The 103,988-nt window shown below is 57.4% G+C and carries 93 protein-coding genes, 1 rRNA gene and 3 pseudogenes; 46 read left to right on the forward strand and 51 right to left on the reverse strand.

The features are described 5' to 3' along the window. From phnD to phnP, 13 genes and pseudogenes are all read left to right on the forward strand, one after another. Window positions 1–723 (forward strand): phosphate/phosphite/phosphonate ABC transporter substrate-binding protein (phnD, locus tag WFM46_RS00995; protein ID WP_336996911.1); only part of this gene is annotated, 723 nt, incomplete at its 5' end. A 50-nt stretch (window positions 724–773) separates the two neighbouring features. Further along, window positions 774–1,553: a phosphonate ABC transporter, permease protein PhnE gene (phnE, locus tag WFM46_RS01000; RefSeq protein ID WP_159340249.1), complete on the forward strand. Its 780-nt coding sequence runs from the start codon at window positions 774–776 to the stop codon at window positions 1,551–1,553. A 20-nt stretch (window positions 1,554–1,573) separates the two neighbouring features. After that, on the forward strand, window positions 1,574–2,299 hold the full coding sequence (gene phnF, locus WFM46_RS01005; RefSeq protein ID WP_336996912.1) for a phosphonate metabolism transcriptional regulator PhnF: 726 nt from the start codon (window positions 1,574–1,576) through the stop codon (window positions 2,297–2,299). Then, the gene (gene phnG / locus WFM46_RS01010; protein ID WP_103177906.1) at window positions 2,300–2,752 is read left to right on the forward strand and encodes a phosphonate C-P lyase system protein PhnG; all 453 of its coding nucleotides are present in this window, start codon (window positions 2,300–2,302) and stop codon (window positions 2,750–2,752) included. It begins immediately after the preceding gene. After that, complete coding sequence (gene phnH / locus WFM46_RS01015; protein ID WP_103177905.1) at window positions 2,749–3,333, forward strand: phosphonate C-P lyase system protein PhnH; 585 nt, start codon at window positions 2,749–2,751, stop codon at window positions 3,331–3,333. The genes phnG and phnH overlap by 4 nt, the downstream gene beginning before the upstream one ends. Continuing rightward, a complete protein-coding gene (locus WFM46_RS01020) occupies window positions 3,333–4,397 on the forward strand; it encodes a carbon-phosphorus lyase complex subunit PhnI (protein ID WP_336996913.1) in 1,065 nt (354 codons plus the stop codon). The genes phnH and WFM46_RS01020 overlap by 1 nt, the downstream gene beginning before the upstream one ends. Then, window positions 4,390–5,235, forward strand: a complete 846-nt coding sequence (gene phnJ, locus WFM46_RS01025; protein WP_103177903.1) for an alpha-D-ribose 1-methylphosphonate 5-phosphate C-P-lyase PhnJ — start codon at window positions 4,390–4,392, stop codon at window positions 5,233–5,235. The genes WFM46_RS01020 and phnJ overlap by 8 nt, the downstream gene beginning before the upstream one ends. Continuing rightward, window positions 5,232–5,987: a phosphonate C-P lyase system protein PhnK gene (phnK, locus tag WFM46_RS01030; RefSeq protein WP_156653748.1), complete on the forward strand. Its 756-nt coding sequence runs from the start codon at window positions 5,232–5,234 to the stop codon at window positions 5,985–5,987. Before phnJ ends, phnK begins: the two co-directional genes overlap by 4 nt. A 155-nt stretch (window positions 5,988–6,142) precedes the next feature. Next, window positions 6,143–6,823, forward strand: coding sequence for a phosphonate C-P lyase system protein PhnL (gene phnL, locus WFM46_RS01035; RefSeq protein ID WP_159340251.1), 681 nt, complete (start codon window positions 6,143–6,145; stop codon window positions 6,821–6,823). Next, window positions 6,820–7,956, forward strand: coding sequence for an alpha-D-ribose 1-methylphosphonate 5-triphosphate diphosphatase (gene phnM / locus WFM46_RS01040; protein WP_336996914.1), 1,137 nt, complete (start codon window positions 6,820–6,822; stop codon window positions 7,954–7,956). The genes phnL and phnM overlap by 4 nt, the downstream gene beginning before the upstream one ends. Next, on the forward strand, window positions 7,953–8,510 hold the full coding sequence (phnN, locus tag WFM46_RS01045) for a ribose 1,5-bisphosphokinase (protein WP_103177899.1): 558 nt from the start codon (window positions 7,953–7,955) through the stop codon (window positions 8,508–8,510). The genes phnM and phnN overlap by 4 nt, the downstream gene beginning before the upstream one ends. Continuing rightward, a pseudogene (gene phnO / locus WFM46_RS01050) lies at window positions 8,497–8,931 on the forward strand (aminoalkylphosphonate N-acetyltransferase). Before phnN ends, phnO begins: the two are co-directional and overlap by 14 nt. Before the next feature lie 9 nt (window positions 8,932–8,940). After that, a complete protein-coding gene (phnP, locus tag WFM46_RS01055) occupies window positions 8,941–9,699 on the forward strand; it encodes a phosphonate metabolism protein PhnP (protein ID WP_336996915.1) in 759 nt (252 codons plus the stop codon). 87 nt (window positions 9,700–9,786) lie between these two features. On the opposite strand, the gene yjdP is transcribed toward phnP, so the two are convergent. Both yjdP and WFM46_RS01065 read right to left on the reverse strand, forming a co-directional pair. Then, on the reverse strand, window positions 9,787–10,110 hold the full coding sequence (gene yjdP / locus WFM46_RS01060) for a DDRRRQL repeat protein YjdP (protein ID WP_103177896.1): 324 nt from the start codon (window positions 10,108–10,110) through the stop codon (window positions 9,787–9,789). A 69-nt stretch (window positions 10,111–10,179) separates the two neighbouring features. Further along, the gene (locus tag WFM46_RS01065; RefSeq protein WP_336996916.1) at window positions 10,180–12,462 is read right to left on the reverse strand and encodes an ATP-binding protein; all 2,283 of its coding nucleotides are present in this window, start codon (window positions 12,460–12,462) and stop codon (window positions 10,180–10,182) included. A gap of 130 nt (window positions 12,463–12,592) precedes the next feature. On the opposite strand from WFM46_RS01065, the gene WFM46_RS01070 reads away from it, so the two are divergent. Genes WFM46_RS01070 through WFM46_RS01095 form a run of 6 tightly spaced genes read left to right on the forward strand, consistent with a single transcriptional unit; the run spans window position 12,593 to window position 18,700 of the window. Next, on the forward strand, window positions 12,593–14,113 hold the full coding sequence (locus WFM46_RS01070) for a sugar ABC transporter ATP-binding protein (RefSeq protein WP_156653742.1): 1,521 nt from the start codon (window positions 12,593–12,595) through the stop codon (window positions 14,111–14,113). Further along, entirely contained in the window at window positions 14,110–15,105 is a 996-nt protein-coding gene (locus WFM46_RS01075) for an ABC transporter permease subunit (protein ID WP_336996917.1), read from the forward strand. Before WFM46_RS01070 ends, WFM46_RS01075 begins: the two co-directional genes overlap by 4 nt. 32 nt (window positions 15,106–15,137) lie before the next feature. Then, window positions 15,138–16,079: an ABC transporter substrate-binding protein gene (locus tag WFM46_RS01080; protein WP_103177891.1), complete on the forward strand. Its 942-nt coding sequence runs from the start codon at window positions 15,138–15,140 to the stop codon at window positions 16,077–16,079. Window positions 16,080–16,133: 54 nt separating this feature from the next. Beyond that, a complete protein-coding gene (locus tag WFM46_RS01085; RefSeq protein ID WP_103825422.1) occupies window positions 16,134–16,820 on the forward strand; it encodes a D-lyxose/D-mannose isomerase in 687 nt (228 codons plus the stop codon). Between the two features lie 9 nt (window positions 16,821–16,829). Further along, window positions 16,830–17,690: a ketose 1,6-bisphosphate aldolase gene (locus tag WFM46_RS01090; protein ID WP_336996918.1), complete on the forward strand. Its 861-nt coding sequence runs from the start codon at window positions 16,830–16,832 to the stop codon at window positions 17,688–17,690. Beyond that, window positions 17,687–18,700: a carbohydrate kinase family protein gene (locus tag WFM46_RS01095; protein ID WP_336996939.1), complete on the forward strand. Its 1,014-nt coding sequence runs from the start codon at window positions 17,687–17,689 to the stop codon at window positions 18,698–18,700. Before WFM46_RS01090 ends, WFM46_RS01095 begins: the two co-directional genes overlap by 4 nt. Here the strand turns inward: WFM46_RS01095 and WFM46_RS01100 are convergent. Further along, window positions 18,697–19,431, reverse strand: coding sequence for a response regulator (locus WFM46_RS01100; RefSeq protein WP_103177887.1), 735 nt, complete (start codon window positions 19,429–19,431; stop codon window positions 18,697–18,699). The two genes, WFM46_RS01095 and WFM46_RS01100, sit on opposite strands and share 4 nt — an antisense overlap. Window positions 19,432–19,697: 266 nt before the next feature. Between WFM46_RS01100 and fdhF the strand changes: the two genes are divergently transcribed. The 3 genes from fdhF to WFM46_RS01115 all read left to right on the forward strand — a co-directional run bounded on the left by fdhF (window position 19,698) and on the right by WFM46_RS01115 (window position 23,112). After that, a complete protein-coding gene (gene fdhF, locus WFM46_RS01105; RefSeq protein ID WP_336996919.1) occupies window positions 19,698–21,845 on the forward strand; it encodes a formate dehydrogenase subunit alpha in 2,148 nt (715 codons plus the stop codon). A gap of 323 nt (window positions 21,846–22,168) precedes the next feature. Beyond that, on the forward strand, window positions 22,169–22,321 hold the full coding sequence (locus tag WFM46_RS01110; protein ID WP_103177885.1) for a Hok/Gef family protein: 153 nt from the start codon (window positions 22,169–22,171) through the stop codon (window positions 22,319–22,321). 131 nt (window positions 22,322–22,452) lie between these two features. After that, window positions 22,453–23,112, forward strand: a complete 660-nt coding sequence (locus WFM46_RS01115; protein WP_336996940.1) for a tetratricopeptide repeat protein — start codon at window positions 22,453–22,455, stop codon at window positions 23,110–23,112. 76 nt (window positions 23,113–23,188) lie between these two features. On the opposite strand, the gene gltP is transcribed toward WFM46_RS01115, so the two are convergent. Further along, window positions 23,189–24,502 carry a glutamate/aspartate:proton symporter GltP gene (gene gltP, locus WFM46_RS01120; RefSeq protein ID WP_103177883.1) on the reverse strand — a complete coding sequence of 438 codons (1,314 nt, stop codon included), beginning with the start codon at window positions 24,500–24,502 and terminating at the stop codon, window positions 23,189–23,191. A 420-nt stretch (window positions 24,503–24,922) separates the two neighbouring features. On the opposite strand from gltP, the gene acs reads away from it, so the two are divergent. The 3 genes from acs (at window position 24,923) to actP (ending at window position 28,974) form a co-directional block, all read left to right on the forward strand. Beyond that, entirely contained in the window at window positions 24,923–26,881 is a 1,959-nt protein-coding gene (gene acs, locus WFM46_RS01125) for an acetate--CoA ligase (RefSeq protein WP_103177882.1), read from the forward strand. A gap of 132 nt (window positions 26,882–27,013) precedes the next feature. Next, window positions 27,014–27,328, forward strand: coding sequence for a DUF485 domain-containing protein (locus WFM46_RS01130; protein WP_103177881.1), 315 nt, complete (start codon window positions 27,014–27,016; stop codon window positions 27,326–27,328). Further along, on the forward strand, window positions 27,325–28,974 hold the full coding sequence (gene actP, locus WFM46_RS01135; protein WP_336996920.1) for a cation/acetate symporter ActP: 1,650 nt from the start codon (window positions 27,325–27,327) through the stop codon (window positions 28,972–28,974). Before WFM46_RS01130 ends, actP begins: the two co-directional genes overlap by 4 nt. 210 nt (window positions 28,975–29,184) lie before the next feature. Here actP and WFM46_RS01140 read toward each other — a convergent pair whose 3' ends face one another. Beyond that, window positions 29,185–30,762, reverse strand: a complete 1,578-nt coding sequence (locus WFM46_RS01140; protein WP_156653736.1) for a hypothetical protein — start codon at window positions 30,760–30,762, stop codon at window positions 29,185–29,187. A gap of 45 nt (window positions 30,763–30,807) precedes the next feature. On the opposite strand from WFM46_RS01140, the gene WFM46_RS01145 reads away from it, so the two are divergent. Then, window positions 30,808–32,103 carry a Gfo/Idh/MocA family protein gene (locus tag WFM46_RS01145; protein ID WP_103177878.1) on the forward strand — a complete coding sequence of 432 codons (1,296 nt, stop codon included), beginning with the start codon at window positions 30,808–30,810 and terminating at the stop codon, window positions 32,101–32,103. Between the two features lie 107 nt (window positions 32,104–32,210). Beyond that, window positions 32,211–33,488 (forward strand): ABC transporter substrate-binding protein, encoded by a 1,278-nt coding sequence (locus WFM46_RS01150; protein ID WP_336996921.1) that lies wholly within the window; start codon window positions 32,211–32,213, stop codon window positions 33,486–33,488. An 84-nt stretch (window positions 33,489–33,572) separates the two neighbouring features. On the opposite strand, the gene WFM46_RS01155 is transcribed toward WFM46_RS01150, so the two are convergent. Together WFM46_RS01155 and WFM46_RS01160 are read right to left on the reverse strand one after the other, a co-directional pair. Further along, window positions 33,573–34,262, reverse strand: coding sequence for an LrgB family protein (locus tag WFM46_RS01155; RefSeq protein ID WP_114316142.1), 690 nt, complete (start codon window positions 34,260–34,262; stop codon window positions 33,573–33,575). Next, window positions 34,255–34,665, reverse strand: a complete 411-nt coding sequence (locus tag WFM46_RS01160; RefSeq protein WP_336996922.1) for a CidA/LrgA family protein — start codon at window positions 34,663–34,665, stop codon at window positions 34,255–34,257. The genes WFM46_RS01155 and WFM46_RS01160 overlap by 8 nt, the downstream gene beginning before the upstream one ends. Before the next feature lie 101 nt (window positions 34,666–34,766). On the opposite strand from WFM46_RS01160, the gene WFM46_RS01165 reads away from it, so the two are divergent. After that, window positions 34,767–35,651, forward strand: coding sequence for a LysR family transcriptional regulator (locus tag WFM46_RS01165; protein ID WP_103177874.1), 885 nt, complete (start codon window positions 34,767–34,769; stop codon window positions 35,649–35,651). Window positions 35,652–35,729: 78 nt separating this feature from the next. Here WFM46_RS01165 and WFM46_RS01170 read toward each other — a convergent pair whose 3' ends face one another. The 4 genes from WFM46_RS01170 to soxR form a co-directional block, all read right to left on the reverse strand. Further along, the gene (locus WFM46_RS01170) at window positions 35,730–37,376 is read right to left on the reverse strand and encodes a Na+/H+ antiporter (RefSeq protein ID WP_336996923.1); all 1,647 of its coding nucleotides are present in this window, start codon (window positions 37,374–37,376) and stop codon (window positions 35,730–35,732) included. A gap of 151 nt (window positions 37,377–37,527) precedes the next feature. Beyond that, window positions 37,528–38,877 carry a guanine/hypoxanthine transporter GhxP gene (gene ghxP / locus WFM46_RS01175; RefSeq protein WP_103177872.1) on the reverse strand — a complete coding sequence of 450 codons (1,350 nt, stop codon included), beginning with the start codon at window positions 38,875–38,877 and terminating at the stop codon, window positions 37,528–37,530. A 296-nt stretch (window positions 38,878–39,173) separates the two neighbouring features. Continuing rightward, on the reverse strand, window positions 39,174–39,845 hold the full coding sequence (locus WFM46_RS01180) for a glutathione S-transferase family protein (RefSeq protein ID WP_159340260.1): 672 nt from the start codon (window positions 39,843–39,845) through the stop codon (window positions 39,174–39,176). A 274-nt stretch (window positions 39,846–40,119) separates the two neighbouring features. Then, window positions 40,120–40,578, reverse strand: coding sequence for a redox-sensitive transcriptional activator SoxR (soxR, locus tag WFM46_RS01185; RefSeq protein ID WP_103177870.1), 459 nt, complete (start codon window positions 40,576–40,578; stop codon window positions 40,120–40,122). Window positions 40,579–40,676: 98 nt separating this feature from the next. On the opposite strand from soxR, the gene soxS reads away from it, so the two are divergent. Then, window positions 40,677–41,003: a superoxide response transcriptional regulator SoxS gene (gene soxS, locus WFM46_RS01190; RefSeq protein ID WP_103177869.1), complete on the forward strand. Its 327-nt coding sequence runs from the start codon at window positions 40,677–40,679 to the stop codon at window positions 41,001–41,003. On the opposite strand, the gene WFM46_RS01195 is transcribed toward soxS, so the two are convergent. After that, window positions 41,000–42,586, reverse strand: a complete 1,587-nt coding sequence (locus WFM46_RS01195) for an EAL domain-containing protein (protein WP_325941192.1) — start codon at window positions 42,584–42,586, stop codon at window positions 41,000–41,002. The two genes, soxS and WFM46_RS01195, sit on opposite strands and share 4 nt — an antisense overlap. Window positions 42,587–42,925: 339 nt before the next feature. Then, window positions 42,926–44,329: a sensor domain-containing diguanylate cyclase gene (locus tag WFM46_RS01200; protein ID WP_103177867.1), complete on the reverse strand. Its 1,404-nt coding sequence runs from the start codon at window positions 44,327–44,329 to the stop codon at window positions 42,926–42,928. Window positions 44,330–44,878: 549 nt separating this feature from the next. Here WFM46_RS01200 and WFM46_RS01205 point away from each other — a divergent pair. Beyond that, the gene (locus WFM46_RS01205) at window positions 44,879–45,160 is read left to right on the forward strand and encodes a YjcB family protein (RefSeq protein ID WP_103177866.1); all 282 of its coding nucleotides are present in this window, start codon (window positions 44,879–44,881) and stop codon (window positions 45,158–45,160) included. Window positions 45,161–45,238: 78 nt separating this feature from the next. Here the strand turns inward: WFM46_RS01205 and WFM46_RS01210 are convergent, their stop codons facing one another. Beyond that, window positions 45,239–46,138 (reverse strand): LysR family transcriptional regulator, encoded by a 900-nt coding sequence (locus WFM46_RS01210; RefSeq protein WP_336996924.1) that lies wholly within the window; start codon window positions 46,136–46,138, stop codon window positions 45,239–45,241. Between the two features lie 69 nt (window positions 46,139–46,207). Here WFM46_RS01210 and WFM46_RS01215 point away from each other — a divergent pair, with 69 nt between their 5' ends. From WFM46_RS01215 to WFM46_RS01225, 3 genes are all read left to right on the forward strand, one after another. Beyond that, window positions 46,208–46,852: an NADPH-dependent F420 reductase gene (locus WFM46_RS01215; protein WP_255410823.1), complete on the forward strand. Its 645-nt coding sequence runs from the start codon at window positions 46,208–46,210 to the stop codon at window positions 46,850–46,852. Between the two features lie 9 nt (window positions 46,853–46,861). Next, entirely contained in the window at window positions 46,862–47,743 is an 882-nt protein-coding gene (locus WFM46_RS01220) for a helix-turn-helix domain-containing protein (RefSeq protein ID WP_103177863.1), read from the forward strand. A gap of 101 nt (window positions 47,744–47,844) precedes the next feature. Then, complete coding sequence (locus WFM46_RS01225) at window positions 47,845–48,591, forward strand: SDR family oxidoreductase (protein ID WP_336996925.1); 747 nt, start codon at window positions 47,845–47,847, stop codon at window positions 48,589–48,591. A 55-nt stretch (window positions 48,592–48,646) separates the two neighbouring features. Here the strand turns inward: WFM46_RS01225 and WFM46_RS01230 are convergent, their stop codons facing one another. Both WFM46_RS01230 and WFM46_RS01235 read right to left on the reverse strand, forming a co-directional pair. Further along, the gene (locus WFM46_RS01230; RefSeq protein WP_336996926.1) at window positions 48,647–48,856 is read right to left on the reverse strand and encodes a YdgH/BhsA/McbA-like domain containing protein; all 210 of its coding nucleotides are present in this window, start codon (window positions 48,854–48,856) and stop codon (window positions 48,647–48,649) included. Window positions 48,857–48,981: 125 nt separating this feature from the next. Beyond that, complete coding sequence (locus WFM46_RS01235) at window positions 48,982–49,704, reverse strand: SDR family oxidoreductase (RefSeq protein ID WP_336996927.1); 723 nt, start codon at window positions 49,702–49,704, stop codon at window positions 48,982–48,984. Between the two features lie 98 nt (window positions 49,705–49,802). Between WFM46_RS01235 and WFM46_RS01240 the strand changes: the two genes are divergently transcribed. Beyond that, window positions 49,803–50,696 (forward strand): LysR family transcriptional regulator, encoded by an 894-nt coding sequence (locus tag WFM46_RS01240; protein ID WP_336996928.1) that lies wholly within the window; start codon window positions 49,803–49,805, stop codon window positions 50,694–50,696. A gap of 71 nt (window positions 50,697–50,767) precedes the next feature. Here WFM46_RS01240 and ssb1 read toward each other — a convergent pair whose 3' ends face one another. Then, on the reverse strand, window positions 50,768–51,295 hold the full coding sequence (gene ssb1 / locus WFM46_RS01245) for a single-stranded DNA-binding protein SSB1 (RefSeq protein ID WP_039031947.1): 528 nt from the start codon (window positions 51,293–51,295) through the stop codon (window positions 50,768–50,770). Between the two features lie 251 nt (window positions 51,296–51,546). Between ssb1 and uvrA the strand changes: the two genes are divergently transcribed. Next, on the forward strand, window positions 51,547–54,372 hold the full coding sequence (gene uvrA / locus WFM46_RS01250; protein WP_159340265.1) for an excinuclease ABC subunit UvrA: 2,826 nt from the start codon (window positions 51,547–51,549) through the stop codon (window positions 54,370–54,372). Here the strand turns inward: uvrA and WFM46_RS01255 are convergent, their stop codons facing one another. The 6 genes from WFM46_RS01255 to dnaB all read right to left on the reverse strand — a co-directional run bounded on the left by WFM46_RS01255 (window position 54,373) and on the right by dnaB (window position 60,210). Beyond that, window positions 54,373–54,726, reverse strand: coding sequence for an MmcQ/YjbR family DNA-binding protein (locus WFM46_RS01255; RefSeq protein ID WP_103177856.1), 354 nt, complete (start codon window positions 54,724–54,726; stop codon window positions 54,373–54,375). Window positions 54,727–54,728: 2 nt separating this feature from the next. Beyond that, a complete protein-coding gene (locus tag WFM46_RS01260) occupies window positions 54,729–55,145 on the reverse strand; it encodes a secondary thiamine-phosphate synthase enzyme YjbQ (protein WP_103177855.1) in 417 nt (138 codons plus the stop codon). Window positions 55,146–55,259: 114 nt separating this feature from the next. Then, a complete protein-coding gene (gene aphA, locus WFM46_RS01265; RefSeq protein WP_336996941.1) occupies window positions 55,260–55,970 on the reverse strand; it encodes an acid phosphatase AphA in 711 nt (236 codons plus the stop codon). Window positions 55,971–56,164: 194 nt separating this feature from the next. Further along, window positions 56,165–57,358, reverse strand: coding sequence for an aromatic amino acid transaminase (gene tyrB / locus WFM46_RS01270; RefSeq protein WP_103177853.1), 1,194 nt, complete (start codon window positions 57,356–57,358; stop codon window positions 56,165–56,167). Window positions 57,359–57,686: 328 nt separating this feature from the next. Next, window positions 57,687–58,766: an alanine racemase gene (gene alr / locus WFM46_RS01275; protein ID WP_180209703.1), complete on the reverse strand. Its 1,080-nt coding sequence runs from the start codon at window positions 58,764–58,766 to the stop codon at window positions 57,687–57,689. A gap of 31 nt (window positions 58,767–58,797) precedes the next feature. Next, complete coding sequence (gene dnaB, locus WFM46_RS01280) at window positions 58,798–60,210, reverse strand: replicative DNA helicase (RefSeq protein ID WP_103177851.1); 1,413 nt, start codon at window positions 60,208–60,210, stop codon at window positions 58,798–58,800. 71 nt (window positions 60,211–60,281) lie between these two features. Between dnaB and WFM46_RS01285 the strand changes: the two genes are divergently transcribed. Further along, window positions 60,282–61,265 carry a quinone oxidoreductase gene (locus WFM46_RS01285; RefSeq protein ID WP_103177850.1) on the forward strand — a complete coding sequence of 328 codons (984 nt, stop codon included), beginning with the start codon at window positions 60,282–60,284 and terminating at the stop codon, window positions 61,263–61,265. A 187-nt stretch (window positions 61,266–61,452) separates the two neighbouring features. On the opposite strand, the gene pspG is transcribed toward WFM46_RS01285, so the two are convergent. The 4 genes from pspG to WFM46_RS01305 all read right to left on the reverse strand — a co-directional run bounded on the left by pspG (window position 61,453) and on the right by WFM46_RS01305 (window position 64,876). Continuing rightward, the gene (gene pspG / locus WFM46_RS01290) at window positions 61,453–61,695 is read right to left on the reverse strand and encodes an envelope stress response protein PspG (RefSeq protein ID WP_039031939.1); all 243 of its coding nucleotides are present in this window, start codon (window positions 61,693–61,695) and stop codon (window positions 61,453–61,455) included. Between the two features lie 141 nt (window positions 61,696–61,836). After that, window positions 61,837–62,832: a tRNA dihydrouridine(20/20a) synthase DusA gene (dusA, locus tag WFM46_RS01295; RefSeq protein WP_103177849.1), complete on the reverse strand. Its 996-nt coding sequence runs from the start codon at window positions 62,830–62,832 to the stop codon at window positions 61,837–61,839. Between the two features lie 80 nt (window positions 62,833–62,912). Further along, window positions 62,913–64,223 (reverse strand): conjugal transfer protein TraF, encoded by a 1,311-nt coding sequence (locus WFM46_RS01300; protein WP_159340269.1) that lies wholly within the window; start codon window positions 64,221–64,223, stop codon window positions 62,913–62,915. Between the two features lie 164 nt (window positions 64,224–64,387). After that, a complete protein-coding gene (locus WFM46_RS01305) occupies window positions 64,388–64,876 on the reverse strand; it encodes a cupin domain-containing protein (protein WP_180209705.1) in 489 nt (162 codons plus the stop codon). Window positions 64,877–64,988: 112 nt separating this feature from the next. Between WFM46_RS01305 and zur the strand changes: the two genes are divergently transcribed. Next, window positions 64,989–65,504, forward strand: coding sequence for a zinc uptake transcriptional repressor Zur (zur, locus tag WFM46_RS01310; protein WP_039031935.1), 516 nt, complete (start codon window positions 64,989–64,991; stop codon window positions 65,502–65,504). A 68-nt stretch (window positions 65,505–65,572) separates the two neighbouring features. Here zur and WFM46_RS01315 read toward each other — a convergent pair whose 3' ends face one another. From WFM46_RS01315 to WFM46_RS01330, 4 genes are all read right to left on the reverse strand, one after another. Next, window positions 65,573–65,782, reverse strand: coding sequence for a CsbD family protein (locus WFM46_RS01315; protein WP_103177846.1), 210 nt, complete (start codon window positions 65,780–65,782; stop codon window positions 65,573–65,575). A gap of 141 nt (window positions 65,783–65,923) precedes the next feature. Next, window positions 65,924–67,243, reverse strand: coding sequence for an MATE family efflux transporter DinF (gene dinF, locus WFM46_RS01320; RefSeq protein WP_336996929.1), 1,320 nt, complete (start codon window positions 67,241–67,243; stop codon window positions 65,924–65,926). 63 nt (window positions 67,244–67,306) lie between these two features. After that, window positions 67,307–67,915 carry a transcriptional repressor LexA gene (gene lexA / locus WFM46_RS01325; protein WP_103825393.1) on the reverse strand — a complete coding sequence of 203 codons (609 nt, stop codon included), beginning with the start codon at window positions 67,913–67,915 and terminating at the stop codon, window positions 67,307–67,309. Window positions 67,916–68,024: 109 nt separating this feature from the next. Next, entirely contained in the window at window positions 68,025–68,393 is a 369-nt protein-coding gene (locus WFM46_RS01330; RefSeq protein ID WP_103177843.1) for a diacylglycerol kinase, read from the reverse strand. Window positions 68,394–68,548: 155 nt separating this feature from the next. Between WFM46_RS01330 and plsB the strand changes: the two genes are divergently transcribed. Further along, a complete protein-coding gene (gene plsB / locus WFM46_RS01335) occupies window positions 68,549–70,969 on the forward strand; it encodes a glycerol-3-phosphate 1-O-acyltransferase PlsB (RefSeq protein ID WP_103177842.1) in 2,421 nt (806 codons plus the stop codon). Between the two features lie 95 nt (window positions 70,970–71,064). Here the strand turns inward: plsB and ubiA are convergent, their stop codons facing one another. The 5 genes from ubiA to malK all read right to left on the reverse strand — a co-directional run bounded on the left by ubiA (window position 71,065) and on the right by malK (window position 76,190). After that, window positions 71,065–71,934, reverse strand: coding sequence for a 4-hydroxybenzoate octaprenyltransferase (gene ubiA / locus WFM46_RS01340; protein WP_336996930.1), 870 nt, complete (start codon window positions 71,932–71,934; stop codon window positions 71,065–71,067). A 12-nt stretch (window positions 71,935–71,946) separates the two neighbouring features. Then, entirely contained in the window at window positions 71,947–72,444 is a 498-nt protein-coding gene (ubiC, locus tag WFM46_RS01345) for a chorismate lyase (protein WP_336996931.1), read from the reverse strand. 181 nt (window positions 72,445–72,625) lie between these two features. Continuing rightward, window positions 72,626–73,588, reverse strand: a complete 963-nt coding sequence (gene malM / locus WFM46_RS01350; protein WP_336996932.1) for a maltose operon protein MalM — start codon at window positions 73,586–73,588, stop codon at window positions 72,626–72,628. A 113-nt stretch (window positions 73,589–73,701) separates the two neighbouring features. Beyond that, complete coding sequence (locus WFM46_RS01355) at window positions 73,702–75,009, reverse strand: maltoporin (protein ID WP_336996942.1); 1,308 nt, start codon at window positions 75,007–75,009, stop codon at window positions 73,702–73,704. Between the two features lie 71 nt (window positions 75,010–75,080). Next, window positions 75,081–76,190 (reverse strand): maltose/maltodextrin ABC transporter ATP-binding protein MalK, encoded by a 1,110-nt coding sequence (gene malK / locus WFM46_RS01360; protein WP_103177838.1) that lies wholly within the window; start codon window positions 76,188–76,190, stop codon window positions 75,081–75,083. 370 nt (window positions 76,191–76,560) lie between these two features. Here malK and malE point away from each other — a divergent pair, with 370 nt between their 5' ends. The 3 genes from malE (at window position 76,561) to malG (ending at window position 80,318) form a co-directional block, all read left to right on the forward strand. Beyond that, entirely contained in the window at window positions 76,561–77,751 is a 1,191-nt protein-coding gene (gene malE / locus WFM46_RS01365) for a maltose/maltodextrin ABC transporter substrate-binding protein MalE (protein ID WP_139156313.1), read from the forward strand. 117 nt (window positions 77,752–77,868) lie between these two features. Further along, complete coding sequence (gene malF, locus WFM46_RS01370) at window positions 77,869–79,413, forward strand: maltose ABC transporter permease MalF (RefSeq protein ID WP_103177836.1); 1,545 nt, start codon at window positions 77,869–77,871, stop codon at window positions 79,411–79,413. A gap of 14 nt (window positions 79,414–79,427) precedes the next feature. Continuing rightward, the gene (gene malG, locus WFM46_RS01375; RefSeq protein WP_032615951.1) at window positions 79,428–80,318 is read left to right on the forward strand and encodes a maltose ABC transporter permease MalG; all 891 of its coding nucleotides are present in this window, start codon (window positions 79,428–79,430) and stop codon (window positions 80,316–80,318) included. A gap of 94 nt (window positions 80,319–80,412) precedes the next feature. Here the strand turns inward: malG and psiE are convergent, their stop codons facing one another. After that, window positions 80,413–80,823, reverse strand: a complete 411-nt coding sequence (gene psiE, locus WFM46_RS01380) for a phosphate-starvation-inducible protein PsiE (RefSeq protein ID WP_103825384.1) — start codon at window positions 80,821–80,823, stop codon at window positions 80,413–80,415. A gap of 176 nt (window positions 80,824–80,999) precedes the next feature. Further along, window positions 81,000–82,649 carry a glucose-6-phosphate isomerase gene (gene pgi / locus WFM46_RS01385; RefSeq protein ID WP_103177834.1) on the reverse strand — a complete coding sequence of 550 codons (1,650 nt, stop codon included), beginning with the start codon at window positions 82,647–82,649 and terminating at the stop codon, window positions 81,000–81,002. Window positions 82,650–82,953: 304 nt separating this feature from the next. Here pgi and lysC point away from each other — a divergent pair, with 304 nt between their 5' ends. Beyond that, entirely contained in the window at window positions 82,954–84,303 is a 1,350-nt protein-coding gene (gene lysC, locus WFM46_RS01390) for a lysine-sensitive aspartokinase 3 (RefSeq protein WP_325941170.1), read from the forward strand. A gap of 32 nt (window positions 84,304–84,335) precedes the next feature. On the opposite strand, the gene WFM46_RS01395 is transcribed toward lysC, so the two are convergent. Both WFM46_RS01395 and WFM46_RS01400 read right to left on the reverse strand, forming a co-directional pair. Beyond that, complete coding sequence (locus tag WFM46_RS01395; RefSeq protein WP_156653717.1) at window positions 84,336–85,124, reverse strand: nucleotidyltransferase domain-containing protein; 789 nt, start codon at window positions 85,122–85,124, stop codon at window positions 84,336–84,338. Between the two features lie 5 nt (window positions 85,125–85,129). Beyond that, entirely contained in the window at window positions 85,130–86,356 is a 1,227-nt protein-coding gene (locus WFM46_RS01400; RefSeq protein ID WP_336996933.1) for an RtcB family protein, read from the reverse strand. Between the two features lie 261 nt (window positions 86,357–86,617). Between WFM46_RS01400 and WFM46_RS01405 the strand changes: the two are divergent. Continuing rightward, a pseudogene (locus WFM46_RS01405) lies at window positions 86,618–86,799 on the forward strand (ACT domain-containing protein); the annotation flags it as partial. A gap of 276 nt (window positions 86,800–87,075) precedes the next feature. Here the strand turns inward: WFM46_RS01405 and WFM46_RS01410 are convergent. Then, window positions 87,076–87,441 (reverse strand): hypothetical protein, encoded by a 366-nt coding sequence (locus WFM46_RS01410; RefSeq protein ID WP_336996934.1) that lies wholly within the window; start codon window positions 87,439–87,441, stop codon window positions 87,076–87,078. 641 nt (window positions 87,442–88,082) lie between these two features. Between WFM46_RS01410 and panS the strand changes: the two genes are divergently transcribed. Further along, window positions 88,083–89,027: a ketopantoate/pantoate/pantothenate transporter PanS gene (gene panS / locus WFM46_RS01415; protein ID WP_159340276.1), complete on the forward strand. Its 945-nt coding sequence runs from the start codon at window positions 88,083–88,085 to the stop codon at window positions 89,025–89,027. A gap of 62 nt (window positions 89,028–89,089) precedes the next feature. Next, window positions 89,090–89,362 (forward strand): DUF3811 domain-containing protein, encoded by a 273-nt coding sequence (locus WFM46_RS01420; protein ID WP_103177828.1) that lies wholly within the window; start codon window positions 89,090–89,092, stop codon window positions 89,360–89,362. Here WFM46_RS01420 and rluF read toward each other — a convergent pair whose 3' ends face one another. The 5 genes and pseudogenes from rluF to metH form a co-directional block, all read right to left on the reverse strand. After that, window positions 89,363–90,238, reverse strand: coding sequence for a 23S rRNA pseudouridine(2604) synthase RluF (gene rluF, locus WFM46_RS01425; protein ID WP_103177827.1), 876 nt, complete (start codon window positions 90,236–90,238; stop codon window positions 89,363–89,365). Between the two features lie 51 nt (window positions 90,239–90,289). Then, window positions 90,290–90,628 (reverse strand): helix-turn-helix domain-containing protein, encoded by a 339-nt coding sequence (locus tag WFM46_RS01430; protein ID WP_336996935.1) that lies wholly within the window; start codon window positions 90,626–90,628, stop codon window positions 90,290–90,292. Continuing rightward, window positions 90,625–90,970 (reverse strand): annotated as a pseudogene (locus WFM46_RS01435) (type II toxin-antitoxin system RelE/ParE family toxin). The gene WFM46_RS01430 and the pseudogene WFM46_RS01435 overlap by 4 nt, the downstream one beginning before the upstream one ends. A 108-nt stretch (window positions 90,971–91,078) precedes the next feature. Beyond that, complete coding sequence (locus WFM46_RS01440) at window positions 91,079–92,710, reverse strand: Na/Pi cotransporter family protein (RefSeq protein ID WP_103177824.1); 1,632 nt, start codon at window positions 92,708–92,710, stop codon at window positions 91,079–91,081. A 228-nt stretch (window positions 92,711–92,938) separates the two neighbouring features. Next, window positions 92,939–96,622: a methionine synthase gene (gene metH, locus WFM46_RS01445; protein ID WP_336996936.1), complete on the reverse strand. Its 3,684-nt coding sequence runs from the start codon at window positions 96,620–96,622 to the stop codon at window positions 92,939–92,941. 195 nt (window positions 96,623–96,817) lie between these two features. On the opposite strand from metH, the gene iclR reads away from it, so the two are divergent. Further along, window positions 96,818–97,642, forward strand: a complete 825-nt coding sequence (gene iclR, locus WFM46_RS01450; protein WP_103177822.1) for a glyoxylate bypass operon transcriptional repressor IclR — start codon at window positions 96,818–96,820, stop codon at window positions 97,640–97,642. 81 nt (window positions 97,643–97,723) lie between these two features. Here the strand turns inward: iclR and aceK are convergent, their stop codons facing one another. The 5 genes from aceK to rrf form a co-directional block, all read right to left on the reverse strand. Further along, window positions 97,724–99,451 carry a bifunctional isocitrate dehydrogenase kinase/phosphatase gene (gene aceK / locus WFM46_RS01455; RefSeq protein ID WP_336996937.1) on the reverse strand — a complete coding sequence of 576 codons (1,728 nt, stop codon included), beginning with the start codon at window positions 99,449–99,451 and terminating at the stop codon, window positions 97,724–97,726. A gap of 69 nt (window positions 99,452–99,520) precedes the next feature. Next, window positions 99,521–100,825 (reverse strand): isocitrate lyase, encoded by a 1,305-nt coding sequence (gene aceA, locus WFM46_RS01460; protein WP_103177820.1) that lies wholly within the window; start codon window positions 100,823–100,825, stop codon window positions 99,521–99,523. Between the two features lie 32 nt (window positions 100,826–100,857). Next, complete coding sequence (gene aceB, locus WFM46_RS01465; RefSeq protein ID WP_336996938.1) at window positions 100,858–102,459, reverse strand: malate synthase A; 1,602 nt, start codon at window positions 102,457–102,459, stop codon at window positions 100,858–100,860. A 270-nt stretch (window positions 102,460–102,729) separates the two neighbouring features. Further along, complete coding sequence (gene metA, locus WFM46_RS01470) at window positions 102,730–103,659, reverse strand: homoserine O-acetyltransferase MetA (protein ID WP_103177818.1); 930 nt, start codon at window positions 103,657–103,659, stop codon at window positions 102,730–102,732. A gap of 216 nt (window positions 103,660–103,875) precedes the next feature. Then, a 5S ribosomal RNA gene (gene rrf, locus WFM46_RS01475) occupies window positions 103,876–103,988 on the reverse strand; the annotation flags it as partial.

A 103,988-nucleotide genomic window follows, 5' to 3' on the forward strand; every position in this document is an offset into this window, starting at 1 on the left:
GTGGATCGTGCCAATGGTCAGGTCTTTGCGCAAACCGTGGCCGCCGACGGCTCCCCGGGTTACTGGAGCGTGCTGATCGTCAACAAAGAGAGCCCGATCAACAACCTCAACGACATGCTCTCCCGGCGTAAAGAGCTCACCTTTGGCAACGGCGATCCCAACTCCACATCAGGCTTCCTGGTGCCGGGCTATTACGTCTTTGCCAAAAACAATGTCTCCACCAGCGAATTCAAACGCACGGTCAACGCCGGGCATGAAACCAACGCCCTGGCCGTCGCCAACAAACAGGTGGATGTTGCCACCAACAACACCGAAAACCTCGACAAGCTGAAGACCTCCGCGCCAGACAAGCTGAAACAACTGAAGGTGATCTGGAAATCCCCGCTGATCCCGGGCGACCCGATTGTGTGGCGTAAGAACCTCTCCGAAAGCACCAAGGAGAAGGTGTACGACTTCTTTATGAACTACGGCAAAACCGCGGAAGAGAAAACCGTGCTGGAACGCCTGGGCTGGGCGCCGTTCCGCGCCTCCAGCGACCTGCAGCTGGTGCCGATTCGCCAGCTGGCGCTGTTCAAACAGATCCAGGGCGTGAAGGACAACAAGACGCTGAAAGAGGAAGAGAAGAACAGCAAGCTGTCTGAAATTCAGGCGCAGCTGGACGATCTCGACCGCCTGACCGCCGCGCTGGGCGCGATGACCAGCGTGACCAAAGCGGTGCAGTGATTAAGTCCCCTCTCCCTTAAGGGAGAGGGAGAACAGATTAAGGAGCACACATGCAAACCATCACCCTCCCACCGCCAAAACGCAGCTGGTTCTCGCTAATAAGCTGGGCCATCCTGCTGGCGGTGCTGGTTATCTCCTGGAAGGGCGCGGAAATGGCCCCGCTGACGCTGATCCAGGACTCGGGCAACATGGCGACCTTCGCCGCCGACTTCTTCCCGCCGGACTTCAGCCAGTGGCAGGACTACCTCAGCGAAATGGCCGTCACGCTGCAAATTGCCGTCTGGGGCACCGCCCTGGCCGTGGTGCTCTCCATTCCCTTCGGCCTGATGAGTGCCGACAACATTGTGCCGTGGTGGGTTTACCAGCCGGTGCGCCGCCTGATGGACGCCTGCCGCGCCATCAACGAAATGGTCTTTGCGATGTTGTTCGTGGTCGCCGTCGGTCTCGGTCCCTTCGCCGGGGTGCTGGCGCTTTTTATTCACACCACCGGCGTACTCTCCAAGCTGCTTTCGGAAGCGGTAGAAGCCATTGAGCCCGGCCCGGTCGAAGGCATTCGCGCCACCGGTGCCAACAAAATTGAAGAGATCCTTTACGGCGTGCTGCCCCAGGTGATGCCGCTGCTCATCTCCTACTCCCTCTACCGCTTTGAGTCCAACGTCCGCTCCGCCACCGTTGTTGGCATGGTGGGCGCAGGCGGAATTGGCGTCACCCTGTGGGAAGCGATCCGCGGTTTCCAGTTCCAGCAAACCTGCGCCCTGATGGTGCTCATCATCATCACCGTCAGCCTGCTGGACTTCCTCTCTCAACGTTTGCGTAAGCACTTCATCTGAGAAGCGAGGCTTTGATTTGTATGCACTTATCCAGACATCCGACCAGTTACCCCACCCGCTGGCAAGAGATTGCGGCGAAGCTCGAAGTAGAGCTGCGCACGCACTACCGCTGCGGGGACTATCTACCTGCGGAACAGCAGCTTGCCGATCGCTATGAAGTCAACCGTCACACCCTGCGCCGGGCCATTGACCAGCTGGTGGAGCGTGGCTGGGTGCAGCGCCGCCAGGGCGTCGGTGTGCTGGTGCTGATGCGCCCGTTCGACTACCCGCTCAACGCCCAGGCGCGCTTCAGCCAGAACCTGCTGGATCAGGGCAGCCACCCCACCAGCGAAAAGCTGCTCTCGGTGCTGCGTCCGGCCTCCAGCCACGTGGCGGATGCGCTGGGGATCCAGGAGGGGGACAACGTCATCCACCTGCGTACCCTGCGCCGGGTCAATGGCGTGGCGGTGTGCCAGATCGATCACTACTTCGCGGACCTGGCCCTCTGGCCGGTGCTGCGACATTTCACCAGCGGCTCGCTGCATGACTTTCTGCAGGATGCTACGGGGGTTGCGCTCAAACGCACCCAGACGCGCATCAGCGCCCGCCGCGCCCAGGCCAAAGAGAGCAAGGTGCTGGAGATCCCCAACATGGCGCCCCTGCTCTGCGTGCGCACCCTTAACCACCGTGACGGCGAGGTGAACGCGACGGAGTACTCCGTCAGCCTGACCCGCGCCGACATGATTGAATTCACCATGGAGCACTGAATGCATTTCGATACCTCCACCCGTCAGCACTGGATGGCGGTGCTCGCCCACAGCCAGCCTGCGGCGCTTGCCGCGCGGATGTCGGCGCTGAGCCTGTCGCCCGCTTATGAACTGATCCGCGCGCCTGAAACCGGACTGGTGCAGATCCAGGCGCGGATGGGCGGTACCGGGGCCCGCTACTTCGCTGGCGATGCCACCCTGACCCGCGCCGTGGTGCGGCTTGCCAGCGGCACCCTCGGCTACAGCTACCTGCTCGGGCGTAACAAACCCCACGCCGAGCAGTGCGCCGTTGTGGACGCCCTGCTGCAGGAAGCGCCCCATTTTCAGGCCCTGATGGAAACCGTTATTGCCCCGCTGGAAGCCGACCGCGCCGCACGCCTTGCCGCCCGTCAGGCCGAAGTGAACACCAGCCGGGTCGACTTCTTTACGCTCGTTCGCGGAGACAACGCATGACACTTCACCCCGCTTTTACCCTTGCCGTGCAGGATGCCCAGCACAGTTTTCGTCGTCTGCTGAAAGCGATGAGCGAGCCGGGCGTCATCGTCTCGCTGCATCAGCTTAAGCATGGCTGGCAGCCGCTGAACCTCGCCACCACCAGCGTGCTGCTGACCCTGGCCGATAACGACACCCCGGTCTGGCTGTCGGGCTCCGTCAGCAACGATATCGTCAGCAGCAACCTGCGTTTTCATACCAGCGCCCCGCTGGTGGAGCAGCCGCAGCAGGCGGTGTTCGCCGTCGCCGACGAGCAGATCGGCCACGAGCAGCTCAACGCCCTGAGCGAGGGCACCGCCGTGGCACCGGAGACCAGCGCCACCCTGATTTTGCAGGTTTCCAGCCTGAGTGGCGGACGCATGCTGCGCCTGACCGGGGCCGGCATCGCCGAGGAGCGGATGGTCGCCCCGCAGCTGCCGGAATGCATCATTCACGAGCTGACCGAGCGCCCGCACCCGTTCCCGCTGGGGATCGACCTGCTGCTGACCTGCGGCGAGCGCCTGCTGGCGATCCCGCGAACCACCCACGTGGAGGTATGCTGATGTACGTTGCCGTCAAAGGGGGCGAGAAGGCGATCGCCGCCGCCCACGCGTTGCAGGAGCACAGACGCCGGGGCGATGAGCAGATCCCCGAGCTGAGCGTCGCCCAGATTGAACAGCAGTTGAACCTGGCCGTTGACCGGGTGATGACCGAAGGCGGCATCGCCGATCGCGAGCTGGCGGCCCTGGCGCTGAAACAGGCCAGCGGTGATAACGTCGAGGCCATCTTCCTGCTGCGCGCCTACCGCACTACGCTGGCGAAGCTGGCGGTGAGCGAGCCCATCAACACCGCAGAGATGCGCCTGGAGCGCCGTATTTCGGCGGTCTATAAAGACATTCCCGGCGGCCAGCTGCTTGGCCCGACCTACGATTACACCCATCGCCTGCTCGATTTTACCCTGCTGGCAAACGGCGAAGCCCCTCGCCTGACTCCCTCACACACCGAGCAGGACGCCGCGCCGCACGTCTTTAGCCTGCTGGCCAATCAGGGGCTGGCGAAAGCGGAAGAAGATTATGGCGATGAGCCGGACGACATCACCCGCACGCCGCCGGTTTACCCCTGTTCACGCTCATCGCGCCTGCAGCAGCTGATGCGCGGCGACGAGGGCTATCTGCTGGCGCTGGCCTACTCCACCCAGCGTGGCTACGGTCGTAACCACCCCTTCGCGGGGGAGATCCGCAGCGGCTATATCGACATCAATATTGTGCCGGAAGAGCTGGGATTTGCGGTGAACGTCGGTGAATTGCTGATGACCGAATGCGAAATGGTGAACGGCTTCGTCACCCCGGATAACGACGCGCCGCACTTCACCCGCGGCTACGGCCTGGTGTTCGGCATGGGCGAGCGCAAGGCGATGGCGATGGCGCTGGTTGACCGCGCCCTTCAGGCTCCCGACTACGACGAGAACATTACAGGCCCGGCGCAGGACGAGGAGTTTGTGCTGGCCCACGCGGATAACGTCGAGGCCGCAGGCTTTGTCTCGCACCTCAAGCTGCCGCACTACGTCGATTTCCAGGCTGAACTGGAGCTGCTTAAACGTCTGCAACAGGAGCGCGACAATGGCTAACCTCAGCGGCTACAACTTTGCTTATCTGGATGAGCAAACCAAACGCATGATCCGCCGCGCCATTTTAAAAGCGGTCGCCATCCCCGGCTATCAGGTGCCGTTCGGTGGCCGTGAAATGCCCATGCCCTACGGCTGGGGCACCGGCGGGATTCAGATCACCGCCAGCGTGATTGGCGAAGCGGACGTGCTGAAGGTGATTGACCAGGGGGCGGACGACACCACCAACGCCGTCTCGATCCGCCAGTTCTTTACGCGCGTGACGGGGGTGAACACCACCGAGCGCACCGAAGACGCCACGCTGATCCAGACCCGCCACCGCATCCCGGAGACCCCGCTCGTTGAAGATCAGATTTTGATTTTCCAGGTGCCGATCCCCGAACCGCTGCGCTTTATCGAGCCGCGCGAAACCGAAACCCGCACCATGCACGCCCTGGAAGAGTACGGCGTAATGCAGGTGAAGCTGTACGAGGATATCGCCCGCTTCGGCCACATCGCCACCACCTACGCCTACCCGGTGAAGGTGAACGGGCGCTACGTGATGGACCCGTCGCCGATCCCGAAGTTCGATAACCCGAAGATGGACATGATGCCCGCCCTGCAACTCTTTGGTGCCGGGCGCGAAAAACGCATCTACGCCGTGCCGCCCTACACGCGGGTTGAGAGCCTCGACTTCGACGATCACCCGTTTACGGTGCAGGAGTGGGATGAGCCGTGCGCCATCTGCGGGTCGAAGCACAGCTATCTCGACGAAGTGGTGCTGGATGACACCGGCAAACGGATGTTTGTCTGCTCCGATACCGATTTTTGCCGCCAACAGAGCGAGGCCAACAGCCAATGAAACCGCTGCTTTCGGTCACTAACCTGACCCACCTTTATGCGCCGGGCAAAGGCTTCAGCGACGTGTCGTTTGACCTGTGGCCGGGGGAAGTGCTGGGGATTGTCGGCGAGTCCGGCTCCGGCAAAACCACCCTGCTGAAATCCCTCTCGGCGCGCCTGACACCGCAGAACGGCGACATTCTCTATGACGGCCACTCGCTGTATGGCATGAGCGAGGCCGAGCGACGTCGCCTGCTGCGCACCGAGTGGGGCGTGGTGCATCAGCATCCGATGGATGGCCTGCGCCGCCAGGTCTCGGCGGGGGGCAACATCGGCGAACGGCTGATGGCCACCGGCGCGCGCCACTACGGCGACATCCGCGCGACGGCGAAACAGTGGCTGGAGGAGGTGGAGATCCCGGCGTCGCGCATCGACGACCTGCCCACCACCTTCTCCGGCGGGATGCAGCAGCGCCTGCAGATCGCCCGCAACCTGGTTACCCATCCGAAACTGGTCTTTATGGATGAACCTACCGGTGGGCTGGACGTGTCGGTGCAGGCCCGCCTGCTGGATCTGCTCCGCGGTCTGGTGGTGGAGCTGAACCTGGCGGTGGTGATTGTCACCCACGACCTGGGCGTTGCCCGCCTGCTGGCGGACCGTCTGCTGGTGATGAAGAGCGGCGAAGTGGTGGAAAGTGGGCTGACCGACCGGGTACTCGACGATCCCCACCATCCCTACACCCAGTTGCTGGTGTCATCGGTATTGCAGAATTGAGGTTGCTGTTGCCGGGTGGCGGCTTCGCCTGACCCGGCCTACGGACCGCGCTCTTTGTAGGCCGGGTAAGCGAAGCGCCACCCGGCAATGAATCCAGCACCTTGTAGGCCGGGTAAGCGAAGCGCCACCCGGCAAGAAAATGCCACGAGGCCAAAATGATCCACGTACAAAACGTAAGTAAGACCTTTGTACTCCACCAGCAAAACGGCGTGCGCCTGCCGGTGCTGCAAAACGCCTCCCTTGAGGTAAAAAATGGCGAATGCGTGGTGCTGCACGGCCACTCCGGCAGCGGCAAATCGACCCTGCTGCGCTCGCTGTATGCCAACTACCTGCCGGACGAAGGCCATATCCATGTGCGCCACGGCGACGAATGGGTCGATCTGGTGCAGGCCCCGGCGCGTAAGGTGCGGGACGTCAGGCGCACCACCATTGGCTGGGTCAGCCAGTTTTTACGGGTGATCCCGCGCGTTCCGGCGCTGGAGGTGGTGATGCAGCCGCTGCTGGATCTGGGCGTACCGCGCGACATCTGCGCCGCCAAAGCCGCCAGCCTGCTGACGCGCCTTAACGTGCCGGAGCGCCTGTGGCATCTCGCCCCCTCCACCTTCTCCGGCGGCGAGCAGCAGCGGGTGAATATAGCCCGCGGCTTTATCGTCGATTACCCGATTTTACTGCTCGATGAACCGACCGCCTCGCTGGATGCCAAAAACAGCGCGGCGGTTATTGAACTGATCGAAGAGGCCAAAGCGCGCGGCGCAGCGATCGTCGGGATCTTCCACGACGACGCGGTGCGGGATCGCGTGGCGGATCGTCTGCACCCGATGGGGATCACCGCATGATCGTCAATAACGTAAAACTGGTGCTGGAAAACGAGGTCGTTGACGGCTCCATCGACATTCAGGACGGCATCATTCGCGCCTTTGCCGAAACCCAAAGCCGCCTGCCGGAAGCGATGGACGGTGAAGGCGGCTGGCTGCTGCCAGGGCTGATTGAGCTGCACACCGACAACATGGATAAGTTCTTCACCCCGCGGCCCAAAGTGGACTGGCCCGCCCATTCGGCAATGAGCAGCCACGACGGGATGATGGTCGCCAGCGGCATCACCACGGTGCTGGATGCGGTGGCGATTGGCGACGTGCGCGACGGCGGCGATCGTCTGGAGAATCTGGAGAAGATGATCAACGCCGTGGAAGAGACGCAGAAGCGCGGCCTCAACCGCGCCGAGCACCGCCTGCACCTGCGCTGCGAGCTACCCCATCACACCACCCTGCCGCTGTTCGAGAAGCTGGTGGACCGTGAGCCGGTCACTCTGGTGTCGCTGATGGATCACTCTCCGGGCCAGCGCCAGTTCGCTAATATCGAAAAGTATCGTGAATATTATCAGGGTAAATATGCCCTCAACGACGCGCAGATGGCGCGCTACGAAGAGGAGCAGCTGGCGCTTGCCGCCCGCTGGTCGCAGCCCAACCGCCAGGCCATCGCTGCGCTGTGCCGGGCGCGCAATATCGCCCTCGCCAGCCATGACGACGCAACCGCGGATCATGTGCTTGAATCCCGGCAGCTTGGCAGCGTGATCGCCGAATTTCCTACCACGTTCGAAGCCGCAGAGGCCTCCCGCCAGCACGGAATGAACGTGCTGATGGGCGCCCCGAATATCGTGCGCGGCGGCTCGCACTCAGGCAACGTAGCGGCAAGCCAGCTCGCTTCCCTCGGCCTGCTAGATATCCTCTCCTCCGATTACTACCCCGCCAGCCTGCTGGATGCGGCGTTCCGGGTGGCGGACGACGAGGAGAATCGTTTTACCCTGCCGCAGGCGATCCGCCTAATGACCCGCAACCCGGCGCAGGCGCTCAACCTGCACGATCGCGGGGTGATTGGCGAAGGCAAGCGGGCGGATCTGGTGCTGGCGCACCGCAAAGGCGAGCACATTCATATCGACCACGTCTGGCGTCAGGGAAAACGGGTGTTCTGATGGGAAGACTAATCTGGTTAATGGGGCCTTCCGGCTCCGGAAAAGATAGCCTGCTGGCGGCGTTGCGCGAGCAGCCTCATCCACAACTGCTGGTGGCGCACCGCTATATCACGCGCGCCGCTACTGCCGGGAGCGAAAACCACATCGCCCTCAGCGAGCCGGAGTTTTTTACCCGCGCTGGGCAGCATCTGTTTGCCCTGAGCTGGCACGCTAATGGCTATTATTATGGGGTGGGTCTGGAGATCGATCTCTGGCTGCACGCCGGGTTCGACGTGGTGGTAAACGGCTCGCGCGCCCATCTGCCCCAGGCGCAGGCGCGTTACGCCGGGGCATTGCTGCCGATCTGCCTGCAGGTGTCGCCGGAGATCCTGCGTAGCCGACTGCAGGCGCGTGGGCGGGAGAGCGCTAAAGAGATCGACCAGCGGCTGGCGCGCGCCGCCCGTTATACGCCGTCCGACTGCCCGATCCTTAACAATGACGGCAGTTTGCATCAGTCTGTCGACAACTTCCTTTCACTCATTAGCCAGAAGGAGAAAAACCATGCCCGAGTGTGAGTTGCGCCCCGCCACCGCGGAGGACGTTGACGCGGTCTATGGCCTGATCTGTGAGTTAAAACAGGCGGAGCTTGACCGTTCGGCGTTCCATGCGGGGTTCGCGGCCAATCTGCAGGATCACAATATGCGTTACCAGCTGGCGGAACAGGATGGACATATCATCGGGATGATCGGCCTGCACATGCAGTTTCACCTGCATCACACCAACTGGATCGGCGAGATCCAGGAGCTGGTGGTGATGCCGCAGGCGCGCGGTCTGAAGGTCGGCAGCCGGCTGCTGGCCTGGGCGGAAGAATAGGCCCGCCACGCCGGGGCGGAGATGACCGAGCTCTCCACCAGCGTAAAGCGTCTCGATGCGCACCGCTTTTATCTTCGTGAAGGGTATACCCAGAGCCACTTCCGCTTCACTAAACCTCTGTAAGGAGGCGCCATGAGTCTGACCATTACGTTAACGGGAACCGGTGGCGCCCAGCTGGTGCCCGCTTTTGGCTGCGACTGTCCGGCCTGCCGCCGGGCGCGTTTGCAGGAAGATTATCGCCGTCGCCCCTGTAGCGCGGTGGTCAAATTCAATGATGCGGTGACGCTGCTGGATGCCGGGATCCCGCACCTGATGGACGACTGGCCTGCGGGCAGTTTTCAGCAGATTTTACTCACCCATTACCATATGGATCATGTCCAGGGGCTGTTTCCGCTGCGCTGGGGCGTGGGGGCGACCATTCCGGTCTACGGCCCGCCAGATGAAGCCGGGTGCGACGATCTCTTTAAACATCCCGGCCTTCTCGACTTTAGCCATACTCTCGAGCCGTTTGTGGTCTTTGAACTCCAGGGCTTGCGGGTGACGCCGCTGCCGCTCAACCATTCAAAGCTGACTTTTGGCTATCTGCTGGAGAGCGCCCACAGCCGCGTGGCCTGGCTCTCCGATACCGCCGGACTGCCGGAGAAAACGGTGAAGTTTCTGCTCAACAACCAGCCGCAGGCGATCGTGATTGACTGTAGCCATGCGCCGCAGGACGAGCCCCCGCGCAACCACTGCGATTTAAATACGGTTATTGCGCTCAATCAGGTAATTGGCTGCCCGCAGGTGATCCTGACCCATATCAGCCATGAGTTTGACGTGTGGATGATGGACAACCCGCTCCCTGTGGGGTTTGAGGCGGGGTATGACGGGATGGTACTGGCGCTGGACTGAGGTATCGCAATGCCGGGTGGCGGCTTCGCCTTACCCGGCCTACAAAACCGTAGGCCCGTGCAAGCGACACGCCGCCGGGCATTGGCATTACCGCCGGTCGTAATCCTCTTCCAGCCTGCGCTCGTCATCTTCTAAACGACGCCGGTCTTCATCCAGCTGGCGCTGACGTTCATCCAGGCGACGACGGCGATCGTCCAGCTGGCGCTGGCGCTCTTCATACTGTCGGTTATCGCTGCTACGACGCCGATCGTAACGGTCATCGTCATCGTTACTGCGGTCACTGTTGGGGTTGTAGGCGTCGTTAATCGCCTGCTGAATATTGCCGATGGTGTCGTCAACAATATCAGCGTGAGCCAGATGGCTGGTTAAAGAGAGCAGACCCAATAACAGGGCGGTAGAGTAGTGTTTCATAAAGCCAGTCTCGCAGGTGAGCTGGCTTTACGGTAATAAACAGCGGGTGGAGCGAGTAGCGGAGGAATCTCAAATTCGGGCCACTTTTCCCAGCGCCTGCGCCAGCTGCGCACGGGTAAAAGGCTTGCGCAGCAGCTCCACGTCCGGCAGCTGTGGGTTATGTGCCGGGCGCAGATCCTGGCCGCTCATCAATAGCACGGGGAGATGCGGGAACTGCTGGCGAACCTGCTGGATCACCTCCGCGCCGCTCAGGGTACCGGGAAGCATTAAGTCGCTGATAAACATCTCGATATCCGACGATGCGTTCAGCATCTGCAGCGCCTGCTCGCCGGTTTCCGCCTCCAGCGTCAGGTAGCCCAGCTGGTGCAGCTGTTCGCACAGGGTCTGGCGAACATCGCTCTGGTCGTCCAGCACCAGTACCAGCCGGTCGCTTTGTACCGCTGCGGCGGCCGCCAGCGTCTCTGGCTGGGGAAGTGCTGGCTGGGTGGCGCGGGGCAGATGCAGCCGCACGGTGGTGCCTTGCCCGGGCGCGCTTTCGATCTCCACCCGCCCGCCGGACTGGCGCACAAAGCCATACACCATCGACAGCCCCAGCCCGCTGCCGCTGCCGGTCTGCTTGGTGGTAAAGAAGGGTTCGAAGACCCGGGATTTAATGGCCTGCGACATCCCGCAGCCGTGGTCGATCACCTCCAGCGCCACCATATCCTGCCTGCGTCCGTCGCTGCGGGTGACGCGCTGGTTCCAGGTGCGGATTTTTATCACTCCACTTTGCCCTTCCATCGCATCCCGGGCGTTCATCACCAGGTTAATAATGGCGTTTTCCAGCTGGCTGATGTCAATCCACGCCGGCCAGGCCGGGGTCTGCGCTTCGATCTCCAGTGAAAGGGTGGCGGGCAGGGAGTGGCGCATCAGCTCGGCCAGGTTTTCCAGCAGGGGTTTCATCTCCACCGCGTGCGGGTTCAGGGACTGTTTGCGGGAGAAGGCCAGCAGGCGCTGGGTCAACAGCGCCCCGCGCTCGGCGGCCTTCAGCGCGCGGCTGATGCGCGGCGCATCCGGTGAATGGGGGTCGGCCAGCTCCAGGCTGCCGATGATCACCGCCAGCAGGTTATTGAAATCATGCGCCAGCCCGCCCGTCAGCTGACCCACCGCCTTCATCTTCTGGCTGTGGAGCAGCGCCTCCTCCAGCCCCTGACGTTCAATGCGATCCACCTCCATCTGGGAGGTTTTCTCTTTCAGCAGCCGGGTGGTGTGCTCCAGCGAGGCAGTATTGCGGGCAAAGACGTTGAATGCCCGCGCCAGCTCGCCCAGCTCATCCCGCCGTTGCAGCGCAGGCACCGAGACATCCTGTTCCCCGTGGGCCAGCCGCGACATCGCCCGGGAGATGGCGGTCAGGTTGGTGCCCAGGTTGCGGTAGATGTACCAGCAGGCAAAGGCGGTAATGATCAGCGCCAGCACGGCGGAAAGGGTAATAAAGACGCTGATGGAGCGCAGCTCCTGATGGCTCTGGGCGGTACGCAGCTGGGATGCCTGCGCCACCTGCTCCACATACTGATTGATATCGCTGTTGAGGATCGCCACCAGCGCTTTGATATGAAACATATACCAGCTGATCGACAGATCGCTCTCTTCCAGCTGCCGGGAGAGCGGGCCGAGCTTGTTCAGCTCGGCGTTAAAATCGGGCAGCACAAAGCCCACCACCGGCTGAGTGGCCCCAGGGGGCAGCATCGCCGTCACCGTATCAAGCTGCTGGATGGTCGCCCGCGGCGAAGGGGTTTCGATGGCGGCGACGATCAGCCGGTCCATCTCGCTGAGGAGGCGGGCATCGGGCACGTTACTGGCGAAGCGGCGGTTGATCTCCTGGAGATGGCGGAGATAGCTCTGGCTCTGGTAGAGCGCGCTGAGCAGGGCATTACGCTCCAGGTGGCGTCGCTGTCCGCGTTCCAGCATCCCGGTCACGCTTTGTTGCAGCTCGTTGCTGCGCCGGATGATCCGCGCCACCAGCGCCGGCTCCTGCTGCGCCAGGGGCGCATCGGCAAGCTGCGCCAGTGAATGGCCCAGCGCCGTCTGGGTCTGTTTCAGCCGGTTGGCTTCGTCTTTATATTCCAGCGCCCCCACCACCTGCGACAAACGTACCGCCGCCGTCGCCACGTTGGCGGTTTCCCGCGACAAATTCATGCTGCCGGTCATGTCGTCCAGCGTCTGGCGCTGCACCTGCTCCTGGATATGGCTGGCGTGGCGAAAGCCCAGCACCGCCACGCCGCTGACCATTAACGTCACCGCCACCACCAGCAGATTGAAGATCAGCAGGCGGCCACGGGCGCTGGCGAAAAAGGGAGGACGGCGTGAAGGCATGTTGGCTCCGTGGCGTAACTGTGATCCACATTAACTATTCATAACTATGACAAATATGAACGACTTCTGACATTTTGCATTTACCGGGCTGTGATGAAGTGCGGATATCGAACGTCACAGGAGATCCGCCATGAGCAGGACCCCGGTTTTAGAGATGCGCAGCATTGCCAAAACCTTTGGCAGCTTTCACGCGCTGAAGGGTGTGGATCTGACGGTCTTCCCCGGTGAGATCCACGCGCTAATGGGTGAAAACGGCGCCGGAAAAAGTACGCTGATGAAAATTCTCGCCGGGGCTTATATCGCCACCAGCGGCGAGATCCTGATCGACGGCAAGCCGTTTCACATCAAAGGCCCAAAAGATGCCCTGGCGGCAGGCATCACCCTGATTTATCAGGAGATGCAGCTGGCACCAAACCTTACCGTGGCCGAAAACATCTTCCTCGGCAGCGAGCTGTCGCGCGGCGGGCTGGTGCAGCGTAAAGAGATGGCGGCCCAGGCCCAGGCGGTAATTGACCGGCTTGGCGCCCAGTTTAAGGCCACCGATCTGGTGATGAAGCTGACCATCGCCGAGCAGCAGCAGGTGGAGATTGCCCGCGCGCTGCACCGCAACAGCCGCATTCTGGTGATGGATGAACCCACCGCCGCCCTCTCCTCTCGCGAGACCCATCGTCTGTTTGAACTGATTTTGCGCCTGCGCGATGAAGGGATGGCGATCATCTACATCAGCCACCGCATGGCGGAGGTATATGAGCTGTCGGATCGCGTCAGCGTACTGCGTGACGGCCAGTACGTCGGCAGCCTGACCCGCGACAAGCTCAACGCCGCTGAACTGGTGCGGATGATGGTCGGGCGTCCGTTGAGCGATCTGTTCAATAAAGAGCGCGATATCCCTCTCGGCAGCCCGCGCCTGAATGTCCACCATCTGACCGACGGTGGCAAAGTGCAGCCCTGTAGCCTGCTGGTGCGCTCCGGCGAAATCGTCGGGCTCGCCGGGCTGGTGGGGGCCGGACGCTCGGAGCTGGCCCAGCTGATTTTTGGCGTGCGCAAGGCCACCGGCGGCATGATTGAGGTGGATGGCGAGCCGGTGGTGATCCACTCCCCGCGTGCCGCCATTGAGCACGGCATCGGTTTTTTAACCGAGAACCGCAAGGAGCAGGGGCTGTTCCTTGAGCTGGCGGCGCAGGAGAACATCACCATGGCGACGCTGGAGCGCGACGCCACCTTCGGCATGCTTAACCGCAAAAAAGCGCAGTCGATCTCCGATGATGCCATCGCCCTGCTTAACATTCGCGTGCCGCATTCCCAGGTGCGGGCGGGCGGTCTCTCCGGCGGCAATCAGCAGAAGCTGCTCATCTCCCGCTGGGTGGCGATTGGCCCACGCATTCTGATCCTCGACGAGCCGACCCGCGGCGTGGATGTCGGGGCCAAAAGCGAGATCTACCGGATCATGAACCAGATGGCGCGCAAAGGGGTGGCGATCCTGATGATCTCCAGCGAACTGCCGGAAGTGGTGGGCATGAGCGATCGCGTCTATGTGATGCGCGAAGGGAGCATCGCCGGCGAGCTGCATCGGGCCGATATCACACAAGAAAACATTATGACGCTGGCAACCGGCGTTAACGACTCTCATCACCAGGCGGTAAAATCATGAGCCAACAAAATAGTCCGCAACAGGTGGCCAAAGCGGCCTCCGCCAAAAAAATGCTGATGGGCGATCTAATGCAAACCATCGGGATCCTGCCGATATTGATCCTGATTGTCGCCGTCTTTGGCTTTATCGCCCCGAACTTCTTTACCGAAAGCAACCTGCTGAACATCACCCGTCAGGCCTCCATCAATATCGTGCTGGCGGCGGGGATGACCTTCATCATTCTGACCGGCGGCATCGACCTCTCGGTAGGCTCGATTCTGGGCACCACCGCGGTAGCGGCGATGGTGGTGTCGCTGATGCCGGAGCTCTCCATGCTCTCGGTCCCGGCGGCCCTGATGCTCGGGCTGGTGCTGGGCACCATCAACGGGGCGCTGGTGGCCTTTGCCGGATTGCCCCCCTTTATCGTCACGCTCGGCACCTACACGGCGCTGCGCGGGGCGGCCTATCTGCTGGCGGACGGCACCACGGTGATTAACTCCAGCATCAGCTTTGAGTGGATCGGCAATAACTACCTCGGGCCGGTGCCATGGCTGGTGGTGATCGCCCTCGCGGTCATCGCCATCTGCTGGTTCATCCTGCGCCGCACCACCCTCGGGGTACACATTTATGCGGTGGGCGGCAACATGCAGGCGGCGCGCTTAACGGGCATCAAGGTCTGGATGGTACTGCTGTTTGTCTACGGCATGAGCGGCCTGCTCTCGGGTCTGGGCGGGGTGATGAGCGCCTCGCGACTCTACAGCGCCAACGGCAACCTCGGCACCGGCTATGAGCTGGACGCCATCGCCGCGGTGATCCTCGGCGGCACCAGCTTTGTCGGCGGCATCGGCACCATCACCGGCACGCTGGTGGGGGCGCTGATTATCGCCACCCTTAACAACGGCATGACGCTGATGGGCGTCTCCTACTTCTGGCAACTGGTGATCAAAGGGGCGGTGATCATCATTGCGGTACTGATCGACAAATACCGTACCCGACACCATCAAAGTGCATAACAACAATACCCTACATAACGAGGACGAAAAATATGCGTTTAAAACCTCTTGTTACCGCGCTCTGTGCTGGCGCACTGCTTGCAGCAACCCCGTTTGTCCAGGCCAAAGAGCTGAAGTCCATCGGCGTGACGGTGGGTGACCTGGCCAACCCGTTCTTTGTGCAGATCACCAAAGGGGCGGAGCTGGAAGCACGCAAACTGGCGGGAGATAACGTGAAAGTGACGCTGGTCTCCAGCGGTTACGATCTCGGCCAGCAGGTGTCGCAGATTGATAACTTCATCGCCGCTAAGGTCGATATGATCATTCTTAACGCCGCAGACTCGAAGGGGATCGGCCCGGCGGTGAAGCGCGCGAAAGATGCCGGTATCGTGGTGGTGGCGGTTGACGTGGCGGCAGAAGGCGCCGATGCGACCATCACCTCCAACAACACCCAGGCGGGCGAGATGGCCTGTAAGTTGATTACCGACCGTCTGAAAGGCAAAGGCAACGTGGTCATCATCAACGGACCGCCGGTCTCTGCGGTACAGAACCGCGTGGAAGGGTGCCAGACCGAATTTAAAAAACATCCGGATATCAAGGTGCTCTCGGATAACCAGAACGCCAAGGGCAGCCGTGAAGGCGGGCTGGAGGTGATGACCTCGCTGCTGGCCGCCAATCCGAAGATCGACGGCGTGTTCGCCATCAACGATCCGACGGCGATCGGGGCCGATCTGGCGGCGAAACAGGCGCAACGTAACGAGTTCTTTATCGTTGGCGTAGATGGTTCCCCGGATGCGGAAGAGGCGCTGAAGCGCGAAAACTCCCTCTTTATCGCCACCCCGGCGCAGGACCCGCAGGTGATGGCGGCGAAAGCGGTGGAGATTGGCTATGGCATTCTGCAGGGTAAACCGGCGCCGAAAGAGCCGGTGCTGATCCCGGTGACGATGATCGATAAGAACAACGTCGGCACCTATAAGGGCTGGACGGTTAAGTGAGATCGGTGCAGAGCCTCTTTATCAGGGGCTCTGCATATCACGTAAGGAGTTACCATGAAACGCTCCGAAATTAACGAAATCCTCGGCCACACGCGGCAGTTTTTCTCCATGCACGATGTGCATTTGCCCCCCTTTGCCAGCTTTCCCCCTGCCCGCTGGCAGCAGCTCGACGCACAGGCCTGGCGCGAGGTGTTCGATCTTCGCCTCGGCTGGGACGTGACCGCCTTCGGCGGCGATAACTTCGCCGCCCAGGGGCTGACCCTTTTTACCCTGCGCAACGGCTCGCCCGGCGGCAAGCCGTGGGCCAGATGCTATGCGGAAAAGATCATGCACGTGCGCGACGGGCAGGTCACGCCGCTGCATTTCCACTGGCGCAAACGCGAGGACATCATTAACCGCGGCGGCGGCAATCTGATTCTGGAGCTGTGGAACGCCGATGAAAATGAGCAGAAAGAGGATGGCGATATTACGGTCTCCATCGACGGGTGCCAGCAGACCCACGCGGCAGGCAGCCATATCCGTCTCGCGCCGGGAGAGAGCATCTGTCTGCCGCCCGGTTTGTACCACAGCTTCTGGGGTGAGGCGGGTTTTGGGGATGTGCTGGTGGGCGAGGTCTCCTCGGTGAATGATGACGACACCGACAACCACTTCCTGCACCCCACCGCCCGCTATAACAACATTGATGAAGACGAACCGGCCGTGCTGGTGCTGTGTAACGAGTACAGCCTGTTTCGTCTGTAAGGAGTGAACATGCCGCTTATCTCTCTCGCCGACGGGCTGGCGCACGCCCGGGAACAGCGTTACGCGCTGGGGGCGTTTAATGTCCTCGACTCTCACTTCCTGCGGGCGCTCTTTGCCGCGGCCCGCCAGGAGAGCTCGCCCTTTATCATCAACATTGCCGAAGTGCACTTTAAGTACGTGTCGCTCGATTCCCTGGTGGAGGCGGTGAAGTTCGAAGCCGCCCGGCATGACATCCCGGTGGTGCTGAACCTCGATCACGGTCTGCATTTCGAGGCGGTGGTGCGGGCGCTGCGTCTGGGGTTCAGCTCGGTGATGTTCGATGGTTCCACGCTGAGCTACGAGGAGAACATCCGCCAGACGCGGGAAGTGGTGAAGATGTGCCACGCGGTGGGCGTGTCGGTGGAGGCGGAGCTGGGCGCGGTGGGGGGCGATGAGGGCGGCGCCCTGTACGGTCACGCCGACGAAGCCTTTTTCACCGATCCGGCCCTGGCGCGGGAATTTGTCGACCAGACCGGCATTGATGCCCTGGCGGTAGCCATCGGCAATGCCCACGGCAAGTACAAGGGGGAGCCGAAGCTCGATTTTACGCGCCTTGACGCTATCCGCCAGCAAACCGGCCTGCCGCTGGTGCTGCACGGCGGCTCCGGGATCGGGGACGCCGATTTTCGCCGCGCCATTGAGCTTGGGATCCACAAAATTAACTTCTATACCGGCATGTCCCAGGCGGCGCTGGGGACCGTGGAGCAGCGCATGGCCAACCGGCAGCCGCTGTATGACGAGTTTGCTGAGCTGCTGCTGGGCATCGAAGAGGCGATTACCGACACCGTCGCCGCGCAGATGCGCATCTTCGGCAGCGCGGGGCAAGCATAATGGAACGCCGGGGCATTATCGCGGCGGGTAATATGCTGGTGGACCATGTCCACCAGATTGTGCAGTGGCCGGAGCGCGGCTGGCTGGCGGAGATCACCCATAGCGAGCGCGCCACCGGCGGCGCACCGCTCAACGTGCTGTTAACCGTGGCAAAAATGCATACCGGGATCCCGCTACAGGCGGTCGGGCTGGTAGGGGAGGATAACGACGGGGATTACATTCTCGCCATGCTCGACCAGTATCACGTCAACCGCCAGCGGGTACAGCGCACCACCTTTGCCCCCACCTCCATGTCGCAGGTAATGACCGACCCCAGCGGCCAGCGGACCTTTTTCCACTCACCGGGGGCGAACCGCCTGCTGGATCTGCCCGCCTTTGACCGGCTCGATTACAGCATGAAGATCTTCCATCTGGGTTACCTCCTGCTGCTCGACAGCCTGGATATGCCGGACGAAGAATATGGCACCCGCAGCGCGCGGCTGCTGGCGCAGATGCGCGATCTGGGGTTTAAAACGTCCCTCGATCTGGTGTCGCGTAAGGGCGATCCGCGCTATCAGCCGCTGGTGCTCCCTGCCCTGCGCCATCTCGACTATCTGGTGATCAACGAGCTGGAGGCGGGCGAGTTCAGCGGCCTGCCGATGCGCGATGACCAGGACGCGCCGGTGATCGCTAATATTGCCGCGGCGGCGGCAGATCTGCTGGCGGCGGGGGTGACGTCACGGGTAGTGATCCACTGCCCGGAGGGGGCGTGGGGTCAGGAGCCGGGCCAGGCGGGAAGCTGGCTCCCCTCGTGGCGGCTTACGCAGGAGGAGATTGTCGGCAGCGTCGGGGCTGGCGATGCCTTCTGCGCCGGATTTTTGTATGGCTGCCACGAATCGCTGTCGCTGACGGAGAGTATTCAGATGGCGCACGCCTGCGCCCGGGCCAGCCTGCTGGCCGCCAACGCCATCGACGGGGCAAAAACGTTGCAGGAGCTACAGCTGTTTATTGAGGAGAACCCCCTGGTCTAGGCCGCCCTGTCGCCATGCTGCACGTCGGCGGCAAAGACGTAGCCCAGCCCGCGGATGGTTTTAATCAGCAGTGGCTGATGGGGATTGATTTCGATTTTCCGTCGCAGGCGCATGATTAGCACGTCGATGGTGCGGTCAAACACCTCCGCGCTTTCGCTGTGGGTCAGCTCCAGCAGCTGTTCCCGGCTCAACACCCGCCGGGCATTCTGGGTAAGCGCCAGCAGCAGACCGTATTCGCCCTGGGTCAGGGAGACCACGTTGCGCGCGGCGTCAATCAGCTCACAGCGGGCGGTATCCAGCGTCCAGCCGTTAAAGCCGATCCCGCCCGCCCGCGGGACCGCCGCAGGCTCTGCCGCCAGCGCGCCAGTGCGGCGGAGCACAGCTTTAACGCGCGCCACCACCACCCGGGGGTTAAAGGGTTTGCCGATATAATCGTCCGCCCCCATCTCCAGCCCCACCACCACATCCGACTCGCTGCCAAGACCCGTGAGCATAATGACCGGCAGCTCAGGACGCTGTTTTTGCAGCTGCTGTAACACCTGCAGGCCGTTGATATCCGGCAGCATCATATCGAGCAAAACCAGCGCAATATCCGGCATCTGGCTGGCCAGACGCAGCGCATCCTGCCCGTTGTGGCAGACATGGACGGTAAAGACGTGCTCGTTGAGAACGTCCTGCAACAGTTCGCAGACCGCGGTGTCGTCATCGACCACCAGAATTGCTGGTTTCATTACGGGACCCCATAGAGAAGATAAAGATCAGTCTGGCCCATTCTGTGCAAGGCTCCAGCCCAAACGCCTTTTCCATCACGAATCTTCAACCGCCGTCACATCCCCCGTCACTTCCGCCGCCGCAATTTTTGCCGCAGGCCTGTTTTTCGTCAGGGTATTGCCCAAGATTCACCCGTAAAGTCAGGGGAAAACCACAACAAGAATGCGGCTTAGAGGCGGCATACTCAACCGACATATCAGCATCATATGAAACTGGAGCGAGATCGATGAAAAACGTCATCACGGTTTGCCCCTATTGCGCATCAGGTTGCAAGATCAACCTGGTGGTCGATAACGGCACAATCGTCCGGGCGGAGGCGGCCAACGGCAAAACCAACCAGGGCACGCTGTGCCTGAAGGGCTACTTCGGCTGGGATTTTATTAACGATACCCAAATCCTCACCCCGCGGCTGAAAAGCCCGATGATCCGCAGAACGCGCGGCGACAAGCTGACGCCCGTTTCGTGGGAAGAGGCGCTGGATTATGTCGCCAGTCGCCTCACCGCCATCAAGGAAAAGCACGGCCCGGACGCGATCCAGACCACCGGCTCGTCACGCGGCACCGGGAATGAAACCAACTATCTGATGCAGAAGTTTGCGCGCGCCGTTATCGGCACCAATAACGTCGACTGCTGCGCCCGCGTCTGACACGGCCCCTCGGTTGCAGGTCTGCACCAGTCGGTCGGCAATGGCGCCATGAGCAATGCCATCAACGAGATTGATAACACTGCGTTAGTCTTTATTTTTGGCTATAACCCGGCGGATTCGCACCCGATTGTCGCCAACCATATTCTGCGCGCGAAACAGAACGGGGCAAAAATCATCGTCTGCGATCCGCGGCGCATCGAAACCGCCCGCATTGCCGATATGCATATCGCATTGCGAAACGGCTCGAACATCGCCCTGCTCAACGCCATCGGACAGGTAATTATTGCCGAGCAGCTCTACGATCGGGCCTTCGTCGCCCGCCGCACGGAGGGCTTTGATGAGTATCGTAAAATTGTTGAACGCTATACGCCCGAGTCGGTGGAGAGCATTACCGGCGTAAGTGCGGGAGAGATCCGTCAGGCGGCACGTCTGTATGCCAGGGCCAACACCGCTACCCTGCTGTGGGGCATGGGGGTGACCCAGTTCTGGCAGGGGGTGGAAACCGTGCGCGCGCTCACCAGCCTTGCCATGCTGACCGGCAATCTCGGCAAAGCCCATGCGGGGGTCAACCCGGTGCGTGGCCAGAATAACGTGCAGGGGGCCTGCGACATGGGGGCACTGCCGGATACCTATCCGGGCTACCAGTACGTTAAGTTTCCGGAAAACCGCGAGAAATTTGCCAAAGCCTGGGGCGTGGAGAGCCTGCCGGCGAACCCCGGCTACCGTATCAGCGAGCTGCCGCACCGCGCGGCCCACGGCGAGATGCGGGCGGCGTACATCATGGGCGAAGACCCGCTGCAAACCGATGCTGAGCTCTCGGCGGTGCGCAAAGCTTTTGACGATCTGGAGCTGGTGATTGTCCAGGATATCTTTATGACCAAAACCGCGGCGGCGGCGGACGTGATCCTGCCCTCCACCTCCTGGGGCGAGCATGAAGGGGTCTACACCGCAGCCGATCGCGGCTTCCAGCGCTTCTTCAAAGCCGTGGAGCCAAAGTGGGAGCTGAAAACCGACTGGCAGATTATCAGCGAGATTGCCACCCGGATGGGTTATCCGATGCACTACGACAACACCCAGCAAATCTGGGACGAGCTGCGCCAGCTCTGCCCGGCCTTTAAGGGGGCAACCTACGAGAAGATGGGCGAGCTGGGCTATATCCAGTGGCCCTGCCGGGACGAGTCGCCGGAAGATCGGGGCACCTCGTACCTGTTCGCCGAGAAATTCGATACCCCGAACGGGCTGGCGCAGTTCTTCACCTGCGACTGGATGGCGCCGATGGATACGCTGTCGCCAGAGTATCCGATGGTGCTCTCCACCGTGCGCGAAGTGGGTCACTACTCCTGCCGCTCCATGACCGGCAACTGTGCGGCGCTGTCGGCGCTGGCGGATGAGCCCGGCTATGTACAAATCAACACCGGGGATGCCAAACAGCTGGGCATTGAGGATGACGCCCTGGTGTGGATCACCTCACGTAAAGGCCGGGTCATCACCCGGGCCCAGGTGAGCGATCGGCCAAACAAAGGTGCGGTATACATGACCTACCAGTGGTGGATTGGTGCCTGCAACGAGCTGGTAACGGAAAACCTGAGCCCGATAACCAAAACGCCGGAATATAAATATTGTGCCGTGCGCCTCGAACCGATAGCGGATCAGGCTGCCGCCGAGCGCTATGTTATCGATGAATATAATGCGTTGAAAAAGCGTTTACGGGAAACCGCGATGGGATAACCTGTAATTAACGGAACAGCGAATAAAGAGGGATGAATTATTCACCCCTCTTTTATTTATGAAATATAAATTTAAAAACCGAATATTATTTTGCGAGCAGTATTCCAGAGAAATGTAATTTCGCACAAAGAAAATTACATCTTTTCTTTTTACTTCAGAGGGATAAGATTATCGGCGGGTGCTTAAGGCTTTCTGTCTTAAGCCGTATTGAGGGACAGAAAGTGAAAAACCCCGGAAATGTTTCCATTAACCGGGGCTATCCCTCAACTACCCAACAAGTTGAGGATAGCCCCTTCTTCTTTTGTTAGCAAGGAGTAAAGGGCATGACGCCATTAAAATATGTCGCAGGCATAATAGTTATTATTTGTCTGACTATCGTGATATTCGCCTTTATTAATCGCGGTAAGTTATGCGAACTCACAATAAAGAGTGAACAACACGAAGTGGCGGCTAAATTAGCCTGCGCAGCAGGCTAACTTCAGCGGGCGGGGAGACCCGCCCGGCTTGTGGGAGGTTGAGGTCTTAATGCACCCATTTTTTTCTTCACATCACGCGCTTATACTGCCCGGTATCTACTCCTACGAAAATAACGCATGAAACTCTTTATCTGTTGTTGATCCTTTTTACTTCTCTGGCGAGCGCCGAGGAGATTGGCGGCCAGTACCTGAAGCAGGCTGAGGCGGGCGACAGCCGGGCCCAGTATTACCTTGCCGAAACATATTACAGCTCGGGTGATGATAAGCAGGCCGAAACCTGGGCCGAAAAAGCGGCCAAAAACGGCGACATCGATGCCATGGCGCTGCTGTCGCAAATCAAGTTTAAGCACGGCGATTTAGCTCAGGCCAAAGGGCTGGCGCAGCAGGCCACGGTAGCGGGCAGCACGCCGGGCGCGGTGATGCTGGCGCGTTTGCTGGTCAATACCCGGGCCGGGCAAACCGACTATCCGCAGGCGCTGAGCTTACTGCATAAAGTCGCAGAGAATACCGAGGATGACGCCGCCGTTGATGCCCAGCAGTTGCTGGGGCTGATCTACGCCAACGGCGTGGAAGTGGCGCAGGATGATGTGCAGGCCGCGCGGTGGTTTAAGCAAAGCTCCACGCTGTCACGCACAGGCTATGCGGAGTACTGGGCGGGCCAGATCTTTAAGCAGGGCGAGGAGGGATTTATCACCCCCAATAAACAGAAGGCGCTCTACTGGTTGAATCTGAGCTGTAGCGAAGGGTTTGATACCGGATGTGAGGAGTTTGATGCGTTAAGCGGGGAGTAAATGCCCGGCGGCACTATGTTTGCCGGGCCTACGGTGATGTAGGCCGGGTAAGCGAAGCGTCACCCGGCTTTTCACTTTACTGGTCAGCCGTCTTATCAAACCGCCCCAGCACCTCGCGCTCATAGGCCAGCGCTTTTTTACGGTCGAACTTATGTTCCCACTTGGCAATCACCAGCACCGCCAGCGCGTTACCCACCACGTTCAGCGCGGTACGCGCCATGTCGAGGATACGGTCAACACCGGCGATAAACGCCAGTCCTTCCAGCGGAATACCCACACTGCCCAGGGTCGCCAGCAGCACCACAAACGACACGCCCGGCACACCGGCAATGCCTTTCGAGGTCACCATCAGCGTCAGCACCAGAACGATCTCCTGCCACAGGGAGAGGTCAATGCCGTACAGCTGGGCAATAAAGATCGCGGCGATACTCTGGTACAGCGTGGAGCCATCAAGGTTAAAGGAGTAGCCGGTCGGCACCACGAAGCTGGTGATCGACGCCGGCGCGCCGTAAGCCTCCATCTTCTGGATGATGCGCGGCAGCACGCTTTCAGAGCTGGCGGTGGAGTACGCCAGAATCAGCTCGTCCTTCAGGATGCGGATCAGGATCCAGATGCTCAGCCCGCACATGCGCGCCACTAAGCCCAGCACCACCAGCGCGAAGAAGATGATGGCGAAATGCACCAGCAGCACCAGCTTCGCCAGCGGCCACAGGGAGGCAAAACCGAAGTTCGCCACCGTCACCGAGATCAGCGCAAACACCCCTACCGGCGCATAGCGCATCACCATGTGGGTCACTTTAAACATGGTTTCAGAGATGGAGCGGAACACGGTCACCAGCGGCTCGCGGTGGGCGGAGGGCAGCGACGCCAGCCCCAGACCAAACAGCACCGAGAAGAAGATAATCGGCAGCATTTCGCCCTTCGCCATCGACGCCACGATATTGGTCGGCACCAGCGACAGGATCGTCCCCATCAGGCCATGAGAGTGGCTCTGCACATCAGCGGTTGTGCTCTGGTATTTCGAAATATCCACCGTCGCCAGCTGCGACATATCAATGCCCGCCCCCGGCTGGAACAGATTCGCCAGCGTGATGCCGAGAACAATGGCCACCGTAGTGATCACTTCGAAATAAAGGATAGTTTTCGCGCCGATGCGGCCCAGTTGCTTCGCGTCACCCACCCCGGCAATCCCCACCACCAGCGTCGAGATGACAATCGGCACCACAATCATCTTGATCAGATGAATAAAGATATCGCCGGCCGGTGACAGTAAGTTGGCGATCAGCCATTCGCGGCTGTCACTGTGATAATGCAGATAACTACCCAGCAAGATACCCAGCACAAGGGCCAGCAAAATTTGCCAGGCCAGGCTGACTTTCAAATTTTTCATAACAAGAGACTTCCTCAACGAAGTGTTCGTACTCGTAAAACGAAGGGGACGACACATACTGAAAGGGTATGAATTGTGTTGCGTTCATTTATGGGGTTTTTTAACGCGCGGTATCAGTACCATTTGCACGGCATGCTGCGCAAGCCTTTAAGAACGAGGCATTTGACTGACAAAAAAGGTCATTACGCTAATTTATATTGGTGATGATAAATAACCTTTTGTAATGAAAACGCTTTTTTATCCATATAAGCAAATAATCTTCAAGAGCAATTATTTTCCTTCAAAGTGTCATTTGCGCGTTTTTTGTTCTCTTTAACATTTGCGTGATCTGTCGCCCAAATAGTAAACAAAGCTGCCAAAGCCCCTACAATTAACGTTTTTGCGACATATTATTAACATCCTACAAGGAGAACAAAAACCATGAGCCAAGTCCATAAACACGACATTCCCGCAAATATTGCGGACCGCTGCCTGATTAACCCTGAGCAGTACCAGGAGAAGTATCAACACTCCATCACCAACCCTGACGCCTTCTGGGGCGAGCAGGGTAAAATCCTTGACTGGATCACGCCCTATCAGACGGTCAAGAACACCTCTTTTGCCCCAGGTAACGTCTCTATTAAATGGTATGAAGACGGTACGCTGAACCTGGCCGCCAACTGTCTGGATCGCCACCTCGCCGAGCGCGGTGACCAGACGGCGATCATCTGGGAGGGCGACGACGCCACCCAGAGCAAAAATATCACCTACCGTGAACTGCACCGCGATGTCTGCCGCTTTGCTAACGTGCTGCTGGCGCAGGGCATCAAGAAAGGCGACGTGGTTGCCATCTATATGCCGATGGTGCCGGAAGCGGCCGTGGCGATGCTGGCCTGCGCCCGCATCGGCGCCGTGCACTCCGTGATCTTTGGCGGCTTCTCGCCGGAAGCGGTGGCCGGGCGCATTATCGACTCCAGCTCCAAACTGGTGATCACCGCCGACGAAGGCGTGCGTGCTGGCCGTGCCGTTCCGCTGAAAAAGAACGTCGATGACGCGCTGAAAAACCCCAATGTAAACAGCGTCAACAGTGTGATTGTGCTCAAGCGCACCGGCAACGCCATTGAATGGCATGAGGGGCGCGACCTCTGGTGGAGCGACCTGATTGAACAGGCCAGCGACCAGCACCAGCCGGAAGCGATGAATGCGGAAGATCCGCTGTTTATCCTTTATACCTCCGGCTCCACCGGCAAGCCGAAGGGCGTCCTGCACACCACCGGCGGCTATCTGGTCTATGCGGCCACCACCTTTAAGTATGTCTTTGATTATCATCAGGGTGATATCTACTGGTGCACCGCCGATGTGGGCTGGGTCACCGGCCACAGCTACCTGCTGTACGGCCCGCTGGCCTGCGGCGCCACCACCCTGATGTTTGAAGGGGTGCCAAACTGGCCGACGCCGGCGCGCATGAGCCAGGTGGTGGACAAACACCAGGTCAATATTCTCTACACCGCCCCGACCGCGATCCGCGCCCTGATGGCGGAAGGCGATAAGGCGATTGAAGGCACCGACCGCTCCTCCCTGCGTATCCTCGGTTCCGTGGGTGAGCCGATCAACCCGGAAGCCTGGGAGTGGTACTGGAAGAAGATCGGCAACGAGAAATGTCCGGTGGTCGATACCTGGTGGCAGACCGAAACCGGCGGGTTCATGATCACCCCGCTGCCGGGCGCCACTCAGCTGAAAGCCGGTTCCGCGACCCGTCCGTTCTTTGGCGTTCAGCCTGCGCTGGTGGATAACGAAGGCACGCCGCTGGAAGGGGCCACCGAAGGCAACCTGGTCATCACCGACTCCTGGCCGGGTCAGGCGCGCACCCTGTTTGGCGATCACGATCGCTTTGAGCAGACCTACTTCTCCACCTTCAAAAATATGTACTTCAGCGGCGACGGCGCGCGTCGTGATGAAGATGGCTACTACTGGATCACCGGCCGCGTGGACGACGTGCTGAACGTCTCCGGCCACCGTCTGGGGACCGCCGAGATCGAATCAGCCCTCGTGTCGCATCCGAAAATCGCCGAAGCGGCGGTGGTCGGTATTCCACACAACATCAAAGGCCAGGCGATCTATGCCTACGTCACCTTAAACCATGGCGAAGAGCCGTCACCCGAGCTCTATACCGAAGTGCGTAACTGGGTGCGGAAAGAGATTGGCCCGCTTGCCACCCCGGACGTGCTGCACTGGACCGACTCGCTGCCGAAAACCCGCTCCGGCAAAATCATGCGCCGTATTCTGCGCAAGATTGCGGCGGGGGATACCAGCAATTTAGGCGACACCTCTACGCTCGCCGATCCTGGCGTGGTGGACAAACTGCTCGAAGAGAAGCAGGCCATCGCAATGCCATCGTAACACCCTCACCTTAGCCCTCTCCCTTCAAGGGAGAGGGGAATATAAAAACCACCCCATAGGATTTCGCGTTGCAGGCACGTGACTGCTCAGGCTGCGTGAAAACCGAAGGGGGATACCTCTGGAGATTCTGTGATGAATGACAATATTTGTCAGCAGATAGAGAACAGTGCGCACTACAGGGAGCTGGTGGATAAACGGCAACGGTTTGCCTTCATTCTCTCTATTATCATGCTGATCATCTACGTGGGCTTTATCCTGCTGATCGCTTTTGCGCCGCACTGGCTGGGCACGCCGCTGCATGCGGGCACCAACGTCACGCGCGGCATCCCTATCGGCATCGGTGTGATCGTCGTTTCGTTTGTGCTGACCGGCGTCTACGTCTGGCGCGCTAACGGTGAGTTCGACCGTCTGAACAAAGCGGTACTGCGCGAGGTAAAAGCATCATGAAGAGAGTCCTGACGGCGCTTGCCGCCGCCCTCCCCCTCGCGGCAAATGCCGCCGATGCCATTGGCGGCGCGGTTGAACGCCAGCCGACCAACTGGCAGGCGATTGTGATGTTCCTGATCTTCGTGGTGCTGACGCTGTACATCACCTACTGGGCGTCGAAACGCGTGCGTTCCCGTAACGATTACTACACCGCGGGCGGCAACATTACCGGTTTCCAGAACGGGCTGGCCATCGCCGGTGACTTTATGTCGGCGGCCTCTTTCCTGGGGATCTCTGCGCTGGTCTATACCTCCGGCTACGACGGGCTGATCTACTCTCTGGGCTTCCTCGTCGGCTGGCCGATCATCCTGTTCCTGATCGCCGAACGCCTGCGCAACCTGGGGCGTTATACCTTTGCCGACGTGGCCTCCTATCGCCTGAAGCAGGGGCCGATTCGTACCCTTTCCGCCTGCGGCTCGCTGGTGGTAGTAGCCCTCTACCTGATTGCCCAGATGGTGGGGGCCGGCAAGCTGATCCAGCTGCTGTTCGGCCTGAACTACCATGTCGCGGTGGTGCTGGTGGGGGTGCTGATGGTGATGTATGTCCTGTTTGGCGGCATGCTCGCCACCACCTGGGTGCAGATCATCAAAGCGGTACTGCTGCTGTTCGGCGCCAGCTTTATGGCCTTTATGGTCATGAAGCATGTCGGCTTCAGCTTTAATAACCTCTTTACCGAAGCGATGGCGGTACACCCGAAAGGGGAAGCGATCATGAGCCCCGGCGGGCTGGTGAAAGATCCGATCTCGGCGCTGTCATTAGGGCTGGGCCTGATGTTTGGTACCGCGGGCCTGCCGCACATTCTGATGCGTTTCTTCACGGTGTCAGATGCGCGCGAAGCGCGTAAAAGCGTCTTCTACGCCACCGGCTTTATGGGTTACTTCTACATCCTGACCTTTATCATCGGCTTCGGCGCCATCATGCTGGTGGGTGCAAACCCGGCCTTCAAGGATGCGGCGGGCGCGCTGATTGGCGGCAACAACATGGCGGCAGTCCATCTGGCTGACGCGGTGGGCGGCAACCTGTTCCTCGGCTTTATCTCCGCCGTGGCCTTCGCCACGATTCTGGCGGTGGTGGCTGGCCTGACCCTGGCGGGTGCTTCTGCGGTCTCCCACGACCTCTATGCCAACGTCTGGCGTAAAGGCGCCTCTGAACGCGACGAACTGAAGGTCTCCAAAATCACCGTTCTGGTCCTGGGGGTCGTCGCCATTCTGTTGGGGATCCTGTTTGAGAATCAGAACATCGCCTTTATGGTGGGGCTGGTCTTCTCCATTGCGGCAAGCTGCAACTTCCCGATCATTCTGCTCTCTATGTACTGGTCGAAGCTGACCACCCGCGGAGCGATGATTGGCGGCTGGCTCGGCCTGCTGACGGCGGTGATCCTGATGATCCTCGGCCCGACCATCTGGGTGCAGATCCTCGGCCACGAAAGCGCCATCTTCCCGTATGAGTACCCGGCGCTCTTCTCCATCGCCGTGGCCTTTATCGGCATCTGGGTCTTCTCGGCAACCGATAACTCGCCGGAAGGCAACCTGGAGCGCGAGAAGTTCCGCGCCCAGTTTATCCGCTCCCAAACCGGCCTGGGTGTCGAACAGGGCCGCGCGCACTAAAACCCCCTCCCCGGCCACTGGTCGGGGAACACATTTTTTTCCCCTTCTGGTGACGTTTATCACGTCGCCAGAACAGAAAAAGCCGATGCGGATCACAGGCTTTATCTGCAATCCGCAACGTCCATCACACTTTTCCCGATTCCACGCCGATCCCCCGCTTTCCCTACCCGCTGTATACAGACAACCCCGACCGCAGTTTTTATTCTTTAGTTACAGCGACTCGCCGAGGCTTCTGGCAAAGCGCTCCAGCCGCGCCGGGCTCAGCAACAGCGGCAGGAAGAGCGGGCTGCTGGCGGGCGGATCTGTCAGCCAGCGATCCAGGGTGTCGCTGAAGTGCAGCAGCCGCTGCTGATGCTGCTTCAGGATGTCGGCAGGCAGACTTTGCGGACCGTAGTGATCCAGCCACACGACGTCGGTCACGGCGGCGGCGACGTGAGAGAACATCTGGCTGTAAATCTCCGCGCTGCGCCAGGCGGCCAGCAGGATCGCCAGGGTGTCGTCCGGGCAGGTCATACGTGGCATCAGCTCACGCAGGTTGTGCAGCGTACGTGACGCCAGGAAGCAGGCGGCCTCTTTTTCCAGCGCTACCCGCTCACGCTGCTCTTTGCCAAGGGCGGGATCGTCGGCGGGCATCAGCGGCTGCCAGGCGTGCAGCCAGTTAGCGCTGCGGGTGTCCGTATGGAGCAATTGCTGCGCCTGGGCAATGCTCTCCGGGATCTGGCTCTGGTAGTGCAACCGCCGTCCGAGGAAGTTTGGCGTTTTGCACAGCCAGTCGTAGCTGGCGTGGAGGATGGCCGAAAGCTGATGTTTGTCCGCCAAAGCGCGAAAGCCGAACTGGTGGTGTTCCGCCCAGCGCTCGAAGGTAGCGGGCAGCGCGGCATCGGCGGCATGGTTGGCGGCAGAGAGGCCAAACAGGTTGATGGCGTTGACGGAGTCCATCACCCGGCTGTCGGGCAACCACTGCCAGCTCACGCGGGAGGTAATCGCTTCGATTTCGTTTTCTGTGGCGCTGAGCGCCCAGCTTAAGCGGCCACCAATCTCATCGGCCAGATAGCACGGCAGTGCGCTCCAGCCGTAGCCGATACCGAAGAGATCGTACTCGATCCACTTTTTATGCCCCGGCAGGGTGGCGATGTTGGGATGGTTGGCAAAACCGGGGTGGTAATCCAGCTCGGTGGCTTTTACCGAGGCGCGCACGTCGTCCGGGAGCGTCGCCAGAATGCCGGAGAGCTGCTGTCGCGGCCAGCTGTTGTCAATGAAGTCGCGCAGGATGAGCTTTTTTCCCTGGGCGCGCAGCAGGCTCCAGACATCATGCAGGCTTTGCTGCCAGCGGCTGGTCTGAAAGTCTGGCGTCGTCAGGCTGAGAATAAGCCCGCCGAGATGGGGCAGCGCCTGTAAAAGCGGATGCAGTATCGCGGCATAAAAAGGGTGCCAGAAATCGGGCGCGTGCTTTTCGTCGAACGTCAGTTCCGGAAATTTACGCTTAATAATGTCGTCATTGGGCGCGGCCTCACCCTGAAGCCAGAACGATAAATTATTTTCCGCCAGGTAACGGTCGACGCGTTTTAAATAGTGCAGGGCGTAATTTTGCTGATGAATAAGGTTCTCGACGTTGAGTTTCTGGCTTAACGGCGAGGGCGTCGCAAGTATTGAAAGCAGTTCCTGTTGGTGCAGGATGATGCCAGTGAAACCGTGCTGTTTCGCGCTTTTCACCCCCTGAATAAACCAGGGCCAGTGCCAGATAAACGTGCTGTTCAGCTCCATCAGTTGATGGGGAATACGTTTCATTGCGTCACCTGCTGATATTAATTCTGTTATTTAATCGAGGATGCCATGAAAAAATATGCTCTGGTCGGGACCGGCGGTCGCGCGGGTTTATATATTTCCGCCATCGGTGGCGCCTGGCGGGAAAATGCCAGACTGGTCGCGTTCTGTGATACTAACAAGACGCGTATGCAGTACGCCAATCAGTTATTAAAAAACGAAGGGGCGGATCCGGTTTCCACCTGGCAGGCGGCGCAGTTTGAAGAGATGATCCGCGAGACGCAGCCCGATGTCGTCATTGTCACCACCATGGACCGCACCCATGACGACTACATCGTTCGCGCCCTGCACGCCGGCTGCGATGTGATCACCGAAAAGCCGATGACCATCGACGAACAGCGCGCCCTGCGCATACTCGATGCCATTGAAGAGACGGGCCGCAGCGTGCGCGTGGCCTTCAACTACCGCTACGCGCCGCACCACAGTAAAGTGCGCGAACTGCTGATGCAGGGGACGATCGGCAAGGTCACCTCGGTCCATTTCGAGTGGCTGCTTAACACCGAACACGGCGCGGACTACTTCCGCCGCTGGCATCGGGAAAAGCGCAATAGCGGCGGCCTGCTGGTGCATAAATCCACCCACCACTTCGATCTGATGAATTTCTGGCTGGGCAGCTACCCGGAACGGGTTTACGCCGAAGGCAGCCTGCAGTTCTACGGCAGGGAGAATGCGGAGAAACGCGGCGTGACCCGGTTCTACCCGCGCGCCCACGGCTTTGCCGACGCGAAAGACGACCCGTTTGCGCTGCATATGGAAGAGAATGCGCAACTTAAGGCGCTCTATCTGGACGCCGAACACGAAGATCGCTACTTCCGCGACCAGAGCGTCTTCAGCGACGGGATCACCATCGAAGATACGATGTCGGTGCTGGTGAAATACCAGAACCAGGTTCAGCTCACCTACTCCCTCAATGCCTACCTGCCGTGGGAAGGGCTGAACGTGGTCTTTAACGGCACCGAAGGGCGTCTGGAGATGAAGATCGTCGAGAAGTCGTACGTCAATGCCGGGGGAGAGCGGGAAAATGAGGGCAGCCTGGAGCAGTGCGACCTCACCGTCTTCCCGATGTTTGCCGAACCCTGGAAAGCGGAATTCAGCCTCGGTGAAGGGGGGCACGGCGGCGGCGACAACGCGATGCTGGCCGACCTGTTCGGCGCGCCACGCCACGATCCGCTGCAGCGCGCAGCCGACCACCGTGCCGGGGCCATGTCTATCCTCACCGGCATTGCGGGCAATATCTCCATGCAGCAGCAGCGTCCGGTCAACTTTAAGGAGTTTGAGCTGGTATCCCGTCTGACGAAACGCTAAGCGTCTCACGCCGGCGCGGCCCGCTGCCGCGCCGGAACCGCCGGTAGTATTGTGCAGTTACTCACCTGTTTAATAACAATATTTATGCCTCTGTTCCGGAGACAATAATGAAAAAACTCGTTTCAGGTGTTATCGCATCGCTGTTATTTTCCTGTACCTCTGTCTGGGCACAATCGCCCGTTGAACTACGCATGTCGTGGTGGGGTGGCAACAGCCGCCACCAGGCGACACTGAAAGCGCTGGAAGCCTTCGAAAAAGCGCATCCGGAGATTAAGGTGAAGCCCGAATATACCGGCTGGGACGGGCATCTTTCGCGCCTGACCACCCAGATGGCGAGCGGCACCGAGCCGGACGTAATGCAGACCAACTGGCCCTGGCTGATCCTCTTTTCCAAAAATGGTGAAGGGTATTACGACCTGAATAAGCTGAAAGCGGAGCTCGATTTAAGCCAGTACCAGGCGCAGGATCTGCAATCGACCACGGTGAAAGGCAAGCTCAATGGCCTGCCGATTTCGGTCAACGCCCCGGTCTTTTACTACAACGACGTCACCTGGCAGAAAGCCGGGCTGGCGTATCCGAAAACCTGGGACGACTTTTTTGCCGCCGGGAAAGCGTTCCAGCAAACGCTGGGCAACAACTACTACCCCTACGCCATGGTCGATCAGGATGTCATTTTGCTGCTCAATGCGTACATGATGCAGACCCACCAGAAGTCGATGTTCAACAGTGATGGCACCTTCGCCTGGAACGACGCGCAGTGGGTCGAGGCCTTCGATTTTGTGAAACGTCTGAGCGAGGACCACGTTCTGCCGTCGCCCAAAACCCTCTCTTCCTACGGCAAGGGCAACCTCTATGAGATGAAGCCGTGGATTAACGGTGAGTGGGGCGGGCTCTTCACCTGGAACATCACCATTCGCATGTTTGCCAACAACATGACGCCACCGGCGAAACTGGTGCTGGGCGATTACGTGATGCAGCCCGGCACAGAGGAGTCCGGGGTCTACTTCAAAACGGCACAGATGCTGTCGGTGGCAAAATCCACTAAACATCCGAAAGAGGCGGCAATCCTGGTGAATTACCTGCTTAACGATCCGCAGTCGGTGGAGGCCCTTGGGCTGGAGCGCGGCATTCCGCTCAACAAGGCGGCGGAGGCGCAGCTGACGGAGAAAGGGGTGATTGACCCGCAGGATCCGGTGATTGCCGGGCTACGCCAGGCGCAATCGCTGCATACCACGGTCGTCGCCACGCCCTATATCGAGGATTTACAGGTGATCGACCAGTTCACCTCGGCGCGGGAAAAACTGGAGCAGGGCCAGGCACCCGCTCAGGTCGCGGCGGATTTCCGCCAGAAGGTGGAGCGGATTGTGCGCAGACTTAACCGTTAGAGTATTGCCCGGCGGCGCTGCGCTTGCACGGGCCTACGGTCTTTGTAGGCCGGGTAAGCGCAGCGCCACCCGGCAGAAAACGGCTCAGAACATCAGCCAGCCCACCAGCGGGGCCACCAGCACCATCAACACGCCGGAGAGCATCATCACCAGGCTTGCCACCACGCCCTCCTGCTGGCCCAGCTCGTAGGAGCGCGCGGTGCCCGCCCCGTGGGAGGCCGCGCCAAACCCGGCCCCTTTCGCCATCCCTTCGCGAATGGAGAGGCGCAGAAAAAGCATGTCCCCTACCGCCATACCAAACACCCCGGTGACCACCACGAACAGCGCCACCAGATCCGGCTGTCCGCCGAGCGGTTTTGCCGCCGCCAGGGCAAAGGGCGTGGTGACGGAGCGTACCGCCAGGCTGCGCTGGATCTCGTCCGACAGGGTAAACAACCGCGCCAGCCAGACCGAGCTGGTGACGGCCACCACCGTGGCGGTGATCACCCCGGCGGAGAGCGACATCCAGTGGCGTTTTATCACCGCGAGGTTGTCGTAGACCGGCACCGCAAAGGCGATGGTCGCCGGACCCAGCAGCCACAGCAGCCAGTGCGCTTCGCCAATATAGTTCTGCCACGAGATATGCCCCCACACCAGCATCATCACCAGCAGGATCGGGGTGAAAACCAGCGGCATCAGGGGCAGTTTACGAAAGCGGCGGTAGAGGCGCTTGTTGGCAAAATAGATAATCAGCGTCACCACCAGGCAGAGGACGCTGACCTGAAAGTTAGTCATGTTTCTGCCTGCTGATTTCAAAGCGGTAGACTTTATCCACCACCCACGCGGTCGCGCCCAGCACCATCAGGGTGCTCAGGGCGATCACCGCAAAGATACGCCAGCCGTCCACCATCAGCAGTTGGACGTAATTGACCACCGCCACCACTGCCGGAACGAAAAAGAGCAGCATCTCCGCCAGCAGCCAGCGCGACCCCGCCCGCACCCAGCTGAGAGGAATAACGCGACAGAGGATCAGGCTGAACATCAGCACCATGCCGACCAGATTGGCCGGCAGCGGCAGATGGAGCCAGCGAACAAGGTATTCAGCGAAGACAAAAATAGCGGCATAGAGCAGGACCTGAACCGGTACCTGGAGTCGTTGCACGACGGCAGGCGTAACGCGACCTAACGCCACGGTCATGGGGGATTTCCTCAAAATGAGACGGAGCGCCAGTATAGTCAGCGCCCGTAATTGACTGAAATGAATTAAAATCATCAAAGGTATAGTTTCGAGGAATAGTCATGGACATACGCACGCTGCGTTACTTTGTCGAAGTGGTCCGCCAGCAGAGTTTTACCCGCGCCGCGGAGAAGCTCTTTGTTACCCAGCCCACCATCAGCAAAATGCTGAAAAACCTCGAAGATGAACTCAACTGTACCCTACTGATCCGCGACGGGCGCAAGCTGCTGCTGACCGACACAGGCCGCGTGGTGTTTGAGCGCGGGCTGGCGATCCTGGCGGAGTTTCGCCAGCTGGAGGCCGAGCTTGGCGACATCAACCACCTGAACAAGGGCATACTGCGCCTCGGCATCCCGCCAATGGTGGGAATGATGATGGCGGGACCCATCGGCCTGTTTCGCCAGCGTTATCCCGGCGTGGAGCTAAAAATTTCTGAATTTGGCGGCTTAACCGTCCAGCAGGCGGTGATCAACGGCGAGCTGGATCTGGCCATGACCGCCCTGCCGGTGGAAGAGGATAGCGGTCTGACGGCGCTGCCGCTGTTCAGCCATCCGCTCTGTGTGCTGGTGCCGCGCTCCGGCAGCTGGCTGTCGCTCGACGCCATCAACCCTGAACTCCTCGCCGAGCATCCGCTGCTGATCTACAACGAAGATTTTGCCCTCAGCCGCCAGCTGATGCAGCTGTTCAACCAGCACGGCGTTAAGCCGCGTATCGCGGTGCGCAGCGGGCAGTGGGACTTTCTGGCCGCCATGGTGCAGGCGGGGGTGGGAATTGCCATCCTGCCGCAGCCCATCTGCGAACGGCTGGATAAAAAGACCCTGCGCTGGATCCCGCTCCAGAGCGATCTGCACTGGCAGCTGGGGATGATCTGGCGGGAAGGGGTCTATCTGTCGCACAGCGCTCAGGCGTGGTTGAAATGTTGTGAAGGGTTTTGGGTGGGAGAATAGCGCCGGGTGGCGGCGTCGCCTTACCCGGCCTACGGTTTACCAGGCCCGGTAAGCGCAGCGCCACCGGGCAATCAACCACTACGGCTTCTCAACCAACAGCGCTTCCATCAGATCGAGATCGTGCAGCAGTTTTTGCAGCGTCTCGTTGCTGATCTCCCGGGTGGCGCGCAGATGATACAGCTCCGCACGTTCGGCGCGCAGCGCGGCCAGGCGGAAGCGACGCTCCAGGTTCTCTTCCTGCAGCGAGCTCTCTACGTCATTTCGGCCATCCGCGCGGCGGCGCAGGTTACCAATGACCCGCGAGCTCACCTCTTTCAGCAGCTGGGTATCGAGGTTCTCTTCGGTATCGGCCGCCAGGCGCTCTTCCATCTTCTGGATGGTGACAATCGCCACTTCCGCGGTGGCCGCCCGGGCGATACGCGCCTCTTTATGCTGCTGGACGTGATCGCCCACCTCCATGTGTTGCAGCAGGATGGGCAGCATCACCACGCCGACAAACAGCGAGAACAAGATCACCCCGGCGGCCAGGAACACCAGCTCGTAGCGGGCCGGGAAGACATCGCCGGTCGGCAACAGCAGCGGAATGGAGAGCACACCGGCCAGGGTGATCGCCCCGCGCACGCCCGCAAAGGTGGAAATCAGCAGTTCACGGGTCGTCCAGGAGCCAAACTCCATCGGTTTATTTTTCAGGAAGCGGACGCTGAATTTTTTCATCGTCCACAGCCAGCCGAAACGCACCAGCATCAGCGCGGCATAAATCAGCACGATATCGGTAAAGAGCATCCAGGTGTCGACGTTCGGGTCGGCCTCTGCCGCCACCAGCGAAGACTCAAGAATGCCCGGCAGCTGCAGGCCCAACAGCAGGAAGACCATGCCGTTAAAGACAAACTCCAGCATCGACCAGGTGCTGTTGGCACGCAGGCGCATCGCCAGCGGCGCGGTACGCATCACGCCGGAACGGGTGATGGTCATCCCCGCGGCCACCGCCGCCAGAATGCCCGACACGCCAATGTGCTCGGCAATCAGATAAGAGGCGAATGGCAGCAGGAACAGCAGTACGATCTGCGTGGCGGGTTCATCACCGCCCCAGCGGCTGAGGAAGCGCAGCGAACGGCCATACAGCCAGCTCACCACAAACCCGGCGAGGATACCGCCAATCGCCACTTTCAAGAACTCTACGGTGGCGCCGCCGACGGTAAAAATCATGGTACCCATCGCCACGGCAACGGCAAACTTCAGGGCCACCAGGCCGGAGGCGTCGTTCATTAGCGCCTCACCCTGCAGGATGCCCATGATTTTTTTCGGCATGCGCCCTTCACCGACGATGCCGGAGAGCGCCACGGCATCCGTTGGCGACAGCACCGCCGCCAGTGCAAAGGCTGGTATCAGCGGGATCCCCGGCACCACCCAGTAGATGAGAAAGCCAATCCCCACCACGGTGACCACCACCAGCGCCAGCGCCAGACCCAGGATCTCGCGCCCGTGCTCAAGAAACTCGCGCGTGGGCGTTTTCCAGCCGTCGGCAAAAAGCAAAGGAGGAATAAACAGCACCAGAAACAGTTCCGGATCAAACTCGACATGCAATCCGAACGTCGGCCAGGCCAGCAGAGCACCGATGGCAATCTGCATGAGCGGCAGCGGTAGCTGAAAGGGCAGTACGCGGGTAACTACCCCGGAAAGTGAGACCACAAGGGTCATGATGAGTATTGTGAAGAAAATTTCCATGCGTTCCCTGTTTGCGATAATTCTGTTCGTTTAGGCCACTGGCATCGTGCCTTAATGTACCTTTCCCAGAGTAACGCATAAGACAACGAGATGTGTCCTGAAAATAAAGACGGGCGGCCTGAGCCACCCGTCTTTTTACGCCGCATATGGCTTAGATAGCCCAGCCGCCCGCGTAGAAGACCACCAGCGCGACGGCAATCACCACCGTACCGATGTTCAGTTTACGCCATTCGCCTGAGACGATACGGCCAATCACCAGCGAGGCAAAACCAATCATGATGCCGGTAACAATGTTACAGGTCAGCACGATAAATACCGCGGTGATAAGGCCGGACATTGCGTCGACGAAATCGGCAAAATCAATCTTCGCCACGTTGCTCAGCATCAGCAGACCCACATACATCAGCGCAGGGGCGGTGGCGTAAGCCGGCACCAGATACGAGAGCGGCGCGAGGAACAGGATCAGCAGGAACAGCACGCCGATGGTAATCGCCGTCAGACCGGTTTTACCGCCTGCCGCCGTACCCGCCGCCGATTCGATATACACCGCAGCAGGTGCCGCCCCGACCAGACCCGAGAAGACGCTGCTCAGGGAGTCGGTGGTCAGCGCTTTGCCGCCGTCGATAATCTGGCCATCTTTATCCAGCAGGTTAGCCTGACCGGCTACCGCGCGGATGGTACCGGTGGCATCGAAGACCGCGGTCATCACCAGCGCCAGCACGCTTGGCAGCACGACCGGGTTGAGCGCCCCTACGATATCCAGGCTGCCAATCAACGAGTTGCCGTTTTCGTCACTCAGGGATGGCATGGCGAATACGCCGGAGAAGTGTACGGCAGGATCGAAAATCAGGCCGACAATGGAGACGCCGATGATGGTCAGCAGGATGCCGCCCGGCACTTTCAGTTTTTCCAGACCAATGATCACCGCCAGGCCAATCAGCGACATGATCACCGGGAAGCTGGCGAAATTACCCAGCGCAACCGGCAGACCGTCCAGCGGGTTTTTGATAACCAGACCCACGCCGTTGGCGGCAATCAGCAGCAGGAACAGACCGATACCAATCCCCGTCCCGTGGGCGATGCCCTGCGGCAGGTTGCGCAGGATCCAGCTACGGATACCGGTGGCAGAGATAATGGTAAACAGCACACCCATCAGGAACACGGCGCCCAGCGCAACCGGCACGCTGATCTGCTGACCCAGCACCAGGCTGAACGCGGTAAAAGCGGTCAGCGAGATGGCACAGCCGATCGCCAGCGGCAGGTTAGCCCACAGGCCCATCACGATGGAGCCGACACCGGCAACCAGACAGGTGGCGACAAAGACCGCCGCCGGTGGGAAACCAGCTTTACCCAGCATGCCCGGCACCACGATCACCGAGTAGACCATCGCCAGGAACGTCGTCAGACCGGCAACGATCTCCTGACGCGCGGTGCTGCCGCGGGCAGAAATTTTAAAAAAGGCGTCGAGTGAACCGCCGGTACGCGCAGATGGCGTAGACATAGAAAACATCCCCTGAAAATTATAATTGTCGTCTGTCAGCGTGACGGACACTCCACGACCCGCTAAACGTCATATCCTTGTGCTGCGTTTATGACAAAAAGGGGAGTCATAAAAAAGCAAACGTTTAGCTTTGCGCTGACAAAACGGGTGTCGAAATGAAGGCAAACGATTATCCGTCCTCAATGCGGGCATTTTCAACTTAACTTTGACGTTTTTCGCTAAAATGCGTGCGAGGCGGTGAAGAAGTGAACAGAGTATGCGCAAACGTTATCGTGAATGGCAATTTGATAACAATTTCAGGACCCGCCGGGGATCTCGAACGGCCCGCCCTGCTGGATCGCCCGCTGCCAGGCCGGACGCATTTCGACATTTTTCTTCCAGTTTTGCAGGCGGGGAAGATTATCTATGCCGCCGCGTTCCAGCAGGGCGAAGACCGGAAAGCTCATCTGCACGTCCGCCATGCTGAGATGATCCCCGGCGAACCAGCGATGCTTCTCCAGCGAGGACTCCAGAAAGCGGGCATGCGTTTCCAGCTGGCGGTTAAGATAAGCCTTCTCTACCCCCTGCCCCAGCACCTTGCCGAGCGTTCGCAGGCCAAACGGGACGGGCGGTTTACCGAGGCTGGCGAAGACCAGCTTCATCAGCAGCAGCGGCATTAACGAGCCTTCTGCGTAATGGAGCCAGAAACGGTATTGCAGTTTTAGCTCACGCTCCTGCGGCTTCATCTGCCCCCCGGGATCGTAAGTTTCCTGCAAATATTCGAGGATAGCGCCCGATTCCGCCAGGATCAGGCCGTTATCCTCCAGCACCGGGGATTTTCCCAGCGGGTGGATTTTACGCAGCGTGGCGGGGGCCATCATGGTCTTATCCCGCTGATAACGAACGATCTGGTAAGGCAGAGAGAGCTCTTCCAGCGCCCAGAGCACGCGCTGCGATCGGGACTGATTGAGGTGGTGGACCGTTATCATTGTTATCTCCAGTCAGGCGTATCCACTAACTATAGAAAATTGCACAACCTGGCGAAAAAATTTTGCCGAGTTTTTGCGCGATGAGGCTGGCAAAGCTAAGGCTGCGGCCTAGACTTAAAGTGTCAGCACAAGCCGGAACCTCCACCAGATGCTCGACTGAGGGGTGTTGATGTCGGGGGAAACCCTCCTGTGAACCAGCGGGATAGAGAGAAAGACAAAGACCGGGAATAACTAAAGCGCCCTGTTGTGGCGCTTTAGTTTTTTATATGTCCGGCTAATCCTCTTCCAGCAGCCGCGCGCCGGTACCCTGTTCGCCCAGCTTATCGCCAGGGTTACGCAGCGGGCAGTCGCTGCGCGACAGGCATCCGCAACCAATACATCCATCCAGCTCATCGCGCAGCGCCACCAGAGTGTGAATGCGCCGGTCCAGCTCATCGCGCCACTGGGAAGAGAGGGCCTTCCACTCCTTTGCGCTCAGGGTATGCCCTTCCGGCAGGATGCCAAACGCCTCGCCAATGGTGGCCAGCGGGATGCCAATACGCTGGGCAATCTTAATGATCGCCACATAGCGCAGCACGTCACGGGTATAGCGGCGCTGGTTGCCGGCGTTGCGGATGCTTTTAATTAACCCTTTGCTTTCATAGAAGTGCAGCGCAGAGACCGCCACACCGCTACGCCTTGCCACCTCGCCCGGCGACAGCAGCGGTTTAATCCGCGGTAATTTCTTTTCCATAAAACCTCTTTACCTCAAGTTAACTTGAGGAATTATACTCGCCCGCAGACAAAACGACGAATCAACCGATACAGGTGTATCCAGAGAGAGGCTGCTCTATGTCACATCAACAAATTATTCAGACACTTATTGAATGGATGGATGACCATATCGATCAACCTTTGAGTATTGATGTGGTGGCGAAGAAGTCGGGTTACTCGAAGTGGTACTTACAGAGAATGTTCCGCGCCGTCACGCACCAGACGCTGGGCGAATACATTCGTCAACGCAGATTATTGCTGGCTGCCCAGGCGTTACGCACCACCCAGCGGCCCATTTTTGATATCGCCATGGATCTGGGATATGTCTCCCAGCAGACGTTCTCCCGCGTCTTCCGCCGCGAATTTGATCGCACCCCCAGCGACTATCGCCATCAGCTTAACTAGTGGCTATGAGCAAGGGCTGCCGCGACGGGCTGATGTTGCCAGGTCATGAAATCCTGCGGTGACATCGCCTTGGCAAAGTGCCAGCCCTGGCAATACTGAACGCCGCGCTTGTTCAACCACATCACCTGCTCCACGGTTTCTACCCCTTCCGCAATGGTTTTCAGGCGCAGGCTTTGGGCCATTTCGATAATGTGCTCGACGATAAGATGGCTGGTGCTGTTGGTGGTCAACGTATCGATGAAGGTCTTGTCGATTTTCAGGATATCCACGTTCAGCGAGTAGAGGTTGTGCAGGTTGGAATAGCCGGTACCAAAATCGTCAATCGCCACTTCATATCCCGCCTGGCGGAATGCCTGGATCACCGGCGTGGTCCTGGGAACATCAATGAAACCGCGCTCCGTCACTTCAATTTTGATCTGCTGGGCCCGCACATTATAGTGCCGGGCTTTATCGGTGATCATCGCAATCAGGCGTGAAGAGTGGAAGTCCGTTGCCGAGAGGTTAATGGAGATATAGAGATGCGGGTTACAGGCCAGGAAATGGCCCAGATCGCTGAAGACTTCTTCTACCACATAATCGGTGATGCGTTCGCTCATCCCCTCTTTTTCTGCCAGCGGGATAAACTCTACCGGGCTCATTACCGGACCGTTAAAACCAGGCCAACGCAACAGCGCTTCTGCGCCGACACACGCATTTGTTTTTATGTCGATAATCGGCTGGTAATGCAGGCATAGTTGTCTTTTATTTAATGCCCGGTGCAATAAGCGGCCTGGTGAATTAAATTCGCGTCGCGTCCGCGACCACATCAGTAAAATGATAATACTGCTGATCATGCCCAGCGGCAGGGTTAACGTTGCCTGATAATAGAGAACTTCATAGAAACGCTGATTAGTGGTCGAAACAATCGCGGCAATCGGGCGTTTCTCGGAGCGAACAATAGTGTAAAAACGACCTTCTTTCTGGAATATAGCTTCGTTATCGCCAATCAGCTTTTTTAAGGCATTTTCTTTTGCCTGTTCGCTAATGGAGAAAAAGTCGTTGTTCACCGTATCAAATACCCCCCACGCCAGGGAGCGGTCGGATGACATGACTTCACTATAGGTCAGAGGATTAACCACCACCACATAATTACCGACCTGCATATAGGTCATTTTATATCCCGCATAAAATGGCGTATCGCGGTAATAATAGATAGAGACGTCAGGCGCGCGTTGGTAATTGGCAGCAGAAATTAAATAGGGGTTTTCAGGCGTGCTGGTTGTTGAGCAGAGAAACTCTTTACCTTCGGCGTACAGCAGGTCGGCAATGTAGAGTCGGCCCCGGACAATATTTAACATATATTGTCGGTGTTCCGGTGTACAAATATTACCCGAGTATTTTTCAGCCGCCTGACGTGCCAGCTCAACCTGCTGAATAACCAGTTCGGTTTTGTCTAAAGCGAGTGCGGCAAATGAGCGAAGTTGACTGCTTGTTTCGTTGACCGCGCGTTGCTGAGCAAACCATAGCGCAAGCATCACAGGTAGCAAAACTACCATGATAACCCCGACTATCCTCAGCACCTTGTCCCGTGCGTTACGATTCATTTCCGCCCTATTATCCCTGCTTTTTATGTGCCTGTAGTCATGAAGGCCGGATGCTTTGCTAAACAGGTGATTACGTTGCATGAATCATGCGAAGTTAGCAACTGACTTTTAACGACAATAACCTAATATTGAGTTATGCCGATAATATTTGTCCGTAAGCCAAACTGAAAGTATTCGTTTCGTGTTTATTAAGTTAAATAATTACCGATCCAGGAAGCCAGGCTCCCGGATAACTCAACAGAAAATCGTCGATTAAGCCAAACTACCTACAGAATGAAAAAAGCGCAACTTCATCATGAAATTTTGTGCTATTTAACCCGTCAGGATGATTGAAGTGATTTATAAATAATCAACCGCGACGATTGTTTTACCTCTTCCGCCGCGCTTGGCATCGTAAAGTGCCTTATCTGCGCTAATGAGTAGTGATGAGGTATCGCGTGGTTTTCCATTCACCTCCACCACGCCCGCACTGAAAGAGAGTGTTAAGGTGCGGCTGCCGACCTTGAGCGGCGTGAGAGAGAGCGCCTGACGGAGCACCATGGAGAGCTGCACCGCCGCGTCACTGCGGGTCTTTGGCAGCAGCAGTAAAAACTCCTCTCCCCCTACCCGGCCCAGCGCTGCCCCCGAGGGGATCACCCTCCGCAGGCAGTCGCAAAAATGCATCAGCGCAGCATCACCCACCAGATGCCCCCACTTATCATTAATCTGTTTAAAGAAATCCAGGTCGAGCATCATGACAGAGAAGTGGCTATCCGCCTCTTCGCGCTGGCAGGCCTCCAGGGCAGCGCCAATCTGCTGCAGGATGGCAGAGCGATTCAGACAGCGTGTCAGATCGTCGGTGGTCGCCTTCATCTCCAGCTGCTGCTCCGCTTTTTTACGCGCGGTAATATCGAGCCCGATATTGAGGATTGAGCCGTCCGGCAGAGAGATATTCGACCACAGGATCGTCAGCTGAACCCCGTCCCGACGTAGCGGATGCCATTCGTACATATCGTTCAGCGGGGTGGTATTCACCGACTCGTGCACCCGGCGGCGCTCCTCCGGGTCTGGATAAAAGAGCGCCAGCGGATCGGCATGGGCGTTGATCTCCACCATCGTCCAGCCAAACACCTTTTCGCACTCGGCATTCCACAATACGCAGCGGCTATGGCGGTCAAAGGAGTTCATCAGTACCGGCGCCCGCTCAAACAGGGTTTTATACTGGGTGATCACCCGCTGCATCTCTTTTGCCGTGCGCTCACGGGCAACGAGGCCGGTCAAATAGTCCTTCAGTTTTTCGACCAGGATCACCACCACCTGTTTCAGCACGGTGATGCTGCTTTGCGGTTGCGCAAAGCCGAGGAAGAAGTAGCCGTTGCAGCGATCCTGTTGCAGCGACAATTTATACAGCACGCCACACTGTAGTTGCCTGTGTCCCGGATGCATGGCAGGAAATAAAAGCGTACCGGTCTTCTCTTTCCAACAGATGACCCGCCATGCGCGGTGGTGACGCTGCAATAACGTGCTGGAAAGAAAGGCTTTAATTTCTGAGGAATGGCAGGTTAATTCACCGACGCTGACCACCTGCTGCTGACCCGCATCGTCCTCCACCATTACCCAGCTGGTCTGGGCGCCAAAGGTATGATTAATCGTCTGCAGAAGATCCGTTAAGGTTTGCTGCGACGATAATTTTGGCATTAATTTAGCTAATGCGTGCAGAGCCCGCGTACTGTCATTTATATTCTCTCGATTTGCTTGCTTCATCGTTTTATTCGTCGCTCATTTAACGAGATAAAAAATGTCGCAACGAATAAATCAGGAGTGAAAGGATACGCAGCCAGCATCTATTATTACGGCTGTCTGATCCTGTCGAAAAAAGATGTGTGTGTAAAATTAAAAGTACAGCAAATAATAACCAGTAAAAGCCTGATTTATTTATTACGGGCTAATTACGTAACCGGATGAAGCATAATCCATAGGCCTGAGGCTGTAAATATTGTACAACCACAGGTTACCTGTACACGTTTTCTTATCTCAATGAATTATCGATAAAGTTACCGCAACCCGAGCAATTAGCTGATTAAAGATATATTCCTGCGGCCCTATAACCGTATTAAATAAAGGGTTAAAAAAGGCCATTTTCATGCATTTGCCCACTGGCGAATAAAAGAACAAATGTGATATAGTTCACACATCTGATGTAACGCAAAACATCGTTTCATTTTGTCAGTCTGAGCTTGCCGATAGCCAGTTTGCCACGTCCGGGCAACGTCGCGCTATACCCGGCGGCGGATATCTTTGAGGATCGGTCTTATGGCAGCTATTACCACCGGTGTTGTCTTTGCACGCTGGGAATTGTTGAGCGCGGTGCTGATGTTTCTGGCCAGCACCCTGAACGTTCAGTTTAAAAAGTCGGATTACGCAGTACTGGCGGTGATCAGCACCTGTCTGGGTCTGGCGGCGGCATGCTGGTTTGCCACCGGCCTGCTGGGCATCACCCTGCTGGATATGGCCGCGGTCTGGAATAACGTTAAAACGATCATGGTTGAGGCAATGAGCCATACGCCACCGGACTGGCCAATGATGTACACCTAGTTCCAGCGATAAAAACCAGACCAGGGTCTGGTTTTTTTATGACCATCGCCGGCCTGGTTGTCAGATCGCTAATTCACCTTATTCATTTGCCTGCGCTTTGAGCTTATTGATAAACCAGCGTCCGGCCGGGCCTGGAGGGTATTCCCTCAAATGTACGGCGTACATTGAAAATCCCGCGCCAACGTCAGGCTGCATCTGTAAATTCAAAGCGACCAGCCGACCGCTGGCAAGATCTTCCTCAACCATTGGCAAAGGCATATAGCCCCAACCCAGCCCCGCGCGTAAGAATGCATGCTTCGCTCCCATGTCCCCTATACGCCATGTCTTGCCCGACATAACGCCGAAGTTGCGCCCCGCAGTGAGCGTGGAACGATCGGCCAACACCAGTTGCACCTGCTCCTGCACAACCGAACGAAGGAGAGGGCTGGCTATTCTAGCCAGCGGATGATCTGGCGATACCACGGCTACGGCGCCTACGCTGAGAAGATACTCAGCTGCACAACCCGCAGGTAAATCGGGTAGCGAGCCGATTACCGCCACCCGGCAGCTACCGGCCAGTAAAGGCTGAAGTACCCCACCCAACGCCTCCACGTACAGACGCAAGGGCGTAGCAGGAAAGGCCTGCTGAAAGGCTTGCACCGCGGCAGTCAATTTTTCAACAGGAAACATCACATCCACGGATACCACAAGTTCAGGCTCCAGCCCTTCAGCCAGGGTGCGTGCCTTAGCCTTGAACGCGTCCATTCCCGCCGTTGCAATACGCGCTGACTCCAGCAGGGCAAGCCCCGCCTCCGTCAGTCTGGGATAGCGCCCCGTTCGCTCAAACAACGGAAAGCCAACCTGAGACTCAAGGTTCGCCAGCGTCGCGCTGACGACCGACTGCGCCCGCCGTAATTTGCGCCCAGCGGCCGAGAAACTGCCCTCATCAACTGCGGCAATAAACGTACGCAGTTGATCAATAGACATACCGTCAAGCATGTATCGCTCCGTTAGATGGGATCCATCTAATTATATAGGCTACACAGATGGAATGGCGATGATTACTATTTGGTCAGCTTCTCAACCATACATTTAAGGAAACAAGCGATGAAAACAGAAACCGTGGGTATTATTGGCGCTGGCGCCATCGGGCAGGCTTTTGCCAGACAGCTTGTCAATGCCGGGCTGAACGTTATTCTGAGCAATAGCCGTGGCCCCGACAGCCTGGCGGAAGTGGTGAACGCGTTAGGCGACAGGGCTCGCGCGGGTACCGTGCAGCAAGCGGCTGAAGCCGGGATAGTTTTTGTAAGCACCAACTGGAGCAGCACCGAAGCCGCGCTAAGCGGTCTAAACTGGAGTGGACGTATCCTGATTGATGCCACCAATCCGGTGATTTTACCCGGCTTTACCCTGGCCGAACTGGGTGGAAAAAATTCCAGCCAGGTGATGACGCAGTGGGCACCCGGCGCCCGCGTCGTCAAAGCCTTCAACACGCTTCTGGCCAGCGTGCTGGCGCAGGATCCGGCCCAGGCGGGCGGACGCCGCGTCGTGTTTATCTCTGGAGACGATGCCGGGGCGAAATCCGAAGTGGAAGCATTGGCCGCGCGAATGGGCTTCGCCACTATAGATTTAGGCAGCCTTGAAACGGGTGGTCATCTGCAACAGTTCCCTGGCGGTCCTCTGCCAGCCCTGAACCTGGTAAAACTGGCATAGTCGATTAACATGACCCAGCGTACTTCCGCAGAGACATTCGAAGAATACATTCCCGGGGAGTTGCAGAAGGAACACCGGGCGCTCTCCTCCCGGGATGTATTTGTCCAAATCCTGACGCGTCGCCAGGTCCAGGAAAAGATTATTATTCCCGCCGTGCCGGAGCCCTTCATTGTGTGGATACTTTCAGGCTGTGCCCTGGTTGAAGAACGCTCCCCGGGAGAAGGATGGATAGCAAACCCCGTTGTCGCAGGGGATTTTTTTCTCACTACGGCAGATTCGCCCACCGAAATGAGATGGCGAGCCGAGCCGGGCGCGCCGTTCATCGTAATGCACGTCTATATTGGCGTAGCCATGATGCAGGGCGTTGAATTGCGCGAAGTCTCCGGAGAGCGGGACGAAACGCTGTCCGCTTTGCTGGAACATATACGCGCGGAGCTTTACCAGCAAAATCAGCCCAGCGGCCCGTTTATTCAGGGTATCGCCCAGGCGCTGGCGGTCCATCTGGCACGTACTTACCGGACCGATGCGAAGCGGCATCGCGGCGGCCTGCAGGCGTTTAAATTACACCGGGTCTTTAAGGCGATGCGTGACGATCTGGCTCAGCCCTTTGACCTGGCGCGGTTGGCCTGTCTGACCGGACTGAGCGAATTCCACTTCAGCCGCGTCTTTAAGCAGTCTACCGGGCTTTCGCCTTCCCACTATTTTATCCGGCTGCGGATGGAAGAGGCCCGTCGCCTGCTTTCCGAAACAGATGATTCCATTATCAGTATCTCCCTGACCGTGGGTTACAACAGCCCCAGCCATTTTGCCTCAGCATTTCGCCGGGTAACCGGCATATCGCCTTCAAAATATCGTAGCGATTATCGTCGTAGCAAAATCACGACAGTTTGAGCAATCCGCCGCGCGAAGAGACCGGGTGAAAGAGACATGATTGTTCCGTACTTCAGAGGTTCTTTCTGAAGCGCTGAAATCCATTCACAAGAGGATCAATTATGGAACTCAACGGTAAAACCGCCATCGTGACCGGGGCATCAAGCGGCATCGGTGCTGCTACCGCCAAAAAATTAGCCGCACATGGCGTTAAAGTTGGCCTCGCCGCGCGCCGCCTGGATCGCCTGCAGGCTCTGGTCAGCGAAATTGAGGCCGCTGGCGGTAAAGCCATCGCGCTGGAAATGGATGTGACAAACCAGGCCTCCGTATCTGCAGGCGTGGCGACGTTGCACAAAACCTATGGCCGCATTGATATCGCCTTTAACAATGCCGGGCTGATGCCCATTTCGGACATCGCCAGCCTTAAACTTGAAGAATGGCATCGTATGGTAGGCGTCAACATTAAGGGCCTGTTTAATACCGTCGCAGCGGTACTCCCTGTTATGCAGGCCCAGAAATCAGGACATATTATCAATACCTCCTCGATCGCCGGGCGTAAAACTTTTCCGGGACTGGGTGTCTACTGTGCGACCAAACACGCGGTAGCGGCCTTCAGCGATATTTTGCGCATGGAGATATCGCCTGAATTCAATATCCGTGTTACCTCGCTACAGCCTGGCGCGGTTGAAAGCGAGTTATTTGAGCATATCAGTGACGAGAATTACCGCGCCCGGATGGAGCAGTTAAAAGAGCAGATGACATTTCTGAAGTCTGCCGATATCGCTGACGCTATTCTCTACGCCTTACAGGCGCCGGACCATGTGGACGTGGCTGAGCTATTTATTATGCCTACCGAACAACCGTGGTAAAACGAAAAAAGCTGCCCGCCGGGCAGCTTTTTTTGCAGTAACCATGTGCACTTATTTATTTGGTCAATTCAGCCGTTACGTAAGCCTTATTATTAAAGCGCGCACTGGTGATTTTATATGACGCACCGGCCTTTTGCGCCTGGGCGGCGATTTTTGCTTCCGCGCCATCAAGAGTGGAGTCAACTGCGCTTACTGTCTGTGCCACGCTACAGAATGACATCACAGATAAAGCAATACCTGCCATTAAGCCAGTCATATTTTTCATGTCTGATCTCCTTTAATCGGATCGGTATACGGCGGGATATATTACCGGCGGAACGGAAATAATATCCTCACCTGATTTCAGCGAGTATTTTCTGACAGAATAAATCTGCCGACAAAAATTGAGTTTTAATTTGCTGACGCAGTAGGTCTGATGGTTATTTCGGTTGTATCCACATTTTCGGGTGCCTCAATAACCTGCCGCACAGCGCGGGCAATATCAGCAGGTTTAAGCGAAATGGCGCGATAAGCATCCATCACCGCCATGGTTTCCGTGTGGGTAATGGTCGAGGCAAGGTCGCTTTCCACCACGCCTGGATTGACGCAGGTGACGCGGATATTCGAACTTTCCTGGCGTAAACCATCCGAAATAGCCCGTACTGCAAATTTTGTTGCGCAATAGACGGCGGCCGTTGGCACAACGGAAAGGGCACCAATAGAGCCAATGTTGATAATCTGACCGCTGCCCTGTGCCTCCATAACGGGAAGTACAGCCCCAATTCCCCAGAGAACGCCTTTGATATTAACGTCAACCATGCGTTCCCATTCATCCTGTTTCCCTGCCGCAAGCGGAGAAAGCGGCATAATCCCTGCGTTATTGATTAAGACGTCGACGCGCCCCCACTTTTCGACTGCCGCCTGGACGAAGCCAGCCATCGACTGACGGCTGGTAACATCCAGCTCATGGGCTTCAGCCTGGCCGCCCGTATTGCGGATCTCTGCCGCAATGGCTTCAATACGATCCAGCCTGCGTGCCCCCAGCAATACCTTCGCGCCAGCATACCCAAGCTCTCTGGCAATACCTTCACCAATACCGCTGGATGCGCCCGTAATTAAGATAACTTTATTCATGTTGTGCTCCTTCAGTTGAGTTCAGGAAGATAATAGAACCCTTGGATTGTTTCTTGTATACTGCTATCACTTGACTCACTGGTTAGCAGATCTAAACAATGAAGGTCGATCTTAATCTCCTGCCTCTTTTTCTCGCGGTCGCCGAGGAACACAGCTTCAGCGCGGCCGCCGCACGCCTTGGCGTCACCCGGTCGGCAGTCAGCCAGGGTATAAGGCGTCTTGAGGACACTTTCGAAACCCTGCTTGTCATGCGCACAACGCGTTCGGTAAACCTGACCGAAGCAGGCGAGCGGCTGCGTAACGCCTTATCTTTACCTTTAGCAAATATCGAAGCGGCCTTTGAAGAGATCGCCCCGGACAGCGCGCCGCGCGGGCTTCTGCGGATTGCGGTAACATCAATAGCCGAAGAGTTTCTTTCTGGCCCCTTGCTCGCCTCCTTTGCGGCAGCGAATCCGGGTGTGACTATTGATATTCTGGTGTCGGATGAGGAGTTCGATATCGTGGCGGCGGGCTATGATGCCGGCGTGAGGCTGGGAGAGGTTATCGAAAAAGATATGATCGCCGTGCCTCTGACGGGGCCGCAGCGGGAAATGGTGGTTGCATCGCCCTCCTGGCTGGCGGCCAACAGCGCCCCCCGACATCCCCGTGAGCTGGTTCGCCATCGCTGTATCGGCTGGCGCCCTTCCCCGGATGTAGCACCCTATCGCTGGGAATTTGAGGAGGCAGGCGTCCCTTTCGATGTGGCCATCGATCCGCAGATCACCACTAACGATCTGCGTCTGATGCTGAGGCTCGCCCTTGCCGGCGGCGGCATCACCTTTGCCCCTCAGGAGACCTTCCGGCCCTATATTGAAAGTGGGCAGCTTGTATCCATACTGGATGAATATCTCCCTCATTTTCCGGGTTTTTATCTTTATTTCCCGCAACGCCGCAACATGGCGCCAAAATTGCGTGCCTTGATCGAGCATATAAGGCAATGGCGACAGCCGTAACTCACCCTTTCCTGACCTACAGGTATAAAAAAACCCTGCCAGGCAGGGTTTTTATTTCGTTCTGCAAGAGATCAGAACGGGATGTCGTCGTCGAAGTCCATTGGCGGTTCGTTGGACTGCGCTGGCGCAGATGGCTGCTGCGGACGGGACTGTGCGCCGCCGCTGAACTGGTTGCCGCCCTGCGGCTGCTGAGGCTGACCCCAACCGCCCTGCTGCTGCTGGCCGCCGCCTGCTGGCGCGCCACCGCCCTGACGGCCACCCAGCATCTGCATGGTACCGCCAACGTTCACCACCACTTCAGTGGTGTATTTTTCTGCGCCGGACTGATCGGTCCATTTGCGGGTACGCAGCTGGCCTTCGATATAGACCTGAGAACCTTTACGCAGATACTCACCGGCCACCTCGGCCAGTTTGCCAAACAGCACGACGCGGTGCCATTCGGTCTGCTCTTTCATCTCACCGGTCGCTTTATCACGCCAGGATTCGGAGGTAGCCAGCGTAATGTTGGCCACTGCACCACCACTCGGCATATAGCGTACTTCCGGGTCCTGGCCCAGATTACCGACGAGAATCACCTTGTTTACGCCTCTGCTGGCCATGATCGTGTCTCCTGAAAACAATTTCTAAATAGTGTAAACGCGCGAGTGTACCATTTCCATGCCGCATGTTCATAGCTGCGAGGCGGATTCCACCCAACTCTTTTCGTGGTCTATTTTTGCACAACGAATCTGAATTTGCATCTCAATACTGTATATCCAGCCAGGTCAATTTGTGTCATAATTAATCGTTTATGCCGGTTGTCCTTCAAACAAACCAGGCATTCCGTGTATCTACCTACCGGGAAAGGTGAATGGATAAGATCGAAGTTCGGGGCGCCCGCACCCACAATCTCAAGAATATCAACCTCGTCATCCCTCGCGACAAGCTGATTGTCGTCACCGGGCTTTCAGGCTCAGGCAAATCCTCTCTGGCTTTCGACACCCTGTATGCCGAAGGTCAGCGTCGTTACGTTGAGTCGCTCTCTGCCTATGCGCGTCAGTTCCTGTCGCTGATGGAAAAACCGGACGTCGACCATATTGAAGGGTTGTCGCCTGCCATCTCCATTGAGCAGAAGTCGACCTCCCACAACCCGCGTTCCACCGTCGGGACCATCACCGAAATCCATGACTACCTGCGTCTGCTCTATGCCCGCGTAGGCGAGCCGCGCTGTCCGGATCACGATGTGCCGCTGGCGGCGCAGACCGTTAGCCAGATGGTGGACAACGTGCTGGCGCAGCCGGAAGGCAGACGCCTGATGCTGCTTGCGCCAATCATTAAAGAGCGTAAGGGCGAACACACCAAAACGCTGGAAAACCTGGCAAGCCAGGGCTATATCCGCGCCCGTATCGACGGGGAAGTGTGCGATCTCTCCGATCCACCGAAGCTGGAACTGCAAAAGAAACACACTATAGAGGTGGTGATCGACCGCTTTAAGGTGCGTGACGATATGACCCAGCGCCTGGCGGAGTCGTTCGAGACCGCGCTGGATCTCTCCGGCGGTACGGCGGTAGTTGCCGATATGGACGACCCGAAAGCGGAGGAGCTGCTCTTCTCCGCCAATTTCGCCTGCCCGGTGTGCGGCTACAGCATGCGCGAGCTGGAACCGCGTCTGTTCTCGTTCAACAACCCGGCGGGCGCCTGCCCGACCTGTGATGGCCTGGGCGTACAGCAGTACTTCGATCCCGATCGGGTGATCCAGAATCCCGAACTGTCGCTGGCTGGCGGCGCCATCCGCGGCTGGGATAAGCGTAACTTCTACTATTTCCAGATGCTGAAGTCGCTGGCAGAGCACTATAAATTTGACGTTGAAGCGCCGTGGGGCAGCCTGAGCCCGAACGTGCACAAAGTGATCCTGTTCGGTTCCGGCAAAGAGAACATCGAGTTCAAATATATGAACGATCGCGGCGATACCTCGGTGCGTCGCCATCCGTTTGAAGGCGTGCTGCACAATATGGAGCGCCGCTACAAAGAGACCGAATCCAGCGCCGTGCGTGAAGAGCTGGCGAAGTTCATCAGCAACCGCTCCTGCGCCACCTGTGACGGCACCCGTCTGCGTCGTGAAGCGCGCCATGTGTATGTGGAAAACACGCCGCTGCCGGCCATCTCAGACATGAGCATCGGTCATGCGATGGACTTCTTCACCAACCTGAAGCTCTCCGGCCAGCGGGCGAAAATCGCCGAGAAAGTGCTGAAAGAGATTGGTGATCGTCTGAAATTCCTGGTGAACGTTGGCCTCAACTACCTGACGCTTTCCCGCTCCGCAGAGACGCTCTCCGGCGGCGAGGCCCAGCGTATCCGTCTGGCGAGCCAGATTGGTGCGGGCTTAGTGGGCGTCATGTACGTGCTGGATGAGCCCTCTATCGGCCTGCATCAGCGTGACAACGAACGTCTGCTTGGCACCCTGATCCACCTGCGTAACCTCGGCAACACGGTGATTGTGGTCGAGCATGATGAAGATGCCATCCGCGCCGCCGACCACGTGATCGACATCGGGCCGGGTGCGGGTGTCCACGGCGGCCAGGTGGTGGCGGAAGGGCCGCTGGACGCCATCATGGCGGTGCCAGAGTCCCTGACCGGCCAGTACATGAGCGGTCAACGCAAGATTGAGGTGCCAAAACAGCGCGTGCCTGCCAACCCGGAAAAAGTACTGAAACTCACCGGCGCCCGCGGCAACAACCTGAAAGATGTGACGCTCACCCTGCCGGTCGGCCTGTTCACCTGCATTACCGGGGTGTCGGGTTCCGGTAAATCGACGCTGATTAACGACACCCTGTTCCCGATTGCGCAAACTCAGCTGAACGGTGCAACGCTGGCAGAGCCTGCGCCGTACCGTGACATCACCGGGCTTGAGCACTTCGACAAGGTGATCGATATCGACCAGAGCCCGATTGGTCGTACCCCGCGCTCTAACCCGGCGACCTATACCGGTGTCTTCACGCCGGTACGTGAACTCTTTGCCGGCGTGCCGGAATCGCGCTCACGCGGCTACACGCCGGGCCGCTTCAGCTTTAACGTGCGCGGCGGGCGCTGCGAAGCCTGTCAGGGGGATGGGGTGATCAAAGTTGAGATGCACTTCCTGCCGGATATCTACGTGCCGTGCGATCAGTGCAAAGGCAAGCGCTATAACCGCGAAACGCTGGAGATCAAATATAAAGGCAAGACCATCCACGAAGTGCTGGATATGACCATCGAAGAGGCGCGCGAGTTCTTTGATGCCGTTCCGGCGCTGGCGCGTAAGCTCCAGACCCTGATGGATGTTGGTCTGACCTACATTCGTCTGGGCCAGTCAGCAACTACCCTCTCGGGCGGGGAGGCGCAGCGCGTGAAGCTGGCGCGTGAGCTCTCCAAACGCGGCACCGGACAGACGCTGTACATTCTGGATGAGCCGACCACCGGTCTGCACTTTGCCGATATCCAGCAGCTTCTCGACGTGCTGCACCAGCTTCGCGATCAAGGCAACACCATCGTGGTGATTGAGCACAACCTGGACGTGATTAAAACCGCGGACTGGATTGTCGATCTCGGTCCGGAAGGCGGCAGCGGCGGCGGTGAAATTTTGGTTTCCGGCACCCCGGAAACCGTCGCGGAGTGCGAAGCCTCGCACACCGCCCGCTTCCTTAAACCGCTTCTGAAGTAGTTACACTGACAGCTGCTGCCGGGTCATCTCCGGCAGCAGTTCCACCGCCTGCGTGTAAGAGGCATCCACCAGGTAATAAATCTGCGAATCGGGAATCGACCCGTCCAGATAGACCGTGCTCCAGTGCGCTTTATTCAGGTGCTTGCTGGGACGCACGTCGCTGTGCTGCTGGCGCAACAGTTCTGCCAGTTCAGGGCTGGTTTTTAACGAGGCCGCCGGACGCCCCTCCACATCTTTCACCATCGCAAACAGCACGTCGGCGACTTTGATCTGGGTTGCCTTCCAGTCGCTGTGCACGCTTTGCTCCGCACCCGGCTTATTCATGCAGTACTGAAGTATCTCCGAAATTGTCATCTTTATTCCCCTTGTAGCGTGGCGATGATTTTGCGCGAACCGCCGTGGATACGATGTTCTCCCAGCCAGATCCCCTGCCAGGTGCCCAGCTGCAGACGGCCATGATTGACCGGCAGCAGTAAAGAGACGCCTAGCGTGGAGGATTTAATATGGGAAGGCATGTCGTCTGGCCCCTCGTCATCATGTTCCCAGCGGGCATTATCGGGAATGGATTTGAGAAAGTGCTGCTCCATATCGGAACGGACGGTGGGATCGCAGTTCTCATTAAGAGTGAGAGAGGCTGACGTGTGTTGCAGCAACAGATGAAGTAAACCCACGTTGATGCGGGGAAGATCGCGAATCTGACCGATGACCTCATCCGTCACCAGGTGAAAACCGCGAGACCTGGCGCGCAGGGTCAGGGTTTGCTGATACCACATGTGCTGCTCCGTTTTACAGATTGATCCTTCTAAGTGTGCAGCAATACGACGAAAGGTAAAACCCGCAGCAGGTAAATCTGCTTAAAAAGTGTTCTTGCCGGCGCCAAAAGAGACTCAATATTCTGAGTTAACGATCACTTCTTCCCCAAAGTCTCCCGCCTGAGGCAGCGGTTTTTGGGTGGAGTTCGACGCCCGCAAAACCCGAATCCCCCTGGCACCCGCTTCACGCGCTGCGTTGATGTCGCTATCCGCGTCGCCGTAGTAAATCTTAATCTGCTTCTGGACAATCCACGGCGTTTTGGTCCTCTTCCCCTTTCCGCCAATAAAAATCACCGGATTCATAGATACGGCGGGTATCAGAAAGGCGTCCTGCAAGGTTTTCGTGACCGTTTCGGTTTTAGTGAAATGACGCCCGGTAATAAACCAGATGTTGTCGCCGCGCTTCAGGTGCATGGCGATCAGCGCCCGCGCCACCTCTTTGGGAATGCTGAACGCATCCCAGCCGTTATTCATCTGCTCCCAGAATGCCGGATTTTTCAGGTACTCATCGCTCTCCGGAGACCAGGTTTTTTTACCCCGCCAGAAGCCAGGGCTGGAAAACAGGACGGTGTCATCGATATCAAACCCCACCGACATGGGTGGACGCCCGAGCAGACTTTTTTCAATTTGCGCGACGGAAACCCAGTGGACGGGCGCCTGCTCAGCCAATCTGGCGGCGGTTGTGCCCGGATATAACGGTGGAGGTGAAGAGGGGCGAGCTACGGCTGGGTTGCTGAGCGAGAGCAATAAGCAGGCAGCGCTGAGCGCCAGTATGATCTTGCGCATTTTTTCCCCAGAATATTCAGATTGTTGTTTTATTTTTGAGCGGATGGTCAAAAGCCCCATCGAAAATAACCGCAGCGGGAGGGGAAGGAAAGGAGAATTTCTCTCTCCGTCGCAATAGAAAGAGGGGTATCACAAAGCGCGGCTGTACTTCTTAACGACCCCCTTCGCCAAAGAAGGAGGTCGTGAGTAAGTGCTTACATTACAGCGGCAAAGGCCTTCGCCACACGCTGAACGTTGCCGCTATTCAGGCCTGCAACGCACATGCGTCCACTGGCAATCAGATAGACGCCGAACTCGTCGCGCAGGCGGTCTACCTGCTGTGCGCTGAAGCCGGTATAGCTGAACATGCCGCGCTGCTGTAGCAGGTAGTCGAAGTTGTGCCCCGGAACGGCATCCTTCAGCACATCCACCAGCGTCTGACGCATGGCGAGAATGCGGGTACGCATCGCTTCCACCTCTGCCAGCCACTCGGCTTTGAGTTCGTCATCGCCGAGCACGGTCGCCACCACCTGCGCCCCGAAGTTTGGTGGGCTGGAGTAGATACGACGCACGGTCGCCTTCAGCTGGCCCAGCACGCGCCCGGCGGCGTCCTGATCTTCGCAGACCACAGACAGACCGCCGACACGTTCACCATACAGCGAGAAGATTTTGGAGAAGGAGTTGCTGACCAGCGCCGGCAGACCTGCGCTGGCAATGGCGCGGATGGCGTAAGCATCCTCTTCCATCCCGGCGCCAAAGCCCTGGTAGGCGATGTCGAGGAACGGGATCAGGTTGCGGGCTTTCAGCACCTCGATAACCGCATCCCACTGCGCATTCGTCAGATCGGCACCGGTCGGGTTATGGCAGCACGGATGCAGCAGCACGATGCTGCGTTCCGGCAGTGTGCTCAGTTTTTCCAGCAAGGCGCCAACGCGTACGCCGTTAGTCTGGTCGTCGAACCACGGATAGGTATTCACCGTGAAGCCCGCGCCTTCAAAGATGGCGACATGGTTTTCCCAGGTCGGATCGCTCACCCATACACCCGACTCCGGAAAATATTTGTGCAGGAAGTCGGCGCCGACCTTCAGCGCGCCTGACCCACCCAGCGTCTGGATGGTTGCAACACGCTTCTGTGCCAGCACCGGATGGTCTGCGCCAAACAGCAGTGGGGCGATGGTGTGACGGTAACTGTTGAGTCCTTCCATCGGCAGATAGAGCGACGCACCGTGTGGCGTGGCGTTCAGACGCGCTTCGGCTTTGGCAACGGCTTGCAGCTGCGGGATGATGCCCGCTTCGTTGTAGTAAAGACCGATACTGAGGTTAACTTTATCGCCACGCGGATCGTCTTTGAAACGCTCCATTAAGGAGAGGATAGGGTCGCCAGCATAGGCGTCGACTTTCTGGAACACGCGATGGTTCTCCGGATAATAATGAGGCAGGGAATTCAACAATAAACCGGAAGTGGAAGAAGATCGAGAGGATGTTAATGAAGATGGGGTATGGTCGACACGTTGCGTGGCACTTCATAAAAAACGGGCACAGTCGGCTTCTTCAACCTGAGGATGAGGGGGAACCTGCGACTCAGGTGGTGGTTCCGTTCACCTTACGTTCCTTGCTTCTCTGATACATCTGAACCGGTGAACGTGCCAGGGTGGCTTAATCGCCACCACCCTGGCGACCCGGGCTACCGGCAAGAAAATTACTGGCGCTCTCTCATCCCTACAAGCAAAGTCACGCTCAATCCAGGTACCGCATCGCCAGGCGCGACGTCAGTCGCGTGATAAGTTCGTAAGCACTTACTTTCGTGATTTCCGCGATCCGTTCCACGGGCAAACCTTCACCCCACAGCGTCACCGGATCGCCCGCTTTCTCCAGGGCCTCTGGCCCGAGGTCGACGCAGATCATATCCATCGCCACACGGCCAACGATGGTCACTTCCCGGCCATTCACCAGCACTGGCGTCCCGGATGGCGCCGCGCGCGGATAGCCGTCGCCGTAGCCCATCGCCACCACGCCTAAACGGGTGTCGCGCTCGCTGATCCAGGTCCCGCCGTAGCCCACCGGCTCCCCGGCTTTGTGCTCGCGCACCGCAATCAGGCTGGAGGTGAGCGACATTACCGGCTGAAAACCGAGGTCCGGCCCCCAGGGCTTACCCTCCAGCGGCGAGACGCCGTACAGGATTATGCCTGGACGTGCCCAGTCGAAATGAGACTGCGGCCAGAGCAAAATACCGCCGGATGCCGCAATCGAGCGCATGCCCGGCTTGCCTTCGCAGAAGGTGTTGAAGATATCGAGCTGCTGCTCGGTGGCACCACAGTCAGGCTCATCGGCGCGGGCAAAATGGCTGACGATATTGACCGGCTGACGTACATTCCTGCACTGGCTTAAGCGCTGGTAAAACGCCTCCGCCTGCTCCGGGCGCACGCCCAGACGGTGCATGCCAGTGTCGAGCTTCATCCAAACGGTGACGGGCTCGCTGAGCACCGTGTTTTCCAGCGCTTCGAGCTGCTCAAGATTGTGTACGGCGGTATGCAGCCGTTGCGTGGCAATAGTCGGGAGATCGGCGGCGTTAAAGAAGCCTTCAAGCAGTAGAATCGGCTGGGTGATCCCCCCTTCGCGCAGACGCAGGGCTTCTTCGAGACGGGCGACGCCAAAGGCGTCGGCATCAGGGAGCGTTCGCGCGGTCTCAATAAGACCGTGTCCGTAAGCGTTCGCTTTCACGACTGCAACGAGCTTGCTGGCGGGCGCCAGTTCACGCAGGCGTTGCAGGTTGTGTCGCAGAGCGCGGCGGTTAATGACAACTGTTGCCGCTTGCATTGCAAATCCTTGTTAAAAGAAGGTCGGAGAGTTATTCGTCATCGTATTGCGGGCCAGCATAGTTGTCGAAACGCGACCACTGGCCGTTAAAGGTAAGCCGCACCGTACCGATGGGGCCGTTACGCTGCTTACCGATAATAATTTCCGCGATCCCTTTCAGGTCGCTGTTCTCGTGATAAACCTCGTCACGATAGATGAACATGATTAAGTCGGCATCCTGCTCGATAGAGCCGGATTCACGCAGGTCGGAGTTAACCGGACGTTTGTCGGCACGCTGTTCCAGGGAGCGGTTAAGCTGCGACAGCGCAACCACTGGCACCTGCAACTCTTTCGCCAGCGCTTTCAGCGAGCGGGAGATTTCGGCGATTTCCAGAGTACGGTTGTCCGACAGGGACGGAACGCGCATCAGCTGGAGGTAGTCGATCATGATCAGGCCAATGCCGCCGTGCTCGCGGGCGATACGGCGCGCACGGGAGCGCACTTCCGTTGGCGTCAGGCCGGAGGAGTCATCAATATAGATATTACGTTTTTCCAGCAGAATACCCATGGTGCCGGAGATCCGCGCCCAGTCCTCATCGTCCAGCTGTCCGGTACGAATACGGGTCTGGTCCACGCGGGACAGCGAGGCCAGAGAACGCATCATGATCTGCTCGGAGGGCATCTCCAGACTGAAGATTAACACCGGTTTATCCTGCAACATCGCCGCGTTTTCGACGAGGTTCATCGCAAAGGTCGTCTTACCCATCGACGGACGGGCGGCGACGATAATCAGATCCGACGGCTGCAAACCGGCCGTCTTTTTATTCAGATCGTCATAGCCCGTGTTAACGCCCGTCACCCCGTCGTGCGGCTGCTGGAACAGCTGCTCAATACGCGACACGGTGGCATCAAGCACGTCGGCGATGTTCTTCGGCCCTTCGTCTTTATTGGCCCGGCTTTCGGCAATTTTAAAGACCCGGGATTCGGCCAGGTCGAGCAGTTCATCACTGTTACGCCCCTGCGGATCGAAGCCAGCTTCGGCGATTTCGTTGGCAACGGAAATCATGTCGCGTACGACCGCACGTTCACGCACGATGTCCGCATAGGCGCTGATGTTCGCCGCGCTTGGGGTGTTTTTTGATAGTTCAGCCAGATAAGCGAAGCCGCCTACTGACTCCAGCTGCCCCTGACGCTCCAGCGATTCCGCGAGCGTGATCAGGTCGATAGGGCTGCCTGACTCCTGCAAACGCGCCATTTCGGTAAAGATATGGCGGTGCGGGCGGGTGTAGAAATCGTCAGTGACCACGCGCTCGGCGACGTCGTCCCAGCGTTCGTTATCCAGCATTAAACCGCCCAACACCGACTGTTCCGCTTCGATCGAGTGAGGCGGAACCTTTAATCCGGCTAACTGGGGATCGCGTTCCCGGGGTTCAGTCTGTTTGTTGAAGGGTTTGTTTCCTGCCATAGTGAATGGAGTTACCGAGATAGAGAGTGGGTCGAAAGATTACCATATTTTCTAATTCTAATGGAGGGAGCATGGCAACGCGTATTGAATTTCATAAACACGGCGGCCCGGACGTTCTCAGGGCGGTAGAGTTCACTCCCACCGCGCCTGGGGAGAACGAAGTCCAGGTCGAAAACAAAGCCATTGGTATTAACTACATCGATACCTACATCCGCAGCGGGCTCTATCCGCCCCCTGCTCTGCCGAGCGGTCTGGGTACCGAGGCGGCGGGCGTGGTGGTGAAAGTCGGTAGTGCGGTAAAACATATTAAAGAGGGCGATCGCGTGGTGTATGCGCAATCGGCTCTCGGCGCCTACAGCTCGGTCCATAACGTCCCGGCAGATAAAGCAGCGATTCTGCCCGGCGCCATCTCCTATGAGCAGGCAGCCGCCTCCTTCCTGAAGGGGCTAACGGTCTTCTACCTGTTGCGTAAAACCTACGAAATCAAACCTGACGAACAGTTTCTGTTCCACGCTGCCGCCGGCGGTGTGGGCCTGATCGCCTGCCAGTGGGCGAAAGCGCTGGGGGCTAAACTTATCGGCACGGTCGGCAATGCGCAAAAGGCGCAGCGCGCGCTCCAGGCGGGTGCCTGGCAGGTGATTAACTACCGTGAAGAGAGCATTGTTGAGCGGGTGAAAGAGATCACCGGCGGCAAGAAGGTGCGTGTGGTGTATGACTCGGTGGGGAAAGACACCTGGGAAGCCTCGCTGGACTGCCTGCAACGTCGCGGCTTGATGGTCAGCTTCGGCAATGCTTCCGGCCCTGTGACCGGCGTTAATCTCGGCATTCTTAACCAGAAGGGGTCGCTGTTTGCCACCCGTCCTTCGCTGCAGGGCTATATCACCAACCATGACGAACTGGTCGAGGCCAGCAACGAGCTGTTCTCGTTGATTGCCAGCGGGGTCATTAAGGTGGATGTGGCCGAGGCGCAGAAGTATCCGCTGAGTGATGCGCAACGCGCGCATGAAGCGCTGGAGAGCCGGGCGACGCAGGGATCGAGTTTGCTTATCCCTTGATAAAAAATTGGGCTTCCCTTGGGAAGCCCTTTTCTTGCTTTGCTTTTTTTAGTTCGGCTGTATGTAGGGTACAGCACGATGAATTCTTTAACGGCGGTCATAGTGACAGATTCGATAACTAAATCCTATTCTGTTCTAAGTGATGATGCCGTAAAAGTTGCAAGGATGTGACGAACCGCTCAATACCTTAGTAACGAAAACGGTTATTGCGCTGATAGCGTGGAAGTTTTGGCGATTTAATCGCCCGTATTGCCCACACCACCGCCACGGCTAACAACAACCACGGCAACAGTTTCAACATCAGGGCAAACAGTCCCCCGATAAACATCACCACTGTCGCAACCACCAGTGCGGCGATGATCCCCAGCAACGAGACGCCGGTTGCCAGCAGCATGACAAAAAATCCAATCACAAAAAGTAGTTCCAGCATGGCTCTCTCCCAAATGCATCACAACGATACGCTGATGTGATAGTTACAAGATCCGTGCCAAAAATAACCTCTTGATATTGAAATAAAACGCCCGGCAATGCGGTGCCGGGCGTGGTGAATTTGACGAAGTTTTGGTGAAAATTATCGTTTGTCTGCCACCAGACGCAGCGCCTGCTCCAGCACCTCGATATCGGCACCCGCTTTATGGGCGTTTTCACTCAGGTAACGGCGCCACTGGCGCGCCCCCGGAATACCCTGGAACAGCCCCAGCATATGACGGGTGATGTGGCCCAGATAGGTGCCGTTGCTCAGCTCGCGCTCAATGTAAGGGTACATCGCCCGCACCACCGCCACCGGGTCACGATCGGCAACGTCCACACCAAAGATTTCGCGATCTACCGCCGCCAGCACGCCCGGGTTCTGGTACGCCTCACGGCCCACCATAACGCCGTCCATATGCTGCAGATGCCCTTTCGCCTCTTCAAGGGACTTTATGCCGCCGTTAATGGACATGGTCAGCTGCGGGAAATCGCGCTTCAGCTGATACACGCGCGGGTAATCCAGCGGCGGGATCTCACGGTTCTCTTTCGGGCTCAGGCCAGAGAGCCAGGCTTTGCGGGCATGGATGATAAACATCTCGCACTCGCCCTTGCCAGCCACCGTACCGATAAAATCACAGAGAAATTCGTAGCTGTCCTGATCGTCGATGCCGATGCGGGTTTTTACCGTCACCGGAATGGAGACCACGTCACGCATCGCTTTCACGCAGTCGGCCACCAGCTGCGCATTACCCATCAGGCAGGCGCCAAACATGCCGTTCTGCACACGATCGGAAGGGCAGCCGACGTTGAGGTTAATCTCGTCGTAGCCACGCGCCTCAGCCAGCTTCGCGCAGTGCGCCAGCGCCGCCGGATCGCTGCCGCCCAGCTGCAACGCCACCGGATGCTCCTCTTCGCTGTAGGCGAGATAGTCACCCTTGCCGTGAATGATCGCCCCGGTGGTCACCATCTCGGTATAGAGCAGGGTGTGGCGCGACAGCAGACGCAGGAAGTAGCGGCAATGTCTGTCTGTCCAGTCGAGCATCGGCGCGATGGAAAAACGGTGGGCAGGATAGCGGGACGAGTTTTCTGACGACATGGCGAAGTTTTAAGCATCTGGTGAAAATGGGGCGCTACTATAGCACATATTCGCCGGAGGCCGAGCGCCTCCGGATGCCTTCAGAAGGTCAGGCTCAACTGGGCCCCGGCCCCCCAGGTTTCATCTTCCCCGTAAATACCGGTCAAATCGATATGCACGGTATTAAACGGCGCAAAGCCTAACCCGCCCGTGAAGACGTTGCTGTCGGTGCCCCTCACGTCACCGCGAAAGCCTGCGCGTACCGCCAGCCAGCTCAGCGGGGTCACTTCTGCCCCCACGCCGACATACTGCGCGTTTTCTTCACTCTTAAAGCCGCGGGTTTCGGTCAGATCGCCATCGGCGCTGAGGGTAAGCAGGCCGGTATGCCAGGCGACACCCGCCGTGACCAGCGGGCGGATCTGGTATGTGTCCTGATAGCTCACCACCTGCCCGGTACGCCCGTTGAGAATGCGGATGTCGTTGGTATCAATATCACGTGATAAGAGGTTCTGCCCGCTCAGGCCCACCGTCCAGTTCTCACCAAAGTCCACCGCAACGCCGACATCGACGTTAAAACTGGTATCGTCGTTACGGTAGCGGCTGCTGTTAAAGTCGCCGCTGTCGTAGGTATAAATGGAGGTGGTGTAGTTATAGAGCCAGGTTTGCTGCAGTTTCGGCGTGACGCCCACCGAAACCGGCAGGTCGCTTACCGTAAACTGACGGGCAATCGCCACGCCATAGTCGGAGACGATGGCCCCTCTGCCCATGGCAACAGAGTTAAGATTGCGGGTAATCACGTCGCTGCCGTTGCGCGCCGCGCTCAGCGCCATCTGGTTGGTCATTCCCGGGCTACCCTGCAATCGGCGTAAAAAATCGATGTCCTGAGGATCGATTTCTGAGCTGACGCGGGCATGGGCATTAGCTTTGGCGACAAACGCCAGCGACAGGCCGGAACCCGGGATGCTCACGGCTATCCCGCCGCCGGCGTTGGCATGCGCCGTTTTGCCATCAAGAAATTCCAGCTGATCGGCAAGGCTGCCGGCGGCTCTCTGCAGCTCACTAAGCGTGCCTTGCGGATCGGCGGCGATCTGCGCCACGGTCAGATCGTCGATCATCTGCCGATCGTCGGTGATCTCATCGCTGATTTCATCGATCTTATCCTGCAAATTGTCTTTATCGCTAATTTGCGCTCCCACGGAGGGGAAAATGATGGCGACGTCATCCTCTTCTTTTGATTTTGCCAACAGCGCCGGGTTAATTAACACCCCGCTGCCATAATGGGCCGATGCAACGCCTGTTCCGCCCATTGCATCGCCGCGTGCTTCCGTCCAGGTATTTGCGGCTCCAGCCTGATGAGACAAAAGAATACCGGTGGCAATTCCCGCCACAGAAAGTTTGAGTTTTATTTTCACAGGACACCTGACTTATTTTGGGTAAATTAACCCCGGCGGCTATACGCCGCGCAGGGAAATACGTCCTCTGTGAAAAAAGTATTAGAAGCTAAATATGCCTTAAACTTTAGTATTAGATAAGCTCTTGATTTCCTTATGGCTTTAAATAGGTATAGAACAAGAATTTATTTTCGCCCGGGTTTTCCATCATGCGGACCAAAAAATTGTGGCGGGTGATCGATCCAGCGATCTTCACGGGTGGCGGCATATACTGCATTTAGCGGATAATAAATTCGGTTATATTTTTTATTGGCTTCGCCCACCACTAATAACCGCACTTCTTCAGTGGTGTTATTAATAAAGGTGTGGCAAACCCCCGTCCCGGCCGGAAATCCTACGCTGTCCCCCGGCTCCAGCTTCCATAAATACCCGTTGATCCAGGCTTCGGGATAACCCTCCAGCACAAAGATAAACTCCTCTTCATCGCTTTCGGCATGTGGATAGGAGGTACGACGCCCAGGCGGCAGGCGTTCATGGTGAATACCGAGGCGGCCTAAGCCAAGCGCTCGAGCCAAGGGCGCGCCAATGGAGAAACGCTCTGTGCTATCGGGATAGGTTGAATTGTCGGCCCCTTCTACCTCACGCCAGTGTCGAATACAGTCCGGTCTTTTCATCTTTTGATCCCCCGTGGTTTTTCGTCAGGGTAGCACACCTGCTGGATCTCGGCGTTTAGGCCAGAACATGGTAAACTGGCGGTTTGTTATTCCACGTTATTCGAGGTGCAAAATGGAAACGACCACAATGCAGGCACTGTTAGCGCAAGCCGAAAAGCTCTGTGCGCAACGCAATGTGCGCCTGACTCCGCAGCGCCTTGAAGTGTTGCGCCTGCTGAGCCTGCAAAACGGGGCCATCAGCGCTTACGACCTGCTCGATCTGCTGCGCGAAAGCGAGCCGCAGGCGAAGCCCCCTACCGTATACCGGGCGCTCGATTTTCTGCTTGAGCAGGGTTTTGTGCATAAAGTGGAATCGACCAACAGCTATGTGCTGTGCCACCTGTTCGATCAGCCTACCCACACCTCAGCGATGTTTATTTGCGATCGCTGCGGCAGCGTGAAGGAAGAAGGCGCGGAAGGGGTGGAAGACATCATGCATACTCTGGCGGCGAAGATGGGATTTGCCCTGCGTCACAACGTGATTGAAGCGCACGGTCTGTGCCGCAACTGCGTAGAAGTCGAGGCCTGCCGCCATCAGGAAAATTGCCAGCATGACCACTCTATCCAGCTGAAAAAGAAGCCGCGTTGAGCACAAAAAAAGGGGCGACCTGAGGGTCGCCCTGGGCGTACATCCGTGTACCTGCGGCTAGCGCTGAATTACCAGCGATAGTTGTTACGGGTTTCCCAGTCACCAACTTCTTTCTCCGCCTGGTCTTTCTCATAACCATAGCGTTCCTGAATTTTCCCCACCAGCTGGTCACGTTTACCTTCGATAACGGTCATGTCATCGTCAGTCAGGTCGCCCCACTGTTCTTTTACTTTACCTTTGATCTGCTTCCAGTTACCGCCGACTTGGTCTTTATTCATCATCGATTCCTCTTCGCTCGGTCGTTAAGGATAAGTTCGTCCTGAAATAGATTTCGTGCTGGACGTGATAATAATTATAGATAAGCGTGCGGCGTTGGGTTTGTTATTCGGAATCTTTTACCATTCAGTAAGGTGAAGCCGTTATTGAAACCAGGTGCCGTTGCGCCAGTGCCGGCGCCAGATCCAGCCCAGAGAGAGCCCCCGCAGCGCCAGGAAAACGCTCAGGGCCAGCCACAGGCCGTGATTACCCAGCCAGGGCAAGGTGAACAGCGTCAGACCAAACCCGGCGGCCGCGACGGCCATACTGTTGCGCATCTCTGCGCCACGGGTTGCGCCGATAAACATGCCGTCGAGCAAATAGCACCAGACCCCCACCACCGGCAAAATCACCTGCCAGACAAGATAATGGCTCGCCAGCGCGCGCAGCTCTGGCAGCGAAGTCAGCAGCGCCACGATCGGGTTACCCGCCAGGGCATAGACAAACGCGAAGGCCAGCGCCACCATGCCAGACTGACGGCAGGCTGCCCGCCATACTTCGCGCAGCTGGCCGCTTTCCCGGGCGCCATAGGCCTGCCCGGAGTGCGCTTCAACCGCATAGGCAAAACCATCCAGCGCGTAGGCGGTAAAGGTGAGTAGCGTCATCAGCACGGCGTTAACGGCGATAATCTCCGGCCCCAAACGCGCGCCCAGCACCGTCAGCGCGCCGAAACAGAGTTGCAGCAGCAGCGAGCGCAGCATAATGTCCCGGTTCAGGGCCAGCAGCTTGCGGATATTGCCGCGCCAGCTCGCTTTCAGCAGCGCCAGGGAAATGCCGCGCAGAGCCAGCACCCGCCAGACCATCCACAAGCCAAGCAACAGGGTGGCGTATTCGGCGGCAGCGGTCGCCAGGGCGGCCCCCTGCACGTTCATTTTCAGCCCGATCACCAGCCATAGATCCAGCACGATATTGAGCAGATTACCCACCACCAGCAGGATCACCGGTGCCCGGGCATACTGCACCCCCAGCAGCCAGCCGAGCAGCACCAGATTAGCCAGCGATGCCGGGGCGCTGAGCCAGCGGATCTCAAGGAAGCGCCGCGCCTGATGCAGGACATCCTCGCTGCCACCCACGATATGTAGCGCCAGATCGATAAGCGGTGTGCGCAGCAGCACAATCAGCAGACCGGCGCCGAGCGCGAGGATCAGCGGCTGCACCAGCGCCCGGGCCAGACGCAGCGGATCTTTCGCGCCATAGGCCTGAGCGGTGAGACCGGTGGTGCTCATACGCAAAAAGAGCAGCAGCATAAACAGGAAACTGGTTGCCGTGGCGCCGATGGCGACACCGCCCAGATAGACCGGAGAGTCAAGATGGCCGATAACGGCGGTATCCACCAGCCCCAGCAGCGGGACGCTGATATTGGAGACGATCATCGGGAGGGCAAGACGCCACAACGCCTTGTCTGAAGCAGTCAGCAGAGACATGTGTATGACCGGGAGAAAAAAGAAAAGCAGACTGCGGCGTTGCCGCAGTCTGTCAGAAAGAGGTTATAACCATTCACCGTTGCGGATGACGCCTACCGCCAGCCCTTCGATGGAAAAGTTATGTTCACGCAGATCGACAACAATCGGGGAAAACTCGCTGTTTTCCGGAAGCAGCTGTACCGTGTTGCCCTGTTTTTTCAGACGCTTAACGGTCACTTCATCATCTATGCGCGCCACAACGACCTGGCCGTTGCGCACATCCTGCGTTTTATGTACCGCCAGCAGATCGCCGTCGAGAATGCCGATATCCTTCATGGACATCCCGCTGACGCGCAGCAAGAAGTCCGCGCTCGGTTTGAACATGCCCGGATCGACCTGATAGTGGCCTTCAATATGCTGTTGCGCCAGCAGCGGTTCCCCGGCGGCGACACGACCGACAAGCGGAAGGCCCTCTTCTGCTTCAACGAGCAGACGAATACCACGAGACGCGCCGGAGACAATCTCAAGCACACCCTTACGCGCCAGGGCTTTAAGGTGCTCTTCAGCGGCGTTTGGAGAACGGAAGCCCAGACGCTGCGCGATTTCTGCACGCGTCGGCGGCATACCCGTCTGGCCGATATGATCCCGAATGAGATCAAACACCTCTTGCTGCCTGGTCGTTAACGCTTTCATTCCGCCCCCTGGGTGTATATACAGTTATGCTGTGAGTATATACAGCTAAAGGCGATTTTGGAACCACAAACCGCATAAAAAACCAGAGACTTGTTCGGTTTCTGAAGGCTTATCGCAAATGCCCCCAAAGCAGCGTGACCCAGGTAAACAGGGCAACGATAATCGCCATCAGCACAGCGGCAGAGCCCATATCTTTCGCCCGGCCCGAAAGCTCATGGAAGTCGCTGCCAATGCGGTCGACCACCGCCTCGATCGCACTGTTCAGAATTTCGACTATCATCACCAACATTACCGATCCAATCAGGAGTACGCGGGTGATGGGATCAACGTCCAGCCAGCAGGCAATAATAATCGCCGCGATGACTGCTACCCCCTCCTGGCGAAAAGCGGCTTCATTGATCCAGGCAGCACGAATGCCTTTCCAGGAATAGCCGGCAGCTTTAATGATTCGGGTTAACCCAGTGGTATTGTTGGCCATTAAAAGAAACCTTTCTTCGAAAATAGCGTCAGAAACGGTGGCTTAAGCGCGCTGCGCTGCCGCCGGAAGTATGACGGGTAACAACAGAAATTTTGCGCGCTTTCTGTTATCCTTGCGCCGCAATTGCATTTTTAACCAGAGGCTTTACATCGTTTATGTCTGGCTGGCCACGAATTTACTACAAATTACTTAATTTACCATTAAGCGTCCTGGTAAAAAGCAAGTCTATTCCGGCGGTTCCCACGCTGGAATTGGGACTCGATACCTCGCGTCCTATTATGTACGTTTTGCCTTACAACTCGAAGGCCGACTTGCTGACGCTGCGCGCCCAATGCCTGGCGCACGATCTCCCGGATCCGCTGGAGCCGCTGGAGATCGACGGCACCCAACTGCCACGCTACATCTTTATCCACGGCGGACCTCGCGTATTCACCTGGTACACGCCGAAAGAAGAGTCCATTAAGCTGTTCCATGATTACCTCGACCTGCACCGCAGCAACCCGCTGCTGGATGTGCAGATGGTGCCGGTATCGGTGATGTTTGGCCGTCGTCCGGGGCGCGATAAAGGCGAAGAGAATCCGCCGTTGCGCATGCTCAACGGGGTGCAGAAGTTTTTCGCCGTCAACTGGCTGGGCCGCGACAGCTTTGTCCGTTTTTCACCTTCCGTCTCCCTGCGCCGCATGGCCGATGAGCACGGCACGGATAAAACCATCGCCCAGAAGCTGGCCCGCGTGGCGCGTATGCACTTTGCCCGCCAGCGTCTTGCCGCGGTAGGCCCGCGCCTGCCTGCTCGCCAGGATCTGTTCAATAAGCTGCTGGCGTCGAAAGCCATTGCCCGTGCCGTCGAAGACGAAGCGCGCAGCAAAAAGATCTCCCATGAGAAGGCGCAGCAAAACGCCATCGCCCTGATGGAAGAGATTGCCGCCAACTTCTCCTACGAGATGATCCGCCTCAGCGACCGTATCCTGAGCTTTACCTGGAACCGTCTCTATCAGGGGATTAACGTGCACAACGCCGAGCGTGTGCGCCAGCTGGCCCATGACGGCCATGAAATTGTCTACGTGCCCTGCCACCGCAGCCACATGGACTACCTGCTGCTCTCGTACGTGCTCTATCACCAGGGGCTGGTGCCACCGCACATTGCGGCGGGCATTAACCTCAACTTCTGGCCGGCAGGGCCGATCTTCCGCCGTCTGGGTGCGTTCTTTATTCGCCGTACCTTTAAAGGTAACAAGCTCTACTCCACCGTGTTCCGCGAGTATCTGGGCGAGCTGTTCAGCCGCGGCTATTCCGTCGAGTACTTTGTGGAGGGTGGCCGTTCCCGTACCGGGCGTTTGCTCGATCCGAAGACCGGCACCCTGTCGATGACCATCCAGGCGATGCTGCGCGGCGGTACGCGTCCTATCACCCTGGTGCCAATCTACATCGGTTACGAGCACGTGATGGAAGTGGGCACCTACGCCAAAGAGCTGCGCGGCGCCACCAAAGAGAAAGAGAGCCTGCTGCAGATGCTGCGTGGTCTGAGCAAGCTGCGTAACCTCGGCCAGGGGTATGTTAACTTCGGCGAGCCGATGCCGCTGATGACCTACCTCAACCACCGTGTACCGGAGTGGCGTGAGTCCATCGATCCGATCGAAGCGGTGCGTCCGGCCTGGCTGACGCCGACGGTGAACGCCATTGCTGCCGATCTGATGGTGCGCATTAACAACGCCGGGGCGGCGAACGCCATGAACCTGTGCTGTACCGCCCTGCTTGCCTCGCGCCAGCGCTCGCTTACCCGCGAGCAGTTGACCGAGCAGATCGACTGCTACCTGAACCTGATGCGCAACGTGCCCTACGCCGCCGATGCCACGGTGCCGACGGCCAGCGCCAGCGAGCTCATCGATCACGCATTGCAGATGAACAAGTTCGAGGTCGAGAAAGATACGATCGGCGATATCATCATTCTGCCGCGCGAGCAGGCGGTGCTGATGACCTACTACCGCAATAACATCGCGCATATGCTGATGCTGCCTTCGCTGATGGCCGCCATCGTGACCCAGCATCGCCAGATCAGCCGTCAGGCGCTGCTGGAGCATGTCACCGCTCTCTACCCGATGCTGAAAGCCGAGTTGTTCCTGCGCTGGAACAGCGACGAGCTGGCAGAGGTGCTGGATAAGCATACTGAAGAGCTGGTCCGCCAGGGGCTGATGACGCAGAAAGAGGACGTTCTGGTGATCAACCCGTCCCGCTCACGCACGCTACAGCTGCTGGCGGCGGGTGCGCGCGAGACTGTGCAGCGCTACGCCATCACCTTCTGGCTGCTGAGCGCCAACCCGTCGATCAACCGCGGTACGCTGGAGAAAGAGAGCCGTACTCTGGCCCAGCGTCTGTCGATGCTGCACGGTATCAACGCGCCGGAGTTCTTCGACAAAGCGGTCTTCAGTTCGCTGGTATTGACGCTGCGTGATGAGGGTTATATCAGTGACAGCGGTGATGCCGAGCCGGAAGAGACGATGAAGGTTTACCAGATGCTGGCAGAGCTGATCACCTCTGACGTGCGCTTAACGATTGAGAGCGCGACGCAGGGAGAATAGTGCGTAAAAAAGCCGGGTGGCGCTAACGCTTACCCGGCCTACATATTCTGCCAAATCGTAGGCCGGGTAAGGCGAAGCCGCCACCCGGCTTTTTTTTATGCCCAATAGCTAATTGCTAACCCGAAAAACAACACCAGACCAACGTAGTTATTGTTCAGAAACGCTTTAAAACAGGCCTCGCGTTCGCGGTTGGCAATGAGCTTTTGCTGGTAGATAAAGAGCACACCCGCCGCCGCAACCGCCCCGTAAAATGCGCCGTTCAGCTGGTTCAGGTAACCAATTGCCACCAGCAGCGCCAGCACCGCGACCTGCAAAATCCCAATGATCAGCTTGTCCTGACGACCAAACAGAATGGCCGTCGATTTAATGCCAATCTTCAGATCATCGTCGCGGTCAACCATCGCGTACTGGGTATCGTAGGCCACCGCCCAGAGGATGTTGGCCAGGAACATCAGCCAGCAGCTCAGCGGCACGCTTTCGCTGACGGCGGCAAAGGCCATGGGGATCGACCAGCCAAAGGCGGCGCCCAGCACCACCTGGGGCAGATGGGTATAGCGCTTCATAAACGGGTAGACCCAGGCCAGGGCCAGCGCTGCCACGGAGAGCAGGATGGTCATGGTGTTGAGGGTCAGCACCAGCAGGAACGAGAGCAGGACCAGCACCACAAACAGCGCCCGCGCCTCTTTCTCCGTGACATCACCGCTCGGCAGCGGACGATTCGCGGTGCGTTTCACGTGGCCGTCAAATTTGCGATCGGCATAATCGTTAACCACACAGCCCGCGGCTCGCATCAACCAGACACCCGCCACAAATACCGCCAGGATCCACAGCGGCGGCAGCCCGGGGGTTGCAACCCACAGCGCCCACAGGGTCGGCCACAGCAGCAGTAGCGCACCGATCGGCTTATCCGTTCGCATCAGGCGGTGGTACGCCAGCAGCTTGTTCTGCGTCAGACTCCACTCCATTTTCTCTTCCTCTTAGTACAACGGTGACGCCGGTAAAAACAGCTCGGTCAGCATTAAGGGTTTTCCACTTAAGCGCAAGCGGGAACGGCGTCCCCATAATCCGGCATCGCGTCCAATTTCAATAAAATCGCGGGTCAGCTCGGAGGAGGTGAACAGATAGCGTCCCAGCGGGGTTTTGCCCATCTGCTGCAGCGCCATCTCCGGCCCGGTAAGGGTGGATTCTGGCACCACCGTGCGCCCGGCCAGCCACGGCTCGCCGTCGGCACAGAGCAGGATCTCCCGCAGCCAGTAGCGCGCCTCTTTCGGCAATAATGGCAGCTCATCCGCCACCGCGTCAGGCGTGACGAATCCCTCCTGAATGAGGGTAACGGTGACGTTCTTGCCCTGCTGCTCAAAACGTTTAGTCATGGAATCTTCCAGCAGCAGCCAGTCGAGCTGCTCCGGTTCCAGGGCAGGGATTTCGTCAAAATAGCGCAGCGCACGCAGTTGTGTTAGCGCGGGGTGTGACATGCCAGTCTCTCCGATACATAACGTAAAGCTATTGTATCGCAGAAACGCCTAATGGGGGCGGGCAAACGTGAGTTAGCGAACATTATCGCAACAGAGATGCAACAGCGGTGTAAATCACAAAAAAAGTGCGCCCACAGGGGCGCACCAAACTACTGACAAAATCAGCATTGTGGGGAGACGGTCACCCCTTGCCTTTTACACTGCTGATAAAGGTGGAACGGGCAGTGGTCGAGCCTAAACGCTCTGCTTCATCCAGCAGTTTCAGCGCTTTATCGACATCACCTTTTGCGACTGCCTGCTTAATGGCCTGATTAAAGTAGGCTTCGGTATCGGTCAGTACCGGCTCGCTCTTCTTCGCCGGGGCCGGGGCAACGGCTGGCGCGGCAGCCGGAGCCGCAGCTGGTGCAACCGCTGGCGCAGCATAGACCGGTGCCGCGGTATTGCCTACGGTGACCGGACCAGGGCCGGAGGAGCCAAACAGCGGACCGACCAGCACGCTGGAGGCGCTGTTGGTGGAGACTTTCAGCTTCAGCTCACCGTCAGTGACGTGGCGTGCAAGCGGATCCGGGATATCCGGTACGGCGTTGCCGGTGCCTTTGGCATAGGCTTTCGCCGGATCGATCAGTTTGGTGGTTTGCTGCAGATCTTTGTCGGTGGTAAAGACCAGGACGTACAGTTTCTGCTGACCCAGGGCTGGCGTCAGGCGCATGACCCCTTCCAGACGATCGGCGCTCATTACGCCCGGCTCCTGGTAGGTGAAGTATTCGCTTGGGAAGTAGGCAGATGGTGTCAGGTTCTGATCCAGAATCAGCACGTTCGGTGCAAATACGCTGGTCTGTTTCTCCACCACGCTTGTCAGCGTCAGGGTGATTTCGCCGATATTAGCCGGCACACTGTACGCCGCCACCGGGCCGGCGATCCCCGCCACGTTTAAGGTCTGGCCGCCGGTAGAAAGTTGGGTAGTCTGGGTTTTGGACTGATCGACAGGCGTCCAGACCAGCTGTTGCAGCGCGGCTGCCGGAACCGCAGGCGCAGCGCTGGTGTTTTGTGGGACGAAATTGACGTTCGCAAGCGTGATGGCTGGAGCTCCTGCCAGCAGACCTGCGGAGAGGCACAGCGCGACGAGACTTTTTTTCATTTTCATTATGTTTACCTCAGATTGCGTTAGCACTGCGGTGGCCAGGCAATAGCGCGCAGCACCCTATGAAGAGAGGGGCTTGCGCCCCTCTTTTAGGTCAATACATCAGGTGTTACGACTTACCACCAGATTTCCATCTGGGCACCGAAGGTCCACTCATCGTTGTCGCCACGGCTGAAGGTTTTCGCGGAGGTGTCGTTGTATGCTACGCCAGAGGTGTAGCCTGCATCGCGATTGTTAGCGTAACCCCATTTCTCATCCCACTTCGCATAGGTTGCGAATACGCGGATAGCCGGACGGGACCAGATGCTGTCGCCAGCCTGCCACTGTTGGGCCAGGGTGATTTTGTACTGGCTGTTGGTGTCGTCAGTTTTCTGAGATTTGACGTTGTCGTAGCCCACTTCCAGCAAGGTGGACATGATTGGCGTCCATTTGAACATCGGACGAACACCGACGGTCCACCACTCGGTACCGTTGTTGTTGTCCAGGTCGATGTTCTGGTACATACCGACGTACATCAGATCCCACTGGTCAGCCAGGGTGACAGCACCGTGGTCAAGAACGCGGATCATGGAGCCGTCGTTATTCAGGCTCGCACCCTGCGGAATACCTTTACCGTTAGAAGTCATGGAGTCTGTTGCGTACTGAACAACAAACTTGTTAAAGCCTTTCAGCATGCTCTGGGTGTGTTCAGCGGTGAACATCCAGCCATCTTTAGAGGCGCCAGGCTGCAGGTAGTAGTCGTCAGGAATGTTGGTGTGACCGTAGTCAACGCCCAGCTCCAGCGTACCGCCTGGGTTGATTTCCATACCGGCTAAACGAACGTCAAAGACATCGTTAGGCACGATATTGTCATAAATGCGGTCGCCATCGGCATTGAAATCTGCAAATGCGGAAGAGCCGCCGGATTCAGAAGAACGGGTTGCGGCCAGGGAGAGTTTACCGAAGCCCAGGTCGATGTTTTCGATACCTGCACCAGGACCGGAGATATCCCAGTAGTAGAAGTCGATCATGTGAACGTCATGACGCTGATAGAAGCGCTTACCGGCCCAGATAGTGGAACCTGGCAGCCATTCAATCAGGTTTTTACCCTGCACGTTAGCTTCGCGGAAGGCCGGGCTGGTTGATTCCCAATCGTTCTGCTGAGAAACAGAGTAGGCTACGTTGGTGTCGAAGTAGAAGCTCTTGTCGCCCTCTTTCCACACTTCCTGACCCAGTTTCAGTTCGGCATAGGTTTCACATTCGTTACCAAGACGGTATTTGCTCTGTGCACCTGTTGCCTGGAAACACTGTTGTTCGCCACCACTCCCGGTCCAGCCAATGCCAGAACGAGCATAACCTTTGAAGTCTACAGCGCCGGCCTGGGCAGACAGGATGCCTGCCGCAATGGCGAGTGCCAGAGGGACTTTGCGCAGAGTAATCATTATTCTATCTCCTGAGATCATTGCTTTTCTTTGAACACTTCACCTGATGGTTTCGTGCTTATTATTGGGATTGCTTAAACGCCGGGCTCTTGATGCAGCCGACGACATGCGGTGCCATCCTCACGGAACAGATGGCAGCGCTCTGGCGGCAAGCCGATAGCGAATGTGGCACCCTCTTTTACCAACACCACGTCGTTCTGGCGGTAGACCAGGTTCTGACGAATGGCTGGGATCTGGATATGAATCTGTGTTTCGTGACCTAACTGCTCAACCACCTGAACCTCGCCCTCCAGGGTCACATCAGCGATGTGGCTTGGCAGCAGATGTTCAGGACGGATCCCGAGGGACATGTTGGCCCCCACGTTGACGTTTACGCTGTCTACCGGCAGCCACACCTGCTGGCGGTTCGGCAGCTCAACCTGAACCTGATCGATGGCAGTGGCGGTGACTTTTACCGGCAAGAAGTTCATCTTTGGCGAGCCAATAAAGCCCGCAACAAAGCGGTCTGCCGGGTAGTGATAGAGTTCCAGCGGTTTACCCACCTGCGCCACGCGACCAGCATCCAGCACCACAATCTTGTCGGCGAGGGTCATCGCTTCGACCTGATCGTGGGTGACGTAAATCATGGTGCGCCCAAGACGCTTGTGCAGACGGGAAATCTCAATACGCATCTGCACGCGCAGCGCGGCGTCAAGGTTCGACAGCGGCTCATCGAGCAGGAACACGCGCGGCTCTGCCACCAGCGTACGGCCAATCGCCACGCGCTGGCGCTGCCCACCGGACAGGGCCTTCGGCTTACGCTCCAGCAGATGCGCCAGCTGCAACACTTCAGCAACCTGGGTCACGCGCTGGTTGATGGTCTCTTTTTTGGCGCCCGCCAGCTTGAGGCCGAACGACATGTTCTCGGCAACGGAGAGGTGGGGATAAAGGGCATAGGACTGGAAGACCATCCCGACGCCACGCTCCGCAGGCGGAATATCGTTCATGCGGGTATCGCCAATCATCAGATCGCCGCTGGTGATGGTTTCCAGACCGGCAATCATACGCAGCAGCGTGGATTTACCGCAGCCTGACGGGCCAACAAAAACCACGAATTCACCTTCCTGGATATCGAGATTGATATCTTTCGATACCACCACGTCACCCCAGGCTTTCGTTACGTTACGCAGTTCTACGCTCGCCATGCCCTACTCCCTTCGTTACAGCCTGTCATCAACAGAAACATTCAATATGGGCTGACTATGCGGTATCGGGGCGTTTCGCGAATCCTCCACCCCCAGCCTTTTTTATGGGGGAGGAGGCGGGAGGATGAGAGAGTGGACTCCGCCAGCGCCCCCCGGGGGCGGAGGCAAAATTCGTGATGTCACCGGCAAAATTCATCGCTCTTTTGTGTGCGCCAGGACACATAACTGAAATTTATGCAACGCAGATCACATAAAGCGGGGGTGGGGCGTAGGGGCCAGGAGGATGGAAAGAGGATGTCAAATAAGGAGACTGAGCGACGTTGAACCACCTCAATGTATCCACAGCACATCACCAAAAAGGATGGCAGATATGAATATCAAGACTGGCGCACGCGTTTTCGCATTGTCCGCCCTTGCAGCAATGATGATTTCCGCACCTGCGCTCGCCAAAATTGAAGAAGGTAAGCTGGTAATCTGGATTAACGGCGACAAAGGCTATAACGGCCTGGCTGAAGTGGGTAAAAAATTCGAGAAAGATACCGGCATTAAAGTCACCGTTGAACACCCTGACAAGCTGGAAGAGAAATTCCCGCAGGTTGCGGCAACCGGCGACGGCCCTGACATTATCTTCTGGGCCCATGACCGTTTCGGCGGCTACGCTCAGTCTGGCCTGCTGGCCGAGATCTCCCCGGATAAAGCCTTCCAGGACAAGCTGTTCCCGTTCACCTGGGACGCCGTGCGCTACAACGGCAAGCTGATCGCTTACCCGGTTGCGGTTGAATCGCTCTCCCTGATCTACAACAAAGACCTCGTACCGAACCCGCCAAAAACCTGGGAAGAGATCCCGGCGCTGGATAAAGAGCTGAAGGCGAAAGGTAAGAGCGCGCTGATGTTCAACCTGCAAGAGCCGTACTTCACCTGGCCGCTGATTGCTGCCGACGGCGGTTATGCGTTCAAGTTTGAAAACGGCAAATATGATGTGAAAGACGTTGGCGTGGACAACGCGGGCGCGAAAGCGGGTCTGACCTTCCTGGTTGACCTGATCAAGAACAAACAGATGAATGCGGATACCGACTACTCCATCGCAGAAGCGGCCTTCAACAAGGGCGAAACCGCGATGACCATCAACGGTCCGTGGGCGTGGTCCAACATCGACAAGAGCAAAATCAACTACGGCGTCGCGGTGCTGCCAACCTTCAAAGGCAAGCCGTCTAAACCGTTCGTTGGCGTGCTGAGTGCCGGTATCAACGCCGCCAGCCCGAACAAAGAGCTGGCGAAAGAGTTCCTCGAAAACTACCTGCTGACCGATCAGGGTCTGGACGAAGTGAACAAGGACAAACCGCTGGGCGCCGTCGCGCTGAAATCCTTCCAGGAGCAGCTGGCGAAAGATCCACGCATCGCCGCCACCATGAGCAACGCCGAGAAGGGCGAAATCATGCCTAACATCCCGCAGATGGCTGCCTTCTGGTACGCCACCCGTACCGCGGTGATCAACGCCGCCAGCGGTCGTCAGACTGTGGATGCTGCGCTGAAAGATGCTCAGGGTCGTATCACTAAGTAAGTAAAAGCGGCGGGTGGCGCTTCGCTTACCCGCCCTACAACTACGGTTCGAGCCGTAGGTCAGGTAAGCGGAGCGCCACCTGACAATAAGTTTTCACAGTTGTAGAGGAAGAACCCCATGGATGTCGTTAAAAAGAAACACTGGTGGCAAAGCGACACGCTGAAATGGTCAGTGATTGGTCTGCTGGGTTTGCTGGTGGGTTACCTTATTGTTTTGATGTACGCCCAGGGGGAGTACCTGTTTGCCGCCATGACGCTGATTTTAAGCTCGGTCGGCCTCTATATTTTTGCTAACCGCAAAGCCTACGCCTGGCGCTATGTCTATCCAGGCGTTGCCGGGATGGGGCTGTTTGTCCTGTTCCCACTTATTTGCACCATCGCCATCGCTTTCACCAACTACAGCAGCACCAACCAGCTCGCCCAGGAGCGCGCCCAGCAGGTGCTGATGGACCGTTCCTATCAGGCCGGCAAGACCTTTAACTTTGGTCTCTATCCCGCAGGTGACGAATGGAAGCTGGCGCTGACCGACGATGCCGCAGGCAAATATTACGTCTCCGACGCCTTTAAATTTGGCGGCGAGCAGAAACTGGCCCTGAAAGAAGCTGATGCCCTGCCGGAAGGGGAACGCGCCAACCTGCGCGTCATCACCCAGAACCGTCAGGCGCTGACCCAGATTACCGCTGAGCTGCCGGACGAAAGCAAAGTCATTATGAGCTCGCTGCGCCAGTTCTCCGGCACCCGCCCGCTGTACACGCTGGGCGATGACAGCACGCTCACCAACAACCAGACCGGCGTGAAGTACCGCCCGAATAACGACGTCGGCTTCTACCAGTCCGTGAATGCTGACGGCACCTGGGGCGACGATAAGCTCAGCCCGGGCTATACCGTCACCATCGGCTGGGATAACTTTACCCGCGTCTTTACCGACGAAGGCATTCAGAAACCGTTCTTCGCCATCTTTGTCTGGACCGTGGTCTTCTCGATACTGACCGTGATCCTGACCGTGGCCGTTGGCATGGTGCTGGCCTGCCTGGTGCAGTGGGAAGCCCTGAAAGGCAAAGCGATTTACCGCGTCCTGCTGATCCTGCCCTACGCCGTACCGTCATTCATTTCGATTCTGATTTTCAAAGGGCTGTTCAACCAGAGCTTTGGTGAAATCAACATGATGCTGAGCAGCCTGTTTGGTATCAAACCGGCGTGGTTCAGCGACCCGACTACCGCCCGCAGCATGATCATCATCGTCAACACCTGGCTCGGCTATCCGTACATGATGATCCTGTGCATGGGGCTGCTGAAGGCGATCCCGGATGACCTGTATGAAGCGTCGGCCATGGACGGAGCCACCCCGTTCCAGAACTTCTTTAAGATTACGCTCCCGCTGCTGATCAAGCCGCTGACGCCGCTGATGATTGCCAGCTTCGCCTTTAACTTTAACAACTTCGTGCTGATTCAGCTGTTGACCAACGGTGGCCCGGACCGTCTCGGCACCACTACGCCAGCCGGTTATACCGACCTGCTCGTGAGCTACACCTACCGTATCGCCTTCGAAGGCGGCGGTGGTCAGGACTTCGGTCTGGCGGCGGCTATCGCCACCCTGATCTTCCTGCTGGTGGGCGCGCTGGCAATCGTGAACCTGAAAGCAACCCGCATGAAGTTTGACTAAGGAGGGTACTGAAAATGGCTATGGTCCAACCCAAATCGCAGAAATTACGTTTACTGATCACCCACCTGGGTCTGCTGATTTTTATCGCGGCAATCATGTTCCCGCTGCTGATGGTTATCGCCATCTCCCTGCGTTCGGGTAACTTCGCCACCGGTAGCCTGATCCCGGAGCAAATCTCCTGGGAGCACTGGAAGTTAGCGCTGGGCTTCAGCGTGGAGCACGCCGATGGTCGCGTCACGCCGCCGCCGTTCCCAGTGCTGCTGTGGCTGTGGAACTCGGTGAAAGTCGCCACCATCACCGCGATCGGTATCGTGACGCTCTCCACCACCTGCGCCTACGCCTTTGCCCGTATGCGCTTCAAAGGGAAAGCGACGCTGCTGAAAGGGATGCTGATTTTCCAGATGTTCCCGGCAGTCCTGTCCCTGGTGGCGCTGTACGCCTTGTTTGACCGCCTCGGCCAGTATGTGCCGTTTATCGGTCTGAACACCCACGGCGGGGTGATTTTCGCCTACCTCGGCGGGATCGCGCTGCACGTCTGGACCATCAAAGGCTATTTCGAAACCATCGACAACTCGCTGGAAGAGGCCGCGTCGCTGGATGGCGCCACCCCGTGGCAGGCGTTCCGTCTGGTGCTGCTGCCGCTCTCCGTACCGATTCTGGCGGTGGTCTTTATTCTGTCGTTTATCGCCGCCATTACCGAAGTGCCGGTCGCCTCACTGCTGCTGCGTGATGTGAACAGCTACACCCTGGCGGTAGGGATGCAGCAATACCTCAACCCGCAAAACTATCTGTGGGGCGACTTTGCCGCAGCCGCTGTCCTCTCCGCTATCCCGATCACCGTCGTCTTCCTGCTGGCCCAGCGCTGGCTGGTAAATGGCCTGACCGCGGGAGGCGTGAAAGGTTAAGTTTCATTGTTATTCCACTGCAACCCTCAACTTTGCCTTGATGTCTTGATCCAAACTTGTGACTGTTTTCGGCGGCCCTCGGGCCGCCCTTTTTTTATTCCCGTTTCAGTCGCTTCGAGTTGCACAGCCAGAGGGTAACCACCAGCAGCAGGATAGCCGCCGAGTAGAGCAGCACGTCGAGGGGCGATTTATGATCGACGATGATCAGTCGCACAATCGCGGTGATACCAATGTAGACAAAGTAGCGCAGCGGGAAGTGAAAGCCAGACTGAAAGTACTTGACGATCAGGGCGATAAATTCGAAGTAGAGAAAGTAAACCACCAGCCCTTCAACCAGCTCGTATTTGCTGGTTTGCTCAGGGGCGAAAAGCACATCAGCCAGATGCACCGTCTCTTTACCGAGGAAGACGACCAGGATCAGGCCAAGGCTCAGCAGACCCAGGTTCAACACGGTCTGTAGAATGGTTGAGATAAACTCAACGCGCGGGCGAGTCAGGGATGTCATACAGCACCTCATTCTCCGGGACGAGATTCCTGTATAACGCAAAAATGTGACGGGGATCTATATTTTTTGTTTATATTTTGTGCAGATCTGCCGGGCGGCACTCCGTTTGCCCGGCCTACGGTGGTTTTGTAGGCCCGGTAAGCGTAGCGCCACCGGGCAGACAGACCGCAGCAGAATTATGCGCGCCAGGCTTTATAACGGTTAATCAGGCCGTTGGTGGAGCTGTCGTGGCTGCTAATGTCCTGGTTATCACCCAGCTCAGGCAGGATGCGGTTAGCCAGCTGTTTGCCCAGCTCAACGCCCCACTGGTCAAAGGTGAAGATGTTCAGGATCGCGCCCTGGGTGAAGATTTTGTGCTCATACAAGGCAATCAGCGCGCCCAGGCTGAACGGGGTGATCTCACGCAGCAGGATGGAGTTGGTTGGACGATTGCCTTCGAACACTTTGAACGGCACCACGTGATCCAGGGTCGCCGGATCTTTACCCTGATCGCGATACTCCTGCTCAACCACGTCACGCGCTTTACCGAACGCCAGCGCTTCGGTCTGCGCGAAGAAGTTCGACAGCAGCTTCGGATGGTGGTCAGACAGCGGGTTATGAGTGATAGCCGGGGCGATGAAATCGCACGGTACCATTTTGGTGCCCTGGTGGATCAGCTGGTAGAACGCGTGCTGGCCGTTGGTGCCTGGCTCACCCCAGATGATTGGGCCGGTCTGGTAATCCACGGCGTTGCCGTTACGGTCAACGTATTTACCGTTGGATTCCATGTTGCCCTGCTGGAAGTAGGCTGCGAAACGGTGCATGTACTGGTCGTACGGCAGGATCGCTTCGGTTTCTGCACCAAAGAAGTTGTTATACCAGATGCCGATCAGCGCCAGCAGCACCGGCAGGTTTTTCTCTGCCGGAGTGGTAGAGAAGTGTTTGTCCATCGCATGCGCGCCGGAGAGCAGCTCAACAAAGTTGTCGTAGCCCACGGAGAGGATGATAGACAGACCGATCGCGGACCACAGGGAGTAACGACCGCCAACCCAGTCCCAGAACTCGAACATGTTGGCAGTGTCGATGCCGAACTCGCCGACCGCTTTGGCGTTGGTGGAGAGCGCCGCGAAGTGTTTCGCCACGTGCTGCTCGTCACCGGCAGTTTTCAGGAACCAGTCGCGCGCGCTGTGGGCGTTGGTCATGGTTTCCTGGGTGGTGAAGGTTTTGGACGCCACCAGGAACAGGGTGCTTTCCGGGTTCACTTTTTTCAGCACTTCGGCGATGTGAGTGCCATCGACGTTAGAGACAAAGTGCATGTTGAGGTGGTTTTTGTACGGGCGCAGCGCTTCGGTCACCATGAATGGGCCAAGGTCGGAGCCGCCGATACCGATGTTCACCACATCGGTGATCGGTTTGCCGGTGTAGCCTTTCCACTGACCTGAGATGATTGCTTCCGAGAAGGTTTTCATCTTTTCCAGCACGGCGTTCACTTCAGGCATCACATCTTTGCCGTCAACGATGATTGGAGTATTGCTACGGTTACGCAGTGCAACATGCAGTACGGCGCGATCTTCAGTACGGTTGATCTTCTCGCCAGAGAACATGGACTTGATGGCACCGCTCAGATCGGTCTCTTTCGCCAGATCCTGCAGTTTTGCCAGCGTCTCTTCAGTGATGCGGTTTTTGGAAAAATCGACCAGCATCTGATCGTCAAACGTCGCGGAGAACTTATTGAAACGATCGCCGTCTTTCGCGAACAGCTCCGCGATAGTAACGTCTTTCATCTCATCAAAGTGTTTCTGTAATGCCTGCCAGGCTGCAGTCTGCGTTGGGTTGATATTTTTCATAGCAATACTCTTCTGAATTGAGAATTGTGACCTCGGTCGATTGTAGCCTCTGCCGCTAAAAATTGTGATGGTTTTTATGCCATTGGCCTGGCTTGCATCAAGTGCAGTGCAAAAGCTCCAAAAGTATAGCTGTTATAAGTCCTGTTTCTCATATGGAATGCAGCATGAAAAATCCGCATAATCCCAGCGTTGACAGGATCCCCTGCACATTTTATTTATACACACGGTATTTGCGCCTGCACCGATAAAACTATTTTGTCCTTGTGCCATGGTCGCTTTTTTCCTTCCCTGACACGAGGTTGTTATGACGAGTTTTGTTGTCGCCAAGTTTGGCGGTACCAGCGTGGCCGATTTTGATGCCATGAACCGCAGCGCCGATGTGGTGCTGGCCGATCCGAATACCCGGCTGGTGGTGTTGTCCGCTTCGGCGGGCGTCACTAATCTGCTGGTAGCCCTGGCAGAAGGGCTGGAAGCGAGCGAGCGCCAGGCGAAGCTGGAAGCGCTGCACAAAATTCAGTTCGATATCCTTAGCCGTCTGCGCGATCCGAGCGTCATCAGCGAAGAGATTGAGCGCCTGCTGGAAAATATCATCACCCTGGCCGAAGCCGCCTCGCTGGCCACCTCCACCGCCCTGACCGACGAGCTGGTCAGCCACGGTGAGCTGATGTCGACCCTGCTGTTTGTCGAAGTGCTGCGCGAGCGTAACGTTCAGTCGCAGTGGTTTGACGTGCGTAAAGTGCTGCGCACCAGCGATCGCTTTGGCCGTGCCGAGCCGGATGTTGAGGCCATTGCCGAGCTGACCACCCAACAGCTGGCGCCGCGCCTGGCGGAGGGGATTGTCATCACCCAGGGCTTTATCGGTAGCGAAGCGAAAGGCCGCACCACCACGCTGGGCCGTGGCGGCAGCGACTACACCGCAGCCCTGCTGGGCGAGGCGCTGCGCGCCTCCCGCGTGGATATCTGGACGGACGTGCCGGGCATTTACACCACCGACCCGCGCGTGGTGCCGGCGGCAAAACGTATTGACGAGATCGCCTTTGAAGAGGCCGCCGAGATGGCGACCTTCGGCGCGAAAGTACTGCACCCGGCGACATTACTGCCGGCAGTGCGCAGCGACATTCCTGTGTTCGTCGGCTCCAGCAAGGATCCAAAAGCGGGCGGCACCATGGTGTGCAACACCACCGAAAACCCACCGCTGTTCCGCGCCATCGCCCTGCGTCGCAAGCAGACCCTGCTGACCCTGCACAGCCTGAGCATGCTGCACTCCCGCGGCTTCCTGGCCGAGGTGTTTAGCATTCTGGCGCGCCACAGCATCTCGGTTGATCTGGTCACCACCTCAGAGGTGAACATCGCCCTGACGCTGGACACCACCGGCTCAACCTCCACCGGCGATACCCTGCTAACGCAATCTCTGCTGATGGAGCTCTCTGAGCTGTGCCGCGTCGAGGTGGAAGAAGATCTCGCCCTGGTGGCGATCATCGGTAACGAGCTGTCCCGCGCCAGCGGCGTGGGCAAAGAGGTGTTTGGCGTGCTGGATCCGTTTAACATCCGCATGATTTGCTATGGCGCATCCAGCTACAACCTCTGCTTCCTGGTACCAGGCCATGAAGCCGAGCAGGTCGTGCAGAAACTGCATCATAACTTGTTTGAATAACAAAAAAGGGCCCGGACAACCGGGCCCTTTTTTTATCCTGCCAGCACCGTTCTCATCAACAGCGCATCCAGCGAGGCTACCTTGCCATGACGGCTGTCCGGCAGCGTGGGCGGGTTTTCGCCCCGCGCCAGCTCCTGGGTGATGAAAGCGTGCAGCAAAGGGCGTCTGGGGCCATATTGCGCTTCCCCGGCACGCTGTTTTATTGCCAGCAGGGCATCGATTTCCTGACGTAATGGCGCATCAAGCTCGCTTCCCGCCAGCAGTTCAGCAAAACGCATCGGCGGCATCCCTTTTCCGGCCTCCACCCACCGCACTGCCAGCAGCGGACGCAGGACGTAAAAGTACTTCTTCAGCCGCACCTCTTCGCCCTGTAAATAACCGCGGAAGTTTTTACGCGCCATAGAGTAGTAGTGCCAGCGCGCACGCACGGGTGAAAACCAGGCGGGTACCTGCGCGCGCAGCTCCGTGATTACCGTATCGCTCTGCTGATAGACCACCGGCGAATCCAGCCACTCGATAAGCGTGGGGTTGGCCGCTTTCAGCAAACCCAGCGCCTTGCGCCACTCCCAGCCGCTTATGTCCAGTTCGTCGTCTATGGGCAGCTCGATCACATCCCGCTGCGGTTCGACGCGCAAATACCAGTCAGGTTTATGCACATACAGGAAGCGCACGTCATAATCGCTGTCCGGCGACGCAAAGCCCCAGCCCCGGCTGCCCGACTCACAGGCGTACAGCACGGACACATTGAACCGTTGCTCTATCTCGTTAAGTTGCTGCCGCACGCGCTCACGCATGGCGGCATCTACACCGTTATCAGCCATCTCTTTTATCCTTTTACACAGACCACCTGGCGCAAGGTATGGACGATTTCGACCAGCGACGCCTGCGCTGCCATGACGGCATCGATATCTTTATAGGCCATCGGGATCTCATCGATGACCTCGCTGTCTTTTCTGCACTCGACGTGGGCCGTGGCACGAACCTGATCGGCAACGGTGAAGCGTTTTTTGGCCGCCGTGCGACTCATCACCCGCCCTGCCCCATGACTGCAGGAGCAGAAGCTCTCTTCATTGCCCAGGCCGCGCACGATAAAGCTTTTCGCCCCCATCGACCCGGGGATGATCCCCATCTCGCCCTTCTGCGCCGACACCGCCCCTTTGCGCGTCACCAGGATCTCTTCACCAAAATGACGCTCTTTCTGCACATAGTTGTGATGGCAATTCACCGCCTCCTGCTGGGTCAGGAAAGGCTTTGGCACAATACGCGAGAGCGCGGCCAGCACGCGGGACATCATCACCTCGCGGTTATGGCGCGCAAAATCCTGTGCCCATTCCACGGCTTCGATGTAGTCGTTATAGTGCCGGCTCCCCTCCTGGAAATAGGCCAGGTTTCTGTCAGGCAGGTTGGCAATATGCTGCTGCATATCCTTCTGCGCCAGCGTGATAAACACATTGCCGATGGCATTGCCCACGCCACGCGAACCGCTGTGGAGCATGACCCAGACGCGTTGCTGCTCATCCAGGCAGATCTCAATAAAGTGGTTCCCGGTGCCCAGCGTCCCCAGATGCTGATGGTTATTGGTTTTCAGCAGTTGCGGATATTTATCCGTCAGCCGTTTGAAGCGCGGCGCCAGCCGGGCCCAGTGGTTATCCACCTCATCCGGCGTCTTTGCCCATGCTCCCTTGTCGCGACGAGAGCGGGTATTGGTCCGCCCGTGCGGCACCGCCTGTTCAATGGCGCTGCGCAGCCCGTGAAGGTTATCCGGCAGATCGCCTGCCAGCAGAGATGTCCGCACGGCAATCATCCCGCAACCAATATCCACCCCCACCGCCGCGGGAATGATCGCCCCTTTAGTGGGGATTACGCTGCCAATGGTGGAGCCTTTTCCGAGATGCACATCCGGCATCACCGCCAGATGCTTAAAAATAAACGGCATCTTTGCGGTATTGAGCAACTGCTCGCGCGCCTCTGGCTCAACGGGCACCCCGTGCGTCCACATTTTTACCGGTGCGCTGTGCTGCGCGCTTAAAACATCAAAATCAGTCTGTTTCATTATGCTCATCCTCAGGGCTGTCTGAACCGTCGTGACCACCCTTTTAACGTTGTCTGTTACCGGAAAGTATTGTCAGGAGCGTGCCAAGCTATTCCAGCTGCACACAAAAAAGAATATCTATTTGATTTAAATTGATTTTTATATTGAAAATCACAGCACATTGCTTAACCGATAGAATATTTTTTATCTTTTAGTATTAGCCTTTATCTTGCAGGATGAACATGAAAAAGCGATGGGGAGTAATTGGGTTACTGGGAACGGTGCCGCGTTGAGGCGGAGGAAGATCTCGCCTGGTGGCGATCATCGGTAACGAGCTACCCCGCGCCAGCGGCGTGGGCAAAGAGATGTTTGGTGTGCTGGAGCCGTTTAACATTCGCATGATTTGTTACGGTGCTTCAAGCTACAACCATTGCTTCCTGGTGCCGGACGCTGAAGCGGAATAGGCCGTGCAGAAACTGCATCGCAATCTGTTTGAATAAAATTATTCAGCAACAAGAAATAATAAAAAGCCAGGTAAAGACCCGGCTTTTTATCACTTTAAAAAATGGTCGCAAGGAATGCGTAATGCCCGTATAAGCGGCTCAACGCGTAAAATTACGAACTACTAAAAATGAGTTTCCCATTTTTTCTAACAGGGATTAGATGATTTTCTATATTCACGAGCGCTTATACATTATCTCGATAAAATATAAAATAGTCATAAATTACTCTTGAAGTATTTAACCAGGCACATCTTCAAGCATAATTATTGCACTCGTTGCTTCGGCCCCATATTTACAACGAAATACAGGGAATGGATCAATGGTATTTATGGTAAAAGGTTCATGGAACCAGTTTTGGCTAGTATATACCGGGTCATGAGCCTTACTAGCGCCATTACTTGCCAGGTAATAATTTCCATCAGAACGATCCTTAAAAATGAATTGATATGCTTCCGATCGGGTTAAAAGCCCATTATGCGGATCAGTACTCCGTATATCATCAGTGAGCCATGCTCCAGTTAAACGAACATACGTATCATCAATAATATCACCAATGTCCGCCTTGTAGAGCCGATAAAGAAGTTCCAATGGCATTTCTTTCATATTAAATCCTTATTATATGACGTAGGGAAGATAGTGAGAGCAAATATATTATTAATAGACACGATACTATCTATTAATATTTCACGCTGCAGCAAATTCACGCAACAAAACTTTTATAGCATGCTCTGAGAATACAAGACAAACAGATTTTAATTGTTTTTTAATTAAATCGATTCAGCATAAAATAAACATATTTAAGAAGAATGAATAACCTTTCGCTATAAATAATAAAGATATATAGTTTATCGACTGACAGGTTATAAGATTATTTCCTAAAGTTAATAAAGGGATAACGCCTATTCTTTTTTACAGCTTAACCAGGCAAATAATATTGGCTTTTATCATTGCTCTCCATGATGGCTTCGTCACTTCAAAAACAAAATATTCACACATACAGCGGGTCTGGCGGTTCAAACCTGATCCAGGGTGGAGCAGAAACCAAACGGTGCTTCCTGCTTCAGTTTGCACTTTTCGTTACCGACACGCAGGAGCGCGTTCACCATGCTGCACCCTTCTATCAGCGATCATGAATATTATTTGATTGAACAAAATTACTTAGCACGATAAACAATACCTCTAAGCCGGGCTCGATCCCGGCTTTTTTAATAACGACACAACACAACAAATCGCAAGGAATCTGTATGTTATCCGCCATCACCCGGCTGTTCCCGCTATGGGCGCTGCTGCTCTCTGTTATAGCCTATTATACGCCCACCACGTTTACCCCTGTCGGCCCGTGGGTCACTACGTTGCTGATGCTGATTATGTTCGGCATGGGCGTGCATCTGAAAATCGACGATTTTAAACGCGTCCTGTCGCGTCCCGCCCCGGTTGCGGCGGGGATCTTCCTGCACTATCTGGTGATGCCCCTGGCAGCATGGGCCCTGGCTATCGCCTTTAAGATGCCGCCGGACCTCTCTGCCGGGATGGTGCTGGTGGGCAGCGTGGCCAGCGGTACCGCCTCCAACGTGATGATCTATCTGGCGAAAGGAGATGTGGCGCTGTCGGTGACTATCTCCTCCGTCTCCACCCTGGTTGGCGTGGTCGCCACTCCACTGCTGACCCGTCTGTATGTGGATGCCCACATTCAGGTGGATGTGATGGGAATGCTGCTGAGCATTCTGCAAATCGTGGTGATCCCGATTGCGCTGGGGCTGGTGATTCATCATCTGTTCCCACGGCTGGTGAAAGCCGTTGAGCCGTACCTGCCGGCATTTTCGATGGTCTGCATTCTGGCGATCATCAGCGCCGTGGTTGCCGGTTCTGCGGCGCATATTGCCTCTGTCGGTTTTGTGGTGATTATCGCCGTGGTGCTGCACAACATTATTGGCCTGATGGGCGGCTACTGGGGCGGGAAGCTGTTCGGCTTTGACGAATCCACCTGCCGCACGCTGGCGATTGAAGTGGGGATGCAGAACTCCGGCCTGGCCGCGGCCCTCGGCAAAATTTACTTCTCGCCGCTGGCTGCGCTGCCGGGCGCGCTCTTCTCGGTATGGCATAACCTTTCCGGCTCGCTGCTGGCGGGTTACTGGTCGGGTAAGCCGCTCGAGGGACAAAAGAAAAGCGATGTGGTGAAGGAAGGTTAATTCACTTCGCCGCAGCGAAGGCATGCTTTACACTGAAGCCTCTTTCACAGGAGGCTTCAGGTATGTCCACACCAAGATTGACCCAGAAAGAGATGACGGAAAGCGAGCAGCGCGAACTGAAAACTCTGCTCGACCGCGCGCGTATCGCCCATGGCCGTCTGCTGACCAACGCCGAAACCAATCACCTCAAAAAAGAGTACATCGACAAACTGATGGCGCAGCGTGAGCTGGACGCCAAAAAAGCCCGCAAACTTCGAAAAGAGCAGGCTTATAAAGTAGATAAAGAGGCGACGTTTTCCTGGTCGGCGAATACCCCAACCCGTGGAAGGCGCTGATTAGCGCCCTTTCTTTTTACGGCCTGGCGACGTAAAGCGCTTTCCGTTTCCGGCAGGCTTCGCCCGGCTTTTCTCTTCCGATTGCGGAGCCTTAACTACCGGGCGTTTGATGCCCTGGGTTTTCGGTTTGGCTTTGGCTTTGGGTTTTGCTTCCGAGGATGAATTCTCAATCAGCTTAAAGAGCTCAATCAGTTCATCATCGGTCAGATCGCGCCACTCGCCCAGCGGGATGCCGGAGAGGCTGACGTTCATGATGCGCGTACGTTCCAGCTTCGTCACGTCGTAACCGAAATATTCGCACATGCGGCGGATCTGCCGGTTTAACCCCTGAACCAGGGTAATGCGGAACGCGAACGGCGCCTCTTTCTTCACCTTGCACTTTTTCGTCACCGTGCCGAGGATCGGAACGCCTGCCCCCATGCCGCGGATAAAGTCGTCCGTCACCGGTTTGTTAACCGTGACGATGTACTCTTTTTCGTGGTCGTTACCGGCACGCAGGATCTTGTTCACCAGATCGCCGTGGTTGGTGAGGAAAATCAACCCCTGGGAGTCTTTGTCCAGGCGGCCAATCGGGAAGATACGGCTGCTGTGGTTGACGAAATCCACGATGTTGTCACGCTCGCCATCTTCCGTGGTACTGACAATGCCAACCGGTTTATTCAGCGCGATAAACACCAGGTCTTCTGCGTTACGGGGCTCGATCGTTTGACCATTCACTTTGACCACATCGCCAGGAACGACCTGATCGCCAATGGTGGCGCGTTTACCGTTGATAAACACGTTGCCCTGTTCGATGTAACGATCAGCCTCGCGGCGCGAGCAGATCCCGCTCTCGCTAATGTATTTGTTTAATCGGGTGGATTGAGTTGGCAGCATAATTTCTCCTGTAGAGGCGAAATATACCTTAGGTTTCGGCTGGTAAAAAGATCAGCCTACCGTCACTGAGACAGGTTTCCCAAGTTTGCTGAGCATCATCACCAGGGTATCAAGAGTAAACTTGCTGGTTTTAAGATTCACGACATCTGACACACGCGGTCGTGAGACATTGAGCTTCTCCGCGGCGTCCACCTGACGAAGGTTATGCTCAGCAATCCATGCTGAAATTTCTTGCATCAGCTGTCGTTTAAGCAGCAACAGTTGTTCGACTTCTTTCTGGGCATCCTCCTGCAGATGTTTAGATTCATGCTCGTTAAAGCCGAGTTCGGCAAAAATATTTGCCTCTGTAGGGGTGATATGGCGAATTTTACAATCAATGGCCTGACTCATTTTCCACTCCTTAGCTCCTCCATTACGCTCTGAAAACGCGCTTTCGCGATACGCTTATCGTGCTCGGATGTACGTCGGCTAACAGTGCAGGATATAAACAGCCTCTTCAAAACGGGCCAGGTAGAGGATACGGTAAGCCCCTGAACTACTGCGCAATCTGACTTCTTCCACGCCTCTGCCAATCTCTGTCATTGGCTTCCAGTCTGCCGCCTCTAACCCTGCCTGCAGGCGGTGCAACTGATAGCCAGCCTCCCGGCGGACCTCTTCGGGAAAACAGAGCAAATCATCGAACGCACTCCCTACCCAGGCTATCGGGCGCAGGGTCGGTCTTTCTGGCAGCATAACACATCCCTGTATAAAATTTTATACATATCATCCATGGCATAACATTAAACCAGGCGATGTGTTTACTCACGCCTCGCCGCTCCGTTCTGCGAGGCGCTTTCCAGATCAATACTCATCCCGATCATCGTCCTCATCCGGCTGCTCCATGACGCTGTAAGCCACCGCGCAGAACAGGGAGTTAAGGCGCTTCATGTCGCCAAGCAGCCCCAGGTGCAGGGAGCTGGTCTCGATGCTTTGCACGTTCTGCTGGTGCAGCCGGTCAACGTGCGCGTGGGAATAGCGACGGTTGAGAATACGGAACCGGTGTTTATTACGGCGCAGACGGCGGGCGCTGGGCACGTCGCCGGAGAAAAAGACCGACATCGCCAGCTTCAGGTTGGCGAGCAGCTGATCGTGCAGTGCGTCCAGCTCTTTAACCCCTTCCAGGGAGAATGCCCGGCGGGCCGCCAGCGATTTGTCGGCGATTTCGCTCCCCATGCGCTCGACGATATCGGAGGCCTGCTCCAGGTTGAGCGACATTTCGATGATCTCCGCCCAGCGGCGGGACTCCTCTTCCGCCAGCTCATCTTTCGGCATCCGCGCCAGATAGAGTTTGATGGCGGTATAGAGCACGTTGATATCGTCGGCGAGTTTACGCAGCGCTTTCTCTTCCCGCGGCTCGCCATGCACCACCTTTTTCAGCCCCTCCAGCATTAACTCCATTGCATCGCCCATGCGCAGCGTTTCGCGGGCGGCATTGGCCAGTGCCAGCGCCGGGGTATCCAGCGCGGTGGTATCGAGATGTTTCGGTTTCAGACGGGTATCAAGCTCCGGTTCATCACGGATGATACGTTCACAGAAGCGCGCCATTGGCCCAGCAAAGGGCACCATCGCCACGCAGCGCACCAGGTTATAGAAGACGTGGAAGTAGATGACCATCTCCGATTCCGGCAGCGACAGGTTATCCATCAGATCCGCCAGCGGCTTAACGAACGGCAGAATAATCAGGCTTCCCACCAGCTTAAACAGCAGGCTGCCAAGCGCTACGCGGCGCGCTGCGGCATTGGCGGCGCTGTTGTTAAGTACCGCCAGCAGGCCGGAGCCAAGGTTCGCACCAATCACCAGACAGAGGGCGACCGGGAAGGAGATAATCCCCGCCGCGGTCAGGGTCGCGGTTAACAGTACCGCCGCCAGGCTGGAGTAGCTGATAAGCGCAAACACCGCACCAATCAACGCATCCAGCATGATATCGCCGGTCAGCGAAGCGAAGATAACCTGGACGCCGCTCGCCTGCGTAATGGGGGTGACGGCCTGAACGATCAGCTCCAGGGCCAGCAGAATCAGCCCAAGGCCGATCCCCACGCGCCCCAGCTGTCCGGCCCGGGTCTGCTTACGGCCAAGGAAAAATATCACGCCGATAAAGATCAGCAGCGGCGACAGCCAGGAGAGATCAAAGGTCAATACCCGCGCCATCAGCGCGGTTCCTACATCGGCACCGAGAACAATCACCAGCGCAGGCGTCAGCGCCACCAGATCCTGGGCCACAAACGAGGTGACCAGCATGGTGGTGGCATTACTGCTTTGCACCAGCGCGGTGACGCCAATGCCTGCGCAGAACGCGAGCGGCTTTTTCTCAACGCTGCGGCTGAGAACGGTACGTAAGCGGGCGCCAAAAACGCGCATTACGCCGGTACGGACAATATGGGTGCCCCAGACCAGCAACGCCACGGCAGAAAGCAGATGTAGCAGAGTCAGCACGGATACAGGTTCTCCTTTTCGTTATGCGTTGTCCTGAGGCTCGTTGCGCGCGGTATTGCCGGATGGCGGCTACGCCTTATCCGGCCTACGTTGTGGCGCGAATCGCTGAGCCTTCTTCCAGTATAAGGGCTTAAATGTAAGAAAGAGACAGGGCACCCATTGGGTGCCCTGTTTGTTGTAAGGAAACGTGACGTGAGCCGGACCCTGACCGTCGGCGGCGCAGTCAGGTCAGTCGGCGTCGTAGCCGAGGTTTGGCGCTAACCAGCGCTCCACCTCCGCCACGCTCATCCCTTTACGCAGGGCATAATCTTCCACCTGGTCACGCTGGATCTGCGCCACGGCGAAGTATTTGCTGTCAGGGTGACTGAAGTACCAGCCGGAAACCGATGCACCCGGCCACATGGCGAAGGACTCGGTGAGCTTCATACCGGTATGGGTTTCGACATCCAGAAGCTGCCAGATAGTCCCTTTCTCGGTATGCTCCGGGCAGGCAGGGTAGCCTGGCGCCGGACGGATCCCCTGGTAGTTCTCGCGGATCAGATCCTCATTGCTGAGATTCTCAGTAGGCGCGTAACCCCAGTGCACCTTACGCACCCGCTCGTGCAGGTATTCCGCAAACGCTTCGGCCAGACGGTCGGCAATCGCTTTGATCATGATTTTGTTGTAATCATCATGCTGCGCTTCGTAGGCCTCCGCCAGCGCGTCCTCCTCCAGCCCGCCGGTCACGGCGAAGGCACCGATGTAGTCCGCTTTACCGCTCAGCTTCGGCGCGACGAAATCGGCCAGGCAGTAGTTGGCAAACCCGACCTTCTCGGTCTGCTGACGCAGATGATGGCTTACGGTCAGCACATGAGTACGCGTCTCATCGCGATAAATTTCGATGTCGTCGCCCACGCGGTTCGCCGGGAACAGCCCCACCACGCCGCGCGGGTTGAGGGTTTTCTCGGCGCTGAGCTTGTCGAGCAGGTCGTTGGCATCTTTAAACAGGCGCTTCGCCTCCTCGCCTACCACCTCATCTTCCAGAATACGCGGGTACTTCCCGGCCAGCGACCAGGTCATAAAGAATGGCGTCCAGTCGATGTAGTTGCGCAGGGTCTCGATGCTGGCCGTCACCTCCTGCACGCCCAGGCGATGGGCGACCGGCGGCGTATAGCTCGACCAGTCAAAGGCCAGGTCGTTATCCCGTGCCGCAGCCAGCGTTACCGGCGGGGTGCGCGGCTTTTTACGCCCGTGCTGAATGCGCACCGTTTCATACTCTTTGCGGGTTCTGGCAACAAAGTCGTCGCGCTGGGTTTCGGACAGCAGCGCCGAAACCACGCCAACCGTGCGCGAGGCGTTCTGCACGTATACCGTCGGCCCGCTGTAGTTCTGCTCAATCTTCACTGCGGTATGCGCTTTTGAGGTAGTCGCCCCGCCAATGAGCAGCGGAAGGGTAAAGCCCTGGCGCTCCATCTCTTTTGCCACGTTGACCATCTCATCCAGCGACGGGGTGATCAGTCCGGAAAGGCCAATCAGATCGGCATTCACTTCGCGTGCGGTTTTGAGGATTTTCTCCGCCGGCACCATCACGCCCAGATCGATAATCTCGTAGTTATTACACTGCAGCACCACGCCGACGATGTTTTTGCCGATATCATGCACGTCGCCTTTTACGGTGGCGATGACCATCTTGCCGTTACTGGAGCCCTTCTCTTTGCTGGCTTCGATAAACGGCTCCAGATACGCTACAGCCTGCTTCATTACGCGGGCGGATTTCACCACCTGCGGCAGGAACATTTTGCCCTCGCCGAACAGATCGCCAACCACGTTCATGCCGTCCATCAGCGGCCCTTCGATCACTTCAATCGGGCGCGTGGCCTGCTGGCGGGCCTCTTCGGTATCCTGCTCGATAAACTCGGTGATCCCTTTTACCAGCGAATATTCGAGGCGTTTTTTCACATCCCAGGTACGCCACTCCGCCTGCTGAACGTTGGCGCTATCATCAGCTTTGCTGCCGCGATACTTTTCGGCCAGCTCCAGCATGCGCTCGGTGGCGTCGTCGCGGCGATTCAGGATCACATCCTCAACCGCGTCGCGCAGCTCCAGTGGCAGGTCGTCATAAATCGCCAGCTGGCCAGCGTTGACGATCCCCATATCCATCCCGTTACGGATAGCGTAATAGAGGAACACCGCGTGGATCGCCTCACGCACCGGGTCGTTACCGCGGAACGAGAACGAGACGTTGGAGACGCCGCCGGAGATCAGGGCATGCGGCAGCTCGCGCTTGATGTCTTCACAGGCGCCAATAAAGTCCTGGGCGTAGTTGTTGTGCTCTTCGATCTCGGTGGCAACGGCAAAGATGTTCGGGTCAAAGATAATGTCTTCCGGTGGGAAGCCGACCTCTTCGGTCAAAATCTGGTATGCGCGGCGGCAAATCTCAATTTTGCGCTCACGGGTATCCGCCTGGCCCACTTCGTCAAAGGCCATCACCACCACGGCGGCACCGTAGCGGCGCACCATCTTCGCGTGATGGATAAAGGGCTCAACCCCCTCTTTCATGGAGATGGAGTTAACGATCCCCTTACCCTGAATGCACTTCAGCCCTTTTTCGATCACTTCCCACTTCGAGGAGTCGATCATAATCGGCACACGGGCAATGTCCGGCTCACCGGCGATCAGGTTGAGGAAACGCACCATCGCCGCTTCGGCGTCGAGCATCCCCTCATCCATGTTGATATCAATAATCTGCGCCCCGCTCTCAACCTGCTGGCGGGCAACATCCAGCGCTTCGCTGTACTTCTCTTCTTTGATCAGGCGTTTGAACTTCGCGGAGCCGGTCACGTTGGTACGTTCGCCAACGTTCACAAACAGACTCTCATCGCCAATGTTCAGCGGCTCAAGACCAGACAGTCGACAGGCCACCGGCAGGTCGGGGAGCTTACGTGGTGCCAGGCCCGCCACCGCGTTGCTCATGGCAGCAATGTGCTCTGGCGTGGTGCCGCAGCAGCCGCCGACGATATTCAGGAACCCGGATTCAGCCCACTCGCGGATCTGCGCCGCCATGGTGGCGGCATCGAGATCGTACTCACCAAATGCGTTTGGCAGACCGGCATTCGGGTGGGCAGTGACGTAGCACTCCGCGATGCGCGACAGCTCCTGCACATACTGGCGCAGTTCGTCCGGCCCCAGCGCACAGTTCAGACCAAAGGTCAGCGCATCGGCGTGGCGCAGGGAGTTATAAAAGGCTTCGGTCGTCTGCCCGGAAAGGGTACGGCCAGAGGCATCGGTGATGGTGCCGGAGATCATAATCGGCAGGTCGACACCCAGGGCTTCGAACTCCTCTTTCACCGCGTAGATGGCGGCTTTGGCGTTGAGCGTATCGAAGACCGTTTCAATCATGATCAGATCGACACCGCCTTCCACCAGCGCTTTGGTGGACTCGCGGTACGCGGTCACCAGCTGGTCAAAGGTGATATTACGAAAAGCCGGATCGTTCACATCCGGCGAGATAGAGGCAGTGCGGTTGGTCGGGCCAAGTACGCCCGCCACATAGCGCGGTTTCTCTGGCGTGCGGGCCGTCCACTCATCGGCGCAGGCGCGGGCCAGCTTCGCTGCCTCGTAGTTGATCTCCGCCGACAGGGATTCCATCTCGTAATCCGCCATGGCGATGGTTGTCGAGTTAAAGGTGTTGGTTTCAACGATATCCGCACCCGCCTCGAAATAGGCGTAGTGAATGGCGGCGATAATCTCTGGCTTGCTGAGTACCAGCAGGTCATTGTTACCTTTCAGATCGCAGGGCCAGTCGGCGAAACGGTCGCCGCGAAAGTCGTCCTCACTCAGACGATAGCTCTGGATCATGGTACCCATACCGCCATCCAGTACCAGAATGCGTTCATTTAACTGCGCACGCAGTTGATCTACTTTGCTGCTCACACTTGCTCCCGACAACGCTCAACCAGGCCAAAAGGCCAGCAGTCCATACTGGCATAATCTTGCTAAGGGGAAAAGTCACACCGCGGTAACATGAGACATGTTCAGCATGACTCATCCGATCAGTCAGGATAACGGTTGCAAAACACCCAAATAAAACGAAAATGATTTCCACGATACAGAAAAAAGGAGCCTGCCATGGTCGCCACCGTTCCCGCTAAACGCGGCAGAAAACCCGCCGCCGCGACCGCCCAGGCGGGCGGTCAAGTCCAGTCCCTGACCCGGGGGTTAAAGCTCCTCGAATGGATAGCCGAGTCGCACAGCAGCGTGGCGCTAACGGAGCTGGCCCAGCAGGCAGGTCTGCCAAACTCCACCACCCATCGCCTGCTGACCACTATGCAGCAGTTGGGCTTTGTTCGTCAGGTGGGCGAGCTCGGGCACTGGTCCGTGGGTGCCCACGCGTTTATTGTCGGCAGCAGCTTTTTGCAGAGCCGTAACCTGCTCGCCATTGTCCACCCGATCCTGCGCAAGCTGATGGAAGACTCCGGCGAGACGGTCAACCTGGCGGTGCTCGATCAGAGCGATCACCAGGCGATTATTATCGACCAGGTGCAGTGTACCCAACTGATGCGCATGTCAGCCCCGATTGGCGGCAAGCTGCCGATGCACGCCTCCGGGGCGGGAAAAGCGTTTTTATCCCAGCTCAGCGAAGAGCAGGTAACGGGTCTGCTGCACCGCAAAGGTTTACACGCCTATACCCATGCCACGCTGGTATCACCGGTCCATCTGAAAGAAGATTTAGCCCTGACGCGCAAGCGTGGCTACTCCTTCGATGATGAAGAGCATGCTCTCGGCCTGCGCTGTATTGCCGCCTGCATTTATGATGAGCACCGCGAGCCGTTTGCCGCTATCTCCATCTCCGGGCCTATCTCACGCATGACCGACGACCGGGTGACAGAGCTGGGAGCGCTGGTGATTAAGGCGGCGAAAGAGGTGACGCTGGCGTATGGTGGGATTCGTTAAGTCTTCAATGCCCGGCGGCGCTACGCTTGCACGGGCCTACAAAACTCTGTAGGCCGGATAAGGCGCAGCCGCCACCCGGCGTTAAGCCGCATACTTCACGCTAAACCGCTGCTTACGCCGGTAAGCATAAACATCTTCCACATGCCCGTTCTTAATGCGGGTCTGCAGGCCACGCCAGTAATCGGCGCGAAACAGATCGGCATGCATCTCTTCAAACAGCGCTCCGATACGCGGGTCAGCGCATAACCAGTGGCGAAACTCCTCCGGGAAGACATCCCCCGGCGAGACGCTGTACCACGGCTCGCTGGCGAGCTCATCTTCCGGGTAGCGCGGCGGCGGGATTTCACGAAAATTCACTTCCGTCATGTAGCAGATTTCGTCGTAGTCATAGAATACGACCCGCCCGTGACGGGTGACGCCAAAGTTTTTAAACAGCATGTCGCCCGGGAAGATATTGGCTGCCGCCAGCTGCCGGATGGCATTGCCGTACTCTTCAATCGCATCGTGCAGCGCCTGCCCCTCTGACTGCTCCAGCCAGATATTGAGCGGCACCATCCGCCGTTCAATGTAGAGATGGCTGATGACGATTTTATCCCCCAGATCGCTGATTTTTTCTGGCGCTTCCTGGAGCAACAGCGCCATCAGCTGCGGCGCAATCTGTCGCTTATCGAGAACAAAATTCTCAAACTCCTGGGTATCCGCCATGCGCCCGACGCGATCGTGCTCCTTAACCAGCTGGTAGCAGGCGCGCACATGGGCGGCAGACATCTCTTTCTGCGGGGCGAATTTATCCTTTATTACCTTAAACACCCGGTCAAAACCCGGCAGTGTAAAGACCAGCATCACCATGCCGCGAATGCCTGGCGCCTCGATAAACTGCTCATCCGCATGGGTGATATAGTGCAGATATTCCCGGTAGCTCTCGGTTTTCGCATGTTTCTGGCACCCTATCGCCATATACAACTCAGCGGTGGTTTTACCGGGCAGGATCTCACGCAGCCACTCCACCAGCGCGCCTGGCAGGGGGGCGTAAACCATAAAGTAGGAACGGGCGAAGCCGAAAACAATGCTCGCTTCGGCGCTGGTAGTCAGGCAGGTATCCACCACCAGTTCACCTTCATCGCTGCGGTGAATGGGCAGTAAAAACGGCAGCGTGGCGTCCGGGGTAATCAGTTTCCCCACCAGCCAGGCGGCTTTATTGCGGTAGAAAAGTTCGTTAGCCACCTGCAGATGGCAGTTGCGCAGGTTGTCTGCACCGAGCGTTTCGCAAAGATGGGCGATGATATACCCGACATCACGTGGGCGATTTTGCCACGGCAGACGCAGGGGAAGATCGGCCAACACTTTGGTTAACAACGCCTCCCATCCCTGTTCAGGATAGAAATCTTTCGCCAGCGGACGCGGCAGGGCGCGGAAACGTTGCCCCGGCTGAGAGCTGAAAATAAAAAGCCGCTCCGGTGACAGCGAGCGGTGATCAAACAGCCGACAGTAGACGGAGTTAAAAAAGCTTTCCGCAATCTCATAGCGCGGATAGTCCGGCAGAAGCTGGGTGTAATGGCTTTTCACCCGCAGCAAAAAAGCGGCATTGATATCGATGCTGCCGGTGATGCAGCGCAGCTGCTCTACCACCAGACCCACATGATGATCGTAGAGATGAATACGCTGTTTCATGGCCTGCTGCACGGCGTGCCAGTCTGCCTGCTCGAAGCGCTGCTGCGCCCCGCCCGTCACTTCCAGAAAACGGCCATACTGAGCATCAAAGCCCTGCAAAATGGTCTGCGCAATCAGCAATTCCAGGCCACGCGACATAGATGTCCCTCACCCCAGGAAACAGAACCGTAGGCCCGGTAAGCGCAGCGCCACCGGGCGTTTCCGTTATCAGAACTGCGCTTCTTCGGTCGACCCGGTCAGGGCGGTGACGGAGGAGGCGCCGCCCTGAATGATGGTGGTCACTCTGTCGAAGTAGCCTGTTCCCACCTCCTGCTGGTGCGAGACGAAGGTATAGCCCTTTTGACTTGCCGCGAACTCCGGCTGCTGGACCTTCTCGACGTAGTGCTTCATGCCCTCGCCCTGCGCGTAGGCGTGCGCCAGGTCGAACATGTTGAACCACATGCTGTGAATGCCGGCCAGGGTGATGAACTGGTATTTGTAGCCCATCTCCGACAGTTCCTGCTGGAAGCTGGCGATCGTTTTATCATCCAGGTTTTTCTGCCAGTTAAAGGAGGGCGAGCAGTTGTAAGCCAGCAGCTTGCCCGGGTATTTCGCATGGATGGCATCGGCAAAGCGTTTCGCCAGCGCCAGATCCGGGGTGGAGGTTTCGCACCACACCAGGTCAGCATAGGGAGCATACGCCAGACCGCGGCTGATCGCCTGCTCAATGCCGGCATGGGTACGGTAGAACCCTTCGCTGGTGCGTTCGCCGGTAATAAACTGACTGTCGTAAGGGTCGCAGTCGGAGGTGATCAGATCTGCGGCATCGGCATCGGTACGGGCAATCACCAGCGTCGGGACGCCCATGACGTCAGCGGCCAGACGGGCAGCTACCAGTTTCTGGATCGCCTCCTGAGTCGGAACCAGCACTTTGCCGCCCATGTGTCCACACTTCTTCACGGACGCCAGCTGATCTTCGAAATGGACAGCCGCTGCACCGGCTTCAATCATCGATTTCATCAGCTCAAAGGCATTCAGCACCCCACCAAAGCCCGCCTCGGCGTCGGCCACAATCGGCAGGAAGTAATCTACGAAGCGCGGATCGTTTGGCTCAATACCGGATGCCCACTGGATCTGATCCGCACGACGGAAGGTATTGTTGATTCGCTCCACCACGGCCGGGACGGAATTCGCCGGATAGAGGGACTGATCCGGGTACATGCTGGACGCGAGGTTGGCATCTGCCGCCACTTGCCAGCCTGACAGATAGACCGCTTCAATGCCCGCTTTCGCCTGCTGCAACGCCTGGCCGCCCGTCAGCGCGCCGAGGCTGTTGATGTAGCCTTTCTTCGACTCGCCGTGCAGCAGACGCCACATTTTGGCGGCACCCAGCTGCGCCAGGGTGCATTCCGGGTTTACCGAGCCGCGCAACTTCACCACATCCTCAGCGCTATAAGGGCGTTCAATGCCTTCCCAGCGCGGCTGAGTCCACTCGTTCTGTAATGCTTCGATCTGTTGGGTACGGGTTTTCATGTGCAGATGCTCCATATTGTTATGTGGTGAAATCAGGCCAGCAGGCGGTAGCCCGGCAGCGTCAGGAAGTCGATTAAGTCATCTGAGGTGGTGATCTGTTCCATCAGGCGCGCGGCGGCGTCGAAGCGGCCGCTGCTGAAGCGGTGCTCGCCCAGCTCTTCCTGAATGTTCAGCATCTCTTCCGACAGCATCTGGCGGAACAGGGCTTTGGTGACGGGCTTGCCGTTGCTGAGCGTTTTCTGATGATGGATCCACTGCCAGATAGAGGTGCGGGAGATCTCGGCGGTGGCGGCATCCTCCATCAGACCGTAAATCGGTACACAGCCGTTACCGGAGATCCACGCTTCGATGTACTGGACGGCCACGCGGATGTTGGCGCGCATCCCCTCTTCGGTGCGCTCGCCCTCGCACGGCTCGAGGAGCTGTGCAGCGGTAACGGGCGCATCATCTTCGCGGGTCACGTGCAGCTGGTTTTTGTTATCGCCCAGGATGCGGTTGAACACCTCCATGGCGGTATCTGCCAGGCCGGGGTGCGCCACCCACGTGCCGTCATGGCCGTTGCTGGCTTCCAGCTCTTTATCAGCCTTCACTTTATTCAGCACCTGGGTGTTACGTTCGCTGTCTTTGCTGGGAATAAACGCTGCCATTCCGCCCATCGCGAAGGCGCCGCGTTTGTGGCAGGTTTTGATCAGCAGACGCGAATAGGCATTGAGGAAAGATTTATCCATCGTCACCACCTGACGATCGGGCAGAACGCGATCCGGGTGGTTCTTCAGGGTCTTGATGTAGCTGAAGATGTAATCCCAGCGGCCACAGTTCAGGCCAACAATGTGGTCACGCAGGGCATGCAGAATCTCATCCATCTGGAAGACCGCAGGCAACGTTTCAATCAGCAGCGTGGCCTTGATGGTGCCGCGCGGCAGTTCAAAACGGTCCTCAGTGTAACTAAAGACCTCACTCCACCAGGCCGCTTCCTGCCATGACTGCGTTTTTGGCAGATAGAAGTAAGGTCCGCTGCCTTTTGCCAGCAGGTTTTTATGGTTATGGAAGAAGTAGAGCGCAAAATCGAACAGGCTGCCGGGGATCGCCTCATTGTTCCAGGTGACATGCTTTTCCGGTAAATGCAGGCCACGTACGCGGCAAACCAGTACCGCCGGGTTGGGCTTAAGCTGGTAGATTTTGCCCGCTTCGTTGGTGTGGCTGATGGTGCCATCAACCGCATCACGCAGGTTGATCTGCCCATCAATCACTTTATTCCAGTCGGGTGCCAGTGAATCTTCAAAATCGGCCATAAAGACCTTCACATTGGCGTTCAGCGCGTTGATCACCATCTTGCGTTCTACCGGGCCGGTGATTTCAACGCGTCGGTCCTGCAGATCCTGTGGGATACCGCGGATCGTCCAGTTCCCTTCTCGAATGGAAGCAGTTTCCGAAATAAAGTCAGGCAGCTTGCCGTTATCAATGTCTTGCTGCTGCTGAATGCGTGCCGCCAGTAATTTATTGCGTTTTGGCGCGAAGCGGGTCACCAGCTCGGTAAGGAACTCTACGGCATTGGCGGTCAGGATCTGCTTCTCCTGCTCACCATGCGGTTGAGTAAAGGACAGTTCATCGATAATGGTTGCCTGTTGATTCATTGCGCTGCTCCTCGTCATTGATCCGAATTTATTTCCCCCACGCGAACGAAAGATCCTTGTGTAGTTTTCGTTCAGCAGAGTTAAGACTATCTCGCTCTACGATAAAATCAAAAACAATTTCCATTTTTAAGTTAAATGACTGGTAACTTACTGATAAAAATGAATTTAAAAATTTTTCTACAGGCGGAGTGAATTTCGGAAATAAAAAAGGCACCCGAAGGTGCCTTAACTGGAGAGCTGAAACGCTACAGGATGAGGATCGTCAGAGGATTAATCCAGCGTCGGATTCATGTGGCGCAGATCGTACGGCGTGATCTGGTAGACGTAGTAGTTAAGCCAGTTGGTAAACAGCAGATTGCCGTGGCTGCGCCAGGTGGCACGTGGTTTGTTTTGCGGATCGTTTTGCGGGAAATAGTTGTACGGTACGTCCGGATTTAAACCCGCTTCCACATCGCGGAAATATTCGCTCGCCAGGGTATCGGGATCGTATTCCGGATGACCGGTGACAAAGGCAATACGCTTGTCTTTGCTGGCAAACAGATAGGCATCGCCCTCTTCGGTTTCCGCGAGGATCTCAAGATCGGTATAGTCGCGGATCAATGCAGCCGGGAAATCGGCATAGCGCGAATGCGGCGCCAGGAAGGAGTCATCAAACCCGCGAGTCAGCAGCGCATGAGGATGCAGAATATGATGCTCATAGACACCAGAGAGCTTTTCGGTACGGGTTTGTTTAGGGATGCCGTACAGAATGTTGAGCGCCGCCTGGACCGCCCAGCAGACGAACAGGGTTGAAGTGACATGATCTTTGGCCCACTCCAGCACCTGCTTGATTTGCGGCCAGTAGGCCACGTCGTTGAATTCAACCAGGCCAAGCGGCGCACCGGTAACGATCAAGCCATCAAAGTTTTCGTTACGGATATCTTCAAAGTTGCAGTAGAAGTTATTGAGATGCTCAGAAGGCGTATTACGGGACTCGCGCGCATCAATACGCAGCAGCTGAATATCGACCTGCAGCGGGGAGTTTGAGAGCAAGCGGAGGAACTGATTTTCCGTCTCAATCTTCTTTGGCATCAGATTCAGGATAAGCACCTTCAGAGGGCGAATTTCCTGACCTGTAGCGCGCGAAGCCGTCATGACAAAGACATTTTCTTCACGCAAGAAATTGACGGCTGGTAGCTCGTCCTGCACCCGAATCGGCATAACCTTACATCCTCACAGCATACGTATAAACGTTTAGACATCCAGATAGCTGACAATAACCAGGAATCGGGCAAATGTCGAGTCTGCATGTGAAAGGTGAGAAAGTTTCAAGAAAGGGATAGCCGTAGGCCGGGTAAGGCGAAGCCGCCATCCGGCTTTTTTAACGCCCAACGCAAAAAGCCCATCCGTGAGGATGGGCTTTCGGCTTTAATTGATGCCTGGCAGTTCCCTACTCTCGCATGGGGAGACCCCACACTACCATCGGCGCTACGGCGTTTCACTTCTGAGTTCGGCATGGGGTCAGGTGGGACCACCGCGCTACAGCCGCC

The organism is Leclercia sp. M50 (assembly GCF_037150775.1).
GTDB lineage: Bacteria > Pseudomonadota > Gammaproteobacteria > Enterobacterales > Enterobacteriaceae > Enterobacter.

Coding starts and splice junctions, on each gene's coding strand:
- aceA (WP_103177820.1), bottom strand. CDS start 100,825: ATGAAAACCCGTACCCAACAGATCGAAGCATTACAGAACGAGTGGACT.
- WFM46_RS01170 (WP_336996923.1), bottom strand. CDS start 37,376: ATGGAAATTTTCTTCACAATACTCATCATGACCCTTGTGGTCTCACTT.
- soxS (WP_103177869.1), top strand. CDS start 40,677: ATGTCACATCAACAAATTATTCAGACACTTATTGAATGGATGGATGAC.
- WFM46_RS01400 (WP_336996933.1), bottom strand. CDS start 86,356: ATGAAACAGACTGATTTTGATGTTTTAAGCGCGCAGCACAGCGCACCG.
- WFM46_RS01410 (WP_336996934.1), bottom strand. CDS start 87,441: ATGAAAGAAATGCCATTGGAACTTCTTTATCGGCTCTACAAGGCGGAC.
- WFM46_RS01260 (WP_103177855.1), bottom strand. CDS start 55,145: ATGTGGTATCAGCAAACCCTGACCCTGCGCGCCAGGTCTCGCGGTTTT.
- plsB (WP_103177842.1), top strand. CDS start 68,549: ATGTCTGGCTGGCCACGAATTTACTACAAATTACTTAATTTACCATTA.
- gltP (WP_103177883.1), bottom strand. CDS start 24,502: ATGAAAAATTTGAAAGTCAGCCTGGCCTGGCAAATTTTGCTGGCCCTT.
- soxR (WP_103177870.1), bottom strand. CDS start 40,578: ATGGAAAAGAAATTACCGCGGATTAAACCGCTGCTGTCGCCGGGCGAG.
- WFM46_RS01155 (WP_114316142.1), bottom strand. CDS start 34,262: ATGACTAACTTTCAGGTCAGCGTCCTCTGCCTGGTGGTGACGCTGATT.
- WFM46_RS01160 (WP_336996922.1), bottom strand. CDS start 34,665: ATGACCGTGGCGTTAGGTCGCGTTACGCCTGCCGTCGTGCAACGACTC.
- phnM (WP_336996914.1), top strand. CDS start 6,820: ATGATCGTCAATAACGTAAAACTGGTGCTGGAAAACGAGGTCGTTGAC.
- phnL (WP_159340251.1), top strand. CDS start 6,143: ATGATCCACGTACAAAACGTAAGTAAGACCTTTGTACTCCACCAGCAA.
- WFM46_RS01255 (WP_103177856.1), bottom strand. CDS start 54,726: ATGACAATTTCGGAGATACTTCAGTACTGCATGAATAAGCCGGGTGCG.
- WFM46_RS01165 (WP_103177874.1), top strand. CDS start 34,767: ATGGACATACGCACGCTGCGTTACTTTGTCGAAGTGGTCCGCCAGCAG.
- panS (WP_159340276.1), top strand. CDS start 88,083: ATGTTATCCGCCATCACCCGGCTGTTCCCGCTATGGGCGCTGCTGCTC.
- WFM46_RS01150 (WP_336996921.1), top strand. CDS start 32,211: ATGAAAAAACTCGTTTCAGGTGTTATCGCATCGCTGTTATTTTCCTGT.
- WFM46_RS01070 (WP_156653742.1), top strand. CDS start 12,593: ATGAGCAGGACCCCGGTTTTAGAGATGCGCAGCATTGCCAAAACCTTT.
- lysC (WP_325941170.1), top strand. CDS start 82,954: ATGACGAGTTTTGTTGTCGCCAAGTTTGGCGGTACCAGCGTGGCCGAT.
- malE (WP_139156313.1), top strand. CDS start 76,561: ATGAATATCAAGACTGGCGCACGCGTTTTCGCATTGTCCGCCCTTGCA.
- phnF (WP_336996912.1), top strand. CDS start 1,574: ATGCACTTATCCAGACATCCGACCAGTTACCCCACCCGCTGGCAAGAG.
- aceK (WP_336996937.1), bottom strand. CDS start 99,451: ATGTCGCGTGGCCTGGAATTGCTGATTGCGCAGACCATTTTGCAGGGC.
- malK (WP_103177838.1), bottom strand. CDS start 76,190: ATGGCGAGCGTAGAACTGCGTAACGTAACGAAAGCCTGGGGTGACGTG.
- WFM46_RS01090 (WP_336996918.1), top strand. CDS start 16,830: ATGCCGCTTATCTCTCTCGCCGACGGGCTGGCGCACGCCCGGGAACAG.
- malM (WP_336996932.1), bottom strand. CDS start 73,588: ATGAAAATGAAAAAAAGTCTCGTCGCGCTGTGCCTCTCCGCAGGTCTG.
- ssb1 (WP_039031947.1), bottom strand. CDS start 51,295: ATGGCCAGCAGAGGCGTAAACAAGGTGATTCTCGTCGGTAATCTGGGC.
- dnaB (WP_103177851.1), bottom strand. CDS start 60,210: ATGGCAGGAAACAAACCCTTCAACAAACAGACTGAACCCCGGGAACGC.
- WFM46_RS01240 (WP_336996928.1), top strand. CDS start 49,803: ATGAAGGTCGATCTTAATCTCCTGCCTCTTTTTCTCGCGGTCGCCGAG.
- WFM46_RS01145 (WP_103177878.1), top strand. CDS start 30,808: ATGAAAAAATATGCTCTGGTCGGGACCGGCGGTCGCGCGGGTTTATAT.
- aphA (WP_336996941.1), bottom strand. CDS start 55,970: ATGCGCAAGATCATACTGGCGCTCAGCGCTGCCTGCTTATTGCTCTCG.
- uvrA (WP_159340265.1), top strand. CDS start 51,547: ATGGATAAGATCGAAGTTCGGGGCGCCCGCACCCACAATCTCAAGAAT.
- phnE (WP_159340249.1), top strand. CDS start 774: ATGCAAACCATCACCCTCCCACCGCCAAAACGCAGCTGGTTCTCGCTA.
- WFM46_RS01085 (WP_103825422.1), top strand. CDS start 16,134: ATGAAACGCTCCGAAATTAACGAAATCCTCGGCCACACGCGGCAGTTT.
- WFM46_RS01305 (WP_180209705.1), bottom strand. CDS start 64,876: ATGAAAAGACCGGACTGTATTCGACACTGGCGTGAGGTAGAAGGGGCC.
- malF (WP_103177836.1), top strand. CDS start 77,869: ATGGATGTCGTTAAAAAGAAACACTGGTGGCAAAGCGACACGCTGAAA.
- iclR (WP_103177822.1), top strand. CDS start 96,818: ATGGTCGCCACCGTTCCCGCTAAACGCGGCAGAAAACCCGCCGCCGCG.
- WFM46_RS01080 (WP_103177891.1), top strand. CDS start 15,138: ATGCGTTTAAAACCTCTTGTTACCGCGCTCTGTGCTGGCGCACTGCTT.
- phnK (WP_156653748.1), top strand. CDS start 5,232: ATGAAACCGCTGCTTTCGGTCACTAACCTGACCCACCTTTATGCGCCG.
- WFM46_RS01315 (WP_103177846.1), bottom strand. CDS start 65,782: ATGAATAAAGACCAAGTCGGCGGTAACTGGAAGCAGATCAAAGGTAAA.
- malG (WP_032615951.1), top strand. CDS start 79,428: ATGGCTATGGTCCAACCCAAATCGCAGAAATTACGTTTACTGATCACC.
- WFM46_RS01225 (WP_336996925.1), top strand. CDS start 47,845: ATGGAACTCAACGGTAAAACCGCCATCGTGACCGGGGCATCAAGCGGC.
- phnH (WP_103177905.1), top strand. CDS start 2,749: ATGACACTTCACCCCGCTTTTACCCTTGCCGTGCAGGATGCCCAGCAC.
- lexA (WP_103825393.1), bottom strand. CDS start 67,915: ATGAAAGCGTTAACGACCAGGCAGCAAGAGGTGTTTGATCTCATTCGG.
- acs (WP_103177882.1), top strand. CDS start 24,923: ATGAGCCAAGTCCATAAACACGACATTCCCGCAAATATTGCGGACCGC.
- metA (WP_103177818.1), bottom strand. CDS start 103,659: ATGCCGATTCGGGTGCAGGACGAGCTACCAGCCGTCAATTTCTTGCGT.
- alr (WP_180209703.1), bottom strand. CDS start 58,766: ATGCAAGCGGCAACAGTTGTCATTAACCGCCGCGCTCTGCGACACAAC.
- pgi (WP_103177834.1), bottom strand. CDS start 82,649: ATGAAAAATATCAACCCAACGCAGACTGCAGCCTGGCAGGCATTACAG.
- WFM46_RS01230 (WP_336996926.1), bottom strand. CDS start 48,856: ATGAAAAATATGACTGGCTTAATGGCAGGTATTGCTTTATCTGTGATG.
- ghxP (WP_103177872.1), bottom strand. CDS start 38,877: ATGTCTACGCCATCTGCGCGTACCGGCGGTTCACTCGACGCCTTTTTT.
- actP (WP_336996920.1), top strand. CDS start 27,325: ATGAAGAGAGTCCTGACGGCGCTTGCCGCCGCCCTCCCCCTCGCGGCA.
- WFM46_RS01330 (WP_103177843.1), bottom strand. CDS start 68,393: ATGGCCAACAATACCACTGGGTTAACCCGAATCATTAAAGCTGCCGGC.
- WFM46_RS01140 (WP_156653736.1), bottom strand. CDS start 30,762: ATGAAACGTATTCCCCATCAACTGATGGAGCTGAACAGCACGTTTATC.
- WFM46_RS01100 (WP_103177887.1), bottom strand. CDS start 19,431: ATGAAACCAGCAATTCTGGTGGTCGATGACGACACCGCGGTCTGCGAA.
- WFM46_RS01220 (WP_103177863.1), top strand. CDS start 46,862: ATGACCCAGCGTACTTCCGCAGAGACATTCGAAGAATACATTCCCGGG.
- ubiA (WP_336996930.1), bottom strand. CDS start 71,934: ATGGAGTGGAGTCTGACGCAGAACAAGCTGCTGGCGTACCACCGCCTG.
- WFM46_RS01430 (WP_336996935.1), bottom strand. CDS start 90,628: ATGAGTCAGGCCATTGATTGTAAAATTCGCCATATCACCCCTACAGAG.
- WFM46_RS01065 (WP_336996916.1), bottom strand. CDS start 12,462: ATGCCTTCACGCCGTCCTCCCTTTTTCGCCAGCGCCCGTGGCCGCCTG.
- WFM46_RS01020 (WP_336996913.1), top strand. CDS start 3,333: ATGTACGTTGCCGTCAAAGGGGGCGAGAAGGCGATCGCCGCCGCCCAC.
- rluF (WP_103177827.1), bottom strand. CDS start 90,238: ATGCTGCCAACTCAATCCACCCGATTAAACAAATACATTAGCGAGAGC.
- phnG (WP_103177906.1), top strand. CDS start 2,300: ATGCATTTCGATACCTCCACCCGTCAGCACTGGATGGCGGTGCTCGCC.
- yjdP (WP_103177896.1), bottom strand. CDS start 10,110: ATGAAACACTACTCTACCGCCCTGTTATTGGGTCTGCTCTCTTTAACC.
- pspG (WP_039031939.1), bottom strand. CDS start 61,695: ATGCTGGAACTACTTTTTGTGATTGGATTTTTTGTCATGCTGCTGGCA.
- dusA (WP_103177849.1), bottom strand. CDS start 62,832: ATGTCGTCAGAAAACTCGTCCCGCTATCCTGCCCACCGTTTTTCCATC.
- phnP (WP_336996915.1), top strand. CDS start 8,941: ATGAGTCTGACCATTACGTTAACGGGAACCGGTGGCGCCCAGCTGGTG.
- WFM46_RS01395 (WP_156653717.1), bottom strand. CDS start 85,124: ATGGCTGATAACGGTGTAGATGCCGCCATGCGTGAGCGCGTGCGGCAG.
- WFM46_RS01130 (WP_103177881.1), top strand. CDS start 27,014: ATGAATGACAATATTTGTCAGCAGATAGAGAACAGTGCGCACTACAGG.
- aceB (WP_336996938.1), bottom strand. CDS start 102,459: ATGAATCAACAGGCAACCATTATCGATGAACTGTCCTTTACTCAACCG.
- WFM46_RS01200 (WP_103177867.1), bottom strand. CDS start 44,329: ATGAAGCAAGCAAATCGAGAGAATATAAATGACAGTACGCGGGCTCTG.
- WFM46_RS01110 (WP_103177885.1), top strand. CDS start 22,169: ATGACGCCATTAAAATATGTCGCAGGCATAATAGTTATTATTTGTCTG.
- WFM46_RS01235 (WP_336996927.1), bottom strand. CDS start 49,704: ATGAATAAAGTTATCTTAATTACGGGCGCATCCAGCGGTATTGGTGAA.
- WFM46_RS01420 (WP_103177828.1), top strand. CDS start 89,090: ATGTCCACACCAAGATTGACCCAGAAAGAGATGACGGAAAGCGAGCAG.
- phnJ (WP_103177903.1), top strand. CDS start 4,390: ATGGCTAACCTCAGCGGCTACAACTTTGCTTATCTGGATGAGCAAACC.
- WFM46_RS01210 (WP_336996924.1), bottom strand. CDS start 46,138: ATGCTTGACGGTATGTCTATTGATCAACTGCGTACGTTTATTGCCGCA.
- zur (WP_039031935.1), top strand. CDS start 64,989: ATGGAAACGACCACAATGCAGGCACTGTTAGCGCAAGCCGAAAAGCTC.
- ubiC (WP_336996931.1), bottom strand. CDS start 72,444: ATGTCACACCCCGCGCTAACACAACTGCGTGCGCTGCGCTATTTTGAC.
- WFM46_RS01195 (WP_325941192.1), bottom strand. CDS start 42,586: ATGAATCGTAACGCACGGGACAAGGTGCTGAGGATAGTCGGGGTTATC.
- WFM46_RS01285 (WP_103177850.1), top strand. CDS start 60,282: ATGGCAACGCGTATTGAATTTCATAAACACGGCGGCCCGGACGTTCTC.
- psiE (WP_103825384.1), bottom strand. CDS start 80,823: ATGACATCCCTGACTCGCCCGCGCGTTGAGTTTATCTCAACCATTCTA.
- WFM46_RS01205 (WP_103177866.1), top strand. CDS start 44,879: ATGGCAGCTATTACCACCGGTGTTGTCTTTGCACGCTGGGAATTGTTG.
- WFM46_RS01075 (WP_336996917.1), top strand. CDS start 14,110: ATGAGCCAACAAAATAGTCCGCAACAGGTGGCCAAAGCGGCCTCCGCC.
- WFM46_RS01180 (WP_159340260.1), bottom strand. CDS start 39,845: ATGATAACGGTCCACCACCTCAATCAGTCCCGATCGCAGCGCGTGCTC.
- dinF (WP_336996929.1), bottom strand. CDS start 67,243: ATGTCTCTGCTGACTGCTTCAGACAAGGCGTTGTGGCGTCTTGCCCTC.